We start from the raw sequence: 112,165 nt of genomic DNA, 5'->3' as shown, positions 1-112,165 counted from the left end.
TCACGAAGACGTTCGATAAAAGGGAGGATTTCCTGTCGTCGCGCGTGGTCGAGCGAGGAAAGCGGCTCGTCCAGCAGCAGGAGCGCGGGATCGGACAGAAGCGCGCGACCGATGGCGACACGCTGGCGTTCGCCGCCCGAAAGCGTCGATGGCCGCCTGTCAAGGAGATGGCCGATGCCAAGCAGCGCCACCACTTCGTCAAAGCTGCGCGTCGCCTGCCTGCGGCCTGCCCAGCGCGCGTAAGTCAGGTTGCGCTTGACGCTCATATGCGGAAAAAGCCGTGCCTCCTGAAACACATAGCCGATGCGGCGCTTTTCCGGCGGCAGGTTTATGCCGCTTTCGACATCGAACAGCGTGAAGTCGCCAACAGCGATACGCCCGCTTTCGGGGCGAAGCGTTCCGGCAATCATTTTCAGAAGCGTCGTCTTGCCCGCACCGGAATGGCCGAACAATGCGGTCACGCCCCAATCGGCTGCGAAATCGGCTTCCACAATGAACTTGCCGTTGCGGCCATTAATCGAAACAGCTAGCCCGCTCATTTCGTTGCTCCCGCAAGCCTGCGCTGCAGCCATTCGGACAGCACCACGGCAACCACTGAAATGGCAGCAGATATCGCAATCAGGCGGAATGCTTCCGCGTCGCCGGACGGAGTCTGCATCAGGGCATAGATGGCAAGCGAAAGGGTCTGCGTCTCGCCCGGAATGTTGGATACGAAAGTGATCGTGGCGCCAAACTCACCCAGCGCCTTGGCAAAGCCAAGCACGGCGCCTGCCAGCACCCCGGGCAGAAGCGGCGGCAGAATGACGGTGAAAAAGGCGGTGAAACGGCTGGCGCCAAGCGTGCGGGCAGCTTCCTCCAGCCCGCGGTCAAGCCCTTCTATCGAAAGCCTGATCGGGCGGACAAGCAGCGGAAACGCCATCACACCGGCGGCAAGGGCGGCACCCGTCCAGCGAAAGGAAAAGGAAAGGCCGAACCATTCCTGCAAGGGAGCACCAAGCGCACCCCGCGCGCCAAACAGGATCAAAAGCAGATAGCCCGTCACCACCGGGGGCAGAACCAGCGGCATGGTGACGATGGCCTGCGCCAGAGACTTGCCCGGAAAGTTGAACCGGGCAAGAATCCACGCGACCACAAAGGCAACCGGCAGAGCGACAATGATGGCTATTCCGGCAACCCGGAGGGACAGAGACACAATCTGCCAGACGTTACTCTCAATCATTTTTGGCGATCATTTATTCAGCAGCCTCCGACGCGCCTACGAACCCCTTGTCCTTGATGATCGCCTGACCGGCATCGCTTTCAAGGAAAGCGAGGAAAGCCCTGGCGGCGTCGGTTTCGTTTTTCGCTACAAGCGCCGCAGGGTAGAGGATCGGCGCATGACTGTCAGCCGGGAACCGATAGGCTTCGACCAGTCCGCGTGCCGCCGCACGGTCCGATGCATAGACGATGGCCGCCCCGACTTCGCCACGGCTGACATATTGCAGCGCAACGCGCACATTCTCGCCGAAGACCGCGTTCTTTTCGACATCCTTCCAGATATCGAGCTTTTCCAGCGCTGCCTTGCCGTATTTGCCCGCCGGGACATTCGAGGGGTCGCCCATGGCGAAACGACCGCCGCCCAAAAGCTCCTTGGCCTCGCCCTTCGGCGTGTCCTTCTGCGTTGCGATCACCAGCGCATTGCCTGCGATCACCTTGCGCGAAGCGTTGTCGATGGCACCAGCCTTTTCGACATAATCCATCCAATCGAGATCGGCGGAGATGAAAATCTGCGCCGGAGCGCCCTGCTCGATCTGCTTGGCCAGAACCGACGAAGAAGCAAAGGACGCGACCACTTCGGTGCCGTCCCGGGCCTTCATCTGCCTGGCGGCTTCCTCGATAACGTCTTTCATGCTGGCAGCCGCGAAAACGGTCACCTTTTCGGCAGCATGAGCAACCGAAGCGGCACCAGCAGCAACAGTGATGAGAAATGCGGCGATCAGTTTCTTCATGAATATCCTCCATATCACCTGCAACAGCAGGCAAACCATCATCCGCCGGAGAACCGGCGCTGTTTCTGTTGGGACATGAGAAATTTCCATGCCCTGACTTGCGATGATGGGTGTGATGGAGGCAAACGCGACCCGGATGCCGTCAAACCCTTGATGCACGGGCGTCCATGCAAAAGCCGCCCAAAATTCCGTAACGAATTCAGATCGTTCCGGAACCAGAGCCACCATAATGCGGTGAAACCCGTTTGACCAGCCCTATGAAGAGCGTGCGGCGTCAGCTACCGATATGTTTGTGCGCCCCGCGCTTCTCAGCAAGCTTTACCTGCTTCTGGCGCTCCGCATAACGGGCGCGATCTTCCGGCGTCCGCTCGTCATAGCAGCCGGCGCAGGAAACGCCTTCCTCGAAAAACTGCGAAAGCTTGTCTTCCGGCGAAATCGGGCGACGGCAGGCGCGGCAGAGCTCGACGTCGCTTTCAGCGAGGCCGTGGCCTACGGCCACGCGCTCATCGAACACGAAGCACTCGCCATTCCACATGCTTTCTTCACGCGGGACTTCTTCAAGATATTTCAGGATACCGCCCTTGAGATGGAAGACATCCTCAAAGCCCAGCCCCTTGACGAAGGCTGTCGCCTTTTCGCAGCGAATGCCGCCGGTGCAGAACATGGCAATCTTCTTGCCTTCGAGCTTGTCGCGGTTCTGCTCGACCCATTCGGGAAACTCGCGAAAAGTCTTGGTCTGCGGATCGATCGCCCCTTCGAATGTGCCGATGGCATATTCGTAGTCGTTTCGCGTATCGACCACGACAGTGTCTTCATCCGCGATGAGGGCGTTCCAGTCCTGCGGCGCGACATAGGTGCCCACGCTTTTCAACGGGTCGATGCCCTCGACGCCCATGGTGACGATCTCGCGCTTCAAGCGCACCTTCATGCGATGGAACGGCATTTCGCTGGCATGGGAGTATTTGAGTTCGGGCTCTGCCAGGCCGGGAATGGCCGTGATGTGCTGCACGAGCTTTTCAATCGCCTGGGCTGTGCCCGCAACCGTCCCGTTGATGCCTTCCGCCGCCAGAAGCAGCGTTCCCTTGATGCCATTCGAGCAGCAAAGCTGAGCCAGCGGCTCGCGCAGGCTCTCATATTGCGGCAGCGGCGCAAAGCAATAAAGGGCGGCAACGGTGAAAGGCAAATTGCTCATCGGTTCTGTCTTCTTTGAAAATTCACCTCGCAACTAATCCCCGCAACCGGCGAATTCAAGTCAACTTTATCCTCATGTGTCGAAGTCGCCCCAAAATCGGCCTCTCAGATCAACTTTTCGAGGAGCAATAAATGTTCGACAGCCAGACGATTGCAGCCCTGACAATGATGGCGAAGGAGGCGAAAATCGAACCGGCGGCCTTGCTGGCGATCGCGGAAGTGGAAAGCGGCGGTCGGGCGCTTCACAACGTCAATGGCGGCAAGGAACCCACCATCCGGTTCGAGGGTCATTATTTCGACCGCAGGCTTTCCGGACGCTTGCGCGATTACGCAAGGAGCAACGGCCTGTCGGCGCCCGTTGCAGGCCGGATACGCAATCCCAAATCGCAGGGCGAACGCTGGCTTCTGCTTGAACGGGCGATGGGCCTGAACAAGAAGGCAGCGCTTGAATCCACCTCCTGGGGGCTGGGACAGGTCATGGGCGCACATTGGGAATGGCTTGGCTATGCGACCGTTGACGATCTTGTGGCAGAGGCACGCGGGTCGGTTGCCGGGCAAGCGCGGCTGATGCTGCGCTTTATCGAAAAGGCGGAGCTTCTTGAAGTGTTGAAAGCCCGCAACTGGCGCGAATTCGCCCGCCGCTATAATGGCCCTGCCTTTGCCCGTAACGAATATGATAAGCGGATGGCCGAAGCCTATCAGCGCTGGCAAAAACAGCTCGACACGCTTAAAAGAGCCGCATGAACCAGGAACTTTCGGTGGTGGACAAACCGCCGACAGGGATTTAAATCGATTTATCCACTCAAACAGCCGAGCAAGCCGATGTCCCAGAAAACCGATCTTCTCGTTCCCATCATGACAGGCCAGCCGGTCATTCCGGTTTTGTTGATCGACAGGGTAGAACATGCTGTTCCGCTGGCACGCGCGCTTGCCAAGGGCGGGTTGCCCGCTATCGAGATCACCTTGCGCACCGCTGCGGCGCTTGACGCCATCCGTGCAGTGGCGTCGGAAGTGCCGGAAGCAATCGTCGGCGCTGGCACTATCCTCAACGCCAAGCAATATGAGGATGCGGCAAAGGCGGGTTCGCGCTTCATCGTCAGCCCCGGCGCGACCAAATATATCGTTGCAGCCGCCAATGACAGCGACGTGCCGTTGCTGCCCGCAGCCATCACGCCGAGCGAGATGCTGGCGCTGCGCGAAGAAGGCTACACCCATCTGAAATTCTTCCCGGCTGAACAGGCTGGCGGCGCATCGTTCCTGAAGGCGTTGTCCTCGCCGCTCGCTGGAACGGTCTTCTGCCCAACCGGCGGCATCAGCCTCGCCAATGCAAAAAACTACCTGTCACTGCCGAACGTTGTCTGCGTCGGCGGCTCGTGGGTTGCACCGAAGGAACTTGTCGAGGCAGGTGACTGGGATGCGATTACCCGGCTTGCGAGCGAAGCGGCTGGCCTGAAAGGCTGAGCGAGCCCAAACGGGAAAATAAAAAGGGGCCTTCGGGGCCCCTTTTCTTTTGCTTTGTTTCGATCTGACCGACGATCAGTTGGTTTCCGTGAACTTGGCCACCGTCAGGAAGGTAACGGCGTTGCCGCTGAACTGGTTGGCGCGTTCGGTCGGCAGATTGCCGCGCTGGAAACCTGCCGTGTAGACCATGGCCGGTGCGGACCGCAGCGCATCGTTGCGGAGGACCGGGTTTGTCACGGGCACGGCGCTGGAAACGGATTCCGCCGACAGGGCAACTTCCGAAGTCGGCATTACGGCAGGCTGAACCACCGCACGCGGCGTGGATTGGGCCTTGGCGATGTAGCGTCCGCCCTTTGCTGTGGCGCGAACGCCCGTCTCGGCAGCCTTGCCAATCGCTGCGACCTTCTTCTGGACAGCGGCGGAAGCCGTAGCAGTCGCCTTGGCTGACGCGGTGCGGGCCACAGAAGCCGTCTGCACAGCTGCCGGCGCCTGCTTCGGTGCGGCGTCTACAACCGGCTTGCTGTCATAATAATCGTCGGAAGGCGGTGCGATCAGCTCACCGATCTCATCCTTCTTGGAAAGCAGGGCAAGCTGCGTATTGGCGCGCGGCGCTTCCTTCGGCAGCGGGAAAGCTGCCGTTTCGCCCGGCTGCGGCACTGCCACAGTGCCAGCATCGGCGACCTGTGTCGGTTCGTTCTGCTCGCTGTTGACCAGTGCGGCAATCGCATCCTGGCCGCTTGCGGCAGGTTTTTCGCCCGGGCGCATCGGACGTGCTGACGGGATCACTGCGGCGGCGAGCTGCATATTATCCGTCTCAAGCTGCGGACGGGCCGACGGCACCGGCACAAAACCGTTCATCAGCGGCGAAGGCGTACCGGCATCGGCAACCTGAACCGTGTTCGCATCCACGGCGGCGCGGGCCGCGGCAGCAGCATCGGCGGCCGGTTCGGCTGCGGCAAGCGCCACGGCATCCTGCGGCGCCATTGCCGGCTTGCGAGCCGGTATCGGAACATTGAGCGCGGCCACCGGAACTTCGGCTGCGGCCTGCGCCTGGGCATCGAGCCCGGCTTCGGGACGCGGCGCCTGCATCGGCACCGGAGCCTCACGGGCGGGCAAGGCGGCAATCATCGTTTCACGCGGCTGCTGGACCGGTTCTTCCGGAACCGCCGGAGCTTGACGCGCAGGCACTGCGCGGGCAGGACGTGCGGACGCCGGTGGAGCACTCACCTCACCGCCGCTTTCCTCTTCTTCGTCGGCACCACCACCAAACAGCGCACCGAACAGGCTCTTGCTGCGGCGTGGGGATGTATTGCTGGCCACCATGACCTCGCCGCCACCAGCCTTGCGCCTTTCGATCATGGCCAGTGCCTGCTCATAACCGGGCAATGGCTTGCCATCGGCGGGAAGGTGAGCGGTTTTGCCATCCGGGAACAGCGCGAGCAGTTCGCGGCGGCTCATGCGCGGCCAGGAGCGGACATTGCCGACATCCATATGGACGAAGGGCGAACCGGAGCGCGGATAATAGCCGACGCCGCCGATCTGGTAGCGCATGCCGATGCCGCGCAGCTTGGCCAAGGGAACGCCGGGAATGTAGAAGTCCATCGCGCGGCCCAGCATGTGCTGGCTCTTCTTGGCAACGCCGGTGTTGGCGGAACGCGAACGCAGCATGGCGTTGGTTGCCGGCGAACGATAAGCGGAGACGACGGTGATATACTGGCTCGAACCGGTGGAGCGATAAACCTGCCAGATCAGGTCGAACAGGCGCGGGTCCATCTTGGTCGGCTCGTTACGGCGCCAGTCCCGCAGGAAAACATTCAGCTTCTTCAAGCCCTGCGCATCGAAGCGACCATTTCTCTTGAAGACGATTTCGGCCTTTTCACCGGTATGAACGTAATAAAGCTTGAGAGAGCGGGTTTCAGCCGAAGCCTGCGAAGGAGACAGCGCCAGGACAACCGCAGCGACGGCAAGGGCAGACGGAGCGGACACAGATACCTTCATCGTGGCCTTTATTCCGGTCCAAACCTTCGCAAAGCGCGCTTTAATGGTCGATATGCTGTTCATCGAATCGTATCGCCTTACCGTTTTCCGCCCCCAGAGGCATTCTCCAGGCTTCCCTCGGGGCTTTCTTTGTGGTGCCACAAAAAGCCTGCGTCCCAGTTCCGCTTGAACTCCGATTGTCGGATTTAATGGTTAATGGACGCTTAGTGAACAACAAATGAGGAAACACCATGGCAAAAAAGCCACACACGTGCATCTATTTTCGCCATGGTTAAAAAATTATTAACAGTCTTTAATTCGCAACAGTACCTGCGAGGACCGACAGTATGTCTATTATAAATGACTGAAATTCAATATGTTAGGCCGGATCAATCAGCCCGCAACGCGGTTGAAAGGGGTGATACCGGCCTCTTCCTCGGCGCCTGATCCCTTGCCGGAAATCGACGCCACATCGATGCCATATTCCTTCAGCTTCCGGTAAAGCGTGGTTCTTCCGATACCCAGACGCCGGGCCACTTCACTGATTTGTCCGTCATAATGAGCGATGGCGAACCGGATCATTTCCTCCTCGGCTGCGGCAAGCGTGCGAACCTCGCCCGCTCCGTCTATTCCACTGAACAGACCGGCCGAAGTCACGCCTGGATCCTGATCGACAAGGTTGAACCGGGCGGAGTGCTGTGCAGGCCTCATGGCCTCGCTGCCCGCACCGATCTGCGCGAAATCACCCGCTGTCAGCTCGCCAGTGTCGCAGAGGATCACCGCACGGTAAACGGCATTTTTCAGTTCCCGCACATTGCCGGGCCAATGATAGGCCTTCAGCTTTTCCAGCGCGTGGGTGGTGATGCCGGTGATATGTCCCATCCGCTCTTCGCTGACAAAGCGCATCATGAACTGATGCAGCAGGATCGGAATATCTTCCGGACGATTGCGCAGGGGCGGCATGGCTACCGCAAAGGAGCCGAGCAGATGGTAGAGCCCGGCATGAAAACGTCCCATATCGACGAGATCGGCCAGCGGACGGCTGTTCGACGCCATGATGCGTGCATTGGAAAGCGTGCGCTCGCCGCCGCTTTCGAACTGGCCCGATTGCATTGCGGCAAAAAGCTTGATCTGCGTGTGGCGGGGCAGCGCGCCGACTTCGTCAAGGAAAAGCGTGCCGCCATCGGCTTCCGCAAGCTTTCCGAGGCTGCGCAGGGCATCGCCATCGCGACGGTCGCGCCGTGCTGTCGAAACGCCGAAAAAAACCTCGTCGGCATTATCCACCGTCAGGGTGCGGCAATCGACGGTCACGAAAGGGCCGCGCCAGCGGACACTGCCGCTGCAAATGGCGCGCGCCAGCGTCTCCTTGCCGCTGCCAGGCTCTCCCTCGATCAGAAGCGGCGCATCCAGCGCCGAAGCCCGACGCGCCAGAATGCCGACACGCTCCATTTCCGGGCTCTTGATCGCCATGTCGGAAAGCGTCAGATGAGCCTTCAGAGAGGAACGCGCGCGGCGGATTTCCTGCGTCAGCGCATCGATCTTCAACACATTGGAAACGGAAACCTGAACGCGCTCAAAGGCGATCGGCTTGGTCACGAAGTCGACCGCGCCCATTTTCATGGCCTGGAGAACCGGCTGGAGATCATCGTTCTGGACGAGAACGATCACCGGCACGCTGTTTCCGGCTTCACGCATGCGCCGCAAAACGGTCAGGCCATCCATATCGGGCATGGAAAGATCGAGCAGCATCAGCACAATGTCCTTGCGCTGGCTGACGAAGCTGAGTGCGCTGGCCCCGCCATCCGCCAGGATGGTCCGATAGCCCATGCGCATGACTACCGCTTCCAGATTGCGTCGTTGGATCGGATCGTCATCCGCTATGAGAATGCGCGTGGCCATTAACCGTTATCATTACCTATGGAGTTCCCGCGCCCGAAATACTTAAACAGTTTAAATGTCTCATATTTCTAGGCGCGTTATTTGGTGCCAAGCCTTCAGCGAATGCAAGGTACTAAAATGTGCCTCGGTGTCCCATTTCACAAAATTTGTATCCTGAATCCACTCTCTTCTTCAACCATCTGCCTGTCGAGCGGCCTGATCGGAGGGCCATCACAAATGATCGAAGCCCTTTTCCCACCTCTTGGCGATCCTGACAAGACGTGCGAGAAGGAGCCTGACAGAGCGGCTCCGGTCAGCGCCGGATCGTGGAGCCGCGCTCTCTCTTTGTTTGTATGCATTATCCTACGAAAAGCCGCTTCGCACTTTTTCTGGAAATGCTCTTGGAGAATGTTCATGACCCGTTTTTCAGAATCCGTTTTCTTCAACAAAGCTTCGCATGGGCCTGCCGGCGATGCGGCTGCGGCCGAAAAGGCTGATCTCGGCAACCTTCCGGAATGGAATCTGGGCGATCTTTATCCGTCTGCCGACAGCCCGGAACTGAAAAACGATATCGAAAAAGCCATGAAGGATGCAGCGGCCTTCGAGGAGCGCTGGAAAGGCAAGCTCGGAGACGAAGCGGCCAAGCCAAATGGCGGCAACTTTGCCGATGCGATCAGGGAATTCGAGGCTCTGGATGAGCTGATGGGCCGTATCGGCTCTTTCGCCGGCCTCTATTATTACGGCGACACCACAGACCCGAAGCGCATGAAGCTTTTCGGCGACACGCAGCAAAAGCTGACCGACGCCAGCACGCATCTCATTTTCTTCGGCCTCGAACTGAACCGCATCGATGATGCCGTTCTGGAAAAGGCTATGAACGACAATGCGGCAATCGGGCATTACCGCCCATGGCTGACCGATCTGCGCCTGGACAAGCCTTACCAGCTCGACGACAAGCTGGAGCAGCTCTTCCATGAAAAATCGATCACCGGCTATAGCGCCTGGAACCGGCTATTCGATGAAACCATGTCGGGACTTCGCTTTGAAATCGACGGCAAGGAACTCAGCATCGAGCCGACCCTGAACATGCTTCAGGACGCCGATGGCGCTGTGCGCAGGAAGGCATCGGAAGCGCTGGCAAAGACTTTCGCAGCCAATCTTCGCACTTTCACGCTGATCACCAACACGCTAGCCAAGGACAAGGAAATCTCCGATCGCTGGCGCGGTTTTCAGGACATCGCCGACAGCCGCCACCTTGCCAACCGCGTGGAGCGCGACGTTGTGGATGCGCTGGCAAAGGCGGTGGAAGACGCCTATCCGCGCCTTTCGCACCGCTATTACGCCCTGAAAGCCAAATGGCTCGGCCTTGAAAAGCTTGAGAACTGGGATCGCAACGCACCATTGCCGGAAACGCCGCAGGCCCTGATCCCGTGGGACGATGCACGCGAAACGGTGCTTTCCGCCTATGGCAACTTCGCGCCGGAAATGGCCGAGATCGCGAAGAAGTTCTTCGACAAGAACTGGATCGATGCGCCGGTCCGCCCCGGCAAGGCTCCGGGCGCATTCGCGCACCCGACGGTTCCGTCGGCGCATCCCTATGTGCTGCTCAACTATATGGGCAAGCCGCGCGATGTGATGACGCTGGCGCACGAATTGGGCCACGGCGTGCATCAGGTTCTGGCGGGCAGCCAGGGTGCTCTGATGGCTTCAACGCCGCTGACGCTCGCTGAAACCGCATCCGTGTTCGGCGAAATGCTGACTTTCCGCTCGCTTCTGGAGCGCACAAAGGACAAGCGTGAACGCAAGGCCATGCTGGCCCAGAAGGCCGAAGACATGATCAACACGGTCGTGCGCCAGATCGCCTTCTACCAGTTCGAACGTCGCGTCCACACCGAGCGGCGCGAAGGCGAGCTGACGGCTGAGCGCATCGGCGAAATCTGGATGGATGTGCAGCGCGAAAGCCTTGGCGATGCCGTCAATCTCAATCCGGGCTACGAGACCTTCTGGACCTATATCCCGCATTTCATCCACTCGCCGTTCTATGTCTATGCCTATGCTTTCGGTGACTGCCTGGTGAACTCGCTTTATGCGGTCTACCAGAACTCGGAAAAGGGCTTCCAGCAGAAGTACTTCGACATGCTGAAGGCTGGCGGCACCAAACACCACAAGGAATTGCTGGCGCCATTCGGCCTTAATGCGAGCGATCCCGATTTCTGGAGCAAGGGCCTGTCGGTGATCGAAGGTATTGTCGACGAGCTTGAAGCCATGGAAGACTGAGGCGACAGTGACCCGAACGGGTAACAAACCGCTCATTCTCTTTCGGGACGACAAGGCGGGCCGCGACGTGCTTTTCGCGGCCCCTTCATCGATCATCCGTGCCGACACGCCGGATGAATTCGAGCCTGCATGGGATGCAATGCAAGAAGCGCACGAGGCCGGAAGATGGCTTGCGGGCTATCTTTCCTATGAAGCGGGCTATCTTCTCGAACCCAAGCTCAAGCCGCTCCTGCCCGAAGGACGCAAGGCGCCGCTTCTCTGCTTCGGCGTATTCGACGGCCCATCCGATGAACGGATGCACGGTCGCAGCGAAGACAACGCCGCCTCACTGGCCACCTTCCTGCGCAATCCGGTCGCGCAATGGTCGTTCGATGACTATGCGCCGCGTTTCAAGCGCTTGCACCAGCACTTACGCGAAGGCGATTGCTATCAGGGCAACCTCACCTTTCCCGTCCACGCGGAATGGGGCGGCCATCCGCTGATCCTGTTCAACATGCTTGCGAAGCGTCAGCCGGTTCGCTACGCGACCTATTGCGATCTGGGCGGACCGATCATCCTGTCGCGCTCGCCTGAACTTTTCTTCGAAGTCGATGGCGATGGATGGATCGAGACCCATCCGATGAAGGGCACCATGCCGCGCGGTGCCACGCCTGAAGAAGACGAGCAAAACCGCCAGTTCCTGTTGAACGACCCGAAGAACCAGGCCGAGAACCGCATGATCGTCGATCTTCTTCGCAACGACATTTCGCTCGTAAGTGAAGTAGGCTCGCTCGACGTGCCGGAACTTTTCCGCGTCGAAACCTATCCCACCGTCCATCAGATGATCAGCCGCGTGCGCGCCCGTCTGAAAGAGAACTTGCCGCTGCGCTCGCTTTTTGCCGCCCTCTTCCCGTGCGGGTCGATCACCGGCGCGCCGAAGATCAGCGCCATGGAAATCCTGCGTATACTGGAGACCGGGCCGCGCGACATCTATTGCGGGTCGCTTGGCTGGATCGAGCCGGGCGGACGTATGCGTTTCAACGTTGCCATCCGCACGATCTCGCTTCTGGATGAAAATCGTGCGATCTTCAATGTCGGGGGCGGTGTGGTCTTCGATTCCACGGCGCAAGCGGAGTACGAGGAATGTCTTCTGAAAGCACGGTTCGCGGCACTGTCGAGCCACAAGGGGCGCAAGCCGTGACGATTGAACCCGCTTATCAACTGATCGAAACGATGCGCTCGGAACCGCTCTCCGGCATTCTGCGTTTCGATCTGCACATGGCGCGCCTTGAGAATTCCGCCCGTGAACTCGGCTTTGCCTGCAATATGGAGGCCATTCGGCAGAAGGTTGCGGAAGCCGGAGCTGGCGAACAAGCCTTGAAACTGCGGCTGACGCTCGCTCCGGATGGTGTCGCCACTGTCTCGAGCGCTCCCTACGAACCGTTGCCCTCCCAGACGATCTGGCGGGTTGCGATAGCCCGCACGCATCTCAATCACAACGACCCCCTGTTGCGCCACAAGACGACCCGGCGGCAGGCCTATATCGCGGCTCGCGAGGAATATTCGCCCGCAGAGATTGACGAAGTCATCCTGCTCAATGATCGTGGCGAGGTCTGTGAAGGCACGATCACCTCAATATTTCTCGATATCGGCGGCGCAGCCTGCATGACGCCCGCGCTTTCATGCGGTCTGCTCGACGGGGTGCTGCGACGTGAATTGCTGAACGACAACGTGGTTGAAGAAGGTATCGTGACCGTCGAGACGCTGAAAAACGCGCGCAACATTCTTGTCGGCAATTCGTTGCGCGGCATGATCCGCGCAAAGCTTGTCGACCTCTGAAATCCTAATATCCATTAAACATGTATTGATGTCATAGCCTTGTGACGTTTCTTTCTTTCTATGAAGTTGTGTTATCGTTCCGGCACATCAGCTAAAGCGGGTGATAACCTGACCGCAATTCTGCGGCATCTGAGAGGAAGAAAATGGCGAAAGCGAAATGGCAAGTCTATGGCGAGATAACTGGCCCTGTCATCATGATCGGCTTCGGGTCGATCGGGCGCGGTACCCTGCCGCTGATTGAACGTCATTTCAAATTCGACAAATCCCGCATGGTCGTGATCGATCCGAGCGAAGCCAACCGCAAGATCCTCGACGACAAGGGCATCCGTTACCTCAAGGAAGCGATCACCAAGGAAAATTACAAGAAGATTCTCGGTCCACTTCTGAAGGGAACGGAGGGCCAGCCCTTCGTCGTCAATCTTTCGGTCGATACCGGATCACTCGATCTGATGCGCTACGCCCGCGAGCATGGCGCGCTTTATATCGACACGGTGGTGGAACCCTGGCTCGGCTTTTATTTCGATGAGAAAGCCGACAACGCCTCGCGCACCAATTACGCGCTGCGCGAAACAGTCCGCGCTGAAAAGCGCAAGAACCCCGGCGGAACGACCGCGGTTTCCTGCTGCGGCGCCAATCCGGGCATGGTTTCCTGGTTCGTCAAGAAAGCCCTTGTCGACCTCGCGACCGATCTGAAGCTCGATTTCACCGAACCGGCGGCGGATGACCGTCACGGCTGGGCGAAACTGATGAAGAAGGCTGGCGTCAAGGGCATCCATATCGCGGAACGCGACACCCAGCGCGCCAAGGAGCCCAAGCCCTTCAACACTTTCTGGAACACGTGGTCCGTCGAGGGCTTTATTGCCGAAGGCCTGCAACCGGCGGAACTTGGCTGGGGTAGCCACGAAAAATGGATGCCCAAGAACGCCCGCAAGCAGAAGAAGGGCAACAAGGCCGCGATTTTCCTCGAGCAGCCCGGCGGCAACACCCGCATCCGCACCTGGTGCCCGACGCTCGGTGCGCAATATGGCCTGCTCGTCACCCATAATGAAGCAATTTCCATCGCCGATTTTTTCACGCTGCGCGACAAGAAGGGCAAGCTCGACTTCCGCCTGACCTGCCATTACGCGTATCACCCCAGCAACGACGCCATTCTGGCGCTTGACGAAATGTTCGGTGCGGGCGGCAAAGCGCAGCCGGTGCAGCACGTTCTGGAGGAGCATGAAATTCTCGATGGCAGCGATGAGCTCGGCGTGCTGCTTTATGGCCACGACAAGAATGCCTATTGGTATGGCTCGCAACTGACCGTCGAGGAGGCGCGCAAGCTTGCGCCCTATCAGAACGCAACCGGCCTGCAGGTTTCCTCCGCCGTTCTGGCTGGCATGGTCTGGGCACTGGAAAATCCGCAGAGCGGGATCGTCGAGACGGACGAAATGGATTACCGTCGCTGCCTTGAAGTCCAGATGCAATATCTGGGGCCCGTGAAGGGCTATTATACCGACTGGACGCCGCTGGAAGGTCGCGGCCACCTGTTCAAGGAAGATCTCGATACCAAGGACCCATGGCAGTTTCGCAATATTTTGGTGCGTTGATTGAACCGGCCCGGTTTCGACCGGGCCATTCCATGAGGATATGCGTCTGTCCTTCTCTGCCCGCAACATGACGAGGCTGATTGCAAGCCGGTTTCCCGATCTGGTGGCTCTGATCTGCGGGCTACTTGTTCTGCCCTGGATTCTGGGCGTCCCCGGTCACCCTGAGCCAATGGTACGGCTTGGATGGACAATCGGACTGATCTCGATTGTCATCTATCTCGTTCTTTATCAGATATCGAAATCCCTTGCATCCAAAGCCTCGTTCAGGAGCAATATTGCGGCCGGTCGCTATCTCCACCGCATGCTTGCAACGTCGTCGGTCATCGCAACCGTCATTCTGGCGATATCCGTCATGCTCGTTTTGGGGTCGTAATCGCGAAGCAGAAGGACCCGGCGCACCCTTTGCCCGGCGCGGCGATCTTGCATCATTGCTAACAAATCGACAGGCCCGGCACCTATTCCTCGCAATGAGGACTTGTTTTCGTGCAAGTTTCCATACATCAAACTAATCATCCCGAGCGGTCCCATCAGCACGGTGTCGTTGATACCGCTCTAAATATCTGGTTACGCATTTCAGATGCCAGCTAAGCTATGGTTCTGGCTCGGAATGCTCTAATGGAGAGCATGGATATGAAACGCTTCCGCATCATTGCCCCTCTTGCAGTCATGTCGCTGGCGTTGGCAGCGTGCGAAACGACTGGACCGGTCGGCGGCAATGTCCCGGTCGTCTCCCGCGCGCCGGCTGGCATCGAAGGCAGCTGGGTCGATCCCAACGGCATCGTTTCGTCCTTCAATGGCGGCATTTTCGAGACTCGCGCCACCGACACGAACGAAAAGCTTGCCGAAGGCAACTATCGTTACCAATCGCCACAGCTTGTCGAAATCGACATGCGCTCCATCGTGCGCGGCACCTCGTCGAAGGTAAACTGCGCCCTCGTCTCGCCGACGCAGCTGAACTGCACGTCCTCGTCGGGCTCGCGCTTCTCCCTCACGCGTCGCGCAGCCGGTTAAGCAGCGGATATTTCGCGTAAATCTCGAATATTGACGGCGCGGGCAACACCCGCGCCGATAGAATTTCGCCAGCGGCAATTGTCAGGATTGTAATTTGTCTTTTTTTCTCTAGTTTTCCGGCTGAACAGGAGTCGGACGATGAGTGAGATGGACAAAGTGCAGGAGAAGCCCAACCAGACAACCAGACCGGAGGCGCAGGGAAAACTGCCGAAAGTTGGTGTTCTGCTGGTCAATCTCGGCACGCCGGATGGCACGAGTTATGGCCCGATGCGCCGCTATCTGGCCGAGTTTCTCTCGGATCGCCGCGTCATCGAATGGCCGCGCCTCATCTGGTTCCCGATCCTTTACGGCATCGTTCTCAACACCCGCCCGAAACGGTCTGGCAGGCTTTACGACCGCATCTGGAACCGTGAGAAGAACGAATCTCCCTTGCGGACCTACACCCGCGCACAGGGTGAGAAACTGGCCGGGGCGCTCGCTGAATACCCCAATGTGGTGGTGGATTGGGCGATGCGTTACGGCCAGCCGTCCATTGAAAGCGTCACCGACCGTCTTCTGGAGCAGGGTTGCGAGCGGATTGTCATGTTCCCGCTCTACCCGCAATATTCGGCGACGACCACCGCGACGGTGAACGACAAGTTCTTCGAAGCGCTCATGAAGAAGCGCTTCCAGCCAGCAGTGCGCATCGTGCCATCTTATGAAGCGGAACCGGTCTATATCGAGGCGCTGGCACGTTCCATCGAGAAACATCTGGAAACGCTTTCCTTCAAGCCGGAAGTGATACTGGCTTCCTATCACGGCATTCCGAAAAGCTACTCGGACAAGGGCGATCCCTACCGCCAGCAATGCCTTGAAACATCACGCTTGCTGCAGGCACGGCTGGGTCTGGATGACAGCCAGTTTCGTTCCACCTTCCAGTCGCGTTTCGGACCTGAAGAATGGCTCCAGCCCTATACGGACGAAACGGTGGAGGAATTGGCCAAGCACGGAGTGAAGTCGATGGCCGTTCTCAATCCGGGGTTCGTTGCCGACTGCCTGGAAACGGTGGACGAGATCGGCAACGAAGCAGCCGAAGAATTTCTTGAAAATGGCGGCGAGAATTTCAGCCACATTCCTTGTCTCAATGACGGCGAGGACGGCATGAAAGTCATCGAGACGCTGGTGCGTCGCGAGTTGCAGGGTTGGGTATAGATTGAAGAGAGTAAGGCAATAGGGCAGTAAGGCAGTATGTTCTGATCTGTGCTAGATTCCGCCTACTGCCTTATTGTCCTACTGCGCTATTGCCTTAAGGAAAAACAATGACCGGTTTCGATATCACGTTACTCATTCTGGCCGCGCTGGTTCTGGCGACACTGTTTGCCGGCATCAAGACCGTGCCGCAGGGTTTTAATTATACGGTCGAACGGTTCGGCCGCTATACACGCACCCTCAATCCCGGCCTCAATCTGATTGTGCCGTTTTTCGACCGCATTGGCGCCCGTCTCAACATGATGGAGCAGGTGCTGGATGTCCCAACGCAGGAAGTCATCACCCGCGACAATGCCATCGTCGGCGTCGACGGCGTGGCATTCTATCAGGTGCTGAATGCGGCTCAGGCGGCCTATCAGGTCGCCAACCTGCAATATGCAATCCTCAACCTGACCATGACGAACATTCGTACCGTCATGGGTTCGATGGACCTCGACGAGCTTCTTTCCAACCGCGATGCGATCAATGACCGCCTGCTGCGTGTCGTCGACGAGGCCGCCCATCCGTGGGGCATCAAGATGACCCGCGTGGAAATCAAGGATATCAATCCACCGGCAGATATAGTGACTTCAATGGCCCGCCAGATGAAGGCCGAGCGCGACAAGCGCGCGCAGGTTCTGGAAGCGGAAGGCGACCGCAACGCGCAGATTCTGCGCGCCGAAGGCCAGAAGCAGTCGCAGATTCTCGAAGCAGAAGGCAAGCTGGAAGCGGCCAAGCGCGAGGCGGAGGCACGCGAGCGCCTTGCCGAGGCCGAGGCGAAAGCCACGACCATGGTTTCCGAAGCTGTCTCCAACGGCAATGTGCAGGCGCTCAATTACTTCGTCGCGCAAAAGTACACCGAAGCCCTGAGCAATATCGCGAGCGCCAAGAACCAGAAGGTCGTATTGATGCCGCTTGAGGCAAGCTCCCTCATCGGTTCGCTCGGCGGCATTGGCGCAATTGCCAGGGAAGTCTTTGGCGACGGCAACCAGCCGGTCGATCCGACACCGCAGTCGCCAGCCCCGTCCCGCCCACGTAGCGTTCCGCCAGCAACGCGCTGAAACCAGGAAAGAGGGCGCCATGATTATTGAATTTCTATCCGGTCTCGGCATATGGAACTGGCTCGTCTTCGGGCTGGTCCTGCTCATTCTGGAAATTCTGGCGCCCGGTTTTTTCTTCATCTGGTTCGGGCTTGCGGCTCTCGTGACAGGCGGCCTCGCCTTTCTCCTGTCTTCAACGGCGGCATTCGGCTGGCAGTTTCAGACCGTGGTGTTCCTTGTTCTGGCTGTCATCTTCGTGCTGGCGGGGCGCCGTTTGTTCGGCTCGCGCAGCACCGATGCCGACGAGGCCTTCCTCAATCGTCGCGGGGAGCAGTTGGTCGGCCGGCGCGCCACATTGACGGAACCCATCATCAACGGGCGTGGACGTATCCGTATCAACGATACGATGTGGCGTGTGAAAGGACCCGACCTGCCAGCCGGCACGAAAGTCAACGTGATTGCCTTCGATCCGCTGTCGCTGGAGATCGAAGTTGCCGAGTAAGACGGCACCGGCGTGTATCCGCCCGTCGAAATGCACTACGACTTGACGGTGCGATTAAGCATCTCCGTGAAATAACCGTGGAGATCGTTGTTCGCCTGCCTTTCGAACTGGAGACGTTCCCGTTCGATCTGGGCTTCTTTCGGCGTCATGTCGAAACGCGCACGAAAGCCGCGCAGTAGTTGGTTACCGCTCGAAAACCCTAAACTATAGGCAATCTGGCTGACCGAACGGGACTGCTTGGACGGCTTGGTCAATTGCTTGAACGCTTCATCCAGCCGCCGGTCGCGAATGATCTTCGCCACGCCGCCATCCTCTGCAAACGCACGATAAAGATGGGAGCGCGAAACCCTGAGCTTTTGCTGGATATGCTCGGGAGACAGCTCCTGCTCACCAATATTCTGATCTATGAAGGCCAGAACTCTCTGACGAAGAGCTATGCTCATGGAAGGGTAATCGTCCAGGGACTCGGGCGCGTCCCCTTTCAGGGCTCCCGCCAGAAGCGCGATCAGTGCTTCCTCCGATGCGAGAACCTCCACCGGCGAAAGGGAGTGTTCAAGAGACCGTATCCCCTTGACGTAGGTTGTGATCAGTCGGGTCATTGGCTGGTCCCGGCGCAGGACGACCCCGTGGAGGCTGCGTGGCCCGACCGCCTTTTCAAGATCGCGCCGGGAGATTGCAAGCGAAAGCCTGGAACCCGCAGCGGCCTCGCTCTTGAAGGCCTTCGCAAGGTCAAGAAAACAGATATCGCCAACGTCAGCGTGCACGCCGAGACCATTGAAATCGCCGTTCATCTTTCCCGATGTAAAGACCTGGATAAGATAATAATCCAGACCGCTGTGCACGATCGTGCGGTGATCGCGGATATATCTCTGGCTGTTGAACGATGTCGACCCGATTATCATCGAACCCAGCGGACGAGAACTTATCGTTCCCTCCAACGGTTCCTTGCTGTCTGGTGAAAGTGGTGAGGTGTCGAATACGGGCCGAGTCGCCTCGCGCCAGAAATCACTGCGCGCGTCGACTTCCACCATAGCGGTCGAGATAAAGGTTTCGTTACTCATTGCCCCTGCCATCATGCAATGCGCCGCCAAGACACCGATAACAGACCGTAACGCCAGCCGACGCTCATTCCCGGCGCGGGATGAGAGCAAAGCCTTCGTTCGCACGCGTGACCGCTAAAACTACAAATAGCGGGCACTTATTTATGCAAGCGCAGGCACGTTAAAGCACACTCGTGAGATAAAATGAAGAATAAAATGAGACGTCACGTCGTGAGAACTTCTTCTAACTGATACAATTGCTTGTTTTGTTATGAGATGAAATCCAAGGACACCCAACCGAGCGAAACGCTTTCGCTTAATGAGGGAGGTGTCACCGCGGGCAACACGACAGCCGAGGTTCGGCACAGACAATCAACCGGACACCCACAACGTCTTATCCACATACAATGAGGACTAGTACAAATGATGCAAAGGCGAGCCTTTAAAAAGTTTACGTCCATCGCCGCAGCCTGCGCCTTGATGCTGGGAAATGTAATTCCGGCAGCTCAGGCGTGCACCGGCATCAGGTTGATCGCGGCAGACGGCAGTGTCGTTTACGCACGAACCCTCGAATTCGGCCTCGACCTCAAGTCAGAAATCATGATGGTGCCGCGTGGCTTTTCGCGCACCGGCACCACCCCTGACGGCAAGGGCGGCCTGAAATGGACTGCCAAATACGCATCTGTCGGCATGAATGGAGCGGGCCTGCCCGACCTGTTCGATGGCCTGAACGAAAAGGGACTGGGTGCGGGAATGTTCTATTTCCCCACTTCCGCAGGTTATATGCCCTATACGGCTGAGGTTTCTGACCGAACAATTTCCCAATGGGAATTCGTGTCTTATGTCCTCGAAAATTTTGCTACCGTTGATGAAGTTAAAGAAAATATCGGGAATATCGTGGTAGCGTCCTCGGTATTTTCCCAATGGGGCTTTGCCCCGGAAGCACACTATATCGTGCATGATGCTACCGGTAAAAGCATCGTCGTTGAATATGTCGGCGGCAAGCTGAATGTCTATGACAATCCCCTCGGCGTTATCACGAATACACCGGGCTTCGATTTCCATATGAACAATCTGCGCCAGTACACGAACTTTTCCATGACGGGAAAGCCTTCGATCAAGCTCGGCTCGGTTGAAATTGTCCCGACGGGTCAGGGCTCGGGCATGCTTGGCTTGCCCGGCGATTTCACGCCGCCATCGCGCTTCGTTCGCGCGGTTGCATTCTCACAATCGGTATTTCAGCCAAAGACAGAACAGGACGCCGTCCTGCAGGTCTTCAAGATTCTCAACCAGTTCGACATTCCTAGAGGCTCGTCGCGAGACGGCGAAAAGGATGCGAACGGCAATGTAATGGCTGACTATACGATCTGGACAGGCGCCAGCGATTTGAAGAGCAAGCGCTACTTCTTCCGCACTTACGACAACAGCCAAATCCGTTCTGTTGATCTCATGAAGATGGATATCGACGGGAAGGACATGGTGAAAGTGTCGATCCAGGGCGATGAGAAGATCGAGGACGTTACCCCCGCAGGCCGTCCCTGATCTTGGAACCATCGTCGCCCCGTCGGCTTGCTGGCCGGGCGACGAATGCGGATAGTTCCCAAAAATGAGCCTCTATGAGGCTCGCAAATCGACCTTCACGCAATCCGGCTATCGTTTCGATGGCCGGATTGCGGGCCGCATTGGCGCGAAAATAAACGGCTTGAACGCCTTGTCAGGCTGCGCCTATCCGCAGCAGATCGTGGAAATGCACGAGCCCGATCGGGCGACCGGCCTCGACGACGATCAGCGCACCGATGTGATTTTCGTTGATCGTATTGAGGGCTGCGGTCGCCAGCATGTTCTGGTCAACCGTCTTCGGCTTGCGCGTCATGATTTCATCGACCGACAACGCGGCAAGGTTGCGGCTCAGATTGCGCGAGATATCGCCATCCGTGACAATGCCGGCCAGATCGCCGCCATCATCCACAACCACCACGCAGCCAAAGCTCTTCTGGGCCAGTACCTTCATCGCATCGGGCATGGAGGTGCCCATCTTTACCAATGGCAGGCGCTCGCCCCGATGCATGATATCGCGGATATGGATCAGACTTGCACCCAGGGAGCCGCCGGGATGAAAAGTCTTGAAGTCGCTCGGGGTAAAGCCGCGCGCTTCCAGCAGCGCAATTGCCAGCGCGTCGCCGATCGCGAGCTGCATCATCGTCGAGGTCGTGGGCGCCAGACCATGCGGACAGGCCTCGGCGGTCTTCGGCAGCAGCAACACGACATCCGCCGCGCGGCCGAGGGCCGAATTCTCGCCTGCAGTGATCGCGATCAGCGGAATACGGAAGCGCTGCGAATAATTGACAATGCCCTTCAGTTCCGCCGTTTCGCCCGACCATGAGATGGCCAGAATGACATCATCGCGGCCGATCATGCCGAGATCACCGTGATTGGCTTCTGCCGAATGCACGAAAAATGCCGAGGTGCCGGTGGAGGCAAAGGTGGCCGCAAGCTTGGAACCGATATGGCCGCTTTTGCCGACGCCGGTCACGACCAGGCGTCCGCGCGAAGCGACGATTAGCTTCACCGCTTCGACGAATGGGGCGGAAAGGCCATTGTTCAGCGCGTCTTCCAGCGCGGCGAGACCCGCATTTTCGGTTTTTATGGTACGCAACGCTGACGCGATGGCCGCTTCTGCGTTTGCCGGAGGGGTGATCTGATCGAGCTTTTCCATGGTCGCAAGGGTTAGCTTCTTCGCAGGCGCTTGTCCAAACATTTGTGTGGCCGGAACCGTCGTGATGCGGGCCGCAGCAACCAAGAATTAACCATGTGCCTTTACCGTTCATCCACCACGTTGCGACGGTTTGAAAACACGACATGCTTTTTGCCAAGGCCCCATCTGGCGGTTCGACGCCCATTGCCCGCAGGCTGCGATGCCTGTTTTTGTCGGGCGTGGCGCTGGCACTTTGTCATAATTCTGCATTTGCCCAGGAAGCCTATCTGCGCGGAAGCGTTGCTGAGGACGTGCTTTCAGCCTCTTCGCCGGAGACACTGGCAAATCGCGGACTTGCCGCGCCGGGAAATGATGACGGCGCTGGCGAGACGACCTACAACGACAGTTACACCCCGCTTGAAAACACCACGGCGGCTGACCCCGCCACTACAATCCAAACCGTTCCAACGGTTCCCGTGCCGCAGGACCGCCAGCCCATTCCACCTGACAACATGCGTGTCGGCTCGGTCGATACCGAAGCGGGCGAGGAAACGGGCCGGGCACAGCGCGAAAACCTGCGGCAGTTGCCCGAGCAGGGGCGCGGTTCTACACAGGACGCCGATCCGTTCGCACCGCTCGGCATTCGCACCGGTTCGTTTGTCCTGCGACCGTCGCTCGAACAGGGTATCCGGGCAACCACCAACGGTGACAATAGCGCTGCCGGTTCCAGCGCCGTTCTCAATGAAACAACATTGCGGCTCAATGCGCAGTCGGACTGGGCGCGCCATCAGGCAACGCTCGACGCATCGGGTACGTGGTCCAAGTCCATTTCGGGAGAAGACGTTTCCGAACCGCGCGTTGATATTCAGGGTAAGCTTCGGCTCGATCTCGGCGACCAGACGACGGTCAATACCGGTGCCGGTTATCAGTTGCGTCGTGAAAGCGCGTCCAGCCCGAATGGGGTGGTCGGCGCGCTGCAACGCCCGCTGGTTCATACCATCAATGGAAGTCTCGGCATCGAACGCGATATGGGCCTGCTCTTCGGCAGCGCCACGGGGCGGGTCGAGCACAATATCTATGGCGACGCCGAACTGTCGTCCGGCGGCACTGTCAGCCAGAAGGACCGCGACAACACCTATGCCAGCATTACGCTGCGCGGCGGCTTCAGCCTGTCGCCGGCGATCAAACCCTTCGCGGAAGTCGAATTGGGCAAGCGCGTCTTCGACGAGAAAGTGGACAGCAACGGCTATGAACGCAGCGGATCGCAGTTCGCACTGCGCGGTGGCCTGATGCTCGATATGGGCGAAAAGCTGAGCGGCGAGTTCGCTGCCGGATACATGCGCGCCAACAGCGATGATTCCCGTCTCGGCGACATCAGCGGTCCGTCTGTCAATGCTGCGCTCAACTGGTCACCGCTGCGCGGAACCGATGTGCGCCTTTATGCCCAGAGTACGGTCGATACTTCCACCACGCCGGGTATTGCCGGGTCGCTCCTGCATTTCGCAAGCCTGGAGGTGAGCCGCCGCATACGTTCCGACCTTAGCCTCAATGGCAGGCTCGACGCGAATATCCGGCAGAACAAGGACGGGACCGGCACCGACTACACCCTCGGCGCGCAAATTGGTGCAACCTACTGGATCAACCGGTTCGTCGGACTGGATGCGCGCCTGCGTCACGAATTCCTGACGAGCCGGATCTCCGACCGTGAATATAAAGCCGACAGCGTCTATCTTGGCGTAAAAGTTCAGCGCTAGAAAAGAGAACGGCATCCCTTCCGGGATGCCGTGTCGTGGTGCGTTCAGGCGAGCCAGAACAGCAAACAGGCGATGCCGAATCCCAGAAGCCCTATAAGGGTCTCCAGAACTGTCCATGTTTTCAGCGTCGTCTTCACATCCATGTTGAAGAAACGTCCGACCAGCCAGAAACCGGAATCATTGACGTGGGACAGCATGACAGAACCTGCGGCAAGGGAGATCACCATCGCCGCGGTTTCAAGCCCGTGATATCCGGCAGCCTGAACCGCAGGCTGAACAAGCCCGGCAGCAGTGATCAGCGCCACTGTCGCCGACCCTTGTGCTACACGCAGAATCGTCGCGAGCAGGAATCCCGCCACGATGACGGGCAATCCCGTATTCGCGAACGCGGTGGACAAGGCATCGCCAATGCCGGAAGCACGCAGGACGCCGCCGAACATGCCGCCTGCTCCCGTGATCAGGATGATGGAGCAGACCGGGCCCAGCGCAGAATCGAGAATGCGTTCCACGCTGGCTGCATCCGTGCCGCGCCGTGGTCCCAGTACGTAGGAAGCCACCAGCACCGAAATCAGGAGAGCAACCGGCGTCGATCCAATCATGCGCGCCAGCTGATACCAGTTTGCATCGGCGTTGACCCAGCCTTGCGCGCGGGCGAAGTCGAGACCCGTATTGATGAAAATGAGGACCAGCGGCAGAAGAAGAAGCAATACGACCAGACTGGAACTCGGAGGGTTCGCCGCCTCTTCCACGTCCCTCCCGGCATCGAAATTGTCGGGGATGGGAAGATTGATTCGCTTGCCGATCCACGCACCGAAAAGGTGCCCGGCGATAAACCAGACCGGGATGACGACGACGATCCCGACGAGAATGAGAAGCCCCACGTCAGCGCCCAGAAGCTCGGATGCCGCTACCGGACCCGGATGCGGGGGCACGAAAACATGCATCACCGAAAAGGCTGCGGCAACCGGGATACCATAGAGAAGCAGGCTTCCCTTGAGGCGCCGCCCGACCGTGAAGACCACTGGGAGCATCACGACCAGCCCCGCGTCGAAAAAGATCGGAAAGCCGAAAATCAGCGATGCGATGCCAAGCGCCATGGGTGCGCGTTCTTCGCCGAACCGTCGGATGAGATCATCGGCGAGCGCCTGCGCGCCGCCCGATATTTCAAGCAAACGGCCCAGCATCGCGCCAAGGCCGACCAGAAGCGCCACCCCGCCAAGGGTAGATCCGAAGGCCGATGTGATGGTGGTCAGGATGTTGCCCGCCGGGATGCCGGTCGCGAGCGCCGTTAAAAGGCTGACGATCACAAGCGCCACGAAAGCATGAACGCGAAACCGGATGATGAGCAAAAGCAATAAGAGGACAGCGCCAACCGCTATCGAGATGAGCGCACCCGCACCCATCGTCTGCTGGAATTCCTGCATGCTTTATTCCTTATGTGGGGAGGAGCCCGTTTATCATTGCGCCCAAAAGGTGTTTCACACTTTTTGGGATGCATACTAGGCAAAATACCTACTATCGTCGTCCGGAAAAGCAAATTTCACGAAATAGTGCTCCAATCACAAAAAACGCCCCCTTTTCAGGGGGCGCGACCAGAGTCCAGACCGGATTTAATCACGCTGGCTTGATTGTATTCAGCAGATGGCCGATCGAGCCTTCTACCGAGGGGCGAATATCGTTGCGCCACAAGGCGAAAGCGACATTGGCTTCGATGAAGCCGGCCTTGGAGCCGCAGTCGAAGGTGAGACCCTGATAATTGAAGCCGAAGAATTTCTGGGCGTCAGCAAGCTTCAGCATCGCATCGGTCAGCTGGATTTCATTGCCGGCACCTTTTTCCTGCTTGCTCAGAAGCTCGAAGATTTCCGGCTGCAGGATGTAGCGGCCATTGATGTAGAGATTGGATGGCGCTGTGCCCTTGGCTGGCTTTTCGACCATCTGCGTGATCTCGAAACCGCTGCCGATGGTTTCGCCCTTGCCCACGATGCCGTATTTATGCGCCTCTTCCGGATCGCATTCCTGCACGGCAACGACATTGCCGCCGGTCTTTTCGTAAAGCTCGACCATTTCCTTCAGGCAGCCCTTCTTGGACTGCATGACCATATCCGGCAACAGCAATGCAAACGGCTCGTCGCCGACGAGTTCGCGCGCGCACCAGACCGCATGGCCAAGGCCGAGCGGCACCTGCTGGCGCGTGAAGCTGGTCGTCCCCGGCTGCGGCTGGATATCCTGGAGATGCTCCAGTTCCGCCGTCTTGCCGCGCTCGGCGAGCGTGGAATAAAGCTCCACCTGCGCATCGAAATAGTCTTCGATAACTGCTTTGTTGCGTCCGGTGACGAAAATCAGATGTTCGATACCAGCTTCGCGCGCCTCATCGACTACATACTGGATGACGGGCTTGTCGACGACCGTCAGCATTTCTTTCGGGATCGATTTGGTGGCGGGCAGGAAACGGGTGCCAAGACCTGCGACAGGGAACACGGCCTTGCGAATTTTTCGGATCGAACTCATTCCTCTCCTCGATTTCACTATTTCAGATTTGCTATCAAAGCATTGAAACGACTGAATTTCAAATAAGGCCTTTTCATTAAAGAACGACGAAATTGCGGGACCGATCCCATCACATTCAATGACCCGCCCTTAATGTTGCTTGATTCAAAAATTTTTCGAAACTTCGGGCAAATTCTTACCTGAATCGGCGATGGTAAACCAATTGCTAACCGACAGGTTCTAATTTGAACGTTCAACGGTTCGACCAGGAATTTTCCGCTGGCTCAAATTCAACACAGGATGGTATTAATTGATTAATGCAATCCGGGGCGAGCAGAATCCAGGTCGAAGGGAAACGCGCCGGTATCGGCTAAATTTGATTGCAGAAGGGAAACACAGAATGCTGCGATTTCCATTCACGGTGAGCCCGTCAATGAAGCTGAAAGCTGCAACGGTTGCGATAGCTGCGCTCGCCTCAACGCTTACAACCGGTTCTGCACTGGCTGATGCGCAATTTCGCCAATGGGTCGCGAGCTTCCGTCCTGTCGCCATAAAGGCAGGTGTTTCGCCTTCCACGTTCGACCGCGCATTTCGCGGTGTGGATGCGCCGGACCCGGTGGTGCTGCAGAAGGCGCGCTATCAGCCTGAATTTACCGAGCCTGTCTGGAACTACATCGACAATCGCGTGAACGAGCAGTCGGTCTCCGTCGGCCAGAGCATGGCCCGCAAATGGGGTCCGTGGCTCCAGCGCATCGAGCAGCGTTTTTCGGTTGACCGCAATATCCTGCTTGCGATCTGGTCGATGGAAAGCAATTACGGCGAAATCCTCAAGCGCGACGACGTCATGCGGGATGCAGTGCGTTCGCTGGCAACGCTTGCCTATGCGGACCAGCGCCGTGCCAAGTACGGCCGCACGCAGCTCATTGCCGCAATGAAGATTCTCCAGACCGGGGATATCGACCGCGGCCATCTTTCCGGCTCGTGGGCCGGTGCGCTCGGCCACACGCAATTCATCCCGACCAGCTACCAGGCTTATGCCGTAGACGTGGACGGAAACGGCAAGCGTGACATCTGGAACTCGGTTCCCGATGCGCTTGGTACGGCTGCGAACCTGCTGCATCGCAATGGCTGGCAGCCCGGCCGCACCTGGGGCTACGAAGTCGCCCTGCCGCAGGGACGCAAGTTTCCCAACGGATCGCTCTCGATTGCCGAGTGGCAGCAGATTGGTATTGTCCGGGCCAATGGACGCCCGTTCCCCGATCCCAATGAAAAGGCGACATTGAAAGTTCCCGATGGCCGTCAGGGGCCAGCTTTCCTGATGACGAAGAACTTCTTCGTGTTGAAGCGCTATAACAACGCCGACAAGTATGCGCTGGCCGTGGGCCTGCTCGCGGACCGTATCGGCGGCTATCAGGGGCTTCGGCAGGACTGGAACCGCCCGTTCACGCCCATCTCCATGAATGAGCGGCTGGAATTGCAGACCCATCTGAAGGCGCTCGGTTATTATGACGGCAATATCGACGGCAAGATCGGCTCCACCTCCCGGGCCGCCATCGAAGCCTTCCAGCAGCGGAATGGACTTCAGCCGGACGGCCATCCGAGCAAGGAAGTTCTGTCGGTCCTGCGCCGCCGTTAAACTGGCAAACTGATCAAATGGGCGCGCTTCAACAGAAGTGCGCCCATTTTGTTTTTCAACATCGTCGAGCTAATATACAGGCATGAAGGCGAGACGAATGCACGAAAGTCGAAAGTTGCGAAAGCTGATGAAAGCTGCTGGCATGGTGCTCGCGCTGGCAGCGCTGCTGTTTTCAGCCGTCGCCACCGCCTCTGCCCAGGAGCGCCCGCGCACGCTTTTCGATCTGTTGTTCGGCCCCCGGCAAGCGCAACCGCAGCGGCAATATCAGCAGCCTGCTCCGCAGCGTGCACGGCCTAAACCGAAACGACCAAAGGCGGCATCGCCCGCATCACGCCCGACACCGCCGCCAGTGGCGAGCCCCGCTGTCGAATTCGTGGACAAGAAGCCGGATGCCAGGAAGATTCTGGTTGTCGGAGATTTCATTGGCAATGGTCTTGCGGAAGGGCTCGACCTTGCCTTCGCTTCGGACCCCGATCTCAAGGTCGTATCGCGCATAAACGGCTCTTCCGGCTTTGTCCGCAATGACCATTTCGACTGGCCAGACAACATCGGCAAGATACTGGATGAGGAGAAGCCTGCTGCCCTTGTCGTGATGATCGGCTCCAATGACAGGCAGGCAATGACAGAGAAGGGCGTGAGCCTGCCGCCCCGGTCACCCGAATGGAACGAAGAATACCAGAAGCGCGTCGCGGCTTTCATCAAGGCGATCGGTGACCGGCACGTCCCGTTCGCCTGGATCGGCCAGCCGCCTTTCCGCCCGAAGGGCATGTCGCAGGACATGCTGGCGCTCAACGAAATCCACCGCACCGCCACCGAGAAGGCGGGAGGCAAATTCGCCGATGTCTGGGATGGTTTTGTCGATGAAGAAGGCAATTTTACCCAGACCGGCTTCGATATCAACGGCCAGACCGCGCGCCTGCGCGGCAATGACGGCATCAACATCACTTCGGCAGGCAAGCGCAAGCTTGCTTTCTATGCCGAAAAACCGCTTCGCGCCTATCTCGGCGGGGCGAAGGAAGAGGATCAGCCCCTGCCCGCGGCAGGCGCCCACGATCCGTCTAAACCGGTTGATCGCGTAGCCCCGGTCAGCATTCGCGATATCGACAAGGATGAAAGCGGCGTCCTGATGGGGGGCAACCTCGCAGCGCGCCCGCAAGCCGCACGCCTCCCCCGAAATGACGGCAAGCCGTCCCCCGGTCGGGCAGATGATTTTTCCTGGCCGCAGAAGAGCGCAAATCCCTAATTTCTGCACCCATACCAGTATGATTGAACTATCCCCCAACTGACAGCCAGCGGCTTCCTCTACCCAATATGATTCTAATTGCTACATTCCGCGCTGTTTCCAGAAGCGTCTGCATCGTCTATCAGGAGGCACCGTCGGCCTGAAAAGGCTCAAGGGAGGGCGCAATCACTCGCGTGAGCGGGGAATTGTTCTTGGCGTCCGTCAGAAAACAAGAGGCGTTTGAATGAATATTGCATCAAAGCCTTCTGTCGATCCACATCGGGAGGAGGAACCCCATCTTGCACGCAATCTGTCCAACAGGCACCTTCAGCTGATTGCCATTGGCGGGGCCATCGGCACCGGCCTTTTCATGGGCTCAGGCAAGACCATTTCGCTGGCGGGCCCTTCTATCCTGCTCGTCTACGCGGTGATCGGCTTCATGCTGTTTTTCGTCATGCGCGCACTGGGCGAAATCCTGCTGTCCAATCTCGAATATCGCTCCTTCGCGGATTTCGCTGGCGATTATCTGGGGCCCTGGGCGCAGTTCTTCACCGGCTGGACCTATTGGCTTTGCTGGATCGTGACCGGCGTGGCCGACGTTGTCGCCGTTTCGGGCTATGTCTCGTTCTGGTTCCCGGAACTGGCGCTCTGGATACCGGCCCTCGGCCTGATTTTTACACTTCTGGCGCTCAATCTGCCAACGGTGCGCAATTTCGGTGAAATCGAATTCTGGTTCGCTCTCATCAAGATCGTTGCCATTGTCGGCCTGATTATTGCCGGCGTCTACATGCTCTCGACCGGCTTCACCCTGCCGAACGGCAGCCAGGCATCGGTCGCGCATCTTTGGAACCATGGCGGGTTCTTCCCCAATGGTTTCCTTGGCTTTGTCGCCGGTTTCCAGATCGCGGTCTTTGCTTTCGTCGGCATCGAACTGGTTGGCACCGCCGCTGCGGAAACCAAGGACCCCGTGCGCAATCTGCCCAAGGCGATCAATTCCATTCCGATCCGCGTGGTGCTGTTCTATCTTGGCGCGCTCTTCGTCATCATCACTGTCATTCCCTGGGATCAGGTCGACCCGAGTTCAAGCCCGTTCGTCGCCATGTTCTCGCTCGCTGGTCTCGGCATCGCCGCCCATGTCGTGAATTTCGTCGTGCTGACTTCCGCAACGTCGAGCGCGAACTCGGGCATTTATTCGACGTCGCGCATGATCTACGGTCTCGCCACGTCCAAACTCGCGCCAAAGGCGTTCGGCAAGCTGAACAAGCGAAAAGTACCGGTCAACGCGCTGTTCTTCTCGTGCATTTTCCTGCTCGCAGGCGTGGTGCTGCTTTATGCTGGCCAGAGCATCATTGAAGCCTTCACCATCGTCACGACGATTTCGGCGTTGCTCTTCATCTTCATCTGGTCGGTCATTCTGGCGTCTTATCTTCAATATCGCCGCAAGCGCCCAGACCTGCATGAAAAATCCACCTTCAAGATGCCCGGTGGACGCGCAGCCGTGGTGATGGTTTTCGCCTTCTTCGCCTTCATTCTCTGGGCATTAGCACAAAAGCCGGATACTGCGGCAGCACTGAAAATCACCCCGGTGTGGTTCGTGCTTCTCGCCGTCGCTTATCTGGTGATGAAGTCACGACGCAGCCAAAGTTAAAAGCAAAAAGCCCGCCAATCGGCGGGCTTTTTCAATTCCATATTGTCTTATCAACGTGGTAAGACCGAACTCCCCATCAGATCGGCATCGATGGCGTGTGCTGCCTGACGGCCTTCGCGGATGGCCCAGACGACGAGCGACTGGCCACGGCGCACATCGCCCGCCGCATAGAGCTTGTCGACATTGGTGCGGTAATCGCGTTCATTGGCCTTGACCGACTTTGAACCACGGCGGTCGGTGGCAATTTCAAGCTTGTCGCCCAGTTCCTTGACCACGCTGTTTTCTGCCGGGCCGGCAAAGCCGATCGCGATGAAGGCGAGGTCGGCCTTGATGAAGAACTCAGAGCCAGCAATGGGTTTGCGCTTTTCATCGACCTGACAGCACTTCACATGGGTCAGACGGCCGTCTTCGCCGATGAATTCCAATGTCGCCACCTGAAACTCACGCGATGCACCTTCCGCCTGGCTGGAGGAAGTGCGCATCTTGGTCGCCCAATAGGGCCAGACGCTGAGCTTGTCTTCCTTTTCCGGGGGCTGCGGGCGAATGTCGAGCTGGGTGACGTTGACCGCGCCCTGACGAAACGCGGTGCCCACGCAATCCGAAGCCGTATCGCCGCCGCCGACCACCACGACGTGCTTGCCGCCAGCCAGAATAGGAGCCGAAGCCCAGGCGACGGATTCGATATTTTCGCGGCCCACCCGGCGGTTCTGCTGCACCAGATAAGGCATGGCATCATGCACGCCTTCCAGATCAGCCCCCGGAATGCCCGCCGGACGCGGCGTTTCCGAACCGCCCGAATAAAGCACGGCATCATAGGTATCGAGGAGGCCGCGCAGCGGCTTGTCCACGCCGATATTGACGCCGCACAGGAAGCGGACGCCCTCGCCTTCCATCTGTGCGATGCGGCGGTCGATCAGGTGCTTTTCCATCTTGAAATCGGGAATGCCGTAGCGCAGCAGGCCACCGGGACGGCTTTCGCGCTCATAGACATCGACCATGTGACCGGCGCGGGCCAGTTGCTGCGCGGCCGCGAGACCAGCCGGGCCGGAACCGATGATGGCGACCGACTTGCCGGTCTTGTTGGCGGCGGGCTGCGGTACGATATAGCCCAACTCATATGCCTTGTCGCCCAGCGCCTGTTCGACAGTCTTAATCGCAACCGGCGTATCTTCAAGGTTCAGGGTGCAGGCTTCCTCGCAGGGCGCAGGACAGACGCGACCCGTGAATTCCGGGAAATTATTGGTCAAATGCAGGTTGCGGATCGCCTGATCCCAGTTGTTGTTATAGACAAGATCGTTCCAGTCCGGAATCTGGTTGTGCACCGGGCAGCCCGTCGGCCCATGGCAGAACGGAATGCCGCAATCCATGCAGCGTGCCGCCTGCTTCTGCACTTCACCATCCGTCATTGGAATGGTGAACTCGCGGAAGTGACGGATACGATCCGACGCTGGCTGGTACTTTGCCACCTGCCGGTCGATTTCAAGAAAACCAGTTACCTTACCCATATTATTCTCCTCTCGCTGTGCGAGGCTCGCCGTGCCGTGCGCCATTCCAGGCGCACAAGCACTGCGTTTTAACGATAGCACTTACTCAGCCGCGACACCGATCCGCATACGCTCCATCTCTTCCAGAGCGCGGCGGTATTCGACCGGCATGACCTTCACGAATTTTGGGCGATAGCTCTCCCAATTGTCGAGAATGTCCTTCGCCCGCGTCGAACCGGTGTAATGCAGGTGATTGGCGATCAGCTGCACGAGACGTTCCTCGTCATGATGGGTCATGTTGGCGGAAACGTCCACACGGCCCTTATGCATGAGGTCGCCGCCATGGTGATGCAGCTTTTCGAGGATGTCGTCCTCTTCCGGCACAGGCTCGAGCTCAACCATCGCCATGTTGCAACGCTGGGCGAAATCGCCTTCCTCGTCGAGCACATAGGCGACACCGCCTGACATGCCCGCCGCGAAGTTGCGGCCCGTCTGCCCGATGACCACGACAACGCCGCCGGTCATATACTCGCAGCCATGGTCGCCTACGCCTTCGACAACCGTCACCGCGCCAGAGTTGCGCACGGCAAAACGCTCGCCCGCCACGCCGCGGAAATAGCACTCACCTTCAAGCGCACCATAGAGCACCGTATTGCCGACGATGATGGAATCTTCGGCAACGATACGCGTGTCTTCCGGCGGACGGATGACGATGCGACCGCCCGAAAGACCCTTGCCGACATAATCATTGCCGTCGCCGATCAGCTCGAACGAGATGCCACGCGCCAGAAACGCGCCGAAGGACTGGCCAGCCGTACCGCGAAGCGTAACGGCGATGGTGTCTTCCGGCAGACCCTTGTGGCGGAAGCGCTTGGCAACTTCGCCGGAAAGCATCGCACCGGCAGAACGGTCGACATTTTTGATCTCCACGTCGATCTTCACCGGCTGGCGGTCTTCCAGCGCTGACATGGCCTCGGCAATCAGCTTGCGGTCAAGAACATCCTCGATCGGGTGATGCTGGCGTTCGGTCCAGTGGATTTCGTGCTTCTCCGCCTCGGGCTTATAAAAGATGCGGCTGAAATCCAGACCCTTGGCTTTCCAATGATCGATCATGGCCTGCTTTTCGAGCAGCTCCGTTTCGCCGATAATCTGTTCCAGCCTGGTGAAGCCCATTTCGGCCAAAAGCGCCCGCACCTCTTCCGCCAGATAGAAGAAGAAGTTGATGACATGTTCCGGCGTACCCTTGAAGCGCTTGCGCAGAACCGGATCCTGCGTGGCCACGCCCACCGGACAGGTGTTCAGATGGCACTTGCGCATCATGATGCAGCCAGCCGCAATCAGCGGTGCGGTCGAGAAACCGAACTCGTCGGCACCGAGCAGCGCGCCGATGATGACATCGCGCCCGGTACGCAAGCCGCCATCCACCTGCAATGCCACGCGGGAGCGAAGCCCGTTCAGCACCAGCGTCTGGTGGGTTTCGGCAAGGCCGATTTCCCAAGGCGAACCAGCATGTTTGAGCGAGGTCAGCGGCGAGGCACCCGTGCCGCCATCATATCCCGACACGGTGATATGGTCGGCGCGCGCCTTGGCGACGCCCGCGGCAACAGTTCCGACGCCTACTTCCGACACCAGCTTGACCGAAATATCAGCAGCCGGATTGACGTTCTTCAGGTCGTAGATCAGCTGCGCCAGATCTTCGATGGAGTAGATGTCGTGGTGCGGTGGCGGCGAAATGAGACCGACGCCCGGCGTCGAATGTCGGGTCTTGGCAATGGTCGCATCAACCTTGTGACCCGGCAACTGACCGCCCTCACCGGGCTTTGCGCCCTGTGCGACCTTGATCTGGATCAGGTCGGAATTGACCAGATATTCCGTGGTCACACCGAAACGGCCCGATGCCACCTGCTTGATTGCAGAGCGTTCCGGGTTCGGCGTGCCGTCGGGCAGCGGATAGAAACGATCCGGCTCCTCACCGCCCTCACCCGTGTTCGACTTGCCGCCAATGACATTCATGGCGCGGGCCAGCGTGGTATGCGCTTCACGCGAAATCGAGCCGAACGACATCGCGCCGGTGGAGAAGCGCTTGACGATTTCCGCCGCCGGTTCAACCTCATCGATGGAAACCGGCTTCAGACCGCGTTCTTCGGCGAAGCGGATATTGAACAGGCCGCGAATGGTCTTCGCCTGCGCCGACTTGGAGTCAAGCATGGAGGTATACTCGGTGAAGGTCTCCGGGTTGGAGGTACGCACCGCATGCTGCAACCTTGCCACCGCATCCGGCGACCACAAATGCGCCTCGCCGCGCATGCGGTATGCATATTCACCGCCCACTTCCAGCGCGGTCAGCAGAACCGGGTCGTTGCCGAACGCGTCGGTATGACGACGAACGGTTTCTTCCGCGATTTCTTCCAGACCAACGCCTTCGATGCTCGTTGCCGTGCCGAAGAAGAACTGATCGACAAAGCGTGTCTGCAAACCGACCGCATCGAAAATCTGGGCGCCGCAATAAGACTGGTAGGTCGAGATGCCCATCTTGGACATGACCTTGAGAATGCCCTTGCCGATGGACTTGATGTAGCGCTTGACCACTTCATGTTCATCGACTTCCGGCGGAAATTCGCGGCGGCGATGCATGTCGAGCAACGTGTCGAAGGCGAGATATGGGTTGATCGCTTCCGCACCGTAACCTGCAAGGCACGCGAAATGATGCACTTCGCGCGGCTCACCTGATTCAACAACCAGACCAACCGACGTACGCAGGCCCTTGCGGATCAGGTGATGGTGCACAGCAGCCGTTGCCAGCAGAGCTGGGATCGGAATGCGATCCGGGCCCACCTGACGATCCGACAGGATGACAATGTTGTAACCGCCATGCACGGCAGCTTCCGCACGGTCGCAAAGGCGCTCAATCGCACCATGCATACCGGCAGCACCTTCGCCAACATTATAGGTAATGTCGAGCGTCTTGGTGTCGAAGCGATCTTCCGTATGACCGATGGAGCGGATCTTTTCCAGATCGCCATTGGTCAGGATCGGCTGACGCACTTCCAGACGCTTGCGGCGCGACGTGCCGACAAGGTCGAAGATGTTCGGGCGCGGGCCGATGAAGGAGACAAGGCTCATCACCAGTTCTTCGCGGATCGGATCGATCGGCGGGTTGGTGACCTGCGCGAAGTTCTGCTTGAAATAGGTGTAGAGCAGCTTCGACTTGTCGGACATGGCCGAGATAGGCGTGTCCGTGCCCATCGAACCGATGGCTTCCTGACCGGTCGTGGCCATGGGAGCCATCAGTATCCGCGTGTCTTCCTGTGTGTAGCCGAAGCTCTGCTGGCGGTCGAGAAGGCTTACGTCCTTGCGGAGCGCACGCGGCTCGACCGGGTTCAGCTCTTCCAGAATGAGCTGCGTATTGGCGAGCCACTGCTTGTAAGGGTGCTTCTGCGCGATCTGCGACTTGATTTCCTCATCCGAAACGATGCGGCCTTCTTCCATATCGATGAGCAGCATGCGGCCCGGCTGGAGACGCCACTTCTTGACGACCTTCTTTTCCTCCACCGGCAGCACGCCTGCCTCCGAAGCCAGAATGACGAAATCGTCGTCGGTGACGATATAGCGTGCGGGACGCAGGCCATTGCGGTCGAGCGTCGCGCCGATCTGGCGACCATCGGTGAAGGCAACGGCGGCGGGGCCGTCCCACGGTTCCATCAGTGCTGCGTGATATTCGTAGAATGCGCGGCGCTCATCCGACATCAGCTTGTTGCCGGACCATGCTTCCGGGATCAGCATCATCATCGCATGGGCAAGGCTGTAGCCGCCCTGATGCAGGAACTCGAGCGCATTGTCGAAGCAGGCCGTGTCCGACTGGCCTTCATAGGAAATCGGCCACAGCTTGGAAATGTCGTTGCCGAACAATTCCGAGTCGACAGAGGCCTGACGCGCCGCCATCCAGTTGACGTTGCCGCGCAGCGTGTTGATCTCGCCATTATGCGCAACCATGCGGTATGGATGCGCCAGACGCCAGGATGGAAAAGTGTTGGTGGAGAAACGCTGGTGCACCAGCGCCACCGCGCTTTCAAAACGCGGGTCCTTCAGATCCTGATAATAGGCTCCGACCTGATAAGCGAGGAACATGCCCTTGTAGACGACCGTGCGGGCCGACATGGACACGACATAGAAGCCCTTATCGTCGCCGTCGTTTTCCTGATAGATGCGGTTGGAAATGACCTTGCGCAGAACGAACAGGCGGCGCTCGAAATCGTCATCCGTCTCCAGCATCGGATTGCGTCCGATGAAGACCTGAACGTGAAACGGTTCGGTTGCGGCGATGTCAGGCGCCTTGGACAGCGATGAGTTGTCGACAGGAACCTCGCGGAAGCCGATGAAGGTCTGGCCTTCGGCAGCGATCACTTCCTTGACGATCTCTTCAATATGGGCGCGCAGTTGCGCATCGCGCGGCATGAACAGATAGCCGACGCCGTAGTGACCCGGCTGCGGCAGATCGATGCCCTGACGCGCCATTTCCTCGCGGAAGAAGCGATCTGGAATCTGCACCAGAATGCCAGCGCCATCGCCCATCAGCGGATCGGCACCGACCGCACCGCGATGGGTGAGGTTTTCCAGCATCTGGAGGCCGCTTTCCACGACCTGATGCGACTTCTTGCCCTTCATATGCGCAATGAAACCAACGCCGCACGCATCATGTTCATTGCGCGGATCATAAAGTCCTTGCGCTGCGGGCAAACCCGCCGCTTTCGTTTTTCGCGTCGTTCGGTTGGAAGCGGTCGTCGCAGCTTTGACCGTTCCGTTCTGTACGTTGTGAGAAACCACAGTCGATACAGATGGCGTCAAATGCGTCATCGTCATTCCCTCCGTTTGGCCCTCATCATGAGGTGCGCGATCAGTATATACCGAGATGGTGTGACAACCATCCCGCCGTTGCTTTGCATATAAAGGAAGCCTTATCGACAAGGCGTTGGACGAGGTTCCGGACGAGCGGCAAAGCCGATGCGAGGAACGATGTTTAGCGCCTTATTCTCATCAGGCTTGGACAGACGACACCCAGCCCGCCGGAACGGCGCACTCGAATTCCTCCTGTCGCGGTCGGGGCGCCTGTTACCGCCAAGCGATCTGCCTGCCGGTTCCGGCGCCTCTTTCTGAAACTTTCGGAGAGCGTTGCGTCGCTTCCGTTCGCATCAGCTTCTAATTGGACAGCATTGCTGTCCTAATTACGTATGACAGAATTCAAATTGCCTCACAAGATGGAAACGCAATTTTTCTCGGCAACTTCCGTAATAAAATATCAAAAGCGGTGATTTTGTGGGCTTTAAATTGCGTTTGGCGCCTTTTGCGTCAGTTTGGCCCCACGCAGTTTTCTTCTTTGATGCCTAAAAAATAGGCAGAGTGACGGCATTTTTATCACAAGCAGACCCAATCGTTGTCGCGGAACGTTGCGCGCCCACGGATACGCTCGAGCGCAGGAACCCAATGAAATCGGCGCGTCGTGCTTTCCGAAAAGTGATTCCGATTCTCCAAACGATGCTGTAGACAGCCATAAACACGAGGGCTGGCGACAGCCTGATTGAACGCATCCGGAGGAACACGTGCATTTTGCGTCAGACAACTGGGCAGGTGCCCATCCGAAAATCGCCGAGAGCCTTTCATTGCATGCTGCGGGTTTTGCGGCAGCCTATGGCGCAAGTGAAATCGACAAGCGCGTCGAGCAACGGTTCAACGAACTGTTCGAGCGTGAAGTTGCCGTATTCTTTGTCGGAACCGGCACCGCCGCCAACTCGCTGGCGCTTGCCAGCGTCAACCGGCCCGGCGGCGTTTCGCTGGTACACCGCGAGGCACATGTGATCGAGGATGAATGCGGCGCGCCGGAATATTTCACCGGCGGGGCCCGTCTGCATCCGATTGACGGCGCACATGGCCGCATCGACCCCGAGCTTCTCAAGCGCGAACTGAAGCGGTTCAATCCGGCCTTCGTTCACGCCGGGCAGCCCATGGCCGTCAGCATCACGCAGGCGACCGAAGTCGGCACACTCTACCAGCCCGAGCATATCGCCGCCATCTCCAATATCTGCCGAGATGCAGGCCTGCCACTGCATATGGACGGTGCCCGCTTTGCCAATGCACTCGTTTCCCTGGACATGACGCCTGCCGAAATGACCTGGAAACAGGGTGTGGACATTGTTTCCTTCGGCGGCACGAAAAACGGTTGCTGGTGCGCCGAAGCTCTGGTCTTCATGGACCCTGCACGCGCCAGGGACCTGCCGTTCATCCGCAAGCGCGCGGCGCAGCTTTTTTCCAAGACCCGTTTCGTGGCCGCCCAGTTCGATGCTTATCTGCAAGACAATCTCTGGCTGGAACTGGCGCGTCATTCAAACGCGCTCGCAACGCGCCTTGCCGGCCATATCAATGCGTCGAGCCAGATGCGCCTTGCCTGGAAACCGGAAGCCAACGAGGTGTTCGCCATCATGAAACAGTCGGTCTATGACCGCCTGCGCAATGCCGAAGCGATTTTCTACGACTGGAACCCGCCGCATTCGGAAGTGAACCGCATCAGCGACGGCGAGATTTTCGCCCGTTTCGTCACGAGCTTCGCCCATACGGAAGAAGACGTGGACCGCTTCGCCGAGTTGATTGCCTGACGCTTTCCAATAAGCATGAAAACAAAGAAGGCGGCGCTTTGAGCGCCGCCTTTTTTTGTACTCAGCTGGAAATGCTTTAATGCGCGGTTTTCGCCTCGATCTGCTGGGCGCTTTCCGAGCCAGCCTTGGTGACTTCGATCTTGCGCGGCTTCATCTGCTCCGGGATTTCGCGCTTGAGATCGATGTGCAGGAGGCCATTCTTGAGGCTCGCACCGGCGACTTCCACGAAGTCGGCAAGCTGGAAACGGCGCTCGAAAGCACGTGAAGCGATACCGCGATAGAGAACTTCACCGATATCGGAAGCATTCTCATCGGCCTTCTGACCCTTCACGGTCAACTGGTTGCGATGTGCTTCGATTTCGAGTTCGCTTTCGGAAAAGCCCGCAACCGCCATGGTGATGCGATAGGTGTTTTCACCCGTGCGCTCGATATTATACGGCGGGTAGGACTGGTTACCTTCCGGCGAAGCGAGCGTATCAAGCATGGTGAAAAGACGATCGAAACCGACCGTGGAACGATAAAGCGGGGAAAAATCTACGTGACGCATGTATTAGCCCTCCTTTAGAGCGACAAGATGCTTGTTCAGCATGATCTCTTCCGAACAGCGCCAGACGCGTCCGGGATCATGCAGGGCGGCGAAATTCCCTTATGGCGAATTCCTTGTTGCCGGCGGCCCCTTCCAGGCGACCGCAAAACTCATTTGGGAACGGTTCTTTTTCATTTCAAGACCAGTAGCGCGCGAAGATTCACGAAACACGGGCTGTCACGCTGCGTAATAACTCCTGATCGATAGGGGGCTACATTCTTGAGGATTCGCCGCACAATGAACCCAAAATGAACATCATCTTTGGCGAGCGTTCAGCCGCTTGGGGCTAATGTCCCACCATGCCTGCTGCAAAGCGGGTTCATCAAAGGATCACGGTTATGAAAAAAGCTGTTCTTGCTTTTGCCGCACTTGCCACCTTCGCGACCGGTTTTGCGACGCCCACCCTCGCAGCCGATAGCGGCCTGCGCGTTCAGGTTCAGTATTACGATGATGACGGCTATCGTCCGCCGCGTCCTTATCCGGGTCCCCGTCCCGGTTGGGATGGTGGCCCGGACCGCCGCCCGGGCTGGGGCGATGACTACGGTCGCCGCGACATCATGAGCCCGCGCCGTATCGCGCGCTCGCTGGAACGCCGCGGCTATGATGTCGGCGATATGCGCCTTAACCGCGACACTTATTTCGTCCGCGCCACGCGGCCAAATGGCCGTCGTGTCATCGTTATGGTCGACGCCTATTCAGGCCGCATCGTCGGCGAACGTCGTCCGGGCGGTTACTGATCTCTCTCTATGTTTCTGAACAGATCAGCTGGCGTAACGTCCCTTGCACTGGCTGTTCTTTGAACCGGAAGTTCGCTCTCGAACTTCCGGTTACTTTTTGTCATCAATTGCTCCATTATGCTGGCAGCGCATATCCCAACCGAACAGAAAGGCCCGCAATCGGATGTCGGAACTGCTTTTCGAAACCGATGCGAATCCCGTCCCGCATGGGATAAGAGCCGGACTGCTTGAAGCACATGGGGGCAAGACGCTGCGCTATGCCATCTTGAAAGTCGAGACAAGGCCGATGCGGGGAACGGTGCTCCTGCTGCAAGGGCGCAACGAGTTCATTGAAAAATACTTTGAAACCATGGCCGACCTGAGTGCTCGCGGTTTCACGGTCCTGACTTTCGACTGGCGCGGACAAGGCGGCTCGACCCGACTGCTGAAGGATCGCCAGCGTGGCTATGTCCGCAGTTTCGACGACTATTCCGACGATCTCGATCTGATCCTGAGCCAGATCGCTTTGCCTGACTGTCCGCCGCCCTTCTACGTCCTCGGTCACTCCGCAGGCGCGCTCGTGGCGCTCGCTTCAATGGGCAGGCTGACATCCCGTGTCAGCCGCATGGTGCTCTGTGCACCCTTCATGGGGCTCGATGGCCAAAAACTCAGCGACGACAACGTGCGCCGCATCGCCTCCGCCTTTCGATGGCTCGGCCTCGGGCGGGTTTATGCCTCCGGCGGACGCAGGCTTGCTTCCCGCCCCTTTGCAGGCAATCCGCTGACCAGCGACCCGGAGCGCTTCATGCGGAATATGGAAATTCCACGTCTTCACCCCGACCTTGCGCTTGGCGGTCCGACAGCCCGCTGGCTCTGGAGCGCGCTCGAAACATCGCGGCGGATCAACCAGCCCGATTTCTACGAAGGACCAACGGTGCCGGTTCTTATCGTCGCCGCCGGCGCGGATCGTGTGGTTTCCACGCCGGTGATCGAACGTTTTGTGGCGCGAACGCGCAATGTCTCACTGACGACGATTGCCGGCGCACGTCATGAAATGCTGCAGGAAGCCGATTTTTATCGGGAGCAGCTGTGGGCTGCCTTCGATGCGTTCATTCCCGGATCGTCGGAAGTCGAGACCATGCCGGAGACCATTGAACCCGTGGCCTCCGGTATTTAGCTAGCTGTTGAGCAGATCGAGCGCTGCCCTGTGCAGTTCGGGAGAAGCGGCGGCGACAATGTCACCGCCCTTTTCCGCCGGGCCACCATCGCGTTGCGTCACCACACCGCCCGCCTGTTCAATCAGCGGGATGAGGGCAACGATGTCATAGGGCTGCAAACCGGCCTCGACCACAATATCGGCAAAGCCGCTTGCCAGCATGGCGAAGGCATAACAATCGACCCCGTAACGCGACAGACGGACAGCATTTTCCAGCCGGTCGAAACCTCTGCGGTTGTCTCCCTTGAAGAGAGCAGGTGTCGTCGTGAACATCGTCGCATCGGCCAGGGCGGCGTTCTTGCGCACCGACAAACGGCGCGGCACATCTTCACCGCTGTGGCGGGCGAGATAGGCGCCATTGCCGTCGCTGTAGAAAAGTTCGCCGGTAAACGGCTGCGACATCATTCCCGCCTTGGCATCGCCGTCGACGGTGAGGCCCAGAAGCGTGCCCCACACCGGCAGGCCAGAAATGAAGGCGCGGGTTCCATCGATGGGATCGATAACCCAGACATGGCTGCGGTCGGTATTCTCCGGTCCGTATTCTTCCCCCAGAATGCCATGGTCTGGAAAAGCCTCGCCAATCACCGCCCGAATCGCGCGCTCCGCTGCGCGATCTGCTTCGGTCACCGGATCGAAGCCAACGCTATATTTGTTGTCTATTTCCGTCAGTTGGCGAAAACGCGGAAGCGTTTCAGCAGCCGCAGCAGCAGCCACTTCGGAAAAAAATGCCTTGTCGATCAGCAACCCCGAACTCCTGTTTCCAATGCATGGCGCGCGCTTGTGCAAACCATGCTAATTTTGCCTATATAATGAGCATGATAAAATCAGCTCAAAAAATATGCTTGTTTTCTTGACGTTAGCGCCGTTCAGACGTAATTTAAATTCCTGACAGGTTTTCCTGTCTATGCCTTTCGGGGCATTTCCTCCCTAGTCTTTGGCCGCGCTCGTATCGTTCGGGCGCGGTTCTTTTTATCTGCGAGAGGAGCTTAAAGGAACGGCTTATTCCGCCGCCAGAGGAGGCGCGACAAAGAGATCATCCGGCAGGGATGTCAGGTCGCTCAGAAATCCATAGAGATCGGTGCAGAGCGTTTCAAAACCGGCAAGCTTGTGCAGGCTCTGTTCATTCACATAGAGGCTTCGGTTGATCTCGATCTGGAGAGCATGGCAAGCGGTAGCTGGCCGTCCATAATGCTCGGTGATGAAGCCACCCGCATAGGGCTTGTTGTGCGCAACCGTGTAACCCAGGTCCTGGAGGAGATCGATGGCAGCCTGCGTCAGCCTTTCGCTGCACGAACGGCCGAAACGGTCGCCGACGATAAAATCCGGTCGTGACCCGACTTCACCGGGACGTGCGCCGCCCGGCATGGAGTGGCAGTCTATCAGCACCGCATAACCAAAACGCTGGCGCGTGGATTGAAGCAAAGCATCAAGCGTCTGGTGATAAGGCTTGTAGAGATCTTCAATGCGGTAAAATGCTTCCGCGAGGGAAATTCGGCCCGGATAAATCAACTGGCCCTCGCCGACCAGACGGGGCACCGTGCCAAGCCCGCCAGCGACGCGCGCCGACTGGCTGTTCACGAAAGGCGGCAACGGCTCGGCGAACATGCGCGGATCGAGCTCATAGGCTTCACGATTCACATCCAGAAAAGCCCGCGGGAAATGCGCCTTGAGCAGGGGCGCCCCGAGCCGCACCGCCGAAGCAAACAAGTCATCGACGTAACAGTCTTCCGAATGGCGAATGCTCAAGGCATCCAGACGCGACGCTTCGATGAAGGAATGCGGGTAATAGCGCCCGCTATGCGGGGAATTAAAGACGAACGGAATGCGCTGTTCCGCCGGAGCGCATATCTCGAAGGGCGGTATCAGACTAAAATCGCGCTCCAAACTCATTCTTCACCCGTTCTCGACCGCAATAGTCAGGCCATTCGCCAACGATCCACGTTAATAACGTAACAAATTACGTCAGACAGCCCATGCGCGCAAATGGCCGGAAGACGAATCTTTCGAACCCTTCCCGGTGTCCATATGCGACAATCCTGTCACACTGAACAGCTTGTTGCCAAATACGCGCCATAACAATTAACATTCGTGCGAGCATTCATTCCATATTTACCAAAGAAGCGTTTTCTACGGTGGATATTGAGTCGTTAAGGGTCAGCTTTTGAGCGATGAACACGACACAGAATTCGGACGGAACAATGAAGAGAATCCTTCTAGCTGAAGATGACAATGATATGCGCCGCTTCCTCGTCAAGGCGCTGGAAAAAGCCGGTTATCACGTGACGCACTTCGACAATGGTGCGAGCGCCTATGAAAGATTGCAGGAAGAGCCCTTCTCGCTTCTGCTGACCGACATCGTCATGCCGGAAATGGACGGTATCGAACTGGCGCGCCGCGCGACAGAAATCGACCCCGACCTGAAGATCATGTTCATTACAGGCTTTGCCGCTGTCGCGCTCAATCCCGATTCGGACGCACCGCGCGACGCAAAGGTGCTCTCCAAGCCGTTCCACCTGCGCGATCTGGTGAATGAAATCGAAAAAATGCTGATCGCCGCCTGAGGCGATCCGGTGGATTTGCGGCCCTTTGTTTTGTCATCAACAAAAAGACGAAAAAACTTCATAAAAGGGCATTGACGGGCGCAACGCGATATGGTGTATGCGCCACATCGAATGGGCGTGTAGCTCAGTGGGAGAGCACTACGTTGACATCGTAGGGGTCACAGGTTCAATCCCTGTCACGCCCACCATTCGAACTCCAAACAAATCAATTGGTTATGGAAAAGTAGCGCTGCTGATATGTAGCGCACTTCAGGTTTGTCGACCCTGAAATGAACCTATTGGTTATTCGACCAAATCCACACGCCCAATAGCTTCAACCCATGCCCGCATGATGTGGTTCGCCTCCATCAGGGAACGCTGTGGACCGCGCGGTATGCACCGCGAATGGGTGTTGGGGGGCGCCAAGCCGCCCCTCGAGCTTCAAGGCCAATCAAAATTGGCGGATCGTCTCACGCACCTGTTCATCAATAAGATCCGTGACTTTCTGGGCGGCTTCGCGCTTTTCAACAGCCCGAGCGATACTCGTTTCGCTCTCTTCAAGAATTTTCAGATACTTGGTTTTCAAGTCGCTATTTTCAGGGACGGCACCGATGTTTTCTCGAATGCGCTCCTGCTCTCCAGCAAGGCGTTGGATATCTTCACTGGATTTTTCCAATTCCCTGTGCGCATCGACCTGCTTCCTGCGTGCCTCGGCAAGCTGTGCAAGCTTTTCCGCCACCCCCTTGTCGCTGGCGGACGACGACCAGCCCAGCAGAACGTCCGGTTCCGCGTCAGCCAGTGTGTAGCTGTTACTTAGGAGTAGTTCGTCTACCGCGGTGATGGAAGCTTCGCCCCCCGCTTCAACATTTGTCTGCAACCGGTGATGCGTGGCGGTTCGACCGTTTTCTGCCTGCGATACAAACGACCAGCCCTCACGAACCGGATGCTCGATCACGATTGTCCGTTCACCATCCAGAGCACCCGAAATCGTATAGGTCGTGGTTTCCAGCAGTTTTTCTGTCGTGCGGATCGCCCCATCCACGACTTTGATATCCACGATCTTCTGCGTTGGCTTGCGATCCTCGGTTACGGTCACTTTCCGGTCCGTGGCAAAACTTGCCATGCGTGTATCGCCCTTGGGCAAGCCCGCGAGTTCGGCATCACCAATATAGCCTGCATTGGCATCATAAACGGTCAGGATACCGCCCGTCATGCTTGCGCCCGTCGAATTGCTGATCTTGATCGCCGCAATCGGATGGCGCAGCTTGCTTCCCGCGGTATAGACAGAAACCATCTGTGCCTCCACCGAGGCATCCGCAATAGGAACCGAGAGGGTATCGCCATTTGTCAAATCGTAGCTGCCGGGCAAATCGAAGGTGGCTGAAGTGTCGCTTTCGGTGGCAGTTGCGCCAGTCTCCGCCTCCCCTGTCCCACCACCATAGTCCGCGGGAGCCGGCGCTACTGCCGCCTGCTCCGCTACAGTCTCCATGGCTGGCGCCATCATGGCTTTTTTATCGGAAGCGGCGCGCGTCCGAACTCGATTTAACAAGTTGCCTGTATCGGGTGCCGCCACATTATCCGACGCCGTGTTGACGACGACTTCTGACCGCTCTTTCCAGTAGAGCTGATGCAAGCGCTGTTTCAACGTAACGGGATCGGCCGAGGACAGCGCGATCTTCACACCTTTCCAATCTACTCCGCTGGCATTTTCAAGTATGGCCCACGCCTGAAGACGAGCCTTGGCGTCCTTGCCGACAACCACCCGATAGGCTGTCTTCCAGATCGGCGCGGCGATCACATAGTTAAGCCGGACTTCTTGTCCACCAGTTCCGGCAATATGCACATTAACGACACGTGCACCGTCATTCTTTGCGCGTCCCGTCGCCGCAACGGCGTCGGCCAGTTTCTGGCGCATTTCAGGATCTTCGACTGTCAACGCGGCATCGTCGCCAAGTTTGAGTGTGTCAATCCGGTCGTCCTTGCCAAGCACTGTCAGCAGTGCACGTTCCGCCGTTTTCTCGCTGTCGCGCGTTTCCACGCCAAGAACCTTGCCCGTCACTGTTTTTCCGCCACTCGTGACCGATACTACCGTACCTTGCATGGACGCGAGAAGTGCAGGCGCTGACGCTAAAGTTTCAGGCGTGAACGGCAGGCCCTTGAAAGTTTCCTCGAGAGGCCTTGGTCCGGCGAGCGATACCCGATCGATCGTTCCAGCGTTGCCATTCAAGACCAGGCTTTTCAGAATGTCGTCGACCTGGTCGAAGGGCACTTCGATCTGTATCGTTCCGTCAGCCGTTGGGACGGCTTTTCTGGAAATTTCCGCCAATCCGCCAGAGGATAACCGGATCGCGTCGATCCCACCGCCATCACCCGCTACGGCGATACCGGAAAGTGCAGTACCAAGGAGCAGTGCGGCAGCCCCGGCTACATGGATGCGTTGGAACACTGTAAATCTCCTCAGAACAGAATCGGCGCAGGACCTTATCGTTTTCGGAATTTCGGTCAAAACTTCGGCTTCGTCGTGGCTTTTTAAGCCATACAGACGTTAATCATCCATTTGATCCTCGGATAGGAAGCCTGCACAGCCATCCACAAGTGTCTTATGGAGGATGGCGAAGCAGTCAGCGAATGATCCCTCTCCGGCCCGGCTACGACGGAAGGCGGGACGGGCGACCTTGTTGGTTATGCTTTCAGCATGATCGTGTGCACAGTCGCAGACCACTCCACCGGCTTCTCTCCCATCAATGACACGCATTCTGCCCAGCAAACGCTTCATCTTTCCTCGTGAAGCTGTCAGAGACAGGTTACCGAGTACCGAGATTTTCGACCATCAGCGGTCGATTAGTGGCTAAAGGTGAAATCGCTCGCATTCGCGCCCTTCCAGCCCAGTTTCGGCGCGTTGCATTTTTCCTTGAAAGTTTCACCATGCCCTGCAAGAGCACATTCTGCAACGGAAACGTCTTTTTGCCCGGAACTGACGCAGCCAGCTGCGAGTACCACCACAGAAACAAGTAAAAATCCTCGGACGACCTTCATCATATTTCAAAACTCTTGTTTTCTATTTTAAACGCGGAACAGGTAAGTTCAATTTCGACACTTTATCGCCGAAATATTATTCACGTTCATTGTTGTTGACGATTTATACAAAATATGTGAGTGTTTACTCGCATTGTCTACTCGCATTAGGAAAATCGAGGATATGAGCAAGTTCAGCGCCACAACCCCCAGAAAATCGGCCTCGCAAGAGAGATCACGGATGACTGTCGAGGCGATACTGGATGCCACTGCTCGCGTTTTGGTGCGCGAAGGATACGCTCGAACCAGCACAAATCGCGTCGCCGCCGTGGCAGGCGTGAGTATTGGATCGCTCTATCAGTATTTTCCCAACAAGGAGTCGCTTGTGGCTGCGCTCGTCGCCAGACATAATCGTGAAATCCTGGCTCTGTTGGGAAACGCGATGCAGGCATGCGCCTCAGACGACCTGAACAGCGCCATGCGGGAGCTAATTCGCGCGATGATCGCTGCACACCGCGTCGACCCGGATCTCCACCGCATCTTCAAGGAAGAAGTGCCCAGAATTGGAAAACTCGCCGAGGTGGAAGCCATCCGAAAGGATACGCTGGATTTGGTTCGGCATTATCTCGAAAAATGCAAGGACGACATTCAGCTCAAAGATCTGGATACGGCCGCATTCATTTGCGTGACTACTGTGGAGACGTTGACCCATGCCATCGTTCTCAATGACTGCGGCCACTCCCTTTCCGATGAAGCGGATATTGTGGAACATATCACCCGGATGGTTGCCGGATATCTCGGCACAGCACCCCAGCCTATCCGCGCAATTTTAAAAGAAGCAGCCTGATCTCAATGGTACAAGGCGCGCTTGAACCGAGCGCTGCCGTGAACTGTAATGGCTGTCTCGCCAGAAGCGAGTTCGGTCCCCGGCCGATGCGTCTACCTCGCCGAGGTGGTCAATCACAGTTTTCCGCACGCGATCGAAATCAGCCTCGGTTGGCAGCCTTTTCTGTACTTACGAGATGGCCAGGCTGGAACGCCACCCGGGCGGTCGTGATCGGGCCCAGCGCGTTCCAGGTCGTGCGGTGCATGATCAGCAATGCCTGCCCCGGTTCAGTCTGCAGTAATCTGGCATCGCGGCGATTGGCATTTTCGGCTGAAAATGTCAGGTCAGCTCTCAAATAAGGCGCGTTGCGCACCAACCATTCATTGGCATTCAGTTGCCAGAAGTCGGCCTTTTCAAGTTCTGGTGACGCGCGCAGATTGACCCAGCGGTCCTCCAGCTGGAAGGGCTGGCCATTGCCGTAATGCACAGCCCTCATATGAACGAGAATTTCCCCTTCCGGAAGACCGAGCCGCGCCGCAACCTCTGCCGGGATCGGACTTTTCCGCTGCGCCACGACGCGATAACTATAGACCATGCCGGCCTGTTCAACCTGTTCACGCACAATCGAGATTGAGACTGTCGCCTTGCGCACCGGATCAATCGCGATACGAGTACCGGCTCGGCGGCGGCGGTCCAACAATCCTTCGTCAGCCAGCAGCTGCAATGCCTTGTTGACGGTCGCTCGCGCGGCGTCAAACTCGATCGCAAGATCGGCCTCGTCCGGAATTCGGTCGCCCTGACGCCATTCAAGTTCAACGATGCGGCGCCGCACTTCGCTGGCAATTTTCTGTGCTTTTGGAGACGTTGAGCCCAGATGGCCGCCAGATCGCTTGTCGATCACATGCACTCCTGCAATCCGCCGATAGAAATCAGGTAATCAGCGATCATACGATCATGGTCAAGATGCATGCCATTTCGCACCCCATGACGCCTCGCAGTCCGGACGTCGCTGGCTAGCCTGTTTGGCATCGAATTTACGTCCTGCAGCCGTCGCTCCTGCATCAATCCCCAGGACACACAGCAGCAATTCAACATGCTCAGCGCCGAACGATACATGTCCATTCCGACTTTCGCAATACGAACACCCACGCCGTGTCCGCCAGTTTACCGCATCGATAAGTTTAAACATATAAAGAAATAAGTTTAGACATATACAATTTTTTATGATTAGCTCACAAAAAATAGCGAGGCTTTCGGGAGCAAGCCCAGATGCAGATTTTGAAGCATGCCACCGCGCGTATGGAGGGAAAGCAGAGGAGCTGTCTCCCTGCAGAACGTACTTCCATCATTATCGAAGACGATCGAATCGAACGGATCGAAATCCCGGGCCAGGAGTGGAAAATATGAGCGGCCCGCTGACGGGAATCCGGGTGCTCGATCTGTCCCGCGTTCTCGCGGGGCCGTATTGCACGGCACTGCTCGCCGATCTGGGCGCGGAAATCATCAAGCTGGAACCGCTTTCGGGCGACGACTATCGACATGTCGGGCCGTTCAAGGAGGGTGAAAGTGCCTTGTTCACGCTCAACAATCGCGGCAAAAAAAGCATAGCACTCGATCTTAAAAACCAGGCTGACCTTGAACTGGCGCAGACACTCGCAGCCCGCGTGGATGTAGTCGTTGAAAATTTCCGCCCGGGCGTTGCCGCCCGGCTTGGACTTGGCGCAGCCGCCTTACGCGAAGCCAATCCCCGGCTCATCTATTGTTCCATTTCCGGTTTCGGGCAGGAGGGGCCGTTCAAGGACCTTCCAGCCTATGACCTGGTAGTGCAGGCCATGTCCGGCCTGATGACAGCAACCGGCGAAGAAGGCGGCGCGCCACTGAAAACCGGCGAAAGCATCGCCGACCTGATCGCGGGCCTGTTTGCCAGCTGGTCGATTATGGCCGCACTGGTTCAGCGCAATGCGACGGGGCATGGCGCGACGCTCGATGTTGCCATGTATGACGCGCTGTTTTCGATGTTGACCACCAGTCACGCCCAGCATTTCTACAGCGGCGTTCTGCCAAGCCGTGTCGGCAACCGACATCCGATATCCACGCCTTTCGGCTGTTTCAAGACAAGTGACGGAGAGGTGGTAATCGCAGTGCTGAACGGAGGGCAGTTTGGAAAACTGGCAAAACTCATGGGCAAACCGGAGATTGCGGACGATCCGCGTTTTGCCAGCGACAGCAGCCGTACCGAACACGAACCGGCTCTAAAGGCATTCATCGAGGAATGGTCGGGCAGCATGACCACTGAAGATGCGGTGACGGCGCTGGCGGCGGAAGGCCTGCCCGCGGCGCCAATCTGGAACATCGCACAGGCAGCTGATAACGAACATGCGACCGCGCGCGGCCTTGTTACCCAGCTTGCCCATTCGGTTCTGGGCCAGGCGCCAGTGGTTGGACAGCCAGTTCGTTTCGATGGACACAAGCCCGTCGCTGCGACCGCCGCACCACGGCTTGGCGGCGACATCGCCACGGTGTTGAAGGAATTCGGACTGAAGGAGCGCGCATGACGCAGATCAATGATCCCTGGCATATGCTGGCCGAAGAAGAGAGCATGTTCTGCGATGTGCTGGAGCGGATATGTGCTGACAAGATTGCGCCGCTGGCGGCAGAAACCGACGAGACATCGCGCTTTGTCGACCGGCAGATCGCCACACTCGGCGAAGCGGGCATGATGGGAGCCAACTTGCCGGAAGCCTATGGCGGCAGCGGCATTTCCGCGCCGGCCCTGCTGCGAGCCGTGTCGATCGTGGCGGCCGCCTGCGGGTCCACGGCCTCGGCACTGACAGCGCATTATCTGGCAACCGATTCCATCCTGATCGGCGGCACGGAGGCTCAGAAACAGGAGTGGTTGCCCAAAGCTGCCAGCGGCGAAGCGCTCGCCGCCTTCGCGCTCACCGAGCCGACGGCGGGCTCCGATCCTGCGGACATGAAGACACGTGCCAGGCGAATAGAAGGCGGCTGGCATCTCAAAGGCACAAAGTGCTTTATTTCGAACGGCGGTGTGGCCGACTTCATTGTGGTTTACGCAGTGACTGATCCTGAAAAGGCGCATCGTGGCATTTCTGCTTTCATTCTGCCGAAGGATACGCCTGGTTTCGAGGCGGGTCCGGCGGAAAAGACAATGGGGCTCAAAGGCGGCCATGTCTTCACGCTCAATCTGGACTGCACGCTTCCCGAACATGCTTTGCTCGGTGAAGAGGGCAAGGGCTTTCGAACTGCCATGCAGGTGCTCGACAATGGCCGCATTGAAGTGGCCGCCCAATGTCTCGGCCTTGCTGGCGCGGCGATGAATGCCGCCATCGCCTACGCGAAAGAACGCATCATCGGCGGCATGCCGCTGTCGGAGCGGCAGGGCATCCGATGGATGATCGCCGATATGGCCCTTGCATATCATTCTGCACTTTTGCTGTCGCAGGAAGCCTCGCGCCAGCGCGATCTGGCGCATCACCAGGGTGGACGCTTCTCGCTGGCAGCATCCATGGCCAAGCTCGGCGCTTCCGAAGCAGCCGGGAAAATAGCCGATATAGCGCTGCAAATACACGGCGGTTACGGTTACACGCGTGATTTCCCCATAGAGCGGATCAATCGCGACCTGCGCATCATGCGTATCTATGAGGGGTCCAGCGAAATCCAGCGCATGATCATCTCCGGCAATATGCTGGCCTGACGGGTTCGGTTATCATCCCGCTCGACTTTTCTGTGAGCGGCCATATCCGGCGCCGCGTGAAATGTGCTTAATAACGTTCTGTAGGGCGAACATCGCCACGCAGTTTATCTGGGAGAAAATAAAATGACGTTTTCGGGAACATTGAAATCCGCCCTCCTCGGTATCGCAGTGCTGGGCTTGACCATGCCTGCAATGGCCGACCAGCTGTCGGATATCAAGGCTAAGGGCAAGATCGAAACAGCTACCGATATGCACTATGCGCCGTTCGACATGCTGACCAACGGCACGTATGAAGGCATGACGAAGGATCTCTTCGACGGTGTCGCCAAGGAACTCGGCGCAGAGCCGGTTTACCAGGATATTCCGTGGACTGCGGAACTTCCCGGTCTCGAGGTCAAGAAGTTCGATATCGTGATCGCGCCCGTCACCATCACCCCCGAGCGTCTCGAACGCTACGCCTTCAGCCTGCCGATCGCCGACGCCACGGTGGCGCTGGTGCACGCTGCCAGCAACACCGAACTGAAGAAGCCAGAGGATATCAAGGGCAAGACCGTCGGCGTCCAGCAGGGCACCGCACAGTTCAAGCAGTTGCAGGCCTTCGGGGAAAGCCTGGGCGGCGTCAACGTCAAGGAATACGGCACCACCGACGAGGCTTATGCCGACCTGGCGGCCGGACGTCTGGATGCCGTCGCCGGCTCCTTGCCCAACCTCACCTATCTGGTGAAGACACGGCCGGAAACCTTCGCGATGTTCGACAAGCCGACCTTCGGCAACCCGACCTACTTCGCCTGGGTCGCTCGCAAGGACGCCGACAGTGCAAGCTTCATCAAGGCCGTGAATGACGCGATCCTCAAGATGACGGATGACGGCCGCATCAAGACCATTCAGGAGAAGTGGCTGGGCACCTATACCGAACTGCCTCGCGAAGTTCCGACCAAGTGATACGACATGCGGGCAGGAGAAATCCTGCCCGCCACCAAACGGAGCAGCGATGTTTTCCACCTCGACCTTCCTGGCCAGTTTCGGGCCGCTCTTCTGGGCGGCGCGTTTCACGCTGCTGATATCCCTGCTGGGTATCGGACTGGGACTGGTGATCGGCGCGCTGATCTGCGCGGCGGCACTTTCCCGCAGAGTCTGGCTGCGCAGGTTTGCTGCACTCTGGGTTAGTTTCCTGCGCGGTGTGCCGCTGCTGGTGCAGCTTCTGCTTTGCTATTATCTTCTGCCCGTCATCGGCATCAATGTTCCCGCGCTGGTCGCCGCCGTGGTTACGGTCGGCATCTGTTCCAGCGCCTATGTTTCGGAAATCTGGCGCGGTGCGATCATCGCCCTGCCGCCCGGACAGGCAGAAGCCGCAACCGCCATCGGCATGGGGCCGCGCGATATCTGGACCCGGATCATCCTGCCGCAGGCGGCCAGGCTTTCACTGCCAGCCCTTGTCAATGAGATGATCCTGCTGGTCAAGGCTTCTTCGCTGGTTTCCGTGGTCGGCATACTGGAAGTCACACGCGCCAGTCAGGCACAGGCAGCAACCACTTTCCGTCCTCTGGAAGTGTATGTTGCAGCCGCGTGCATCTATCTGCTCATCAATCTCTGCCTCGCCGCAGTGGGGCGCTATCTCGAACACAGGATGAGCGCCACATGAGCCTGACGATCCTGGAACAATATTGGCCTATCCTGTCGAACGGCTTTGCGCTGACGATCCTGTGCTGGGCGCTGGGTACTCTCTTTGGCATGGCGCTGGGTCTTGTCATTGCGCTCGTGCAGCGCTACGGGCCGCGCCCGGTGTCCTGGCTGATCCAGGCCTATATCGAGATCATTCGCGGCACGCCCTTTCTGGTGCAGCTCTTCGTCCTCTATTATGGCGGCCCGCTGATCGGATTGCGGCTCGAGGCGCTGACTGCCGGGCTTGTAGGCCTGACGGTTTACGGCAGCCCCTATTTCGCCGAAATCTTCCGCGCCGGCTTCCTCGCCGTGCCGGCGGGACAGCTGGAGGCCGCCCGAGCCATCGGCATGTCGGAACCAACCATCGTGCGTCGGATTCTCCTGCCGCTCGGCCTCGTTTCGGCCCTGCCCGCACTGGTCAATTTCTCGATCATTCTGACCAAGGAAACAGTGATCCTGTCGATCATCACGGTGCCTGAACTCATGTATTCAGTGCAGCGCATGTCCACGGAAACCTTCCGCTATCTCGAAGCAAATCTCGTGCTGGCGCTGTTTTTCTGGGCACTGGTCGAGACAATCTCACGCGCCGGCCGTTGGCTGGAAGCGCGCATAACGAAACATCTGGTTGAAAGGACGTAAGATGCTCGCCGCGTCATCCGTCGAGATCCGCAAGGTCAACAAATTCTACGGCCCCTTTCACGCGCTGAAAGATGTGAACCTGTCTATCCTGCCCGGCAAGGTCACCTGTCTGATCGGGCCGTCCGGCTCGGGCAAGTCCACATTGCTGCGCTGCATCAATTTTCTGGAGGAATATGATTCCGGCGAGATCAGCATCGATGGGCAGATGATCGGCTATGTCAGCCCCGGCGGCCGCAAGATGCCGGGCAGCAAGCTGCGGGAGATGCGCCGCTCCATCGGCATGGTGTTCCAGCAGTTCAATCTGTGGCCGCACATGACCGCGCTCCAGAATGTCGCCGAGGGACTGCTGCGCGTGCGTGGCCTGCCGAGGGCGGAAGCAGAGGCGCGCGCTGCCGAGGCATTGAGAAAAGTGGGATTGTCTGACAAGACAGCGAGCTTTCCTTCCCGCCTGTCCGGCGGCCAGCAGCAACGGGTGGCCATCGCCCGCGCCATCGCCATGGAGCCGCGGCTGATGTTATTCGATGAGCCTACATCGGCGCTCGATCCTGAACTGGTTGGTGAAGTGCTGAGCGTGATGAAGACGCTTGCTGCCGAAGGCATGACCATGGTCGTGGTAACCCATGAAATGGGATTTGCGGCCCATGTCGCCGATCAGGTGGCCTTCATGGAAAAGGGCGAACTGGTGGGCGTGGACGCTCCTGCCAAAATTCTGCATCAACCTGAAGACGCCCGTATCCAGAGCTTCCTGCGCACTTATCACGAACGTAACAGCTTCTGATCTCGGTTCGTACATCTCAGAGACGCGGCATGACTGCGATGCGCGTGTCGAACGAAATTACCGTTCGACACGCTCCGCACCAATTATACGCGAATGGTGAAAACATACCTTCCGGAGATGTCTAGCTCCCTGTCTGTTCGTCAGGAGCGCTGACGGGCTTGGATTCCGGCGAACCTTTTTCGCGCAGGAAGATGGAGAGGACTACAAGGACTGCCGTGGATAGGAATTCCGACTGCCAGTTCTGGAAGGATTCAAACCATAATTCGGCGTCCAGCAAATATTGCAGGTAACCTGTCGAAGCGGCACCGTGGCGAGCCATATCCATTTCCGACGCACGAGCACTGCCGAACCAGTGCAGCAAAAAGCTGGCAATAAACAGCCCGAACAGCGTCAGCCCCAGCGAATGCGAATAAAGAAAAGACGGCTGCCCGATCCGCTCCTTCTCCGGCTTTTCCTCGTCCGGGTCACGCGATTCCGCCGAACCGCGCTGAAAGAGCCATGCTGTCAGCACAACATAGACCCCCATCTGCAAAAACTCGCTCTCCCAGTTTTCAAAAAGGGCCGAAAGAAATTGTCCGCTTATCAAATATTGCAGGAGGGGGAGAGGAGCCTCTCCGTGTTTTGCAAGCTCTTCGTTGTAGCTTGCAAAGCCTGCCGCTGCCATGCCGAGGATCGATATGCCGAAAAAAATGGCGAGCGCAATCGTCAATCCGTTGTCTCTGAGAAACGAACGCATTCCATTCCTCCATTGGACTAACGGTCCTGCTGCAAGCCCTGGTGTGTCGTATTGATCCTGGTGTTGGCCTGCTGGCCTTGTTTTCCGGATTTATTATCCTGGGGCGACAGGCTGCTTTTCAGCGGAACATGTTTCTGTTCGCCGGTGCCTTTTCCGCTGCGGTTGCCTTTGGGTACAGGGGGAAGCTTTGTGCTCATTGTCTATCTCCTTTGATAGACCTAACTGCGGAGCATCAAATCTTGTTCCTCAAAGGAGATTGAACCGCCTGCCGCGTTCTTGCAGATACGCCGCATATCCAAGCGAAATGGACGGAGACGCTCGCCGGTTCAGCCAGAGGCTTCACTTCTTGGTCGCGGGATTGTGCGTATGGTGGATGTCCCTTTCTCCGCCACCGCCGGAAACCTTGCTGCGGCGGCCTTTGGTTTCCCCATCGGCTGGCGGTTTGGTAATCTTCAGATCGTTTTTTGCATTTTCATGAGCGGCTCCGGGGCCGCCCTGTCGGATCGTGTTTGGAGATTTCGTTGACGTAGACATATTTATGAACTCCGATTAGGCCCCTCGCCGATGGTTCAGTCGGGTGGATCGGTCTGCAGGGAATGCGGTGGGCTCTGCCCATTGTCCGCACCCGGACCAATGCCACGCCAAAGCGCCCCCGCCACCAGCAGGAGCACTATTCCAATAACAATCATGAAAACGGTTCTCATCGACATCACCGCAATGAAGCGCCTCCGGTGCTCTCCACCCTCGGGTCCACATCGGCCGCGCGCGCCGGGTCGGTTTTGACGTTGCCGCCGGATGCCTGGCCTCCGTTGGAAGCAATCTCGCGCTGCTTGTCAGCGCTGGACGCAAAACTGCAGTTCGCCGTCTGATTAGCCATTGGGCTTCTCCTTTGCTTGAGGTTTCCCCTTTCGAACAATGTTCGCAGAAGGGTGTTCCCCAAACTTTTTATTTTTCGAAGCCCTGTCGAATACAGCGACAAGACGTTCGAGGATTAACGGCAGGGGCTATCTGAATAGAGATCGAAAATTCCAAGTTCAGAAAGCGGAACAATCGCGAGTTGCCTTTGTTACGACGCGGTGGGGCTGAAAACGGAGGAAGATAGATGAACATTCCAGCTATTCTATTGGCAAGCGCACTCATAATTGTTCCAACTGTCGGCAGCGCTCAGGATGCGACGACGACGCCGAACACGCCATCCACCAATGCGCCTGCGCCCAACGCCAATGCGCCTACTTCCGCTACGCCGACGACACATGACGACAAGGCGCCCGATGCAGGCCAGAACAGCTTCACCGAAGAGCAGGCCACCGAACGCTTTACCAAAGCCGGCTATACCGGAATTTCCAATCTCAAGCTGAACGACAAGGGATTGTGGGAAGCGTCAGCCATGAAGGGGACCGAGACCGTCATGGTAACGCTCGATGCCGACGGCAACGTAACGGCGCACTCCATGTGAGTGCCAGTTCGGCAGAAGCATGCCGGAACTCAATCGTCAGCAGCTCTTTCTTGGCACTCGCGGCAGAGGAATTTGCCGCGAGTACGCGACGAAACAACATCCTTATCAAGGGCGACCGGGCTGGCAGCTCGGGCCCGGCTGCAAGAGCACAGCCCTTACAGCCCATGGAGGTAAAAATGGAATATCGGGACAAAAATGTTTTCACCGAATGGAAAGAAACGCCGGACAGCGGCGTAAAGGTCCAGACCGATTACCAGTGCTATGCCTTTCTGCTCATTCCCTCACCGGGAGACGACAATGAGCTTGCTCCCAAGCATGGAACGGCTCTGGTTTCTGCCCGCTCCGAGGCCGATGCGAGAGTAGTCGCCAGCCAGGGAGAGACGGAGGCCTTCCGGGGACAGGTAGCAATAGGGGATACCGACCTTACGACCAACGATTTCAGTGCATTTCGCAACGAGAAATCCTATCAGGTGCATCGCGTCAGTGACGAGCCGATAGACACGCCACGAGGCGTCATCACTATGGAACGAAACGGCTCCAATGACTGAATCAGCATTGCTGCTTTTGCCGGGCGGGGGCTCGCGATCCGCATTGCATTCGGCATCGCCATATTGAGCGCCGCACGCCGCCAATCGCGAGCCCTTCCCGCTTATTCGTTGAGTTTCTTCGCCATTTCGAGATGATGCTCCAGCGCGGGCCGGGTTGCATTGGCCCAGGCCCGCAGGTCGGCATTCTCGCCGCCTTCTCCATATCGCTTGAACAGATCGACAGCGTCTTCGTGCACCTCTTCCTGATCGCTTCGATACTGCTTCGTGAAATCCTCGCCTTCGAGCCCCTTCAGCTTGTCCAGCATTTCCTGATGATCATCGGAAAGCGCGGTCGGGGCCTTCACCGAGTTCACTTTCGTGCTCAGGAGCGCTTTCAATTCCTCGCTGGTCTTTTGATGATCGGTGATCATCTGCTGAGCAAAGCTCTTCGTGGTGGGATCGGCCTTTGCGAGCGCGAGTTTGCTCGATTCAATCTCGAACATGTCGCCGCTTCCGCTCAGTGTCACGAAATCCTGGGTGGACGGCGCTGATCCGACGAGAGAATTGATCCCTGTCTTTTCGCTCGTCGACTGGGCATATACCGGAGCCGACATGAGAAGAATTGCCGAGAAGGCAAGCAATACTGTTTTCATGATCCTGTTTCCTTTCCCTTGAAAGAAATTCGAACCCACGCCGGAGAATTATGTTCCGGCCCATCGCGCGCAGGCAATGGAGGGACAAGCTTCATGGGTTCTCAAAGATAGCGAACGAGCAAATCCGCCTGTTCCCGCAGGGTTTTTGCGGCGTCCTGCGGCGTTTCGGTGTCGAGCAGAGCGCTGATTGCTGCTTCCAGTATCAGCATATTGCGGGCTCGTAGGTAGCGAAGGCGCGCCTTTTCGGCGATGATATCCAATTCGCGCGTGGCTTTAGCACCCATCGTGAAATTCCTTGAAAAGAACGCTCATTCCTGCGGAGAGGCGTGCAAGGCGGCCCGAAGGCCGCCCTGTCTGTTTGCCGGTGTCCAGAGCATTTCCTGTTCCAAAACCGGGTTTCCGCTTTGGGGAACTCATGCTCTAGCGACCGCGACGGTTGTCGTAATCATCGTCCCGGCGCTCTTCCCAACCCCTGCGGGCAGCTTCCGCATGGCCGCGAGAGTCGCCGAACCAACCGCCATGACCCCGACCGCCGCCCGAGCGACGATCATCGTCCCGGCTCGAATATCCGCGGTCATCGTCGCGGCTGGAATATCTGCGACGGTCGTCATAATCCTGGTCGCGTCGCTCGTCCCATCCGCGCCGTGCGGCTTCCGCGTGGCCGCGGGAATCGCCATACCAACCCCGTCCGCGGTCATCGTCATCATATCTGGAACGGCGATCATCGTAGTCGTCTTCGCGGCTGGAATAGCGGCGCCGGTCATCATAGTCACGATCGTCCCGACGCTCGTCCCATCCGCGACGGGCAGCTTCAGCATGGCCGCGGGAATCCCCGAACCAGCCTCCGTGGCCGCGGCCGCGGTCGTCGTCGTCATAACGGCTGGAACGGCGGTCATCGTCATCCCGGCGGCTGCTGGCATATCTGCGGCGATCATCTCCGCCCCGACCCCGGTCGTCATCGCTTACGAAACGGCCCTGATCGTCACGTTCTGGCATATTGCGTGGCATTTCATCCTCCAATTGTTGTGAGTTTTCGCGCCCCAAGGCGCATGAGCCCCGCCAGGGGCTCATCTCCGGCTGCGTTCTCCAGCCGCGAGTTTCAAATTTCAGGCAGTACCCTTTGACGAAGCCGATGTTGCTGAACGGATTTTGATGTTGTTCTGAACATCAACAACGCCGGCGCACATTTCTGCGCATTCTTCTGCTCTGCGCTTATCCTGACGATTTCCAACCTGCCCCTGCAGGATCACTTCGCCCTTCTTGACCGTCACCTCAATGTCGGATGCATCGAGTTCCGCATCTTCCATCAATGCGTCCGATACGTCTTCCTTGATGCGGTCATCGGAGCGTGTGTATCCCTTCGGTCCTTTTCCCCGATGCTGGCCGCCTGACGCGTAGCTGCTTCTGGATTGGCCTTCCGTCCGCTGACGGTACCGGTCACTTTCCCGCTCGCGGTTTGGCTCTCGCCGGGAAGCATATCGTTCGTCATTGTCGTCGGAATAGCGTCCCCGGGCATAATCGCTTGAGTAGCGGTCATCATAGCCTCGGTAGTCACCTCCCCGCGCTTCATAATCCCGGTAGGGTTCGTTGTAGTAATCGTCACGATCTTCGTTCTGATATCGACCTGGCATGAGATTGCTCCTCTTCACAGTCGTGATGACAGCACTCCGAACCGCACTCGACCGGGTTTGTTCCTGAAGCAATTCGATTTAATGAAGAGCGAGCCGCACCCATGGATTTCAGCGCGTTATTTGGATAGAGACACAGGACCGACGGTGTGGGGACGCGAACAACGATCCCCGAGATCGGCTACGGTAAAACCAAACCGTTGAAACGATGCACTGGAAAATGGAGAAATCACTTGGCGGTCGGTCGTCAATCCATGCCTCCCCTCAATGCGCTGGTTGCCTTCGACAGCGCCGCCCGGCTTGGCAGCTTTTCGCGCGCCGGTCTGGAACTCGGCCTCACCCAGAGCGCCGTCAGCCGCCAGATCGGCAAGCTGGAAGCGTTCATCGGCTCTAAACTGTTCAACCGCCTGCCCGCAGGTGTGCAGCTGACTGCCATCGGCGAAAGCTACGCTTCCGAAGTGAGCCGTCTCCTGGGTGACCTCAGTGCCGTCACCGATGGCCTTCGTGCATGGATCGGGCCCCGACAGATCACCATCGCCTGCTCGCGCGGGATCGCCGACCAATGGTTCCTGTCGCGGATCGGCAAGCTGAAAGCCGATATCCCCGGCATCGAAATCCGGCTGCGCGTAACGGATGACGTCGCACATCTGCGACTGGACGAGTTCGATCTTGCCCTGTTCTACCGCAAGGAGCGGCCCATCGGAGTCAATCTGACGGTGCTGGGTCGGGAGGAAGTGGTGCCGGTTTCGGCACCCGGCGCTCCCGGCATCATGGAGCAGGAAGCACCGGTTCTGCTGGCGATCGAGGATACAATGCGCGAATGGCAGGGTTGGCCGGAATGGTGGCACGATGCCAGGCTCTCGCCGCCGCCCGGTGCTCTGGAATGGCGGCTCGGGGATTATGGCCTTTGCGTCGCCGCCGCAGCACAGGGGATCGGCATTACGCTCGGCTGGACATGGCTGATCCGGGAACAGCTCGCCAGCGGAACACTGGTGGCCGCCCATGACCATATGATGCGGTCGGACGCCTATTTCTATCTGATGCGGCCTGCTGATCGCCACCAGCGGAAAATCGTGCGCGAGGTCTCGGAGTGGCTGATCGCCAGCAACGGAACCGATCCGATCACATAAAGATGATCGGATCTCCGGCTCGCTTCATTCCTGCGGAAGTGCGGAGCGGCGACGCGAAACCAGGCGAAAACGGATGTAACCGATAACGGTAATGATGAGCCAGGCGACCTGCGAGATGAAGGAACCGAGGTTGAAATTCCAGGCGAGTGAATAAATCAGGGCGACCCCCCCCAGAACATTCAGCAAGGGAATGACCGGATCGTCGACGGTAAAAATACGCAATTGAATCAGCGCGTAGCCCAAAAGGTAGAAGAACGCGCCCACCAAGCCGATAATATCCGGCAAACCCATTTTTGATCTCCAGGATCATCCAAATCCGAAAAGGCAGCGACCACGTTCCTCAAAGAAAGCGCCCTGCCATCACTGTTGGACGCTCCTTTATTCTTGTTCGCGCAAATGCCAACACACACATTTCGCATGGGGGTATGCACAAAAGTCATACCCATCAACCGGACATCAACCCTTGAAAACAAGGGGTGCGGTAAGTTACCCACCCCTAAAAGCCAATAGGCTATGACTTAAACACAGGGGTACGAAATGCCTGAGCAAAAAAGCCAGTTTCAATTGACGCGTCGCTCTTTCATGGCGGGTGCAGCCGGCATCGGCCTGATCAGCCTCAGCGGCATGGGCGGTCTGATTACTTCGCCAGCTGCCGCAGCAGGCGACGGCACGCCCAAAAAAGGCGGAATGCTCAAGCTCGGCATCGGCGGCGGCTCCACCACCGACAATTTCGACCCGCGTCTCTTGAAGGATTGGGTTCCGGTCAATCAGGCCTACATGCTGATGAACGGCCTCGTGGAAATCGACGCCAACAACAAGGCTGTACCCGAACTGTTCGAGAGCTGGGAACCGTCAGCCGACGCCAAGGAATGGACCTTCAAGGTTCGGCAAGGCGTGACTTTCCACAACGGCAAGACACTGGACGCCGATGACATCATCTATTCCATTAACCTGCATCGCGGCGAAACCACCTCGGGTGCTCGCTCGCTCGCATCGGAATTCACCGATGTCATCAAGGTTGATGCCGGGACGGTCAAGATTACGCTGAAGAGCGGCAATGCCGATCTGCCTTACATCCTCTCCGATTATCACTTCCTCGTGGTTCCCAAGGACTGGACGGATTTCAACAAGCCGGTCGGCACCGGACCTTTCGTCTTCGAGCGTTTCCAGCCGGGCGTGCGTTCGCGTTTCACGCGCAATGAAAGCTATTGGAAGCCGAACACGGCCTGGGTCGATGCGGTGGAAGTCATCGTCATCAATGATGTTTCCGCCCGAACCAATGCCATGATGTCCGGTCAGGTGCACGCCATCAACCAGCTCGACTTCAAGACCGTCGATCTGTTGAAGCGCAACCCAAACCTTAACATCGTGCAGTCTTCCGGTGGCCAGCATTTCTCCTTCCTGATGGATTGCACGCAGGCACCGTTTAACGACAACAATGTCCGCCTCGCCGTCAAGCATGCCATCGACCGCGAACAGCTACTCAAGACAGCCTTGCGCGGCTACGGACGTCTGGGCAACGACAACCCGATCCCGAGCACTGACCCGTTCTTCGATACCGCTCTGCCGCAGCGCGCCTATGATCCTGAAAAGGCCAAGTTCTATTTGAAGCAGGCCGGCATGGATTCGCTGAAAATTCAGCTCTCGGCTTCCGATGCGGCCTTCACCGGTGCCGTCGATGCAGCGGCGATCTTCCGCACCGCCGCGGCCAAGTCAGGCATCGAGATCGATATCAAGCGCGAACCGGCTGACGGATATTGGGACAATGTCTGGATGAAGGCACCGTTCTGCATGTCTTATCGTGGTGGTCGTCCAACCGCCGATCAGGCCCTGTCGGTCGCTTATGCCTCCAATGCATCGCAAAACGACACGCATTGGAAGAGCGCTGATTTCGACGCCAAGCTGCTCGAAGCCCGCGCAATGCTCGATCAGGCCAAGCGGAAGGACATCTATGCTGAACTGCAAGCCATGATCAGCAATGATGGCGGCGCGCTTATTCCAATGTTCGGCGACTATCTCGACGCCACCTCCAAGAAGCTCAAGGGCGTGACCACGCATCCGATGTTCAATCTGATGGGTGCGCGCCTTGCCGAAAAAGTCTGGCTGGAAGCATAAATGTTCGTTCTAATTCTCAAGCGTGTGGGGCTCGGGCTCCTCACGCTGTTCCTCGTGTCGGCGTTGATTTTCGCCGGCACGCAGATCCTGCCGGGCGATGTCGCATCAGCCATTCTCGGTCAGAATGCCACCCCGGAAGCGCTCGCCACGCTGCGCGAAAGCCTCGGGCTTAATCAACCGGTCCTTGCGCGCTATTTCTCGTGGCTCGCCGGGTTTGTTACCGGCGATCTGGGCACCTCGCTTGCCAACCAACAACCGGTAGCTGATCTCCTCTGGCCACGTTTCTGGAATACGATGGCGCTCGCAGCCTTTGCTGCCGTCGTCAGTGTTCCTGTCGCCATTCTTCTCGGTCTTGTCACTGCGGTAAAGCGCGGCGGCCTTTTCGACCGGGTGATAAATATCGTGGCGCTGGCTTTCGTGTCCCTGCCTGAATATTTCCTTGGCCTGCTGCTGATCCTGTTTTTGTCGATCCGCTTCAACCTGCTGCCAAGCCTTGCCGACACCTATGAGGGCATGACATTCCTCGAATGGGTTCAGGCAACCGCCCTGCCCGCACTGACGCTGGTGCTCGTGACGGTTGCCCAAATGATGCGCATGACCCGCACCGCCGTTTTATCGGTCATGGATCAGGCTTATGTCGAAACGGCATATCTCAAGGGTCTTCGCACCAAGCGCGTTGTGACCAAGCACGCACTGCCGAATGCAGCGGCTCCAATCGTCAATGTGGTGGCGTTCAACATTGCTTACCTCATAACTGGCGTGGTGCTTGTCGAAGCTGTCTTCAACTATAACGGCCTTGGCCGCTTCATGGTTGATGCCGTTTCCAAGCGTGATCTTCCGCTCGTGCAGGCAGCGGCCCTCGTCTTCGGTGCGGCCTATGTCATTCTCAATATCATCGCCGATGTCGCTGCCATCGCGCTCAATCCGCGCCTGAGGCACCCACGATGAAGACTATGAAGAAATCTATTCCCCTGACGGCATGGGTCGGTCTCGCCATCGTCACCATCTGCCTGCTGATGTTCCTGTTTGGCCCGCTGATCGCGCCCTATGGTCAGGAAGAAATTGTCGGCGCACCATTCGATCCGCCGTCGGCACAGTTCTGGTTCGGGCTCGACCAAAACGGCCGCGACATGCTTTCGCGGCTGCTCTTTGGTGCGCAAATGTCCATTGGCGTTTCGCTTGCCGCATCGCTCCTGTCGTTCAGCGTCGGTATGCCGCTCGGCTTCCTTGCCGCCATTTTCGGTGGCTGGGTCGATACGGTTCTCTCACGCATTGTCGATACCGTCATGTGCATTCCGGTGCTCATTTCGGCCCTCGTCATCCTGCAGGCGCTCGGCTCGTCATTGCCGGTGCTGATTATCACCATCGCATTGCTGGATTCCACCCGCGTGTTCCGTCTGGCGCGCATCGTGGCGCAGGGCGTCAATGTGTTGGAATACGCAGAAACCGCGCGTCTTCGCGGTGAAGGTCTGGGCTGGCTGATCTGGCGTGAAATCCTGCCGAACACATTGCCGCCGCTGATCGCGGAATTCGGTCTGCGTTTCTGCTTCACCTTCCTTTTCGTTGCCGGCCTGTCGTTCCTGGGGCTTGGCATCCAGCCGCCATTCGCGGACTGGGGCGGCATGGTGAAGGACAACCAGCAGGCTATTCTCTACGGCCTCTACGCACCGCTTTTCCCGGCGGCTGCGATCGCTATCCTCACTGTTGGCGTCAACCTCGTTGTTGACTGGCTTCTGGCCGGACGCACAACCACGCAGGGAGCGGACCGATGAACAAGGATATCGTTCTTTCCATCTCCGATCTTGTCGTCCAGGCACCCAACGGCGCAACGCTTGTCGATCATGTCGATGTGACGCTGAAGCGTGGCGAAGTGCTGGGCCTGATTGGCGAGTCCGGTGCGGGCAAGTCCACCATCGGGCTCGCTGCAATGGGTTATGGTCGCGGCGGTTGCAGGATCGCTGAAGGCACCATCGTCGTCGACGATGTTTCGCTGATGGATGGCACCCGCGAAACGCGTGAAAAGGTGCGCGGCGCACGCATCGCCTACGTGGCGCAGAGCGCGGCAGCGTCGTTCAATCCCGCGCATCGCATCGGCGACCAGATCATGGAAGGCCCGCTCTATCATGGCCTCATGACCAAAGGGGAAGCCAAGAGCTGGATGCTGGAACTGCTGCACGCGCTGCAACTTCCGGACCCGGATAATTTCGGCGACCGCTATCCGCATCAGGTCTCCGGGGGTCAGCTGCAGCGCGCCATGGTGGCCATGGCTATGTCCTGCCGCCCGGATATTCTGGTTCTGGACGAGCCTACCACAGCGCTGGACGTGACAACCCAGATCGAAGTGCTGGCACTCCTGCGCAGCCTGATCCAGCGTTACAACACCGCTGCACTTTACATCACGCACGATCTTGCTGTGGTGGCCCAGATCGCTGACCGCATCATGGTTCTGCGTCATGGCAAAATGGTTGAGCTTGGTTCTGCGGAAGAAATCCTGGAAGCGCCAAAGCAGGACTACACGCAGCGTCTGGTGTCCGAACGCGAAGCCAGCATTTCGGGCGAACAGGCCGAGCACAAGATGGGCGAAATCCTGCTCGAAGTGAAGACCGCGACTGCCTATTATGGCAAGAAGCTCGTTCTGACCGATGTAGATTGTTATGTCCGTCGCGGCGAAACGCTTGCCATCGTTGGTGAATCCGGGTCGGGCAAATCCACGCTCGCGCGGATTATTGCGGGCCTACCACCCCATTCGAGCGGCATCATTTCGCTCGCCGGACAACGTCTGGAAGCAAGTTACAAAAAGCGCAGCCGTGAAGAACTGCGCCGCATCCAACTCGTCTATCAGCTTCCGGACGTGGCGCTGAATCCGCGCCAGACTGTTGGCGAAATCATTGGACGTCCGATGAAGTTTTATTTCGGCATGAATGAGGATCAGCGTGAGATCGAGGTCAGGCGCCTGCTCGAACTCATCGGTCTGCCTTCCGATTTTGCAAGCCGCCTGCCCGGCGCGCTTTCGGGCGGGCAAAAACAGCGCGTGTGCATCGCCCGGGCGCTGGCGGCAAAGCCGGATCTTATCATCTGCGATGAAGTCACTTCGGCGCTCGACCCGCTGGTCGCGGAGGAAATCCTGAAGCTTCTGCGCAAGTTGCAGGACGAATTGCACGTGTCCTATCTCTTCATCACCCACGACCTTGGCGTCGTCCGTCGGCTCGCCGACCGCACCATGGTGATGCAGAAGGGCAAGGTGGTCGAAACCGGCACCACGAAGGCAATCTTCGAACCGCCTTACGAGCCCTATACGGAGCAGCTCATCACATCCGTTCCGGAGCTGCGCCGTGACTGGCTGGACGACATCCTCAAGGCTCGCGCCGCCGTCTAGCACCAGTCGACCTGTCGATGCGGCGCCAATGCCGCATCGAAACTCTCATTGAACAAGTGGAACCCATCATGACCGTAAACGTCACCGAGCATCTGTGGATCACCCTCAAGGATGGCACCCGTCTTGGCGCGCGCCTGTGGCTGCCTGAAGGCGCCGAGGAAAATCCCGTTCCTGCCGTGCTCGAATATATTCCGTATCGCAAGCGTGACGGTACGCGTGGCCGCGATGAGCCGATGCACGGCTATTTCGCGCAGAACGGCTATGCCGCAATCCGCGTCGATATGCGCGGTACGGGCGAATCCGATGGTCATATGGCGGACGAATATATCCAGCAGGAACAAGATGATGCGCTGGAAGTCATTGCCTGGATTGCGGCCCAGCCCTGGTGCAGCGGCAATGTCGGCATGATGGGAAAAAGCTGGGGCGGCTTCAACGGCCTTCAGGTCGCCGCCTGCCGTCCACCGGCACTGAAGGCGATCATTACCGCCTATTCGACCGATGACCGTTTCCGCGACGACATTCATTACATGGGTGGCCTGCTGCTCAACGATAATCTGTGGTGGGGCACGATCATGCTCGCCTATCAGTCGCGTCCGCTCGATCCGGCGATTGTGGGCGCTGGCTGGCGCGATGCCTGGATCGAACGTCTGGAACGCCTCCCGTTCTTCCCTGCCCTTTGGCTCGAACACCAGCATTACGACGAATATTGGAAGCATGGCTCTGTCTGCGAAGACTGGTCTGCGATCCAGTGCCCGGTTCTGGCCATCGGCGCATGGGCCGACAGCTACACCAATGCCGTTCCGCGCCTGCTCGAAAACCTTCAGGTTCCAGCGCGTGGCATTATCGGCCCTTGGGGTCATGTCTACCCGCAGGACGGCTTGCCAGGGCCCGCTATCGGCTTCCTGCAGGAAGCAGTGCGCTGGTGGGACCAGTGGCTCAAGGGCGAAGAGACCGGCATCATGGATGAGCCGAAGCTCCGTGCCTATATCTGCGACACCATCGAACCGACCGGCTCGCGCGACTTCACCAATGGTCGCTGGGTTGGCGAAAAGAACTGGCCATCGTCCGAAATCGCCCTCAAGCCTTTTGCTCTTGGCGCAGACTTCACGCTCGGCGAGGCCGATGCCGTGCACGGTGTGCTTTCGATCTCTTCACCGAACAGTCATGGCAAGGCAGGTGGCGAATGGATGGCTACGGGCTGTCCTGGTGAGCACCCGACCGACCAGCGCCTCGACGATGGCGGCTCGCTCAACTTCGACACTGCTGTTCTTATCGAAGATCTCGAAATTCTTGGTGCACCGGTTGCGCGTCTGAAGTTTACTGTTGATCAGCCGGTTGCGCAGGTTTCGCTGCGTTTGAGCGATATTCTACCCGATGGCCGTATCACCCGTGTCAGCTATCAGGTCTTCAACCTCAATCACATCAATGGCCACGACAAGCCGGAAATGCTGGTGCCGGGCAAGACCTATGAAATCGCGATCAAGCTCAACGACAGCGGCTACAGCTTCAAGAAGGGACATCGCATCCGTCTTTCGGTTGCCACCGGCTATTGGCCGATGGTCTGGCCATCGCCAAAACGTGTGACACTGACACTCGATACCGCAGCGTCGGTCCTCGATCTGCCGCTACGTCCGGCTTCCGCCGACGATGCAAAGATTTCCTTCCAGAAACCCGCTCATGGACCTGCGACGCCGATCACCCAGCTTGATCCGGGCAGCGTGCGCCGCTGGACCGAGCAGGATCACGTCACCGGCGAAACGCTTTATGTGACGGAGGGCATCGGCGGTCTTTTCGGTGAGGGAATTCTGCGCTTTGACGATATCGGCACTCAGTTGAGCCACAGCCTCAAGCGTGAACTGCGCATCAATGATAACGACCCGCTGTCCGCATCCTACGTGCTGACACAGGCCTATCAGATGGGCCGCGAAGGGTGGCTGATCGACATCGACAGCACCACGAAAATGCATTCGGATGCCGAAAACTTCTATATTTCCGGAGTTCTGACGGCAAAGGAAAACGGCGAAATTGTCACGACCCGCGAATGGAACCAGACCATTCCGCGCGATCATCTGTAAACACTCCCGTGGGCGTCAGTTCGCTTACCGGATTGACGCCCACCCCCTGTCGCCGAAACTTGGGATATCGCGCGCTGCATCTGGCGGCATGCATGCTGACCAGCGTCCGACGGAACCATTCGAACCATTGCTTCGTTAACTTCTTTTCTCCGGCATTTGCATCAATGGTGGCTCGGCTTCATCTGGAGCCGGGCGGCCTCGAGCAGATCGACCATGGGTACCCGTTGAATTCGGGCCCATCGAGTTTGCCGGAGACAGGCCGCGACGGGAGACGACCATGGTAGAAAACGGGTACAAACTTCAAAAGAATGGCGATGGCACCTGGTCGGTGATCGATGCCTTCAAGGGCAACCCCATCACGTTCGAGGGGCGGTTGCAGATCGCCTTGAACGAAGAGGAGGCGCAGCGGGTTTTCGATTGCCTCAACCGCCAAAACCTTGAGCGCCATCCCGAACAAGGAAGCGGCCGCCTGCCGTGAGCCCAGGCAGCACCGAAATATGAAGTGATCAATCGTGCCTATCTTAAATAATTAAGAAGCGTATTGTTGATGTGTCCCGAAGGAGGATCGTATGCCGCTCTTCAACGAAGCGAGCCGTATCTATAAGCCGGAAGAAGTGACCTTCATGCGCAGTTGCTTTTCCCATGCCGCGATTATTCTTGAGGAAAGCGACAGGGAATATGCTGCGACAGATCTTTCTACCGCCATCATAATGCTTTACCAGAACGGCCTGAGGGACCTGAACTACATTGCCGAACTGGCGTCGCGACTTGCCCACAAGCGATATCAGGACCGCCACGCAGAGACACCCGCCACCGGCGGATCTTGTCGTGATCGCGTGTGATCTCAGCCATTGTTCTATCCTTCCGCTTTAAACTTCTTCGCTTCTTCAAGCAGCTTTTCCCTGTCCCTGCCGAAACGTTCGATCAGCTGGCGCGCCTGAAGCGGTGAAACATCGGAATTCTCGGCAAGAAACTTTACGTCTTCATCATCCGTAAGCGGGGTGGTTGGTTGCTTGTTCATGACGACCTCTTTTTTGATCTCCGTTTCCGCCCTTCATTTCTGCCCTTCTGGCGGATTGGTCGGCTGGTCGCCTCCCGTGCCCGTCTGCGGCCGCTGGTTTTCGACCGGCGGATTCTTGTCCGGCTGGTCGCTGGAATCCGTCGCGGGGGGCGTCTCTATGCCCTGCTGCTGCGATACCGATCCGCCGCCGGTCAGGCTCCATCCAAGGAACAGAAGCAGCAGAACCGCCAATATGACCAGGGCGAAGCGCGGAAAGTATCCGAGCGTTCGCGAAGGCTCGGCTCTTTTGTCTTGCTCAGGTTTCGATTGCATATTCATCGCCACACCCATGAGATTATGAAATAACCGATGACGACCATCGCGATGATGAACCACCAGACGAGATAGACAGGGCCTTCCCTCAGTGGGGCTTTTCCTCTTGCGGTTTGCGGGTTTCCTTCGGACGACCACGCCCGCAGGCCGGATGCATGGCTGGAAGCGTTGCTGTCATCAGCCTTCGCGGGCTGCGGCTGGGGCTTGCCAGCAGGCTGGGAACTGCCGCCTGCCTCGGCGTCCGTTTCCATAGGAGCTGCCGCAGGATCGAAACCGGGAACCTTGTCGCCGGTCTCGCCCCGTTGGATCGCGCCTCGCGTGCGGGCGCCAATGCTTTTGTCTTCTGAAACTGTCTTCATCGCTGTGGACCTCTGGGTTCCAACCATGAGGCGGGCCAATTGTTCCGGAACTTTATCTCGGCAATTGTGCCGCTTGCCTTCACGCAGCGTTCGCGTCGTTCAACGAAACAATCAGGCGTTTGCTCGGTTGGGGATGAGTTTCAACAAATGGAGGCTGCAATGAAACACGACCCGAAAGCCGGCACCACGGACCAGAAGCCGAAATGGGAAGGCCCGCCGGAAAACAGGCCTCGCGGCTATGAACCCGCCGTTGATGACCCGGCAAAAAAGCGCGACGCCGCCGGACACAACCTGTCCGATCCCGACCGCAAGAACCTTTCCGATGCGCTGAGTGAGCCGAAGCATGCGGGACGGAATGACGACGACGGATGACGACCGTCGCTCCATTCACCCCGATGCTTCTTGCTGCATTGTCGGCTGGTCCGGACTTGCCGGACCGCGCGAAGGATGTTCGGGCATCGGAAGCGGCGGTATCTGTTCCGGTTCGTCGGGGCTGAACGGTCCCTTGTCTGGTTGCGGAATGGTTTCAGGCGGCTCGACGGGAATGCCTTCCGGCTCCTTTTCGGGTATTTCCGGTGGGTCGGAAGGCAGCTCAGGGTCTGCGGACAGGACGAACCTCAATGCCGCTCCCCTTTCTTCGATATGAATTTTCATGCGATTTCTCCCTTCAGCGGGTGTCAAGCGTGGTCCGGCTTGCCGTAGGCCTTGCGCAGTTCGCCCTTGGCTGCTTCCAGCACATGCCTGCGTTTTTCCGGTAGATTCTTGCCCGCGCGATTGATGTAGAAAGTCAGCATGGACATTGCCGAGCGGAACGGCTCCGCCTTGCGCTTATGGCTCTTGTCGGCTGAGCGCTTCAGGGAAGCTGCAATTTTCTTCGGATCGTCCTGTTCGAACACATGCGGCTCCAGATCGAGGGCGTCGCTGTGTTCTGTTACTTCGCCTGACCATTTCCTTGTCTGGGCCATATCAAAACTCCTCTCTTGCGGGTTTCGATAACTGCCGAAGGCTGCCCATGTTCCTTTTACCTGTCCGCGACATCGACCGGTTTCGGTGCCTCGATGGAACAAACTGCTCGCAAGCCGGTTCGGAGGCACGTTCAGCCGTCATGACACCCATGGGCACTCCATGGCACCCAACTGGAGGAACCGTCATGTTCTACGATGCCGCAAGCATCCGATTTCCTTACTTCGACAAGGATCGCGTCGGGGCGGGCGAACCGTCCGAGCACGAACCACGCGATCATCAGGCGCGGCCGACGCATGAGCAGTCGAACGCGCCGGGCAACCCGCGCCAGCCGCAGTCGGACGACCCGCAAACGGATTTCGATTTCGACAGCCCCAACGGCAAGCGTCCGAATGATCTGGCCAACCCCAGCGCGCGTGAACTGCGGCGGGAAAGCCGTGGAACCGAACAGAACTGACCATCACAGGAGGTGAAGATGCCTGCAAAATCCAAAGCGCAGCAACAGGCTGCCGGTGCGGCTTTGGCGGCGAAGCGCGGAGACAAGGCAAAAAGCGAACTGCGTGGAGCGTCCAAGGAAATGGCCAAATCCATGAGCGAAAAAGAGCTCGAGAAGATGGCCTCCACCAAGCAGAAGGGCAAGCCCGAGCACAAGTCGAAATCCTGACGGGACGTAACGATGACCACTTTGAAATGGCTTGCCGTCGTGATGTTCGCCGTGGCGCTGCTGGGGTTGGGCAGCCTGTTCATCACTTCCGACAAGGGGGACGTCTCGCCGGAGAGCCCAACCCAACCGGCCCGCTCTCCCACGCAGCCCTGACGTTTTGATTTTTGTCCAACGGGCGAAACAAAACGATCGCTGGGGAGTTAGGTGTGCCGTCGTCGGGATTTTCAGCCGCACGACAATGACAGTTTCGGAACCATAGGAGGAGCCTGAAATGGCCAGCACCAAGCAACGCAATCTCGAAGATCTTTTCTACGATACCCTCAAGGACATTTATTACGCGGAGCGCAAGATTCTGAAAACGCTTCCGAAGATGTCCCGCGCGGCCAATGATGAGAAGCTGAAGAGCGCGTTCGAAAAACACCGGGAACAGACCGAAGGACATGTGGAACGTCTGCAGCAGTGCTTCGAGATTCTCGGCAAGCGTGCGCAGGGCAAGACCTGTGACGCCATTGAAGGCATCATCGCCGAGGGCGAGGAGATCATGGAGGAATTTTCGAACAGCCCTGCGCTCGACGCGGGTTTGATCTCCGCTGCCCAAGCCGTGGAACACTATGAAATCACCCGCTACGGCACGTTGAAGCGCTGGGCCGAAACCCTTGGATACAAGGACGTGGCGAATATCCTCGATCAAACCCTGCAGGAAGAAGGCCAGACCGACAAGGACCTGACCAAGCTTGCCGAAACCTCCGCCAATCTCCGTGCGGAAGCGGCCTGATCGCAGCCTGTGCGCAACCGCTAGCCCGGGATCGACAGCGAGGTGACGACATGGAAAGCGCCCTTTTGCGGGAAGACCCCATGCGGAAAATTCGCGTCGTCTGCCGGGCGTCGGACAGCCACCACACCGTAGCCAGCGCGGAAGCGCTGGCTACGCGTCTCTCGGCCCTCACAGGCCGGCAACTACTTCCCACTGGGCAAGACTTCGACGAAGATGGCGAAACGTTTTTTATCCCGACCTACGCCCTCGCCCGGCAGGAGGGGAACCCCGACATGACCGTGGATCGCTTCTATGGCGGCATCGTTCATCGCGGTTTCATGGCGACAAAGCTCGTTACCCATCCACATTGGCACGACCACGACGACCTGCCCGAGGGATGGACGGGACAGTTCGCGGCATGTTTGCAGGATTGCGTTCTGCCGGGCTTCTCGGTGTTCTCGCACCGCCACGCTCTGGAAGCGGCGAGTGCCTTGCTGAAAAAGCACAAAATTCGGTTCAAGAATCCCTATGCGTCCGGCGGCGAGGACCAGAGCGTCATCGACACCGTCCGCTCGCTCGACAGTTTTCTCGCCGAGGTTTCAGAGGTCGATATCGCAAACGGACTGGTTCTCGAAGAGGATGTGGACAATTCCACGACCTATTCCGTCGGGCAGATCCAGCTTGGAAACCATGTCGGAACCTATCTGGGCCGTCAGTACAGTTCCCGCGACAAGGCCGGTAAGGAATTTTATGCCGGCAGCCGGTTGCGCGTGGTGCGCGGCGACTGGGATGCGCTTCTTCAGCTTCTGCAATCGCCAACTGCACGCAAGGTCGTGGAGAATGCCCGGCGCTACGATGAAGCGGCCCGCGAGCATCTTGGACTGGTCGCGTCACGCAGGAATTATGACGTGCTTGTCGGGCCGATAACCGAAAATGGCGTGCGCTGTGGAGTGCTTGAACAGTCGTGGCGCGTGGGAGGCGCTTCCCCCGCTGAACTGCTGGCAATGGAAAAACTGATGCAGGATGAAACCGTGACCGCCGTGCAGGCCGTTCTGCACGAGAGCCGCGACGAAGCGCCGACGTTCCGGGACGATGATTTCATCGTCTATTCCGGTGAGGACGATCTCGGTCAGCCCCTGCATAAATATGCGAGAATCGAGAAAATCTATCATGATCCGTAACGATACCGCCGTCCGTGTCGACCAGTATGAACTGGCCGCGACAGTAATCTCTCCAGACACTACCATTCCCGGCGTCCTTTTTCTTCATGGCTGGGCCGGCAGCCAGGAACGCGACATCGAAAGGGCGAATGCAATATCCTCGCTCGGCTGCGTTTGCCTCACCTTCGATATGCGCGGCCACGGGGATTTGCTCTCCGGCAACAAGACCGTGACGCGCGGCGAAAACCTCGACGACGCAATCGCCGCCTATGACAGCCTGGCCAGCCTCAAGATGGTCGAGGACGACTCCATTGTCGTCATAGGCAGCAGCTATGGCGGATATCTCGCGACATTGCTGACAGAATTGCGCCCCGTTCGCTGGCTGGCGCTCAGAGCACCTGCCCTTTATCGTGACGAGCTCTGGCAGGTTCCCAAGGCAAGGCTCGATCGCAGGGACCTGCAATCCTATCGCTCGGCACTGGTCAGTTATGACGACAACCGCGCCTTGCGGCAGGCACGGGAATTTCGCGGCGATGTGCTTCTGGTCGAGTCCGAGCATGACGTCATCGTTCCGCATCCGACAGTGGCGAGCTATCAAACCGCCTTCATCAATGCCCGTTCGCTGACCGTTCGCATGCTGGACGGCGCAGACCATGCCCTCACGGAAGAGCGCCATCAAAAGACCTACAACCAGCTCCTGACCCGCTGGATCAGGGAAATGGTTCTCGGTGCCCGTTGAAATTCCAAGGGAACATTCGATCGGCTCGTTGGTTGGGACAGTCCCCAGAAACAAGGGAGCCTACGATGAAACAGTCTATTCGATATTGCGCAAGCGCGGTTTTCCTGCTGGTCACACCGGCAGCTTTTGCCCAAACCGCCGCCCCCTCCAGTGACCCGCAAACACCTGCTGTGACGACACCCGGAGAGAAAAACCCCAAGGCGCCCGTGCCGGGGCAGAACAGCTTTACCGAAGATCAGGTGAAGGAACGCCTGACCGAAGAAGGCTATACCAACATCATGCACCTTCAGCTTGGCGAGGATGGCGTCTGGCGCGCCGATGCTGCGCGTAACGGGCAGCCCGTGAAGGTTCTTTTCGATTTCCAGGGAAACATCACCACGCAGTGATCCGGCTGTAACCGGCAACCGAATTAAAGGAGATGAAAATGGCTTATATCACAGGTCTGTTCGACAATTATGACGAAGCAATGGACGCCGTTCGTTCCCTTGAGGAAGCGGGGATCTCTTCGGACAATATCAGCCTGATTTCGAATAATACCGATGGTCGATATGCAGGCGATGCCGCGGAAGGGGACGGGAGCACCGTGACGGGCGTCGAAACCGGGGCCGGTCTCGGCGCGGTCGCAGGCGGCGGTGCCGGACTGCTGACCGGGCTTGGCCTTCTTTCCATTCCCGGCGTCGGCCCGGTCGTGGCAGGTGGCTGGCTCACCGCTACGCTGGTCGGGCTTGTTGGCGGCGCGACAGCCGGCGGCGTCGCAGGCGGTATCGTGGGCGCCCTCGTTGATACGGGCATACCCGAGGAAGAGGCGCAGGCCTATAGCGAAGCCATTCGCCGGGGCAGCGCTTTGGTCGCGGTCCGCTGCGACGAAAGCGAGCGCGAGAAGGTCGAAGCCATTCTGGAAGACTGGGGACGTGTCAATATCGGCCAGCGCCGCGACGCTTATCTCGAGGAAGGATGGGAGAGCTTCAATGCGTCGGCTGCGCCCTACACGGCAGACGAGATCGAACGCGAACGTCAGCGCTGGGGCTAGGTGGATCGGCCGATGAAAGAGGTGGATCCGCGCAAGGCCCGTCAAGGTTTGAATGGAGGGCGTATCCTCACAATCCTCGTTTCCAGCCTGATACTGGCGATGATTGTCTGGGGTGCGGTGGAACTTTACGGACAAATGCGTCCGGGGCGCGGTTTCATGGATGACAACAGCACACCGCCTACATCCACGGAATCGCAGCCGCCGCCTTCCGCCACGGAGCGGCAATGACAAGCCCCGCCCCGGCAATTTCACATCGCCAGCCTACCCTTGAGCAAGTCTGCGCGGAAGCGCAGACTTGTCGGCGTTGCGAGCTCTACAAGGATGCGACACAGACCGTTTTCGGGGAAGGCCCTGTCGGGGCCGGAATTTTCTTTGTCGCCGAGCAACCCGGCGACAAGGAGGATATCGAAGGGCGCCCGCTGATCGGTCCTGCGGGCCAGGTCTTCGACGCCTGTCTCGCCGAAGTCGGCATCAAGCGCGAACGGTGCTACATCACCAACGCCGTTAAACATTTTCGCCACATCCAGCGCGGCAAGAGACGCCTCCACCAGCGCCCGTCGACCAGCCACATAGAAGCCTGCCGCTGGTGGCTTGAGCAGGAAATCGAACAAGTGTCGCCGCATATCATCGTTGCGCTGGGAGCCGTGGCCGCCCGCGCCGTTTTTGATAAGCCTGTGAAGATAGCCGCCGTGCGCGGCCGTTGGCTGCAGCACGAAAACCGCCACGTCTTTGTGACCATCCACCCCTCCTATCTGCTGCGGCTGCGCGGCAGGAGCGGTTACGACCGCGAACGGGCGATGTTCCTGAAGGAACTTGGCCAGGTTGCAGAGTTCGGGCGCGCGTCCGAAACGTGAAGTTTGTTACAGGCTTTTTCTTGGAACATCCTCCGGGCCTCAAGGTTAGGCTTATGTCACGCGCGACAAACTCCACTCCCAAAATCATTGGTCTGGAACCACTGAAAGGAAAGAGAATGGCACAGAATCACACGCAAGGTGGCACACACGAACAACACGTGAAAGCCGGCCAGCAGAGCCACAAGAACGATGGCAAGCAAGCAAGCAGCGGAGGCGGCGGCGACAAGCAGCAGTCATCTTCGCGTGGCGGAAGCCACGAACAGCATGTGAAGGCAGGCCAGCAGAGCCATAAGAATTCGTAAATTAAAGGGGCGGCCTTGTGCCGCCCCATCCTCTAACCGGACGTTGGTTCGGAAAGGCCACTGCGATGTCGTTCACCCCCGATCCCGACTACATGCTGGAGCCGGAACATCTCGTTGAGATGATACCGGCGCTTCGCGCTTTTTCCCGCACATTCTACAGCCAGAAGGAAGACGCGGAAGATCTCGTTCAGGAAACCCTGATGAAAGCCCTGGCCAACCGGGAAAAGTACACGCCTTATTCGCCGCTGAAATCGTGGCTTTTTACGATCATGCGCAACACGTTCTGCACCCGGATTCGGATTCAGAAACGCGAAGCACCAGGCGCCGTCGAGTGCGTCTCTCCGATAGTCTCGGTGGAAGCCTCGCAGGAACTGACCCTTGAAGCGCATGATGTGCAGACCGCGATGGCGACCCTGCCTCATAAATATCGTCGGGTACTGGCGATGGTGGTGTTGGAAGGCAAAAGCTATGAGCGCACCGCAGAGCTTTGCGATTGCTCCATCGGCACGGTGAAAAGCCGCCTGCACCGCGCGCGACACAAACTGCACGATATCATGGAGGGAGCCTAGATAGTGTTTTTCAGGCGTATTGTCCCGCGCTATCGTGTTTTGGCCCGTGATGTGAATTCAGCACGAGGCATCTTGTCATTTGGTCCCAGACATGGCCAACTGTTTGTAATGAATAAGTCTAATGATGATATTATGCGTCTGTTCTCGGGAAAACGCATTCTGGTTTTTGAAGACGGGTTCCTGCTATCGGAAGAAGCGGCAGCCAGGCTGACAAATGCCGGAGCCATCGTGCTTGGTCCGGTCAGCACTGCCATCCAGGCGCTGAATTATCTGGAAGGCGGCGTTGTGGACGCCGTTGTCATGGATGTCGCGCTGGAACCGGACGCGGTGCTCCCGCTCATCGACCAGCTGGAACGCGGTGCCATCCCCTTCATATTCGCCCTGCCCGAAAATCCCAGACTGGACAGCCAGCGCTTCGCCGGTTTCGTGCTGAGCGCTCGCCACAAGGATCTTTCGACAATAGCCGAGGCATTGTTCCTGAGACCCGCCATGGAACATTGACGCCCCCTCCAAATATCGATTGTCCGGGGTTTTCCCCGCAACTCGTTCCGAAAAGCGTGTCACACTTTTCAGATGCGCTCAGGTCACGGAAATTCCCGCCTGTTCCGAGCCAGATGCGACCCAGAATGCCCTCCCGCAACCATGGGATTTCCCACCTTCCAGCCTTTCCTTACACTTCCTGCGTGCAAAGCCGGTGGTAGAGTGTCCCTTGCTGCGCACAACCCCAGCGCAGCAACAGCACCGGGGTTCCTTTTGCCCGCCTGCTTCCAGCTCCGGATTAAAGGTCCCAACTTTTCCCCCTCAAATTGTTGCGATTGATTTGCAGGTGAGAAAGGTGCTTTCTATCCATATTGATAGCACGAACAGATTAGGACTCCGTTCAGCCTCAGAATACTATTTTGATTATTGGTTTTCATGGAAGCGCTTCCCCTCAGTTGCTTCCACCCATCACTGTGCATCCCTTACCCCTACGCCCTCGCGTGGGGGATTTTTTAATGCGAACTGAAGCGCGCTGTCACATTGGAAGCTTCCGAAATCTCCGCCTACGAATCCAGTGGGCCCTCTGCCGCCGTCCCGTATTGCAGCCGCGATTTGCCATGCATCCTGTCCCGGTAAAGAAAGCGGAAGAAGAAGGCATCGCCCGTTCCGCGCAGAAGCCTTGCGAGGACTGCAACCAGCAGAACCGAGAAAATCAGGCGGCCAAACAGGACCACGTAGATATCCGCACCGAGAGCCACGACTATCAGCGTATCTTCGATCAGGCTGTGGCAGAGCCCCATGAAGCTCGACGCCAGAAAGACGTCGCGAGGCTGGATATGGCCGCGCTGCGCTTCACGAATGATGAGGCCCCCGCCATAGGAAAGTCCCAACACCAGCCCGACCACCGTTAGCGGAGCGGCGTCCTTCGCTATGCCGAGCAGGCGCAGCAATGGCGAAAGAAGCAGGTTGAGGAAGCGCGTTACATCGAGGGCATCCATTGTTCTCAGCACCGCGACCAGACCGAGCAGGACAATGAATATCCAGACCAGCGTGGAGGCCGTATCCGCCACGAAACTGGTCCAGCTCGCATCGTAATGGCCCGGCACCCAGTTCGGGGCAGCCGGTTCCGCGAGCCATCCGGTGCGGCTGGAAATCAGGTTAATTCCCCAGGCGAAGAAAAGCCCACCGCCAACCCGGATCAGCGTCGAGACGATCAGGCGCGGACCCGCCTTCTGCACAATACGCTGTTCGATGGGAAGAGCATGGGCAAAGAGGAAAAGCGAACCGAGGATTGTCACCTGTGCTGTGGTCAGTGTGTCGACCGGCAGGACGGCGAACATCACCACGGCCCCGCTCCAGATGCCGACAAGAAGGTTCATCGCCCAGACGAAACCTGCCTCCGGCGGCAGGCCCACGAACTGCATGACCGGGGCGAAGGCGGGCGAGATGGCCTTGATCAACCCCATTTCGATAGCCAGTTGTGTCAGCACCATCACCGGCAGCATGATCTTGATCAGCGTCCAGTAGACGCCGACCGCTTCACGCAGAATAACCATACCGAATGTTATCAGTCGCTTTGCCGGGCTCGCGGCCATTCTGTCCCCTCCGCATTATCCCGAGCATGCGACGTTTCGGGCCGGTTCGCGCGGGATGGACCGCCCACCGCAGGTCACGGTGCCGATTTTCGTCTGCGATACAAGCGTGTCAGAAAATCCGCAGATGCGGTGTTCCGCCGGCCACGAAGCCGTCGATGCGTCGGCTTTGGCGAGCAGAAAATCAGCCCCCGCGCCCCGATGCAAGCCATATTCCTTGAACGGCACGGCTTTTGCAGGGATTGCGGCGATCAGGGCGCGGGCGTCGGGGAGGTGCCGTTGGGCACATAAAGGCAGGGCCGGACAAGGTCCGGTCCTGCCTGTCATTTTACTTGGCTTCGATAGCCTGAAGACCGGCAAGGGCGCATTCCGCGTCAATCGCGCCGGACGGTGCGCCGCCGACCCCGATGCCGCCGACCAGCGCGTCGCCGATCTTGATCGGCAGGCCGCCCGCCTGGATAACAAAGCGCGAATCCATGTCGCGCATGCCGTTATTGGCTGGCTTCGAAGCGATGAACTCCGCAAGCTCGCCCGAGTCGCGGCCCAGAGCGGCTGCCGTAAATGCCTTTCCTTCGGCACTGTTGCCGGTATGCGGGCCGGAAAGATCGGCCTTGAGCAGAACCTTGGTTGCCCCGTCGCGCGCCACGACCGCGACGCTCACATTGCTGCCCTTGGCGACGCAGGCATCCAGCGCAGCCTGTGCGGCCTTGGTTGCCAGATCGAGCGGCAGGTAAGGCGTGGTGGGGAGGGTCTGGGCGAAAGCGGTAGCGGGAGACATCGACAGGGCGACAATTGCAAGTTTACGGATCATGGTCGTTCCTCGGTTGTGATGAGGAACATTTAGTTTTCGTCGGCGAGCGGCGAAATCCGTAGCTCTTACAAACTTCTCGGTAGTTCTACGGAGTGGACTGCCCTTCCAGCCACAAGCGCGTCATTTCCGCCTGCGAGGTCGTGCCCAGTTTCGCCCCGATGGCCGCGCGATGGCTGTCGATCGTGCGCGGCGACAGTTCAAGCCCATCGGCAATCTGCCGGGTCGTGAACCCCTGCGCGATACGGCCAAGCACTTCACGCTCGCGCGCCGTCAGCGTGTCCAGCAGCGCCAGTGTTTCGGCCCGCAGCGCCTTGCTGCCGAGCCGCTGATCCAGCAGTTGCTGCGCCTTCTGGATTGCATCGATGAGATCCTGCTCATCGACGGGCTTGGAAAGATAGTCCACCGCGCCGTTTCGAAAGGCACGGCGGCAGGCTTCGATGTCGCCATGGCCCGAAATGATGATCACCGGCCAGTCGATTTCCTGTCCGGCCAGAAGTTCCTGGAGTTTCAGGCCGGTCATGACCGGCATGCGAATGTCGAAGATCATGCAGCCCGGCTTCAACCGGGGCAGCTGTGCCAGAAATGCAGACGGATCGGCAAAACTCCTGACCTCCATGTCTATGGTCGACAAAAGCAGGCTGAGCGACTTTCGCACTGCTTCATCGTCATCGACAAGATAGACCGGCTGAACCATTCTCTTAACTTCCTGTCTCTTCGGCGATTGGCAGCACAACGCGAAACAGCGCGCCGCGCTCCCGTGGGATATAGGAAATCTCTCCGGCAAAACGTTCCACCAGCCGCTGACTGAGGGCCAGGCCGAGGCCGGTCCCTTCAGGACGGCTTGTGGTAAACGGGGTAAAAAGGCGGGGCAACAGGTCCGGCGCGACGCCGGGACCATTATCCGCAATTTCCAGAACCGCCACCGCTCCATCGGCTTTCAGGGACGCGTTGACGCGCCGGTCCTGATCGTCCTCATGAAAGGATTCGATCGCATTGCGGAGGAGATTGAACATGACCTGTTCCATTTCCACCGGATCGACCGCTGCCATCACCGGTGTCTCCGGCATCCCAAGCTCGACCTTGACGCCCCGGCGGGCAGCTTCCGAGGCGAGCAGGGTCTGCACGTTTTGAAGCGACAGGCGCAGATCGGCACGTGTCGTCTGCCGGCGCTGCGGACGAGACCAGTTGCGCAGGCGGTCCAGAATGGCGGATGCCCGGCGCGCCTGTTCCACCATATCGTCCAGCGCTCCGGCGAGAGCCGCCGTATTGTTGCGGCTCAACAGGCGGCGCCCTGCCTGCGCGCCGGCAAGAAGGGCGGTCAGGGGTTGCGTCAGCTCATGCGCCATGCCGCTTGCCATCTCGCCCATCGTATTGACCCGCGAGGCATGGGCGAGCCGCGCCTCGAAGCCGCTCAGCTCCGCGCGGCGTTCCGCATGGCGGGTGCGTTGCGTCTGGCGAACGATGATCAATCCGCCGAAGAACAACAGGTTGGTGAGGATGAGAAGCGGTATCAGCTGGTCAAACGGCAGCAGGTCGCCCCAGCTCATGGCAAGCGCAGTCTGGAAAAGCAACGGCTGCGAGGCACTGCCGAGCTTCTTGGAGAAATCGACATCGTCAAAGGAGGCCGGTTGGCTGAAAAGAACCGTGCCATCGGGCATGAGGATGCGTCGCGCGACACCTTTGCCGCTCCAGAACGCATCGTCGGAACCGATGAGGCTCCCCGCATCGATCGACAATGTGAGACCGTCATGCGGATTGTCGGTATTGGGGCTGCGTTTTACCATCATGTAGTGGCCGGGCCGCGCGGATGGCGCCAGCAATTCCGGCAGGCCGCGGTAGGAACGGACGGCCGCCCGTATGGTGTCGGCCAGCTCCGGTTCCAGCGCTCTGGTGCCGGCCACGGGCAGAGCCGGGTCCATCGGCACCAGTTGAATTTCGTCGATGCGCGGATAGAACCGGGTGATCGTCGCCGCCACTTCGAGGAAGACATCGTTCTGCGAAACATCGGCGGTTCGCGCCTTGGACTGGGCTATCGTGGAAAGCGCGGTCAGATGGGCATCGTGCTGGCCTGCGCGCTGCGAGGCCTCGCGGTGCAACGTGAAACTGGCGGCCTGAAGCTCGGACAAAAGTGCGGCGCGCTGGTAGATCACAAGGCCGCCCATCGCCACGAGATTGAACAGCAGCCACACGAAAAACGGCAATAGGGCAGAGCGGAAATTTCCCCGGGTGCTTCTGTTGTTGAAGTTCATGAATTGCATCCCGGTATCAGCCTGCCCAGGCAGAATATCGCATCGGCTATGTTTATCATTCGATCGGCAGGTGCAAAACTATTGGAGTTTCCCACCGCTGGCAAATGCCGTCCCGCAAGCCCGGTAATAGCGAATTAGCGGCCGGAACTCCAAAGACCGGCTTGCTTCACGCAGCTTTGCGCGCTCATATAAAAATCGCACCGCTGTTTAGAATCATCTGGAAAAGTCGATACTGAACAACACACCACCGAAGGTCGGTCGCGTCGTCAGCAAGGGAATGCAGCCTCATGAACACATACGGAAAACTATTTTCAGCCGCGCTGGTCGCGGCTGCGCTCAACAGCACGGCAGTTGGACAGGTCTTCGCCAAGACATTGATCTATTGCTCCGAGGCATCTCCCGAAATGTTCGACGCGGCGCAGACGACATCCGGCGCCGTCTATGATGCTTCGGCGCGCAATGTGTCCAACGGGCTCATCAAGATCAAGCGCGGCTCGACCGAGCTGGAGCCCGGCCTTGCGGAAAGCTGGGACGTTTCCGCCGATGGCAAGGAATATACGTTTCATCTGCGCAAGGGCGTGAAGTTCCACACCACAAGCTTCTTCACCCCGACGCGCGAATTCAATGCAGATGACGTGATCTTCACGTTCGACCGCCAGGGAAACAAGGACAATCCCTATTATAATCAGGGCACGTGGCCGCAGTTCGGGGCCTACTCCTTTCCTTCCCTGATCGAGAAGATCGAAAAGATCGACGATCACACCGTCAAGTTCGTGCTGGCGCATCCGGAAGCGACGTTCATCTCCACGCTGTCGCTGACATTTGCCGTCATCCAGTCCAAGGAATATGCCGACAAGCTCGTCGCGGAAGGCCGCATTCCCGAGTTCAGCCAGCAGCCGGTCGGAACCGGTCCCTATCAGTTCGTCGCCTATCAGAAGGATAGCGCCATCCGCTATCAGGCCAATCCCGATTATTGGGCGGGCAAGCAGAAGATCGACAATCTGATCTTCGCGATCACGCCGGATGCGGCTGTGCGCTACCAGAAGCTGAAGTCCGGCGAATGCCATGTCATTGCCGCGCCGAACCCGGCCGACATTGCGGAGATGAAGAAGGATCCGGCTGTCGAAATGCTGCACAAGGAAGGGCTGAACCTCTCCTTCCTCGCCTACAACACCCAGCAGAAGCCGTTTGACGATGTGCGTGTCCGCAAGGCGCTGAACATGGCGGTCAACAAGGCCGCGATCATCGATGCGGTCTATCTGGGCTCGGCTGTCCCTTCGGTCAATCCGCTGCCGCCAAGCGTCTGGGGCTACAACAAGAACGTCAAGGACGACGCTTACGATCCCGAACAGTCGCGCAAGATGCTCGACGAGGCAGGCGTCAAGGACCTCAAGATGAAAATCTGGGCCATGCCGGTGCAGCGGCCCTATATGCCCAATGCGCGCCGCGCTGCCGAACTCATCCAGTCCGATTTCGCCAAGGTGGGCGTAACGGCCGAAATCGTTACCTATGACTGGGGCGAATATCTCAAGCGTTCGCTGGACAAGGACCGCGATGGCGCCGTCATGCTTGGCTGGACCGGCGGCATTGCCGATCCCGACAACTTCCTCGCCGCGCTTCTGAGCTGCAAGGCCATCGGCAGCGCCAATCGCGCCAACTGGTGCGATCAGGATTTCGAGAAGCTCATTCAGGCGGCCAAGCTGACGACGGATCAGGCCGAGCGCACCAAGCTCTACGAACAGGCGCAGGTCGTGTTCAAGGAACAGGCGCCGTGGCTGACGATCGCCCATCAGATCGTCGAGCAGCCGATCAGCAAGAAGGTCCGGGATTTCCGCATCGATCCCTTTGGCGGCTATCTCTTTGAAGACGTCGACATCGAGGAATAAGGCTTGTCCCCGCTTGCCGGATGACTGGCCGGATGACCGGCGATGAACTCCGGTTGGTGGGCATGGAGCATGATCCGACCGGAGTGAACGGGATCGATCAGGATCATGCTCCAGAATGACAGGTTCAGAGCGCCGATCGGATTCAACCAGATCGAAGCGCGCTTTGAACGCCCGCTATCTTCTTTGGGCCCCGGCTGAATCCGGGGCCGCATCTGACCAATATTCGAGAGAATGACATGGATATCGTAGACCGCTTTCTAGCCTATACCCGCATCAACACGACCGCCGTACCCAATGCGGGGAAACTCCCGTCGAGCGCCGGACAAACCGATCTCGCAAAGCTGCTCGCCAGCGAAATGCGCGCCATGGGCATGGAGGTTGAAGAGCGTGACCACTCGATCGTCGTCGGCACCTTGCCTGCCAATGTCCCAAACGGTGACCAGCGGTTTCCGACAATTGCCTGGGTCGCCCATCTCGATACGTCGAGCGAATATACGACCGACACCCGCGCTCATGTCGTCGATTATCAGGGCGGCGATATCGTGCTCAACCAGGCCACCGGCGCTACCATGCGGCTCGCCGAGTTTCCTGAACTCGAACGCTATGTCGGTGACAGGATCATCGTGACGGACGGCACCAGCCTGCTGGGGGCCGACAACAAATCCGCCATCGCCGAGATCATGCATGCCATGCAGGTGCTGACCGGCAATCCCGAAATCGAGCACGGTACGGTCAAGGTCGTTTTCGTGCCCGATGAGGAAATCGGATTGCTTGGCGCCAAGGCCCTCGACGTCGCTTCCCTCAATGCCGATTTCGCCTATACGCTCGACTGCTGTGCGGTTGGCGAGATCGTTTATGAGAACTGGAATGCCGGTGAGTTCCGCCTCACCTTCAAGGGCCAGCCGGCGCATCCGATGTCGGCCAAGGGCAAGTTGCGCAATGCCATTCTCTACGCCCAGCAATTCATCGCGATGATGCCGGGAGGCGAGCGTCCCGAATATACGGAAGGCACCGAGGGCTATTATTGGGCGAAGGGCATTCAGGGGTCCGTAGCCGAGACAACCCTTGTCATCGATATCCGCGATTTCACGAAGGACGGATATGAGGCGCGCCGCGTCTTCATTGAAAACCTCGCCGCAAGCTTCAACCAGCTCCATGGCGAGGGTACGGTTCACGTGGACTACAAGGCCGTCTACCGCAACGCAGCCGAGAGCCTGCAAGGCGAAAATCGTTATCCGGTCGCGCTGGCGCTGGACGCCATGAAGGCAATAGGTGTTGAGCCGACGCCGCTGCCGATGCGTGGCGGTTATGACGGCGCGGTGCTTTCGGAAAAAGGATTGCCCTGCCCCAACCTGTTCTGCGGCGCGCACAACTTCCACTCGATCTACGAGTTCCTGCCGGTCGGTTCGCTCAACAAGGCCTCCGAAATGGTCATCGAGATTCTGAAGACTGCGCGGATCAACGGCAAAAACGCCGGTTGATCCGCTATAGTTCAGATGCTGAGGAGACGTGAATTGTCTCGTCTCCTCGTTTCAACGATCAGGCGCCGGAGTGGTCCGGGTTAGAGCATTTCCAGCAAACGGAACCGCTCTAATAGCCGATGGCGGCACCAGCGACGGCACGGCTGTCTATGGCGCCGTAATAACGGTTGTCGCCGCCCTTTTCGATGGCCGCCATGTTCTTGCCGCCGACGAGAATGCCTGCCGCCTCGCCCCAGACCGGCCAGTTATGGTCCTCGCCGACTGTATAGCCCATGCCGGTCAGCAGCCGGATCGTATCGGGCGAAAGCGCGTTCGCTTCCATATAGACCCGATCAGGCAGCCACTGGTGGTGGATGCGCGGGGCGTCAATCGCCTCCTGAATGTCCATCCCATGATCGATGACATTCATGATTGCCTCGAGCGTGATCGTGATGATGCGCGAACCGCCGGGACTACCGATAACCATGAACGGCTTGCCATCCTTCGACACAATGGTCGGGCTCATCGAGGAAAGCGGTGACTTGCGCGGCTCGATGGCATTGGCTTCGCCCTGGATGAGACCATAGAGATTGGCCACGCCCGGCTTGATGGTGAAGTCGTCCATCTCGTTGTTGAGCAGAATGCCGGTGCCTTCGGCCACCTTGGCCGTGCCGAACGAACCGTTCAGCGTGTAGGTCACCGCGACAGCATTGCCGTCCTTGTCCACGATGGAATAATGCGTTGTTTCGTTGGATTCCTTGAATTCGGCTGGTTTCAGTGCTTCGCTGACACCGGCGCGATAAGGGTCGATACGACTGCGGATTTCTGCGGCATAGGCCTTGCTGGTGAGCTTCTCGATTGGATTATCGATGAAATCAGGGTCGCCCAATGCCGTGTTGCGGTCCACATAGGCATGGCGCATCGCTTCCACCATCAAACGCGTGGTTTCCGCCGAGCCATAGCCGAGATAGGAAATCGGATAACCCTCCAGCACGTTGAGGATTTCGCAGATGATCAGTCCGCCGGAGGAAGGCGGCGGCGAGGACACGATATCGTAGCCGCGATAGCTGCACTTGACCGGTTCCAGCTCTCGAACCTTGTATTGCTCGAAATCGGCCTTGGCGAGAATGCCGCCATGTTCCTTGCTCGACTTGACGATCAGATCGGCGATATCGCCCTGATAGAAGGCTGCCGGGCCTTTTTCCGAAATGGCTGAAAGCGACTTTGCCAAATCCGGCTGGACAAGCTTTTCACCCAGGGGAAGCGGCTTGCCGTCTTTCAGGAAGATACTCGCTGCTGCCGGGTCTTTCGCCAGTCTTTCGTTGCCATCGGCAAAGGAGAGAATATCGCCCAGTTCAAGTGTGAAACCATTTTTGGCGAGTTTCAGCGCCGGGTCGATCAACTCCTCGCGCTTGCGGGTGCCATATTTTTCGCGTGCTTCCTCAAGGCCAGCCACCGTACCTGGTACACCGATGGCGAGATAGGTTTCAGTGCTGGCGCCATCGACCGGCTTGCCATCCTTGTCCAGATACATGGTCTTGGTGGCGGCGAGCGGCGCGCGCTCTCGAAAATCCAGAAAGGTGCTCTTGCCGTCCTTGAAGCGGATCGTCATGAAACCGCCGCCGCCGAGATTGCCGGCCGTCGGATAAACGACCGCCAGCGCGTAGCCGACCGCAACTGCCGCATCGACGGCATTGCCGCCGTTCTTAAGCACATCGATGCCGACCTGCGAGGCGAGATGCTGTGCCGTGACCACCATGCCGTTCTGGCCTTCGGCCGGGGCTGGCGATGCCGCATAAGCTGAAGGCAGATGACCTGCAACGGCAATGGCCGCGGCAAGGGAAAGCGATTTCAGTCTGTAATGCTGCATGTCTTTCCTCCCTTGTGTCCTCCCCGATGGGAGGCAAGACCACAGCGTCTGCAAAATCTTTCCCAAAAGCAAGTGTAAGAAATTGGCTCTATTTCAGCTTGCCGATCAGGCGTTGAACGATAATAATAATATGCAATATTCGGTTCAGGCGCTGCCACAGTTGCAGCCGGTTTCAGAACCTTTCCGAGCTCCTTTCCGATCATCTCCCCTTCCCCACGATGCAATCTCACATGCAGGAGAAATCGATGACCTATGCTCAATGCGCTTGCGGAAATCTGAAAGTAACACCTCACGAACCGCCCAAACTGACGGCCCTGTGTCACTGCTTCGCCTGCCAGCGAAGGACGGGCGCGCCGTTCAGTGCGAATGCCTTCTACTCGGGAGGTTGTGTTGAAATTTCTGGTCAATCGACGGAATTCGTTCGGACAGCCGAAAGCGGCCGCAAAGGTTCGGATGCATTTCTGCCCAAGCTGCGGCTCAACGGTCTATTGGCTGCCAGAAGGTGCCCCGTCCTTGATAGGGGTGGGCGTCGGCCTGTTTGCCGACCCAGCGTTTCCACCACCCTCCCTATCGATATTCGAGCAGTCGAAGCATGAGTGGGTGGCACTCGACAAGAATATGAAACATTTTGCACTTATGCCTGATCAGGAATAGCCGGAGCGCAAACCCCGTGCGTTTACGCCGTCATGCGTCGAACATGGCCAGGGTGCGTAACAGGTGGGCGAATGTAACGGAGCGGTTCGCATCGGACTGGCTGTCGCCGGTGCCGTCATTTCGCGGCAGGGCTTTGCGGACATTGGTGGGGCTGTAGCCGAAATGTTGCGTGAAAGCCCGCGTGAAATTGGCCGCGGTCTCGAAGCCCAGCAATTGCGCAATATCCGACACTTTGCGGTTTTCCGAGGCATCGGCCAGCATTTCATGCGCCGCGAACAGCCGCTTCTGGCGGATATAGTTGAGCACACCGCCCGAGCCCTCGAACAGCTGATAGAGATGCGTGCGCGAGATCGCCAGCTCCCTGCTGAGCGCATCGGGCGTGAGATCGCGGGACATGAGGTTTTTCTGGATAAAACGCCGGGCGCGGGTCATCAGCCCCAGAGAAGCGCCGTGCGCGTTCGCATCGCTCTCCCTCACCAGCGGAACGATGGTGTCGAACACGAGCTGGCGCAAGGCGTCGCGCAATTCTGGCAGGTCTTCGGCTGTTATGCGGTCCAGCCCGGTCTGGATTGTCGATACGAAATCGATGAGGAGCTTGGCGCGATAGCCTCCGAGCGTCGCATTGTTGCAGGCTTCCGGCATGCCGCCGAGGCCCGCGAACTGGTCGACCGGAATAATCAGCAGCACGGCTTCGGTCGCGAGCGCCCGACCGCGAAACGGGTAGCCGAACGAACGGATGTTGATCATGCCGGGTTCGTTTTCCGCCACCCGGCCATCCACGGAGGTCCACGAGCGGCCACTGCGCAGGAAGCTGATCTGCCAGTGATCAATGGGGCTGAAGCGAACTTTTTCCGGTGTGCGCTCGTAACTGAACGGAGGGGCTGCCTGTTCGATCAGCAGCATCCCACGCAGGTCCCAGACTTTCTGGCTGACGGCAAAGCCGTCCCGGGCAGTGACGCCTTCCGGCAAGCGCACATCATAGAGGGGAGCCACATGCTGCTGCCATGCGGAAAACTGCGCGGAGCGGTCCAATTGTTCGGTCGTAAAGACCAGCGGGGCCAGAATATTGGTGCTTCGGGCTTCTTCTCCAAGCCTCGCAAGCGGCACTCGCGCTGACTGGCGGCGCTCCACAAATTCCGGCTTCAGATCACTCGTGGCCTTGTCGCTCGGGGATGTCACGGCAACTCCCAAAACCAAACCGGGGGCCAGGGCGCGCAGACCGCATCCCAAGACCATGGCGTGATATTAGCATTTGCGCGTATAAAATCAAAATAAGCCGGAACATTATCTGTCAGCTATCCGTTGGAAGCGGCAGCCGGTATCCTCATGCACAGCGAAGACCTGCTTTTCCGCCTTCGCCCGGAACTGACCGGAATTGGTCTGTGACGGAAGATCATTGCATCCCATTTGATGAAAATTTTCATGAAAATCCGGCCAGAATATTAAAACGCATCCGATAGAAAGCACGGTAATAACAACCGGAGGCAATCGCATGAACAATGTATTTGCATATACTGTGCGCCGCGAAAGCTTGAAATGGGCTGCCGCTATAGTGGTTGGACTTTCCGCTTCATTATGCCTGACGGCGGGTGCAGAAGCCAAGGATGCCCGCAAGCAGAAAAGCGAAACGATTTCCGTTTATCGTGCCAAGGTCGAGACAAACGGGCAGGTTCGCTACAACAAGCCGGGATCGGCGAAAGTCATGAAGGTTTCCGCCTCGCAATATGCGAGCGGTACGTCCCTTGTGTGCACGCCGAGCGGTTTCGGGCAGAAATCCCGCTGCTTCAACCGCAACTAGGGTGAAGCGCGCAACGCGCCAGTCACACCGGCTCGCCGGAACTCCATACAGATCGGCGAGCCGGCATGTTCGCCTCGCGATCAGCTCGCATCGGCTTTCATGCGCGCCAGTCCCTTGCTTATGCGGTCGCCCCGCAGGAGCTTGGCGGCCTCGTCGGTCGGGCGCTGTGGATTGTTGCGGAACACGTACCATGTGCCACCCAGCGAGCGCTTCTGGTAGATGACGCCGTTCTTCTCGCGATGGAGGAAGCAGGTCGTGTCACCGCCGCCGCTCATCTTGTTGACCCAATAGGCCTGCAGGCAGAGCTTGCCGTTGTCGGTGGCATACCAGCGCCCCTCGGCATAGGACCATGCCCGGCCCTTCTGCGACCAGGCCGTGAAACGATGCCTGTCGGCGGAGAAATAGCCGCCGCCATCCTTCCATTTCCATGTTCTGCCGGAATAAAGCGCCTCAAGCGCCGTGGCTGACAGGGGCGATGCCGCCGCAGCCTCGATGGCGACCGGATCGTCGGCCTTCGGCTTCGGCGCTGCTTCCGCAGCACTTGCCACAAGAAGCACGGCCAAAGGGAGTGCAGCCCGGAAAACGGACTGTGTCGTGCTGACGGTTCTAAAACGGATCGAAAACATTGTCGTAATCCTGTTCAGACGTTGGAGCATTTCCAGCAAAGGTGCGAAGCGGTTTCTCATCCGGACCGCACTCGCTTCGCCGGATCAGTCAAGCGGATGGTTTGCAACCCGCCAGTCGGGCCGTCCCACACCACGTGGCCACGGATAGACTTCGCGGTCATTGAAGTAGACCGCCGCGGTCAGCGCGGGAAATTCGGCCTGCGGCTTGTTGGTTTCCTGCGCCCAGGCGCGGACATAGGCGTCGCTTCCTTCATAGCCGAGTTCGGCAATGACAATCGGCTTCTTGAAACCCACCACCCGGTCATAGCCCGGTTTGGCGCGTTCCACGAAGGTGGATGGCCGTCCCAGTTCCAGCATGTCGTAGGGCTCGTAACCGAATACCGAAAGGCCGATCACGTCGACATAACCATCGCCCGGATAATAGGCGTCCAGCCCCTCCTCCCCCTTTGGCGACCACATATATTTGGCGTGCGGCAGGGATTTGCGGCAGACATTGACGACATGCTGATAGGCGCGGATATAGCCCTGCGCAGGCCAGTAGGACCAGGTGAACTGGCCTGTCTTGTCGTCCATTTCCTGCGCCCAGCGAATGGTGACCGGGCTCTTCAGCTTCGAGGCAGCGGAGCAGACCGCGGCCATGTTTGAATCGTAACGGCCACCCACAATGCCGCTCAGCAGATCGTCCGGCGCCACGCGCCAGTCGCGTGCCCACGACCACGGTTCCACGGTGATCAGCAGTTCGCGGCCCCGTTCCTGCGCATAGGCGTCCGCCGCCGAAAGGCTCGTCAGGTCCACATCCTCCCACGGCAGGAACAGATGCTCGATGCGTGAATTGGGATCGTTGGTGAAATCCCCGTGCGGATCATAGGCTCCGAAGGTGATGGATTGCGGAGTGATGACCGGGCGCTTGTCGTGGAACATGCTGCGGGTGTCGACAGTGGCACCCGAAACACCGCTGGCGGCGTAGACGGCTGTTGAAAGCAGCGCGCCGCAAAGAATGGCTGTTGCTAGTTTGTATGAGGTTTTCATCGCCGCCTCCTTTATTGCGTTGGCGATTGGGCAACGGGCAGCGCCAGATTCAACGCTTCCCTGTCCGGTGTTATCGTTTCGATGGAGATGAGCTTGCGCGCCTCGTCATCCTTGTTTCCGCCCGCATGGCGGAAGACATACCAGACGCCGTCCGGCTCTCGTTTCTGATAGATGGTCCCACCGGCGATGCGGTGGGAGAAACAGGTCTTGTTGGGGAATACACCCTCATCCATATGCCACTTCGCATCGAAGCACATCTGCCCCGACCTTGTGATGCGCCAGCGGCCTTCGGCCCAGACCTTGCCCTTCTCGCCATCGACCCGCGCGGTGAACCGGCGGTTCTGGCTTTCCATGCGCCCGGAACCATCGGACCACTGCCAGCTCTTGTCGTGATAGAGCATGTAAAGCTCGGCGGGCGTCATCGGGCGAGCGCCGTCGGGCAGCCCATCCTTTGCGGATGGCGACGCACCGGCTGGCGCGCTGATCCCGGCAAGCACGATGAGGAATGGCAGAACGCGCCTGCTCCGCAACGAGAGGGTCCGCCCACCCTCAAACATCGCCCCAAACTTCGCCTCAAACTTCAAATGTTTCATTTGAACCTCCCACGACCTTGAGGTTGCGCGCACCCGTCAAAGGTTCTTGCGATTGACGGATGCGCGCCTGCGGCAGAACGTTTGTTGCTCTTCTTTCCTGCCGCTGTTGAACAGGATGGCCGATTGTCGAAATCCGGAAACCCAGGCTCCCGGCAATCGCCGGTGAAAAGACATTGCGCAGGTCGATGATTACCGGGTCCCGCATGGTCTGCTTCATCCGGACGAGGTCGAGCTTGCGAATACTGTCCCATTCGGTCACGACCACGGCGGCGTCGGCCATGTTCAGGCAGTCATAGGGGTCGTCATGGAACTCGACGTCGCTGAGAAGGCGGCGGGCATTCTCCATCCCCGCCGGATCATAGGCGCGAATGCTGGCGCCAAAACGCTGCAAGGTCTCGACAAGTGGAATGGACGGTGCGTCGCGCATGTCGTCCGTGTCGGGCTTGAACGTCAGGCCGAGGATGGCAATCGTGCGGCCTTCGGCGCTGCCGCCAAGCGCATCCAGCACCTTCAGCGCCATGCGGCGCTTGCGCGCTTCATTGACCGTGACCGTTTCCTCGACCAGCCGCAGGGCCACCCCGTGGTCCTGGGCGGTGCGCAGAAGCGCAAGCGTATCCTTCGGAAAACAGGAGCCGCCATAACCCGGCCCCGCATTCAGGAAACTCGTCCCGATACGCTTGTCCAGCCCCATGCCGAGCGCCAGTTCGCTGACATCGCTGCCGACTTCCTCACACAGATCCGCCAGCTCGTTGATGAAGGTGATCTTGGTGGCGAGAAAGGCGTTGGCGGCATATTTGATGAGTTCCGCCGTCCGCCGCTGCGTGATGAGGATCGGCGTCTGCCGGGGTTCGAGCGGCGGAGCGTAAAGGGTGACCAGCATGGAGCGCGCGCGCTCATCCTCGACGCCGATCACGACGCGATCCGGCTCCAGAAAATCGCTAATGGCCACGCCCTCGCGCAGAAACTCCGGATTGGATGCGACGGAGAAGCTTCCCGGCCTTTTGACCGAACCGATGATCTTCTGCACCACATCGCCAGTGCCGACCGGAACGGTGGACTTGATCACCACGACGCTATGATCGTCGATCAGCGGCGCGAGTTCACGAGCGGCCATATAGACGAAGGACAGGTCGGCATCCCCGTGGCCAGCGCGCGCAGGCGTTCCCACGGCAATGAAGACAACCGACGCGCCCTTGACGGCCTCCGCCAGATCGGTCGTGAAACGGAGCCGCCCAAAGGCGAAGTTGCGTTCCACCAGCTCCTCCAGCCCCGGCTCGTAGATCGGCACGATGCCGCGTTCCAGCCGGACGATCTTCCGCTCGTCCTTGTCGACGCAGACGACTTCGTGTCCCCAGGCCGCGAAACACACGCCACTGACCAATCCGACATAGCCCGTACCGATGACAGCGATCTTCATAATCGTCGCGCCTCTTTCGCCTAGTTTACTGCGCTGGGCGCACCGGTGCGCCAGCGTGGGTTGAAGACTGTCCGGTGAACGTCGCGCCCGCCTCTGCCAGCCCCTGCAACCGAGAAGCGGTCGTCAAAGAGCGTGAAGCTTTTTGTGCCCCAGCTCAGAGCCTCGATGCCGTCGCGCCCGCGTTCGGCAGTGGTGAAGCCTGTCAACGCCACCAGCGCCGTGAAACTGCATGCCATTGCCGGCCGATAGAGGCGGTTCGTCATGCGCACCTGATTTTCCCGCGTGTGCTGGATGACGATCATCGCCATCAGGAACAGGTAGAAACACGCATTGATGATGGCGAAGATGAAGAAGCCTCGCGTCTGATCGGCACCGCTGACCACGAGGACAGGCAGAATGGACACACCGGAGATCAGCGCATAGGGCGCGATCACCCGCAGTGGCACCGGATCGACCTCGGATGAGCCTTTCGGCGTGACACGAAAATCGACAAAGGAACCGGTCAGCCAGTCACGGAAGGCTGCGAAGGTTCCAGCCAGAACCCAGGGCCAGCGTGCCAGCAGGAACAGCATCGCTTCCCAGCTGAAAATCCTGCCGTCGACAGGGCGGAACGTCTCGCTCGACCGCCACCAGAATGCCAGCGCCAAAATCACGAGCGATTGCGGCATGAAGTGCATCAGGAAAGCGGGATAGGTAACGCTGGCGAAATTATCACCATAAGCCAGAATGGCTATCGGCAGAACGAATGTCAGCGCCAGAAAGAAAGCATAGAGAGGATACCAAAGCTGCGAGAACAGAAACTGGATCTTCAGGCGCAGCGGCAAGCGACCGATCAGCTTCGGCGTATATTGCAACAGGATCATCACGAGGCTGCGCGACCACTGGAATTCCTGCGTCACAAGATCGGCAAAGGTGCGTGGACCGTCGCCATGGGCGATGGCATCCAGCGCATGAACGCCGCGCCAGCCATGCGCATTCATGAACAGGGTCGTGGAATGATCCTCGGCCAGTTCGGGTCCAAGGCCGCCGATTTCCTTCAGCGCTGCCGTGCGTACCGCATAATGAGAGCCGATGCAGACCGGGGCAAAGCCTCCGTTGTAACCGGCCTGCAGCGAGCCATGCATGCTGGCTTCCACATAGAGACGCCCGCGGGCCGACCAGCTTTCATGCGCATTGCGATCACAAATGCTTGGCGCGGAAACATAACCAACCGCGGGATCGGCGAAGGGCCGCAGAATGTTGAAGAGATAGCCCGGCTCAGGCACATGATCGGCATCGAGCTGCGACACGAAATCATAGCGCTCATAGCCATAGTGATCGTAGAAGAAGGCGAGATTGCCTTCCTTGCACCGGGTGCGGCGCGGCCAGCTTTGCCGATGATAATCGGCACGTCCCCTGCGCGTGGAAACGTACACGCCATGTTCCCGGCACCAGGCAAGCGTCGCGGGCGAAGGGTCCTCATCGGCAAGCCAGGTATCGTGCGGCACATCCTGCGCCAGCATGGCGCGCAAGGTTTCAGCCACCACCTCGAACGGCTCAGACGGCGCCTTGGTGACGACCATGGCAACGCGGCTTCCAGCAGGGATGCGAAGCGGGCCGGTGGGGCGCGCCGCGTGGAAGAAAATGGTGATGAAATAAAGCGGCAGGATCGTGATCCAGGCCAGGAGCGCCGTCACCAGAATATAACCCGCAAGGTGATTGGGCGTGGCGCTGATGAGCCACCATTGCCAGAAATAGGCGAGGGCGAGGGCCCAGAGGACAATGCCAACCACATACTCCACCCGCTTGCGGCCAGTGAAGATGGGCGTCAGCAAGGGTTCCGTTTCGCCTGTATCGCCACCAGTGACTGGGTGAAGCTCGCGCCGTGTCATGTCCGCATCTCCAGCCCAAAGAAGGGCGCAGCCGTGCGGATGATCGTATCGAGATCGGAATGGAGCGTGCGGAAGCCGAGCTTTGCCGCAGCCTCCGATGGATCGGCATAAAGCACGGGCGGGTCGCCCGCCCGGCGCGGCCGCATTTCGACGGGCACCCTGCGGCCGGTCAGCCGGTCTATCGCATCCACGATTTCCCTGATGGATGTTCCGCGCCCGGTTCCCAGATTGAGAACGAGGTTTCCACCGCCATTCAGAAGATGTTCGACCGCAAGCACATGCGCCCGCGCCAGATCGACGACATGAATATAGTCGCGGATGCAGGTGCCATCCGGCGTTTCGTAATCATCGCCGTAAACTTCGAGGCAATCCGCCTTTCCCGCCGCAGCCAGCATGGCGCGCGGTATCAGATGGGTTTCGGGATCGTGCCTTTCGCCCAGTTCGCCATCCAGATCGGCGCCGCAGGCGTTGAAATAGCGCAGTGCCGCATAGGGCAAGCCATAGGCTGCCGAATAGTCGGCCAGCATATGTTCGGCGATCAGCTTCGTGCGCCCATAGGGGTTGATGGGGCGCTGCATTTCACCCTCGCGGATCGGCAGCGCATTCGGAATGCCATAGGTGGCGCAGCTCGATGAAAAGATGACAGGGCGTCCGCCCGTCAGGCGGCTCGCCTCCAGAACGGACTGGATGCCGCCGACATTGTTACGATAATATTTCGCGGGGTCCGTGACGGATTCCCCCACATAAGCCGAGGCCGCAAAGTGGATGATGGCTGCCGGATCAAAGCTCGTGATGGCAGCGACAAGCTGATCCTGGGAAAGCGTGTCGCCCTCGACAAACTCGCCCCAGCGAACGGAAGACCGGTGACCCGTCGACAGGTTGTCATAGACGACCGGCGAGAATCCGCTCTCATGCAGAAGCTTCGCCGTATGGCTTCCGATGAAGCCTGCACCGCCGGTGACGAGTATGGTCGGCCGTGTCATCTCGCCACCTCGAAAAGCTCGCCCGTCGGCCTGACAAGCTGGCGTTCGAAATAGGCGATCGTCTGCTTCAGCCCTTCGACAAGCGCTATCTGCGGTTCCCAGCCAAGCTCGCGCTTGGCGAGCATGATGTCGGGACGGCGCTGGCGCGGATCGTCGGTCGGCAGCGGACGATAGACGATCCGCGATGACGAACCGGTCAGTGCAATGATCTGCTCGGCGAGTTCACGCACGGTGAACTCTCCCGGATTGCCCAGATTGACGGGCTTGCGGACCTGGCTGTTCATCAGCCGGCTGAAGCCTTCGATCAGATCGTCGACATAGCAGAAGGAGCGGGTCTGCGAGCCGTCGCCATAGATGGTGATGTCTTCACGCTTGAGGGCCTGAACGATGAAGTTCGACACGACGCGCCCGTCGTCGGGCCGCATGCGCGGGCCATAGGTGTTGAAGATGCGCACGATGCGGATATCGACGCCATACTGCTTGTGAAAATCGTAGAACAGCGTTTCGGCGGAGCGCTTGCCTTCGTCGTAGCAGGACCGGGGACCGAAGGAATTGACATTGCCCCAATAGGCTTCCGGCTGCGGATGCGTCTGCGGATCGCCGTAGACTTCCGAAGTCGATGCCTGAAAAATCCGGGCCTGGTAATGTGCTGCAAGCTCAAGCAGGTTGAGCGAGCCGATGACGCTCGTCTTCATCGTATGCACCGGATCAGCCTGATAATGCGGCGGCGAAGCCGGGCATGCCAGATTGTAGATCTCGTCCACCGGCAGATCGATCGGGTTGACGATATCGTGGCGAACGAAGCTGAACGTGTCGTAACGCAGGAGATTGCGCAGGTTCTCAAGCCGTCCGGTCGAAAAATTATCGACGCAGACGACGAAGTTTCCTTCGTTCAGAAGACGTTCGCAAAGATGAGAGCCAAGAAACCCCGCGCCACCGGCGACAAGGATGCGCCGCGTCGACATGCGCGTGGCAGATATACCCGATGATCTGAAGTTTATACTCACGAGAACCTCCAACGCCAATTCTTCAACAAGCGATCCCGCAAAAACACAAAGCATCTTCATCAACACGCTTGAATAGAAACGTGCCGTTCGGTGATTTATGCTTGCTCTACCAGATGATTGAAGATAGCGGCGCTGGAGACCAGAGTCGTTAGCGTAGAATCCGGAAACTTATCCTTGCGTCCATTTTTGAAGATCCTTTATTGCTCTAGTTCCGCGCCTGCAACTGCGCGAAATGGGCAAGCATCCGGTCCGGATCGGCTTTGATGCCACTGAAGAGCTCGAATGCGCCGACCGCCTGAAACACAGCCATCCCGCCGCCGTCGAGCACGCGGCATCCGCGCTCCTTCGCAAGCCGAACCAGCGGCGTCTGCAATGGAAAATAGACGATATCGGAAACCCAGAGGTGAGGCTGTACCAGCGCGGGCGCGAGCGGCAGGCCGGGATGCGCATCCATGCCCGTTGGCGTCGCGTGGACCAGACCAGATGCCCCCGCCAGCGTTCCCGCGAGATCGGAACCTGCAATGAAACTGCATTGCGGCTGCACCGCAACGAGCTTGCCGATGACCGCATCGACCTTCGCGGCGTCGAGGTCGAAGATGTGCACTTCCAGCGCCCCCATCTCGGCGAGCGCGTAGGCAACGGCGACCCCGGCCCCACCCGCACCGAGCAGCACCACACGCGCAAGCGACGCACCCGGCAGGCCGCGACGAAACCCTTCCGCATAGCCCCACCAGTCGGTGTTGTGGCCGATGCGCCTGCCATCGGAAAACACCACCGTGTTGATCGATTGCAGGGCAAAAGCATGGGGCGAAAGTTCATCGACCAGCGCCACCGCCGCCTGCTTGCAGGGGTGGGTGATGTTGAGACCGGAAAAACCCGCAGCCTCCGCCTCCGCGACAAGCGCGGGCAGATCGCTGGCTGAACGCCCCTTCTCGGCAAGATCGATAATGTCGTAGCGATAGGCGAGACCCGCCGCCTCGCCTTCCCGCATATGCATCGCCGGTGAGAGCGAACGCTGGATATTCGCGCCGATCAGGCCCACATGAATACGGCGTTTCGTCACTTCACTTCTCAATTCCATTCTCCACAGGATCGGACGGCGCGCCGACCCCCGCTATTCCGGGCTTTTCAAAAGGGCGATGATCGTGTCGCTGATCAGGCGGCGATGCCGCGCCTTCACGTCTGAGGCCATGAGGTCGGTGCCGAAGATCGCGCCGAATGTGTGCCTGTTGGACACGCGGAAGAAGCACTGCGCGCTGATCAGCATGTGGAGGTCGAGCGCGGAAATGCGTCGCTGGAAAACGCCCTGCTCGCGCCCGCGTTCGAGGATTTTCTCGATCGTTTCCAGAATGGTCACATTCTGGCGCGACAGGACATCGGAGCGCTCCATGTGTTCGGCGCGGTGAATGTTTTCCACCGCGACCAGCCGCACGAAATCCGGATTGGCGTCGTCATGGTCAAAAGTGCTTTCCACCAGACTGCGCATGGCGGATTCCGGGTCCTGATCGTCGAGCGACAGCGAGCTTTCCAGCGCACGTATCTTTCCATAGGCGCGTTCCAGCACGGCGAGATAAAGCCCCTCCTTGCTGCCGAAATAATAATAGATCATGCGCTTGGACGTGCGGGTCTGCGCCGCGATCTCGTCCACGCGGGCGCCGGAAAACCCCGATGCCACGAACTCCCGCCCCGCAACGTCGAGAATATTTTCCCGCGTTGCATCCGGGTCGTTCTTGCGCGTCTGCGCCTTGGCGAGCGCCTTTGCCATGGTTTCCTCTCCCCCAGCGATCAAAGTGCCGCTGCACTTTTCGGCATGCCCGCCGGGCGCATGTAGCGCCGCAGCGCCGCAATGCGGAAGATCGCATTGGCCGCGCCATACCCCTTGTAGCCCTGCCTTTGCACGACTTCGAAAAAGAAGCCCTGATCGTCGGTCGGGCTATAGAGCTGGAAATATTCGCCGCTCTCGTCGCGGTCATAAAGCACGTTCGCAGCCTTGAGCCGGTCGGTGAATTCCGGGTCGAGACCGAGCCGCGCTTCCAGATCGTCGTAATAATTCGGCGAGATTTCCAGCGTGTGAAAGCCGTTGTCGCGCAGGGCCGCAGCCGTCGCGAAGATATCGTCCGTGGCGAAGGCCAGATGCTGGATGCCCGAGCCGAAGGTTTCGGCGATGAAGCGACCGGCCAGTGTGCGACGGTTTTCCGCGCCGTTGAGCGTGATGCGCAGCGTTCCCTCATCGTTTTCCACCACCTGGCTGCGAACGACGCCGCCCGGATCGACGATATCGACCATGGGCGATTTCCGCGATTCCGTGAGCGAGGTATAGAAGAGGAGCCAGGTCAGAAGCTCATCGAACTTCATCGTCTGGGCAACATGATCGATGCGGGTGAGGCCGACACCGGCACCCGTTTCATTGCCTGCAACCGGCTCGAACTCGATATCGAAGATGCGGGCCAGATCGGTCTTTTCGTCAAGAAAATAGACCAGCCCGCCGCCAACGCCACGAATGGCGGGCATGGCGATTTCGCCCGGATCGAGCGGTTGTTCAAAATTCTCCGCACCCATGGCAACGGCGCGCGCATGGGCTTGCGCCGCATCGTCCACGACGAGCCCCATTGCATAGGCTGCGGTGCCGTGAACGGCATAGGCCGAGCTTGCAAAGCCGCGCGTATCGGTATTGATGACGAGATTGATGTCACCCTGCCGGTAGAGCGCCACTTCTTTCGTACGATGCCTGCCAGCGAGCCTGAAGCCCAGCGCGCCGACAGCGGCCACCAGTCGCTCTGCATCTTCGGCATGGGTGGCAAACTCGACAAAGCCGACCCGGTGCACCTTTGCGCGGGGCGGCATGGCGGGGACCGTCAGCCTGTTGTCCGGCTCGACCCGGCGAACCTGATCGCCAAGATAGATCAGCGAACGGCGTCCGTCGGCAGCGATCATGGCGGGCGATCCGCCACGGAACTGGTCGTTGAAGATTTCCAGCGAGAAATAGCCGTCATAGCCGGTCGCGGCCACCGCGCGCATGAAATCCAGCACCGGCAGGTCGCCCTCGCCCGGCATGTTGCGATAATGGCGGCTCCAGTAAAGCAGGTCCATGTCGATCAGAGGCGCATCCGCCATCTGGATAATGAAAAGCTTGTCCTTCGGAATGGAGCGGATCGAATTCACGTCGATCTTGCGCGCCAGCGTGTGAAAACTGTCGAGGATCAGCCCGACATTGGGATGGTCGGCGCGGCGCACGATCTCCCATGCATCGCGGTGGTCGCTGATATGGCGGCCCCAGGCGAGCGCCTCGTAACCGACGCGCAGATTGCGCCGCGCCGCCCGCTCGCCAAGCTCGCGAAAATCATCCGCGGCGCGGTCAATGCCGCCAATGGCAGCTGGCGACACGTTGGAGCAGACCAGAACGAGATCGGTGCCCAGCTCCTGCATCAGGTCGAACTTGCGTTCGGCGCGGTCGAAAGTGCGGCTGCGTAGAGGTTCGGGCATGCCTTCAAAATCGCGGAAAGGCTGGAAAAGCGTGATCTCCAGCCCCAGGTCGCGCGCCATCTGGCCCACCTGACGGGGGCTTTCGTCAAAGGTGAGAAAATCATTCTCGAAAATCTCCACCCCGTCGAAACCGGCCTTGGCGATGGCTCCCAGTTTCTGCTGGAGATCGCCGCTGATGGAGACGGTTGCTATCGAAGTCTTCATGTCACGCTCCTGTCTCCGGCCTGACCGGAGTTTCCTGCCAGTCCCGGGCAAACCCGCCCGGAACCGTTTCATTCAGTATCGGCCTGCACCGTACTGTTTTAATTTCCGCCGCGAACCTTCTTCAATTCGGCAAACAGCTCATTGACGGTTTCCGCACCGATTTCGGCACTGAACTTGTCGATGATCGGCTTTACCGCATCGCGCAGGCGCGCGGTTTCTTCCGGCGTCAGTTCGGTCACCTGCATGCCCGTCTTCTTGATCTCGTCGAGTGCGATTGCATCCTGCTCACGCGAAACCTTGCGCTGATAATCGCGCGCCTCGACCGCCGCCTGTTCGATCACCGCCTTTTCCTCATCGTTGAGGCGATCCCAGAACTTCTTGCTGATCATCACGATCTGCGGATTGTACTGGTGGCGCGTCAGCGTCAGATATTTCTGCACTTCATAGAACTTGGCATTGATGATGTTGGCATTTGGATTTTCCTGCCCGTCGACAGTGCCGGTTTCAAGCGCCGTGTAAAGCTCGGTATAGGGCAGCGGCACCGCATTGGCGCCAAGCGTATTGAACAGGGCGACAGGAACCGGCGATTGCAGGGTGCGGATCTTCAGCCCGGCAATATCCTCCAGTTTCGCGACCGGATGGCGGTTGTTGGTCAGGTTGCGGAAACCGAGTTCCCAATAGGCAAGCCCGACCAGCCCCGTATCGGGCAGGCGCTTCAGGAGGTTGGTGCCGAACGGGCCATCCATGACCTTGTCGGCTTCCTCGCCGCTGTTGAACAGGAATGGCAGATCGACAGCCTCGAATGCCTTGACGGTGCTGGACAGGATGCCCGCATTCATTACCGTCATTTCCACCACGCCGCCCTGCAAGCCGGAAAGCGTCTGCGGATCGCTGCCCAGCACACCGCCGGGAAACAGTTTCACATTGATCTGCCCGCCGCTCTTTTCCTTCACCAGCTCGGCAAATTTCTCCATGCCCGTGACCTGCGGATGGCCCTTGCTGTTGGCGGCGGCAAACTTGATGGTCTGCGAACGGATTTCGGCCATGGCCGTGGTCGTCATCAGGGCCAGCGGCAGAACCATGCCCAATGCCATTGTCTTCAGTATTTTCTTCATGTCTTCCTCCCACTCGTTATTTCAATGTCTTCAGGGCCGCATCACGCGGCCCCCGTTCTTGATTCAATGAAACCAGCCCATCGGCACCGTCACCAGCTGCGGAAACAGCACCATCAGGAAAAGCACCACCAGCTGCGCGATCAGGAACGGCAGCACGCCCGTCATCACCTTTTCGAATGGCAGGCGCGCGACGCCGCACACCACATTCAGCACCGTGCCGACAGGCGGGGTGATGAGGCCGATGGAATTGTTGATGATGAACAGCACGCCGAAATAGACCGGATCGATGCCTGCCTCCTTGATGATCGGCATCAACACCGGCGTCAGGATCAGGATCGTCGGGGTCATGTCCATCGCCATGCCGACGAGAACAACCATCAGCATGATGGCAAGCAGCAGAAGCGTCTGGTTATCCATCAGGGGTCGCACCAGATCGGCGAGTTCCCCCGGCACATCGGCAACGGTTATCATCCAGGCCGAAACGCTGGCGCTGGCAACGAGGAACATCACCACGGCGGTCGTCTTCGCAGCGTCCACCATGGCCGGATAGAGCCGGGAAAGCGGCAGTTCCCGATAGATCACGGTTGCCACGAACAGCGAATAGACGGCGGCGACCACGCCCGCTTCCGTCGGCGTGAACACGCCGAAGCGAAGGCCGACAATGATGATGACCGGCAGCATCAGGGCCCAGATACTGTCGAGGAAAGCCCGCATCCGCGCACCGGGCGCGGCCTTCTTCGGCAGGTCGAACTGTTCGCGGCGGGCAAGGATGAACCATGTCACGCACAGCGCCACGGCAATCATCAGGCCGGGAAAAATACCCGCCAGAAACAGCTTGGTGATCGAAACGCCGCCGATCACGCCAAACAGGATGAAGCCGATGGATGGCGGGATGATCGGCGCGATGATCGAAGCCGAGGCGATCAGCCCGGCGGCGCGGCCCGGCTCATGTCCGGCATTGCGCATCATCGGAAACAGCAATGCGCCGAGCGCCGCCGCGTCAGCGACCGCCGAACCCGAAAGGCTTGCAATCACGCAGGCCGCGAAGATCGCGACGAAGCCGAGACCGCCGCGCACATGGCCCACCATGACCAGCGCCAGATTGACGATGCGGCGCGAAAGGCCGCCCGCATTCATGATTTCCCCCGCAAGCAGGAAGAACGGGACGGCCATCAGCGGAAAACTGTCCGCGCCGTTCAGCACGTTCTGCGCCACGATCTGAGCGTCGAACAGATCCATATACATCATCAGCGCCGCGCCGCTGATGATGAGCGCGAAGGCCACCGGAACGCCGAGCGCCATCGGAACCAGAAGGGCGGCAAGAAAGATGAGCAAGGTCATTGTCAGCGCGCCCTATTTGCGATCTTCATCGGTCGGGACGGGTGTGACATGCTCCTCGCTGTCCGTCACGAAATGCGTGCTGGCGACATCGATGCGCCCGGTCGCGATGCCGAAGCCGTTCCACGCGATGATGAGGAGCGCGGGCACGGCAAAGGCCAGCCCCGCGCCGTAAAACCAGCCCATCGACATGCCCGTCGCAGGGGCCAGCGTCGGGATATTGATGAGGGTCTGCGTCCAGCTTCCCGAAAGAACCAGCCAGGTCGCGCCGAACATCATGATGTGGCCTGCGACCAGCGCAATGCGCGCGCCCGCAGGCGACAAGCGGCGTACCAAAGAATCCACGCCCAGATGCGCATGGTCGCGCATGGCGACGACCGCGCCCAGAAAGGTAAGCCAGACGAAGAAGATGCGCGACAGCTCTTCCGAAACCGTTATGCCCTGATTGAAGGCGTAGCGCAGCACCACATTGCCGAACACGAGCACCACCATGCAGCCAAGTAGGCAGGCAATGGCGAACCGCGCCGCCGTAAAATAGAAATCGACTAAAGCTTTCACGTTCCTCCCCTCGGCCTCCTTCGGCCCTCCTCTGGGCGCATCGCTTGCGGACCGCTGTCCCTTTTCGGGTTTCGAGAGAAAGCAGCACCGCATCCTTGCAGGATGCCCATGCATCCGGCGGCGACTATACTTTCCCGCTGTCCGCGCCGGCCATCGCAACTAAAGGCGTGTCAGAAATCCGTCCGGTTCCCGGCAGTGCCCTGTCGCAAGCTGCAATCCGCTCCTCCTCGGTCCTCCACCTCGGTCCTCCACCTCGGAACGGAATGCATGATCGGCTGCGCTGTTTTCTAAAATGTACTAACTGGTTAGGATGTCAACGGGTTCTGTTTGAACAAACGCATGAAAACCCTTCATTGCGCGGCTGTCACGAATGTTCCATCTGGTTCAAAATTGCAGGTTTTGGAGCGCAACGCAGGCTGGAGCGGTTCCGGTTAAAAAGGAATTGCCGGAACCGCTTCAAGCATTTGTTTTGACGCGCATCTTTTCCGAAAACCGTTTCACACGTTTCGGAATGCGCTCCAATGGAGAAAATCAGCCGCCGTTCACCAGAGCCAGGATCAGCTGGTGGACGTTGCCACCATTGCCCATCTCCACCCGGTCGAAGGCGCGGCCTTGCGCGCGCTGCACATCGACCATATCGGTGATTTCCTTGATCAGCACCTTGCGGATCTTCTGGCATTTCGGGTCGTTAGGAACCGACAGGCCCACGGTCCGGCGCACGATCTCGCGCGTCATGTCCTTGGCGTGGTCGCCATGCACAAGCTCATGCCTGCGGATGCCTTCATAGAAGGTTTCCCAATGTTCCTTCACCGGCGAGGTCAGTTTCTGCGCGGGCTTCGGCAGCGTATAGGTGATCTTCAGTTTGGGCGTGGCCGACAGGATCGTGCAGGCATTGTTGGAGCGGTCGAACTGCCGGTCCCAGGTCAGCACATAGCTGGTATGGGCGATGACGCGGGTTTTGCCGCCGCCGATCTTCGGGCCGCGCTCGCCGATGGATTCATAAAGTTCCGGGCCGGTTTTCCCGGCGATGGCATAGAACTTGATTTCCTCGACGGGCTTCCAGTTGTCTTCGGCAAGCGCGGGTGCCGCCACCAGAATTCCAGATAATGCGAGTGCTGCCGCTTTTCTCACGCTTGCCCCGTTGCATCGATTTGCCGGATGATTTGCGCGCAAGCTACAATATCGGCAGGCGATGCGTAAGCGGTCCTGCAGCAAAAAGCCCGCCCCGGTCTCCCGGCGCGGGCCTTTTCGGATCACGATATCGATCTTACTTTTCGATGGTGCGGTTCCAGCGGCTGTTGAGCTGCTGGCGGCCTTCGTTGACGGCGTCCCAGTCGAGCGTCTTGGCGGTCTTCATGTAACCGTTGAAGGCGTCGAGCTTGGCCTGTGCTTCCGGCGAGCCGGCCTTGGCCTTCTGGTTCGACGGGATGACGTTGCCATGGTCGAGCGCCTTGCTCTGCGCATCGGCGGAAAGCAGATAATGCGCAAGCTTCTGGCTCAGCTCCGGCTCGCTGTTGCCTGCGAGCACGCATTCGGTCACGGCGAGGACCACGGAACCTTCCTTGGGCTGCGCATATTCAACCGGAATGCCCTTGTCCTTCAGGTTGTTGACGCCGGTTGGCGTCAGCGGGAAGATCGCCGCTTCGCCGGTCTGCACCATTTCCGAAATCTTGGCCGAGGACGGGATGAATTCCAGAACGTTCTTGCCGATCATGTCGGGGAACTTCTCGAAGCCCGGCTCGAGGTTCTTGTCGTCGCCACCCTGAATGCGGTTGAACATCAGGAAGGCATGCAGGCCGAAAGTCGAGGCAGAAGCCGACTGGAACACAACGGCATTCGCATATTTTTCGTCGGCGAAATCCATCCACGAAGTCGGGGCGGCCCAGCCCTTTTCGTCGAAAAGCTTCTTGTTATAGGCAATGCCGGTCATGCCCATATCGACGCCGATGGCCATGTCGTCCTTGAGGCGCGCGGCAGGCTGGATGTCGGCCAGAACCGGATCGTCGGAGATTTTCTGGCACAGGCCTGCATTGATCGCGCGCACCATGACGCCGTCGTCGAGCAGCATGACATGCATCTGCGGATTGTCTTTCTGCGCGGTCGCCTTGGCGAGAATATCCGCCGAGGTGCCCGGCACGACAACGACCTTGACGTCATTGGCCTTTTCAAATTCCGGCAGGACATGCTCGGTATAGGCCTTCTCCATATTGCCGCCATTCATGCCGATATAGAGCGTCTTGGTTTCAGCCGATGCGGCCGAAGCGAAGGCTGCCGACAGGCCGAGCGCCAACAGGCCGGTTTTGGTGATGTACTTCATGCTACTCCCCTTTGTGGTTTGAGTTCATATCGAACCGGTCGATGCGGAAGGCATCGATCGGCGTTTCCGTCTCGCCCTTTACGGCGAGATCGCAAAGAATGGCGCCCACAGCCGGGCCGGTCTGGAAACCGGCGCCGCAAAAGCCGAAGGCGTGAAAGAGATTGTCGACCCGGCTGCTTGGCCCGATGACCGGATTGTCGTCCGGCATTTCCGATTCAGTGCCAGACCAGAAGCGGATAACCTGGGCATTTTTCAGATGCGGGAACAGTTCGATGGCACGCAGCATCACGGATGAGGCGGCATTGACCGAAGGGCGCGAGAAGTCCGGGTTTTCAAGCGGCGCGCCGCGCCCACCGCCCATGACATAGTTGCCGCGCGTGACCTGACGGCCATAGAAACCGCCGCCCTCTTCGCCAAGGCTCATCGGCAGGCGAAACGGCATCGGCTCGGTAACGACCATCGAGGGATAGATGCGCTGGAGCGGCACCGGCTCGCCGAAAGAGGCTGCGAACCGGTCCGACCAGGCACCGGCGCAGTTGAACAGGAGGCGCGAGCGGATTTCGATCGTGTCAGTCGGTGAGCCACCGCCTGCCAGAATGGCAAAGCCGTCGCCGGTCTCTCGCGCTTCGATGACCGGCGTGTTTTCCAGCACCTTTGCCCCCGCCGCCAATGCCGCGCGGGCAAAGGCAGGCGCAACCAGACGCGGATTGGCATGGCCATCCTCCGCGCAGAGCGAGGCGCCCGCCACATCGCCCGGCAACCATGGAAAACGTTCGCGGATCGCATTGCCGCCGATCAGCTCGACATCGAGCCCGAGCGGCCTGACCTTCGCGGCATAGGCTTCAAGGCTTGCGAAATGCGCTTCCGTGCGGGCAAGCTTCAAATGGCCGCTGCGGACATATTCGCCGTCGATGCCGATGAGTTCCGGCAGGCGCGCCCACAATTCATGCGACCGTTGTGCAAGCGGCAATTGTTCCGGGGCGCGGCCCTGCCTGCGCACGCCGCCATAATTGACGCCGCTTGCCTGCGCACCGCAAAAACCCTTGTCGAGCAGGATGACCGACAGGCCGGCCCGGCGCATGAAAAGCGCTGCCGAGCCGCCGACGATCCCGCCACCGATAATGACCGCATCGGCCTGAAGACGCCTTGTCATGACGAAGCGCCCTCCCCGGCTCGAGCGCCGAACCCGAGCGGGATCGGCTTGACCGGCGCCTGAGCGCGGATGCGGCCTGCTTCGGCAGGCGTCTTGTCCTGCACCGACGCCAGAAGTTCCGCCGCCGCTGCCGTGCACATGCGGCCTTGGCAACGGCCCATGCCGACGCGGGTGAGTGCCTTCAGCCGGTTGATCTCGCGCACATCACCCTGACGGATCGCGGCCTGCGCGTCGCGCAGCGCGATTTCCTCGCAACGGCAGAGCGTGACGTCGCCAGCAATCGTGTCGAACCAGTCACGCGGGAACGGAAAGGCTTTTTCGACGATCAGGCGTTCGCGATAGATATGATCAAGCTTTGCGAGAAGAGCGCGTTCAGCACCTTCGTCAAACGGCAGGCCCCGATCACGCAGCAAGGCGATTGCGGCCAGTTGCCCGCGAATTTCGGCTGCATCTGCACCGGCAATGCCTGCACCGTCGCCCGCCACATAGACGCCGATGCGGCTCGTGCGGCCAAGCCTGTCGGCAGCCGGGAGCCATGCGCGGTCGCGTTCTTCAAAGCGGAAATCGCAACCGGCGAGATCGGCAAGCTGGGTTTCGGGACGCAAGGCAAAACCATAAGCCAGCGCATCGCACTCAACCTCGCGCACACGCCCGGCCGAGCGAAAGCGAATGCCATCGACATGCCCCTCGCCCAGCACCTCGTCGGGCCGCACATTGTAATGGATCGGCACGCCGCCAAGCTTCAGGCGCAGGCCGTAATAAGCGCCGAGCGCCACGATGCGCGGGGCATAAAATGCCAGATGCGCCAGATGGAATTTGGATGCGAGAGGCGCTGTGTCCAGCACCGCCACAACCTTCGCCCCGGCATGATGATATTGCCAGGCCACCAGATAAAGCAGCGGGCCCGACCCCATGAACACCACGCGTTCACCGACCGTGCAGCCTTGCGCCTTGAGCGCCGTCTGCGATGCGCCGAGCGTATAGACGCCGGGCCTGGTCCAGCCTTTGAACGGCAGCACCCGGTCGGTCGCGCCGGTGGCCAGAATGAGATGGCTGTAGGGCAACTGGCCGTGAACGCCATCGGTCAGCAGGTCGAGCCGGTCGGTTTCCCCGCGCGAAATATTCCAGACCAGCGTTTCCGGGCGATAGTCGATTGCGCCGCGCAATGCGTCGAAGCTCTTGTGCAGCGCTTCCGCCTTATGCGCTTCGGAACCATAGCGGCTGCGATAGCTGCGCCCGTCATCGAGCGGCGGGCGGCGATAGATCTGCCCGCCGGAACGGAACCCCTCGTCGAGCACGATGGGCCGGAGACCCGCCCGGACCAGCGTTTCGGCGGCGCGAACACCCGCCGGACCTGCGCCAACGATAACCGGATCGAGCACCGCGCTCATTTCGCAGGCTCCGTGACAAAGGCCATGCCGTCTTCCAGAAGCGTGGTACAGGCGCGAAGCCTGTAACCTTCGTCCGTCATGACGTGGCAATCCTGACATGCGCCGATGAGGCAGAAGCCCGCGCGCGGCTCGCCAGTGAACTCGGTATGACGCAACTTGCCCTGCACCGACAGAATGGCGGTCAGCACGGTATCGCCGCGACGACCCTCGAAGCGCACGCCGTCGAGCGAGAAGCTGACCGGCTGTTCGGCCAGCCGATACCGTCTGCGGAACTGAGCCGCCGAAGAAGAAACCGGGATCGTCATGGTCTGCCTGCTCAGCCCTTGCCCACCAGCAGCCGGTCGAGACCGAACATGCGATCGATGATAATCATGGTTGCGGTGGCGACGAGGATCATCAGGGCTGAAACCGCGGCCATCATCGGGTCGATGGATTCGCTGGCATACATATACATGCGCACCGGCAGCGTGACCGTGGATGGCGAGGTGACGAAGATCGACATGGTGAGTTCGTCGAACGAGTTGATGAAGGCAAGCAGCCAGCCGCCGGACAGGCCCGGCAGAAGCAACGGCAGGGTGACGCGGCGGAACACCGTCCATTCGCCTGCACCGAGGGTGCGGGCCGCGTTTTCCGCATTGCGGTCCATGCTGCCGAGCGAAGCGAGGATCAGGCGCAGCGCATAGGGCGTGACGACGATGGAATGCGCCGCGACCAGCCAGACGAAGGAGCCGGTAAAGCCCATCAGCGAGAACAGGCGCAGGAACGCGACGCCCAGAACCAGATGGGGAATGATGAGCGGCGACAGGAAAAGCGCGTTCAGCGCATCGCGGCCACGGAAATTATACTGCGCGATCGCCAGTCCCGAAGGCACGGCCAGAAGCGTGGAAATCGTTGCCGAGAAAAAGGCGAGCTGCACGCTGTTATAGAAGGAGGCCATGAAATCATTATGCGCGAACACGGCCTCGAACCAGCGCAGCGACAGGCCCGCATTGGGGCCGCTCCACGGCATGGTCAGCGTGTTTTCCGGCGTGAAGGCCACAAGGCACACCACTATCATCGGCGCCAGCATGAAGATGACGATCAGCGTGTGGAAGAAAAGGGCGAAAGGACCGTTCTTCGTCATGGCTCTATCCCAGCTTCTTCTTGGCCTGCCCTTCGAGCAGGCGGTTATAGGCGATCATGATCACCAGATTGGCGACCAGAACGATAATGGCGATGGCGGCGCCAAGCGGCCAGTTCAGTTCGATCAGGAACTCGTCATAGACGACGGTTGCCGCCATCTTGAGACGACGCCCGCCAAGGAGGCCCGGAATGGCAAAGGAGCTGGCCGAAAGCGCAAACACGATGAGGCTGCCCGACAGGATGCCAAGGACTGCCTGCGGAAACACCACGCGGCGAAGCGCCGTCAGGCGCGATGCGCCGAGCGTCAGCGCTGCGGCTTCCACCGCCGGATCGAGCTTTTGCAGCACGGTCCAGACAGGAATCACCATGAATGGCAGCATGATGTGCACCAGGCCGATGACAATCGCCGTTTCGCTGTAGAGGATTTGCGTCGTCGGCAGGCCCACCATGTCGAGCGCGCTGTTCACGAGGCCATTGCGGCCCAGCAGCATGCTCCAGCCGAATGTGCGCACCACGACCGAAACCAGAAGCGGGCCGATGATGACCAGCAGGAAGATCGAGCGCCATGGCTTGCGCATGTTGGAGAGAATATAGGCTTCCGGCACGCCGACCAGCACCGTGATGACGGTTGTGATCAGCGCCAGCTTCAGCGTGCGCCAGAAGATCGAGAGATAATAGGGGTCTTTCAGGACCTGCACATAATTGGCAAGCGTGTAGACGTTCTCGATGCCCTTGTCATAGCTGTAGCTGTTGAAGGACAGCAGCACGGTAAGGCCGAGCGGCAGCAGCACCAGCGCGAAGAACAGAAGCGTCGACGGCCCGACCAGAAAAAGCGGCGTCAGATCGCGCTGCCCCTTGGGCGCGGCGGATACATCCTGTGAGGTGACGGCCGACATGCTCAGTTCACCCCTGCGGTGAGGATGCGGCAATCCTCGTGGTTCCAGCTGAGGCCGACCGATGTGCCTTCGGATGGCGGTGGGTTGCCGAGGTTGGGAAGCGCCACCGAAAGCTGGCCGGCAGGCGTCGTCACGCCGAGCAGCCACTGCGCGCCCATGAAGTAGCGTGTCGTCACTTCACCGGCGATATGTCCCTCGCCCGCAGCAACGAGCTGCACCTTTTCAGGGCGGATGAAGACGGAAAGCTCGCCAGAGACCTGCTTGCCGTTGGCGGGGAAGCGGATCGCGGTTTCGGCCAGCGCGATCATGTCACCCTCGGCGCGTGCCTTGAGGAAGTTCGACTTGCCGACGAAATTGGAAATGAAGTGGTTATGCGGATGCTCATAGAGCTTGTAGGGCGCGTCGACCTGCGTGATGACGCCCTTTTCCATGACCACGATGCGGTCGCTGATCGACAGCGCTTCGGCCTGGTCATGCGTCACCATGATGGTGGTGATGCCGACTGTGCGCTGGATGCGGCGCAGCTCGAACTGCATTTCCTCGCGCAGCTGCGCATCGAGATTGGATAGCGGCTCGTCGAGCAGCAGGACCGGCGGATTGATGACCAGCGCGCGGGCAATCGCCACGCGCTGGCGCTGGCCACCCGACATTTCGCGCGGATAACGGTCGGCAAGCGCGCCCAGATGCACCAGCTCCAGCACGTCGCGCACGCGCTTTTCGCGTTCCGCCTTCGGCACATTGCGCATTTCGAGGCCGAAGCTCACATTCTGCGCCACGGTCATATGCGGAAACAGCGCATAGCTCTGGAAGACGACGCCAAGCTCGCGTTTGGCGGGGGCAAGGCGCGTGATCTCGCGCCCGTCGAGCGTGATCGCGCCCGCCGTCGGCGTCACCAGGCCGGCGATCATCTGCAAGGTCGTGGTCTTGCCGCAGCCGGAAGGGCCGAGAAGCGAAATGAACTCGCCCTTTTCAATCGCCAAGTTGAAATTGTCGACAGCCGCGAACTTGCCGTAGTGGCGGGAAATTCCGGACAGGGTCAAAAAGCTCATTGCATCTCCCTCTCGGCATGACTTCCGCGGAATATGCGGGGGGAGCGGAAGCGCCGTGATGTTGTCTCACGTCGCCTCTTCGTCGGGCTGGCTGGCGGGAGCGGCTTGACCGCGCTTGAAGCGCTGATCCGGCTTGTCCGTTTGAACGCATGACCGTCCGGCCGCTTACGCAGCCGCAGCGTTCCCCTTGATTACAAGCAAAACCGCCGATCCGCTTGCGGGCACTTCTCCAGTGCCTTGCCGGACCTTCCCATTGGCGACGGTTTTAAATGGCGGAAAAATCCGCAGGAATGCAAATTATAATTTTCAAATCCGGAAGAAATTATATATTTCTTTCAAAATGCAGAATTTGGAAGCAATTTTATGGATGATATATCTGAGAATCCGAAATCCGGCGCCGCGCTTAACTCAAGTCTGGTGAAGGCGATCCATATCCTGAAAGGTCTGGCCGCCAGCACGGATGACGGCGTGCGGCTCATCGATCTGGCGCGCGACCTCGAACTCAGCCAGCCATCGACGCACCGC

General features: G+C 58.8%; 114 protein-coding genes, 1 tRNA gene and 1 pseudogene (2 of these 116 cut by a window edge). 58 read left to right on the top strand and 58 right to left on the bottom strand.

The window, feature by feature from the left end; all coding sequences use genetic code 11:
* The 4 genes from modC to trhO form a co-directional block, all read right to left on the bottom strand.
* A protein-coding gene (gene modC, locus JNC63_RS12620) for a molybdenum ABC transporter ATP-binding protein (RefSeq protein ID WP_021585304.1) crosses the window boundary here: on the bottom strand, positions 1 to 539 show its start. The gene continues 541 nt to the left of window position 1, outside the view; 539 of the gene's 1,080 nt are visible here — the first part of the coding sequence; its start codon is at positions 537 to 539; the stop codon falls past the left edge of the window.
* A complete protein-coding gene (gene modB, locus JNC63_RS12615) occupies positions 536 to 1,219 on the bottom strand; it encodes a molybdate ABC transporter permease subunit (protein ID WP_006469458.1) in 684 nt (227 codons plus the stop codon). The genes modC and modB overlap by 4 nt, the downstream gene beginning before the upstream one ends.
* 13 nt (positions 1,220 to 1,232) lie before the next feature.
* The gene (gene modA, locus JNC63_RS12610) at positions 1,233 to 1,988 is read right to left on the bottom strand and encodes a molybdate ABC transporter substrate-binding protein (protein ID WP_031346098.1); all 756 of its coding nucleotides are present in this window, start codon (positions 1,986 to 1,988) and stop codon (positions 1,233 to 1,235) included.
* A 274-nt stretch (positions 1,989 to 2,262) separates the two neighbouring features.
* A complete protein-coding gene (trhO, locus tag JNC63_RS12605; protein WP_021585306.1) occupies positions 2,263 to 3,180 on the bottom strand; it encodes an oxygen-dependent tRNA uridine(34) hydroxylase TrhO in 918 nt (305 codons plus the stop codon).
* A 131-nt stretch (positions 3,181 to 3,311) separates the two neighbouring features.
* Between trhO and JNC63_RS12600 the strand changes: the two genes are divergently transcribed.
* Together JNC63_RS12600 and JNC63_RS12595 are read left to right on the top strand one after the other, a co-directional pair.
* The gene (locus JNC63_RS12600; RefSeq protein ID WP_021585307.1) at positions 3,312 to 3,923 is read left to right on the top strand and encodes an N-acetylmuramidase family protein; all 612 of its coding nucleotides are present in this window, start codon (positions 3,312 to 3,314) and stop codon (positions 3,921 to 3,923) included.
* Positions 3,924 to 4,001: 78 nt separating this feature from the next.
* Positions 4,002 to 4,640 carry a 2-dehydro-3-deoxy-phosphogluconate aldolase gene (locus tag JNC63_RS12595; RefSeq protein ID WP_025091773.1) on the top strand — a complete coding sequence of 213 codons (639 nt, stop codon included), beginning with the start codon at positions 4,002 to 4,004 and terminating at the stop codon, positions 4,638 to 4,640.
* A 75-nt stretch (positions 4,641 to 4,715) separates the two neighbouring features.
* On the opposite strand, the gene JNC63_RS12590 is transcribed toward JNC63_RS12595, so the two are convergent.
* Positions 4,716 to 6,701 carry a peptidoglycan L,D-endopeptidase MepK gene (locus tag JNC63_RS12590; RefSeq protein ID WP_021585309.1) on the bottom strand — a complete coding sequence of 662 codons (1,986 nt, stop codon included), beginning with the start codon at positions 6,699 to 6,701 and terminating at the stop codon, positions 4,716 to 4,718.
* A 309-nt stretch (positions 6,702 to 7,010) separates the two neighbouring features.
* The gene (locus tag JNC63_RS12585; protein ID WP_021585310.1) at positions 7,011 to 8,516 is read right to left on the bottom strand and encodes a sigma-54-dependent transcriptional regulator; all 1,506 of its coding nucleotides are present in this window, start codon (positions 8,514 to 8,516) and stop codon (positions 7,011 to 7,013) included.
* 393 nt (positions 8,517 to 8,909) lie between these two features.
* On the opposite strand from JNC63_RS12585, the gene JNC63_RS12580 reads away from it, so the two are divergent.
* From JNC63_RS12580 to JNC63_RS12540, 9 genes are all read left to right on the top strand, one after another.
* Positions 8,910 to 10,772 (top strand): M3 family oligoendopeptidase, encoded by a 1,863-nt coding sequence (locus JNC63_RS12580; RefSeq protein ID WP_021585312.1) that lies wholly within the window; start codon positions 8,910 to 8,912, stop codon positions 10,770 to 10,772.
* Positions 10,773 to 10,779: 7 nt separating this feature from the next.
* Positions 10,780 to 11,952 carry an aminodeoxychorismate synthase component I gene (locus JNC63_RS12575; RefSeq protein ID WP_063621271.1) on the top strand — a complete coding sequence of 391 codons (1,173 nt, stop codon included), beginning with the start codon at positions 10,780 to 10,782 and terminating at the stop codon, positions 11,950 to 11,952.
* Entirely contained in the window at positions 11,895 to 12,590 is a 696-nt protein-coding gene (locus JNC63_RS12570) for an aminotransferase class IV family protein (RefSeq protein WP_036592432.1), read from the top strand. Before JNC63_RS12575 ends, JNC63_RS12570 begins: the two co-directional genes overlap by 58 nt.
* Before the next feature lie 143 nt (positions 12,591 to 12,733).
* Positions 12,734 to 14,179, top strand: a complete 1,446-nt coding sequence (locus JNC63_RS12565) for a homospermidine synthase (RefSeq protein WP_021585315.1) — start codon at positions 12,734 to 12,736, stop codon at positions 14,177 to 14,179.
* Between the two features lie 40 nt (positions 14,180 to 14,219).
* Complete coding sequence (locus tag JNC63_RS12560) at positions 14,220 to 14,552, top strand: hypothetical protein (RefSeq protein ID WP_021585316.1); 333 nt, start codon at positions 14,220 to 14,222, stop codon at positions 14,550 to 14,552.
* 257 nt (positions 14,553 to 14,809) lie between these two features.
* A complete protein-coding gene (omp10, locus tag JNC63_RS12555) occupies positions 14,810 to 15,190 on the top strand; it encodes an outer membrane lipoprotein Omp10 (protein WP_006473350.1) in 381 nt (126 codons plus the stop codon).
* Positions 15,191 to 15,328: 138 nt separating this feature from the next.
* Complete coding sequence (gene hemH / locus JNC63_RS12550; protein WP_031346101.1) at positions 15,329 to 16,381, top strand: ferrochelatase; 1,053 nt, start codon at positions 15,329 to 15,331, stop codon at positions 16,379 to 16,381.
* 107 nt (positions 16,382 to 16,488) lie between these two features.
* Positions 16,489 to 17,478 (top strand): SPFH domain-containing protein, encoded by a 990-nt coding sequence (locus JNC63_RS12545; protein WP_374846377.1) that lies wholly within the window; start codon positions 16,489 to 16,491, stop codon positions 17,476 to 17,478.
* Between the two features lie 19 nt (positions 17,479 to 17,497).
* On the top strand, positions 17,498 to 17,959 hold the full coding sequence (locus tag JNC63_RS12540; RefSeq protein WP_063621269.1) for an NfeD family protein: 462 nt from the start codon (positions 17,498 to 17,500) through the stop codon (positions 17,957 to 17,959).
* A 35-nt stretch (positions 17,960 to 17,994) separates the two neighbouring features.
* Here the strand turns inward: JNC63_RS12540 and JNC63_RS12535 are convergent, their stop codons facing one another.
* Positions 17,995 to 19,020, bottom strand: a complete 1,026-nt coding sequence (locus JNC63_RS12535) for a helix-turn-helix domain-containing protein (protein ID WP_245670754.1) — start codon at positions 19,018 to 19,020, stop codon at positions 17,995 to 17,997.
* 402 nt (positions 19,021 to 19,422) lie between these two features.
* Here JNC63_RS12535 and JNC63_RS12530 point away from each other — a divergent pair, with 402 nt between their 5' ends.
* A complete protein-coding gene (locus JNC63_RS12530) occupies positions 19,423 to 20,541 on the top strand; it encodes a linear amide C-N hydrolase (RefSeq protein WP_063621267.1) in 1,119 nt (372 codons plus the stop codon).
* Positions 20,542 to 20,713: 172 nt separating this feature from the next.
* On the opposite strand, the gene JNC63_RS12525 is transcribed toward JNC63_RS12530, so the two are convergent.
* Positions 20,714 to 21,715, bottom strand: a complete 1,002-nt coding sequence (locus tag JNC63_RS12525) for a KpsF/GutQ family sugar-phosphate isomerase (RefSeq protein ID WP_063621283.1) — start codon at positions 21,713 to 21,715, stop codon at positions 20,714 to 20,716.
* Positions 21,716 to 21,858: 143 nt separating this feature from the next.
* Between JNC63_RS12525 and JNC63_RS12520 the strand changes: the two genes are divergently transcribed.
* Positions 21,859 to 23,448 (top strand): outer membrane beta-barrel protein, encoded by a 1,590-nt coding sequence (locus tag JNC63_RS12520; RefSeq protein ID WP_063621264.1) that lies wholly within the window; start codon positions 21,859 to 21,861, stop codon positions 23,446 to 23,448.
* Between the two features lie 44 nt (positions 23,449 to 23,492).
* Here the strand turns inward: JNC63_RS12520 and JNC63_RS12515 are convergent, their stop codons facing one another.
* A complete protein-coding gene (locus JNC63_RS12515; RefSeq protein ID WP_025091787.1) occupies positions 23,493 to 24,872 on the bottom strand; it encodes a GntP family permease in 1,380 nt (459 codons plus the stop codon).
* Positions 24,873 to 25,062: 190 nt separating this feature from the next.
* Positions 25,063 to 25,956, bottom strand: a complete 894-nt coding sequence (gene galU, locus JNC63_RS12510; protein ID WP_021585325.1) for a UTP--glucose-1-phosphate uridylyltransferase GalU — start codon at positions 25,954 to 25,956, stop codon at positions 25,063 to 25,065.
* Positions 25,957 to 26,335: 379 nt separating this feature from the next.
* Between galU and JNC63_RS12505 the strand changes: the two genes are divergently transcribed.
* The 3 genes from JNC63_RS12505 to JNC63_RS12495 all read left to right on the top strand — a co-directional run bounded on the left by JNC63_RS12505 (position 26,336) and on the right by JNC63_RS12495 (position 30,441).
* Positions 26,336 to 27,571 (top strand): lytic murein transglycosylase, encoded by a 1,236-nt coding sequence (locus JNC63_RS12505; protein ID WP_006473356.1) that lies wholly within the window; start codon positions 26,336 to 26,338, stop codon positions 27,569 to 27,571.
* Between the two features lie 97 nt (positions 27,572 to 27,668).
* The gene (locus tag JNC63_RS12500; protein ID WP_063621262.1) at positions 27,669 to 28,814 is read left to right on the top strand and encodes an SGNH/GDSL hydrolase family protein; all 1,146 of its coding nucleotides are present in this window, start codon (positions 27,669 to 27,671) and stop codon (positions 28,812 to 28,814) included.
* A gap of 223 nt (positions 28,815 to 29,037) precedes the next feature.
* On the top strand, positions 29,038 to 30,441 hold the full coding sequence (locus JNC63_RS12495; RefSeq protein ID WP_006473358.1) for an amino acid permease: 1,404 nt from the start codon (positions 29,038 to 29,040) through the stop codon (positions 30,439 to 30,441).
* Between the two features lie 50 nt (positions 30,442 to 30,491).
* Here the strand turns inward: JNC63_RS12495 and JNC63_RS12490 are convergent, their stop codons facing one another.
* Positions 30,492 to 31,946 (bottom strand): glutamate synthase subunit beta, encoded by a 1,455-nt coding sequence (locus JNC63_RS12490; RefSeq protein ID WP_022570088.1) that lies wholly within the window; start codon positions 31,944 to 31,946, stop codon positions 30,492 to 30,494.
* An 81-nt stretch (positions 31,947 to 32,027) separates the two neighbouring features.
* Entirely contained in the window at positions 32,028 to 36,779 is a 4,752-nt protein-coding gene (gene gltB, locus JNC63_RS12485) for a glutamate synthase large subunit (protein WP_063621281.1), read from the bottom strand.
* 743 nt (positions 36,780 to 37,522) lie between these two features.
* Here gltB and JNC63_RS12480 point away from each other — a divergent pair.
* Positions 37,523 to 38,572: a threonine aldolase family protein gene (locus JNC63_RS12480; protein ID WP_374846374.1), complete on the top strand. Its 1,050-nt coding sequence runs from the start codon at positions 37,523 to 37,525 to the stop codon at positions 38,570 to 38,572.
* A gap of 76 nt (positions 38,573 to 38,648) precedes the next feature.
* On the opposite strand, the gene JNC63_RS12475 is transcribed toward JNC63_RS12480, so the two are convergent.
* Positions 38,649 to 39,119 (bottom strand): Hsp20 family protein, encoded by a 471-nt coding sequence (locus tag JNC63_RS12475; RefSeq protein WP_006469490.1) that lies wholly within the window; start codon positions 39,117 to 39,119, stop codon positions 38,649 to 38,651.
* Between the two features lie 377 nt (positions 39,120 to 39,496).
* Between JNC63_RS12475 and JNC63_RS12470 the strand changes: the two genes are divergently transcribed.
* Complete coding sequence (locus JNC63_RS12470; protein ID WP_063621258.1) at positions 39,497 to 39,895, top strand: PepSY domain-containing protein; 399 nt, start codon at positions 39,497 to 39,499, stop codon at positions 39,893 to 39,895.
* A 163-nt stretch (positions 39,896 to 40,058) separates the two neighbouring features.
* Positions 40,059 to 41,051 carry an alpha/beta fold hydrolase gene (locus tag JNC63_RS12465; protein ID WP_063621256.1) on the top strand — a complete coding sequence of 331 codons (993 nt, stop codon included), beginning with the start codon at positions 40,059 to 40,061 and terminating at the stop codon, positions 41,049 to 41,051.
* On the opposite strand, the gene hisN is transcribed toward JNC63_RS12465, so the two are convergent.
* Complete coding sequence (hisN, locus tag JNC63_RS12460; RefSeq protein WP_063621254.1) at positions 41,052 to 41,834, bottom strand: histidinol-phosphatase; 783 nt, start codon at positions 41,832 to 41,834, stop codon at positions 41,052 to 41,054.
* Positions 41,835 to 42,089: 255 nt separating this feature from the next.
* On the bottom strand, positions 42,090 to 42,980 hold the full coding sequence (locus JNC63_RS12455; RefSeq protein ID WP_063621252.1) for an N-formylglutamate amidohydrolase: 891 nt from the start codon (positions 42,978 to 42,980) through the stop codon (positions 42,090 to 42,092).
* A gap of 308 nt (positions 42,981 to 43,288) precedes the next feature.
* Here JNC63_RS12455 and cpdR point away from each other — a divergent pair, with 308 nt between their 5' ends.
* Both cpdR and JNC63_RS12445 read left to right on the top strand, forming a co-directional pair.
* Positions 43,289 to 43,651, top strand: a complete 363-nt coding sequence (gene cpdR, locus JNC63_RS12450; protein ID WP_002966536.1) for a cell cycle two-component system response regulator CpdR — start codon at positions 43,289 to 43,291, stop codon at positions 43,649 to 43,651.
* A 113-nt stretch (positions 43,652 to 43,764) separates the two neighbouring features.
* Positions 43,765 to 43,839, top strand: a tRNA-Val gene (locus JNC63_RS12445).
* A 242-nt stretch (positions 43,840 to 44,081) separates the two neighbouring features.
* Here the strand turns inward: JNC63_RS12445 and JNC63_RS12440 are convergent.
* Positions 44,082 to 46,136 carry a DUF4139 domain-containing protein gene (locus tag JNC63_RS12440; RefSeq protein ID WP_081375262.1) on the bottom strand — a complete coding sequence of 685 codons (2,055 nt, stop codon included), beginning with the start codon at positions 46,134 to 46,136 and terminating at the stop codon, positions 44,082 to 44,084.
* A gap of 335 nt (positions 46,137 to 46,471) precedes the next feature.
* The gene (locus tag JNC63_RS12435) at positions 46,472 to 46,669 is read right to left on the bottom strand and encodes a hypothetical protein (protein ID WP_006469505.1); all 198 of its coding nucleotides are present in this window, start codon (positions 46,667 to 46,669) and stop codon (positions 46,472 to 46,474) included.
* 160 nt (positions 46,670 to 46,829) lie between these two features.
* Between JNC63_RS12435 and JNC63_RS12430 the strand changes: the two genes are divergently transcribed.
* Entirely contained in the window at positions 46,830 to 47,492 is a 663-nt protein-coding gene (locus tag JNC63_RS12430; RefSeq protein WP_036592426.1) for a TetR/AcrR family transcriptional regulator, read from the top strand.
* Between the two features lie 139 nt (positions 47,493 to 47,631).
* On the opposite strand, the gene hutC is transcribed toward JNC63_RS12430, so the two are convergent.
* A complete protein-coding gene (gene hutC, locus JNC63_RS12425; protein ID WP_006469507.1) occupies positions 47,632 to 48,372 on the bottom strand; it encodes a histidine utilization transcriptional repressor HutC in 741 nt (246 codons plus the stop codon).
* A gap of 502 nt (positions 48,373 to 48,874) precedes the next feature.
* Here hutC and JNC63_RS12420 point away from each other — a divergent pair.
* From JNC63_RS12420 to JNC63_RS12395, 6 genes are all read left to right on the top strand, one after another.
* A complete protein-coding gene (locus JNC63_RS12420; protein WP_063621244.1) occupies positions 48,875 to 50,026 on the top strand; it encodes a CaiB/BaiF CoA transferase family protein in 1,152 nt (383 codons plus the stop codon).
* Positions 50,023 to 51,186, top strand: coding sequence for an acyl-CoA dehydrogenase family protein (locus tag JNC63_RS12415; protein ID WP_006469509.1), 1,164 nt, complete (start codon positions 50,023 to 50,025; stop codon positions 51,184 to 51,186). Before JNC63_RS12420 ends, JNC63_RS12415 begins: the two co-directional genes overlap by 4 nt.
* 123 nt (positions 51,187 to 51,309) lie before the next feature.
* Positions 51,310 to 52,128: a transporter substrate-binding domain-containing protein gene (locus JNC63_RS12410; protein ID WP_006473203.1), complete on the top strand. Its 819-nt coding sequence runs from the start codon at positions 51,310 to 51,312 to the stop codon at positions 52,126 to 52,128.
* 49 nt (positions 52,129 to 52,177) lie between these two features.
* On the top strand, positions 52,178 to 52,828 hold the full coding sequence (locus JNC63_RS12405) for an amino acid ABC transporter permease (protein WP_006469511.1): 651 nt from the start codon (positions 52,178 to 52,180) through the stop codon (positions 52,826 to 52,828).
* Positions 52,825 to 53,487, top strand: a complete 663-nt coding sequence (locus tag JNC63_RS12400) for an amino acid ABC transporter permease (RefSeq protein WP_006469512.1) — start codon at positions 52,825 to 52,827, stop codon at positions 53,485 to 53,487. The genes JNC63_RS12405 and JNC63_RS12400 overlap by 4 nt, the downstream gene beginning before the upstream one ends.
* 1 nt (position 53,488) lies before the next feature.
* On the top strand, positions 53,489 to 54,265 hold the full coding sequence (locus JNC63_RS12395; protein WP_006473204.1) for an amino acid ABC transporter ATP-binding protein: 777 nt from the start codon (positions 53,489 to 53,491) through the stop codon (positions 54,263 to 54,265).
* Positions 54,266 to 54,386: 121 nt separating this feature from the next.
* Here the strand turns inward: JNC63_RS12395 and JNC63_RS12390 are convergent, their stop codons facing one another.
* From JNC63_RS12390 to JNC63_RS12375, 4 genes are all read right to left on the bottom strand, one after another.
* Positions 54,387 to 55,001 carry a DUF6766 family protein gene (locus JNC63_RS12390; RefSeq protein WP_006469514.1) on the bottom strand — a complete coding sequence of 205 codons (615 nt, stop codon included), beginning with the start codon at positions 54,999 to 55,001 and terminating at the stop codon, positions 54,387 to 54,389.
* Between the two features lie 17 nt (positions 55,002 to 55,018).
* The gene (locus JNC63_RS12385) at positions 55,019 to 55,198 is read right to left on the bottom strand and encodes a hypothetical protein (protein WP_006469515.1); all 180 of its coding nucleotides are present in this window, start codon (positions 55,196 to 55,198) and stop codon (positions 55,019 to 55,021) included.
* Between the two features lie 142 nt (positions 55,199 to 55,340).
* Positions 55,341 to 55,535, bottom strand: a complete 195-nt coding sequence (locus tag JNC63_RS12380; protein ID WP_006473205.1) for a hypothetical protein — start codon at positions 55,533 to 55,535, stop codon at positions 55,341 to 55,343.
* 175 nt (positions 55,536 to 55,710) lie between these two features.
* Positions 55,711 to 55,878, bottom strand: a complete 168-nt coding sequence (locus JNC63_RS12375; RefSeq protein ID WP_081252514.1) for a con-10 family general stress protein — start codon at positions 55,876 to 55,878, stop codon at positions 55,711 to 55,713.
* Positions 55,879 to 56,103: 225 nt separating this feature from the next.
* Between JNC63_RS12375 and JNC63_RS12370 the strand changes: the two genes are divergently transcribed.
* On the top strand, positions 56,104 to 56,457 hold the full coding sequence (locus JNC63_RS12370; protein ID WP_006469518.1) for a hypothetical protein: 354 nt from the start codon (positions 56,104 to 56,106) through the stop codon (positions 56,455 to 56,457).
* A gap of 176 nt (positions 56,458 to 56,633) precedes the next feature.
* Positions 56,634 to 57,005, top strand: coding sequence for a hypothetical protein (locus tag JNC63_RS12365; protein WP_021585360.1), 372 nt, complete (start codon positions 56,634 to 56,636; stop codon positions 57,003 to 57,005).
* Positions 57,006 to 57,106: 101 nt separating this feature from the next.
* Here the strand turns inward: JNC63_RS12365 and JNC63_RS12360 are convergent, their stop codons facing one another.
* The gene (locus JNC63_RS12360) at positions 57,107 to 57,637 is read right to left on the bottom strand and encodes a DUF4142 domain-containing protein (RefSeq protein WP_006473208.1); all 531 of its coding nucleotides are present in this window, start codon (positions 57,635 to 57,637) and stop codon (positions 57,107 to 57,109) included.
* Positions 57,638 to 57,738: 101 nt separating this feature from the next.
* Positions 57,739 to 57,921 carry a hypothetical protein gene (locus JNC63_RS12355; RefSeq protein WP_006473209.1) on the bottom strand — a complete coding sequence of 61 codons (183 nt, stop codon included), beginning with the start codon at positions 57,919 to 57,921 and terminating at the stop codon, positions 57,739 to 57,741.
* A 205-nt stretch (positions 57,922 to 58,126) separates the two neighbouring features.
* On the opposite strand from JNC63_RS12355, the gene JNC63_RS12350 reads away from it, so the two are divergent.
* Positions 58,127 to 58,666: a hypothetical protein gene (locus JNC63_RS12350; protein WP_155734105.1), complete on the top strand. Its 540-nt coding sequence runs from the start codon at positions 58,127 to 58,129 to the stop codon at positions 58,664 to 58,666.
* A gap of 77 nt (positions 58,667 to 58,743) precedes the next feature.
* On the opposite strand, the gene JNC63_RS12345 is transcribed toward JNC63_RS12350, so the two are convergent.
* The gene (locus JNC63_RS12345) at positions 58,744 to 59,268 is read right to left on the bottom strand and encodes a BON domain-containing protein (RefSeq protein WP_006473212.1); all 525 of its coding nucleotides are present in this window, start codon (positions 59,266 to 59,268) and stop codon (positions 58,744 to 58,746) included.
* Positions 59,269 to 59,498: 230 nt separating this feature from the next.
* Between JNC63_RS12345 and JNC63_RS12340 the strand changes: the two genes are divergently transcribed.
* Entirely contained in the window at positions 59,499 to 60,395 is an 897-nt protein-coding gene (locus JNC63_RS12340; protein ID WP_006473213.1) for a LysR substrate-binding domain-containing protein, read from the top strand.
* A gap of 24 nt (positions 60,396 to 60,419) precedes the next feature.
* Here JNC63_RS12340 and JNC63_RS12335 read toward each other — a convergent pair whose 3' ends face one another.
* Positions 60,420 to 60,686, bottom strand: coding sequence for a CBU_0592 family membrane protein (locus JNC63_RS12335; protein ID WP_006469522.1), 267 nt, complete (start codon positions 60,684 to 60,686; stop codon positions 60,420 to 60,422).
* A gap of 246 nt (positions 60,687 to 60,932) precedes the next feature.
* Between JNC63_RS12335 and JNC63_RS12330 the strand changes: the two genes are divergently transcribed.
* From JNC63_RS12330 to JNC63_RS12300, 7 genes are all read left to right on the top strand, one after another.
* On the top strand, positions 60,933 to 62,510 hold the full coding sequence (locus tag JNC63_RS12330) for an ABC transporter substrate-binding protein (protein ID WP_006469523.1): 1,578 nt from the start codon (positions 60,933 to 60,935) through the stop codon (positions 62,508 to 62,510).
* Positions 62,511 to 63,458, top strand: a complete 948-nt coding sequence (locus tag JNC63_RS12325; protein ID WP_006469524.1) for an ABC transporter permease — start codon at positions 62,511 to 62,513, stop codon at positions 63,456 to 63,458.
* Between the two features lie 5 nt (positions 63,459 to 63,463).
* Entirely contained in the window at positions 63,464 to 64,282 is an 819-nt protein-coding gene (locus JNC63_RS12320; RefSeq protein ID WP_374846369.1) for an ABC transporter permease, read from the top strand.
* Positions 64,279 to 65,886 carry an ABC transporter ATP-binding protein gene (locus JNC63_RS12315; protein WP_006469526.1) on the top strand — a complete coding sequence of 536 codons (1,608 nt, stop codon included), beginning with the start codon at positions 64,279 to 64,281 and terminating at the stop codon, positions 65,884 to 65,886. The genes JNC63_RS12320 and JNC63_RS12315 overlap by 4 nt, the downstream gene beginning before the upstream one ends.
* Before the next feature lie 68 nt (positions 65,887 to 65,954).
* The gene (locus JNC63_RS12310; protein ID WP_036565251.1) at positions 65,955 to 67,961 is read left to right on the top strand and encodes a CocE/NonD family hydrolase; all 2,007 of its coding nucleotides are present in this window, start codon (positions 65,955 to 65,957) and stop codon (positions 67,959 to 67,961) included.
* 277 nt (positions 67,962 to 68,238) lie between these two features.
* The gene (locus JNC63_RS12305) at positions 68,239 to 68,439 is read left to right on the top strand and encodes a hypothetical protein (protein WP_006471830.1); all 201 of its coding nucleotides are present in this window, start codon (positions 68,239 to 68,241) and stop codon (positions 68,437 to 68,439) included.
* A gap of 91 nt (positions 68,440 to 68,530) precedes the next feature.
* Positions 68,531 to 68,803: a hypothetical protein gene (locus JNC63_RS12300; protein WP_006469528.1), complete on the top strand. Its 273-nt coding sequence runs from the start codon at positions 68,531 to 68,533 to the stop codon at positions 68,801 to 68,803.
* A gap of 14 nt (positions 68,804 to 68,817) precedes the next feature.
* Here JNC63_RS12300 and JNC63_RS12295 read toward each other — a convergent pair whose 3' ends face one another.
* From JNC63_RS12295 to JNC63_RS12285, 3 genes are read right to left on the bottom strand one after another with little or no spacing between them, the layout of a single operon-like run.
* Positions 68,818 to 68,982, bottom strand: a complete 165-nt coding sequence (locus JNC63_RS12295; RefSeq protein ID WP_006469529.1) for a hypothetical protein — start codon at positions 68,980 to 68,982, stop codon at positions 68,818 to 68,820.
* Between the two features lie 33 nt (positions 68,983 to 69,015).
* A complete protein-coding gene (locus tag JNC63_RS12290) occupies positions 69,016 to 69,294 on the bottom strand; it encodes a hypothetical protein (protein ID WP_006471829.1) in 279 nt (92 codons plus the stop codon).
* 2 nt (positions 69,295 to 69,296) lie between these two features.
* Positions 69,297 to 69,653 carry a hypothetical protein gene (locus JNC63_RS12285; protein WP_006471828.1) on the bottom strand — a complete coding sequence of 119 codons (357 nt, stop codon included), beginning with the start codon at positions 69,651 to 69,653 and terminating at the stop codon, positions 69,297 to 69,299.
* 159 nt (positions 69,654 to 69,812) lie between these two features.
* On the opposite strand from JNC63_RS12285, the gene JNC63_RS12280 reads away from it, so the two are divergent.
* Entirely contained in the window at positions 69,813 to 70,025 is a 213-nt protein-coding gene (locus tag JNC63_RS12280) for a hypothetical protein (protein ID WP_025091822.1), read from the top strand.
* 15 nt (positions 70,026 to 70,040) lie between these two features.
* Here JNC63_RS12280 and JNC63_RS12275 read toward each other — a convergent pair whose 3' ends face one another.
* The gene (locus JNC63_RS12275) at positions 70,041 to 70,307 is read right to left on the bottom strand and encodes a hypothetical protein (protein WP_006471826.1); all 267 of its coding nucleotides are present in this window, start codon (positions 70,305 to 70,307) and stop codon (positions 70,041 to 70,043) included.
* Positions 70,308 to 70,330: 23 nt separating this feature from the next.
* Complete coding sequence (locus JNC63_RS12270; RefSeq protein WP_006471825.1) at positions 70,331 to 70,618, bottom strand: DUF3175 domain-containing protein; 288 nt, start codon at positions 70,616 to 70,618, stop codon at positions 70,331 to 70,333.
* Positions 70,619 to 70,803: 185 nt separating this feature from the next.
* Between JNC63_RS12270 and JNC63_RS12265 the strand changes: the two genes are divergently transcribed.
* From JNC63_RS12265 to JNC63_RS12205, 13 genes are all read left to right on the top strand, one after another.
* Positions 70,804 to 71,073, top strand: a complete 270-nt coding sequence (locus tag JNC63_RS12265) for a single stranded DNA-binding domain-containing protein (RefSeq protein ID WP_006471824.1) — start codon at positions 70,804 to 70,806, stop codon at positions 71,071 to 71,073.
* An 18-nt stretch (positions 71,074 to 71,091) separates the two neighbouring features.
* Positions 71,092 to 71,280 (top strand): DUF3008 family protein, encoded by a 189-nt coding sequence (locus JNC63_RS12260; protein WP_006471823.1) that lies wholly within the window; start codon positions 71,092 to 71,094, stop codon positions 71,278 to 71,280.
* 12 nt (positions 71,281 to 71,292) lie between these two features.
* Positions 71,293 to 71,433, top strand: a complete 141-nt coding sequence (locus JNC63_RS12255) for a hypothetical protein (RefSeq protein WP_006469537.1) — start codon at positions 71,293 to 71,295, stop codon at positions 71,431 to 71,433.
* Between the two features lie 118 nt (positions 71,434 to 71,551).
* A complete protein-coding gene (locus JNC63_RS12250) occupies positions 71,552 to 72,055 on the top strand; it encodes a YciE/YciF ferroxidase family protein (RefSeq protein ID WP_021585381.1) in 504 nt (167 codons plus the stop codon).
* An 80-nt stretch (positions 72,056 to 72,135) separates the two neighbouring features.
* The gene (locus JNC63_RS12245; protein WP_063621236.1) at positions 72,136 to 73,215 is read left to right on the top strand and encodes a DUF3182 family protein; all 1,080 of its coding nucleotides are present in this window, start codon (positions 72,136 to 72,138) and stop codon (positions 73,213 to 73,215) included.
* Complete coding sequence (locus JNC63_RS12240) at positions 73,205 to 73,933, top strand: alpha/beta hydrolase family protein (RefSeq protein ID WP_006473428.1); 729 nt, start codon at positions 73,205 to 73,207, stop codon at positions 73,931 to 73,933. Before JNC63_RS12245 ends, JNC63_RS12240 begins: the two co-directional genes overlap by 11 nt.
* Before the next feature lie 65 nt (positions 73,934 to 73,998).
* Positions 73,999 to 74,319, top strand: coding sequence for an alpha/beta hydrolase family protein (locus JNC63_RS12235; protein ID WP_036564767.1), 321 nt, complete (start codon positions 73,999 to 74,001; stop codon positions 74,317 to 74,319).
* A gap of 38 nt (positions 74,320 to 74,357) precedes the next feature.
* On the top strand, positions 74,358 to 74,963 hold the full coding sequence (locus JNC63_RS12230) for a general stress protein (RefSeq protein ID WP_006470799.1): 606 nt from the start codon (positions 74,358 to 74,360) through the stop codon (positions 74,961 to 74,963).
* Between the two features lie 12 nt (positions 74,964 to 74,975).
* Entirely contained in the window at positions 74,976 to 75,191 is a 216-nt protein-coding gene (locus tag JNC63_RS12225) for a hypothetical protein (protein WP_006470798.1), read from the top strand.
* Complete coding sequence (locus JNC63_RS12220) at positions 75,188 to 75,817, top strand: UdgX family uracil-DNA binding protein (protein ID WP_374846363.1); 630 nt, start codon at positions 75,188 to 75,190, stop codon at positions 75,815 to 75,817. The genes JNC63_RS12225 and JNC63_RS12220 overlap by 4 nt, the downstream gene beginning before the upstream one ends.
* 116 nt (positions 75,818 to 75,933) lie before the next feature.
* The gene (locus JNC63_RS12215; RefSeq protein ID WP_006469543.1) at positions 75,934 to 76,119 is read left to right on the top strand and encodes a hypothetical protein; all 186 of its coding nucleotides are present in this window, start codon (positions 75,934 to 75,936) and stop codon (positions 76,117 to 76,119) included.
* A 65-nt stretch (positions 76,120 to 76,184) separates the two neighbouring features.
* On the top strand, positions 76,185 to 76,688 hold the full coding sequence (locus JNC63_RS12210) for a sigma-70 family RNA polymerase sigma factor (RefSeq protein WP_006470797.1): 504 nt from the start codon (positions 76,185 to 76,187) through the stop codon (positions 76,686 to 76,688).
* Positions 76,689 to 76,820: 132 nt separating this feature from the next.
* Positions 76,821 to 77,189, top strand: coding sequence for a response regulator (locus tag JNC63_RS12205; RefSeq protein ID WP_006470796.1), 369 nt, complete (start codon positions 76,821 to 76,823; stop codon positions 77,187 to 77,189).
* A gap of 542 nt (positions 77,190 to 77,731) precedes the next feature.
* On the opposite strand, the gene JNC63_RS12200 is transcribed toward JNC63_RS12205, so the two are convergent.
* From JNC63_RS12200 to JNC63_RS12185, 4 genes are all read right to left on the bottom strand, one after another.
* On the bottom strand, positions 77,732 to 78,763 hold the full coding sequence (locus tag JNC63_RS12200) for a hypothetical protein (protein WP_063621232.1): 1,032 nt from the start codon (positions 78,761 to 78,763) through the stop codon (positions 77,732 to 77,734).
* Between the two features lie 325 nt (positions 78,764 to 79,088).
* Positions 79,089 to 79,571 (bottom strand): GlcG/HbpS family heme-binding protein, encoded by a 483-nt coding sequence (locus tag JNC63_RS12195; RefSeq protein ID WP_006469547.1) that lies wholly within the window; start codon positions 79,569 to 79,571, stop codon positions 79,089 to 79,091.
* A gap of 85 nt (positions 79,572 to 79,656) precedes the next feature.
* The gene (locus tag JNC63_RS12190) at positions 79,657 to 80,265 is read right to left on the bottom strand and encodes a response regulator transcription factor (protein ID WP_006470794.1); all 609 of its coding nucleotides are present in this window, start codon (positions 80,263 to 80,265) and stop codon (positions 79,657 to 79,659) included.
* A gap of 4 nt (positions 80,266 to 80,269) precedes the next feature.
* Positions 80,270 to 81,820: a sensor histidine kinase gene (locus JNC63_RS12185; RefSeq protein WP_036564797.1), complete on the bottom strand. Its 1,551-nt coding sequence runs from the start codon at positions 81,818 to 81,820 to the stop codon at positions 80,270 to 80,272.
* A gap of 287 nt (positions 81,821 to 82,107) precedes the next feature.
* Here JNC63_RS12185 and JNC63_RS12180 point away from each other — a divergent pair, with 287 nt between their 5' ends.
* Positions 82,108 to 83,706 (top strand): ABC transporter substrate-binding protein, encoded by a 1,599-nt coding sequence (locus tag JNC63_RS12180; RefSeq protein ID WP_006469549.1) that lies wholly within the window; start codon positions 82,108 to 82,110, stop codon positions 83,704 to 83,706.
* 236 nt (positions 83,707 to 83,942) lie between these two features.
* A complete protein-coding gene (gene pepT, locus JNC63_RS12175; protein WP_006469550.1) occupies positions 83,943 to 85,187 on the top strand; it encodes a peptidase T in 1,245 nt (414 codons plus the stop codon).
* Positions 85,188 to 85,296: 109 nt separating this feature from the next.
* Here the strand turns inward: pepT and ggt are convergent, their stop codons facing one another.
* Entirely contained in the window at positions 85,297 to 87,036 is a 1,740-nt protein-coding gene (gene ggt / locus JNC63_RS12170; RefSeq protein WP_006470789.1) for a gamma-glutamyltransferase, read from the bottom strand.
* A gap of 245 nt (positions 87,037 to 87,281) precedes the next feature.
* Between ggt and JNC63_RS12165 the strand changes: the two are divergent.
* Positions 87,282 to 87,690, top strand: a pseudogene (locus JNC63_RS12165) (GFA family protein).
* A 30-nt stretch (positions 87,691 to 87,720) separates the two neighbouring features.
* Here the strand turns inward: JNC63_RS12165 and JNC63_RS12160 are convergent.
* A complete protein-coding gene (locus tag JNC63_RS12160) occupies positions 87,721 to 88,869 on the bottom strand; it encodes a helix-turn-helix domain-containing protein (RefSeq protein ID WP_036564795.1) in 1,149 nt (382 codons plus the stop codon).
* Positions 88,870 to 89,182: 313 nt separating this feature from the next.
* Here JNC63_RS12160 and JNC63_RS12155 point away from each other — a divergent pair, with 313 nt between their 5' ends.
* A complete protein-coding gene (locus tag JNC63_RS12155; protein WP_006469554.1) occupies positions 89,183 to 89,488 on the top strand; it encodes a hypothetical protein in 306 nt (101 codons plus the stop codon).
* 80 nt (positions 89,489 to 89,568) lie between these two features.
* Here the strand turns inward: JNC63_RS12155 and JNC63_RS12150 are convergent, their stop codons facing one another.
* The 21 genes from JNC63_RS12150 to JNC63_RS12050 all read right to left on the bottom strand — a co-directional run bounded on the left by JNC63_RS12150 (position 89,569) and on the right by JNC63_RS12050 (position 111,640).
* Positions 89,569 to 90,114, bottom strand: coding sequence for a DUF995 domain-containing protein (locus tag JNC63_RS12150; protein WP_022569387.1), 546 nt, complete (start codon positions 90,112 to 90,114; stop codon positions 89,569 to 89,571).
* Between the two features lie 84 nt (positions 90,115 to 90,198).
* Positions 90,199 to 91,143 carry a glycoside hydrolase family 26 protein gene (locus tag JNC63_RS12145; RefSeq protein ID WP_006470788.1) on the bottom strand — a complete coding sequence of 315 codons (945 nt, stop codon included), beginning with the start codon at positions 91,141 to 91,143 and terminating at the stop codon, positions 90,199 to 90,201.
* 11 nt (positions 91,144 to 91,154) lie between these two features.
* The gene (locus JNC63_RS12140; RefSeq protein WP_374846359.1) at positions 91,155 to 91,736 is read right to left on the bottom strand and encodes a DUF995 domain-containing protein; all 582 of its coding nucleotides are present in this window, start codon (positions 91,734 to 91,736) and stop codon (positions 91,155 to 91,157) included.
* A complete protein-coding gene (locus JNC63_RS12135; RefSeq protein WP_006469557.1) occupies positions 91,717 to 93,153 on the bottom strand; it encodes a UDP-glucose dehydrogenase family protein in 1,437 nt (478 codons plus the stop codon). Before JNC63_RS12135 ends, JNC63_RS12140 begins: the two co-directional genes overlap by 20 nt.
* 20 nt (positions 93,154 to 93,173) lie before the next feature.
* Positions 93,174 to 95,024, bottom strand: coding sequence for a glycosyltransferase family 2 protein (locus JNC63_RS12130; protein ID WP_006469558.1), 1,851 nt, complete (start codon positions 95,022 to 95,024; stop codon positions 93,174 to 93,176).
* Entirely contained in the window at positions 95,021 to 96,007 is a 987-nt protein-coding gene (gene galE, locus JNC63_RS12125) for a UDP-glucose 4-epimerase GalE (RefSeq protein ID WP_006469559.1), read from the bottom strand. Before galE ends, JNC63_RS12130 begins: the two co-directional genes overlap by 4 nt.
* A complete protein-coding gene (locus JNC63_RS12120) occupies positions 96,004 to 96,972 on the bottom strand; it encodes a UDP-glucuronic acid decarboxylase family protein (protein WP_006469560.1) in 969 nt (322 codons plus the stop codon). The genes galE and JNC63_RS12120 overlap by 4 nt, the downstream gene beginning before the upstream one ends.
* Positions 96,973 to 97,219: 247 nt before the next feature.
* Positions 97,220 to 98,095, bottom strand: coding sequence for a shikimate dehydrogenase (locus tag JNC63_RS12115; protein ID WP_006469561.1), 876 nt, complete (start codon positions 98,093 to 98,095; stop codon positions 97,220 to 97,222).
* Between the two features lie 33 nt (positions 98,096 to 98,128).
* Positions 98,129 to 98,779: a TetR/AcrR family transcriptional regulator gene (locus tag JNC63_RS12110; RefSeq protein ID WP_006470784.1), complete on the bottom strand. Its 651-nt coding sequence runs from the start codon at positions 98,777 to 98,779 to the stop codon at positions 98,129 to 98,131.
* 20 nt (positions 98,780 to 98,799) lie between these two features.
* A complete protein-coding gene (locus tag JNC63_RS12105; RefSeq protein WP_006470783.1) occupies positions 98,800 to 100,701 on the bottom strand; it encodes a bifunctional sugar phosphate isomerase/epimerase/4-hydroxyphenylpyruvate dioxygenase family protein in 1,902 nt (633 codons plus the stop codon).
* Positions 100,702 to 100,799: 98 nt separating this feature from the next.
* Entirely contained in the window at positions 100,800 to 101,816 is a 1,017-nt protein-coding gene (locus JNC63_RS12100) for a TRAP transporter substrate-binding protein (RefSeq protein ID WP_006469564.1), read from the bottom strand.
* A 63-nt stretch (positions 101,817 to 101,879) separates the two neighbouring features.
* Positions 101,880 to 103,157, bottom strand: coding sequence for a TRAP transporter large permease subunit (locus tag JNC63_RS12095; protein WP_006469565.1), 1,278 nt, complete (start codon positions 103,155 to 103,157; stop codon positions 101,880 to 101,882).
* A gap of 12 nt (positions 103,158 to 103,169) precedes the next feature.
* The gene (locus JNC63_RS12090) at positions 103,170 to 103,712 is read right to left on the bottom strand and encodes a TRAP transporter small permease (protein WP_006470782.1); all 543 of its coding nucleotides are present in this window, start codon (positions 103,710 to 103,712) and stop codon (positions 103,170 to 103,172) included.
* A 531-nt stretch (positions 103,713 to 104,243) separates the two neighbouring features.
* On the bottom strand, positions 104,244 to 104,843 hold the full coding sequence (locus JNC63_RS12085) for a DUF922 domain-containing Zn-dependent protease (RefSeq protein ID WP_022569311.1): 600 nt from the start codon (positions 104,841 to 104,843) through the stop codon (positions 104,244 to 104,246).
* 136 nt (positions 104,844 to 104,979) lie between these two features.
* Positions 104,980 to 106,029, bottom strand: coding sequence for an ABC transporter substrate-binding protein (locus tag JNC63_RS12080; protein WP_006469568.1), 1,050 nt, complete (start codon positions 106,027 to 106,029; stop codon positions 104,980 to 104,982).
* Position 106,030: 1 nt separating this feature from the next.
* Positions 106,031 to 107,182, bottom strand: coding sequence for an NAD(P)/FAD-dependent oxidoreductase (locus tag JNC63_RS12075; RefSeq protein ID WP_006469569.1), 1,152 nt, complete (start codon positions 107,180 to 107,182; stop codon positions 106,031 to 106,033).
* On the bottom strand, positions 107,179 to 108,573 hold the full coding sequence (locus JNC63_RS12070; RefSeq protein ID WP_063621226.1) for an FAD/NAD(P)-dependent oxidoreductase: 1,395 nt from the start codon (positions 108,571 to 108,573) through the stop codon (positions 107,179 to 107,181). The genes JNC63_RS12075 and JNC63_RS12070 overlap by 4 nt, the downstream gene beginning before the upstream one ends.
* Positions 108,570 to 108,878, bottom strand: a complete 309-nt coding sequence (locus JNC63_RS12065) for a (2Fe-2S)-binding protein (RefSeq protein ID WP_006469571.1) — start codon at positions 108,876 to 108,878, stop codon at positions 108,570 to 108,572. The genes JNC63_RS12070 and JNC63_RS12065 overlap by 4 nt, the downstream gene beginning before the upstream one ends.
* A gap of 11 nt (positions 108,879 to 108,889) precedes the next feature.
* A complete protein-coding gene (locus JNC63_RS12060; protein ID WP_063621224.1) occupies positions 108,890 to 109,696 on the bottom strand; it encodes an ABC transporter permease in 807 nt (268 codons plus the stop codon).
* 4 nt (positions 109,697 to 109,700) lie between these two features.
* Complete coding sequence (locus JNC63_RS12055) at positions 109,701 to 110,591, bottom strand: ABC transporter permease (RefSeq protein WP_025091857.1); 891 nt, start codon at positions 110,589 to 110,591, stop codon at positions 109,701 to 109,703.
* Between the two features lie 2 nt (positions 110,592 to 110,593).
* Positions 110,594 to 111,640, bottom strand: coding sequence for an ABC transporter ATP-binding protein (locus tag JNC63_RS12050; RefSeq protein ID WP_025091858.1), 1,047 nt, complete (start codon positions 111,638 to 111,640; stop codon positions 110,594 to 110,596).
* A gap of 363 nt (positions 111,641 to 112,003) precedes the next feature.
* On the opposite strand from JNC63_RS12050, the gene JNC63_RS12045 reads away from it, so the two are divergent.
* Positions 112,004 to 112,165, top strand: partial view of an IclR family transcriptional regulator gene (locus JNC63_RS12045; protein ID WP_006469575.1) — the 5' portion only. It continues 669 nt past the right edge of the window; the window shows 162 of its 831 coding nt (coding positions 1-162); the start codon lies at positions 112,004 to 112,006; its stop codon lies off the right edge, out of view.

It is taken from the genome of Brucella ciceri, assembly GCF_041930145.1.
Classification (GTDB): domain Bacteria; phylum Pseudomonadota; class Alphaproteobacteria; order Rhizobiales; family Rhizobiaceae; genus Brucella; species Brucella intermedia.
This window is presented reverse-complemented; position numbering and strand designations above follow the sequence as displayed.

Bases quoted from the DNA above. Each gene is read 5' to 3' on its own strand.
- modB (WP_006469458.1), bottom strand. From the start codon at position 1,219: ATGATTGAGAGTAACGTCTGGCAGATTGTGTCTCTGTCCCTCCGGGTT.
- modA (WP_031346098.1), bottom strand. From the start codon at position 1,988: ATGAAGAAACTGATCGCCGCATTTCTCATCACTGTTGCTGCTGGTGCC.
- trhO (WP_021585306.1), bottom strand. From the start codon at position 3,180: ATGAGCAATTTGCCTTTCACCGTTGCCGCCCTTTATTGCTTTGCGCCG.
- JNC63_RS12600 (WP_021585307.1), top strand. From the start codon at position 3,312: ATGTTCGACAGCCAGACGATTGCAGCCCTGACAATGATGGCGAAGGAG.
- JNC63_RS12595 (WP_025091773.1), top strand. From the start codon at position 4,002: ATGTCCCAGAAAACCGATCTTCTCGTTCCCATCATGACAGGCCAGCCG.
- JNC63_RS12590 (WP_021585309.1), bottom strand. From the start codon at position 6,701: ATGAACAGCATATCGACCATTAAAGCGCGCTTTGCGAAGGTTTGGACC.
- JNC63_RS12585 (WP_021585310.1), bottom strand. From the start codon at position 8,516: ATGGCCACGCGCATTCTCATAGCGGATGACGATCCGATCCAACGACGC.
- JNC63_RS12580 (WP_021585312.1), top strand. From the start codon at position 8,910: ATGACCCGTTTTTCAGAATCCGTTTTCTTCAACAAAGCTTCGCATGGG.
- JNC63_RS12570 (WP_036592432.1), top strand. From the start codon at position 11,895: ATGTCTTCTGAAAGCACGGTTCGCGGCACTGTCGAGCCACAAGGGGCG.
- JNC63_RS12565 (WP_021585315.1), top strand. From the start codon at position 12,734: ATGGCGAAAGCGAAATGGCAAGTCTATGGCGAGATAACTGGCCCTGTC.
- JNC63_RS12560 (WP_021585316.1), top strand. From the start codon at position 14,220: ATGCGTCTGTCCTTCTCTGCCCGCAACATGACGAGGCTGATTGCAAGC.
- omp10 (WP_006473350.1), top strand. From the start codon at position 14,810: ATGAAACGCTTCCGCATCATTGCCCCTCTTGCAGTCATGTCGCTGGCG.
- hemH (WP_031346101.1), top strand. From the start codon at position 15,329: ATGAGTGAGATGGACAAAGTGCAGGAGAAGCCCAACCAGACAACCAGA.
- JNC63_RS12545 (WP_374846377.1), top strand. From the start codon at position 16,489: ATGACCGGTTTCGATATCACGTTACTCATTCTGGCCGCGCTGGTTCTG.
- JNC63_RS12540 (WP_063621269.1), top strand. From the start codon at position 17,498: ATGATTATTGAATTTCTATCCGGTCTCGGCATATGGAACTGGCTCGTC.
- JNC63_RS12535 (WP_245670754.1), bottom strand. From the start codon at position 19,020: ATGAGTAACGAAACCTTTATCTCGACCGCTATGGTGGAAGTCGACGCG.
- JNC63_RS12530 (WP_063621267.1), top strand. From the start codon at position 19,423: ATGATGCAAAGGCGAGCCTTTAAAAAGTTTACGTCCATCGCCGCAGCC.
- JNC63_RS12525 (WP_063621283.1), bottom strand. From the start codon at position 21,715: ATGGAAAAGCTCGATCAGATCACCCCTCCGGCAAACGCAGAAGCGGCC.
- JNC63_RS12520 (WP_063621264.1), top strand. From the start codon at position 21,859: ATGCTTTTTGCCAAGGCCCCATCTGGCGGTTCGACGCCCATTGCCCGC.
- JNC63_RS12515 (WP_025091787.1), bottom strand. From the start codon at position 24,872: ATGCAGGAATTCCAGCAGACGATGGGTGCGGGTGCGCTCATCTCGATA.
- galU (WP_021585325.1), bottom strand. From the start codon at position 25,956: ATGAGTTCGATCCGAAAAATTCGCAAGGCCGTGTTCCCTGTCGCAGGT.
- JNC63_RS12505 (WP_006473356.1), top strand. From the start codon at position 26,336: ATGCTGCGATTTCCATTCACGGTGAGCCCGTCAATGAAGCTGAAAGCT.
- JNC63_RS12500 (WP_063621262.1), top strand. From the start codon at position 27,669: ATGCACGAAAGTCGAAAGTTGCGAAAGCTGATGAAAGCTGCTGGCATG.
- JNC63_RS12495 (WP_006473358.1), top strand. From the start codon at position 29,038: ATGAATATTGCATCAAAGCCTTCTGTCGATCCACATCGGGAGGAGGAA.
- JNC63_RS12490 (WP_022570088.1), bottom strand. From the start codon at position 31,946: ATGGGTAAGGTAACTGGTTTTCTTGAAATCGACCGGCAGGTGGCAAAG.
- gltB (WP_063621281.1), bottom strand. From the start codon at position 36,779: ATGACGCATTTGACGCCATCTGTATCGACTGTGGTTTCTCACAACGTA.
- JNC63_RS12475 (WP_006469490.1), bottom strand. From the start codon at position 39,119: ATGCGTCACGTAGATTTTTCCCCGCTTTATCGTTCCACGGTCGGTTTC.
- JNC63_RS12470 (WP_063621258.1), top strand. From the start codon at position 39,497: ATGAAAAAAGCTGTTCTTGCTTTTGCCGCACTTGCCACCTTCGCGACC.
- JNC63_RS12465 (WP_063621256.1), top strand. From the start codon at position 40,059: ATGTCGGAACTGCTTTTCGAAACCGATGCGAATCCCGTCCCGCATGGG.
- JNC63_RS12455 (WP_063621252.1), bottom strand. From the start codon at position 42,980: ATGAGTTTGGAGCGCGATTTTAGTCTGATACCGCCCTTCGAGATATGC.
- cpdR (WP_002966536.1), top strand. From the start codon at position 43,289: ATGAAGAGAATCCTTCTAGCTGAAGATGACAATGATATGCGCCGCTTC.
- JNC63_RS12435 (WP_006469505.1), bottom strand. From the start codon at position 46,669: ATGATGAAGGTCGTCCGAGGATTTTTACTTGTTTCTGTGGTGGTACTC.
- JNC63_RS12430 (WP_036592426.1), top strand. From the start codon at position 46,830: ATGAGCAAGTTCAGCGCCACAACCCCCAGAAAATCGGCCTCGCAAGAG.
- JNC63_RS12420 (WP_063621244.1), top strand. From the start codon at position 48,875: ATGAGCGGCCCGCTGACGGGAATCCGGGTGCTCGATCTGTCCCGCGTT.
- JNC63_RS12415 (WP_006469509.1), top strand. From the start codon at position 50,023: ATGACGCAGATCAATGATCCCTGGCATATGCTGGCCGAAGAAGAGAGC.
- JNC63_RS12410 (WP_006473203.1), top strand. From the start codon at position 51,310: ATGACGTTTTCGGGAACATTGAAATCCGCCCTCCTCGGTATCGCAGTG.
- JNC63_RS12405 (WP_006469511.1), top strand. From the start codon at position 52,178: ATGTTTTCCACCTCGACCTTCCTGGCCAGTTTCGGGCCGCTCTTCTGG.
- JNC63_RS12400 (WP_006469512.1), top strand. From the start codon at position 52,825: ATGAGCCTGACGATCCTGGAACAATATTGGCCTATCCTGTCGAACGGC.
- JNC63_RS12395 (WP_006473204.1), top strand. From the start codon at position 53,489: ATGCTCGCCGCGTCATCCGTCGAGATCCGCAAGGTCAACAAATTCTAC.
- JNC63_RS12390 (WP_006469514.1), bottom strand. From the start codon at position 55,001: ATGCGTTCGTTTCTCAGAGACAACGGATTGACGATTGCGCTCGCCATT.
- JNC63_RS12385 (WP_006469515.1), bottom strand. From the start codon at position 55,198: ATGAGCACAAAGCTTCCCCCTGTACCCAAAGGCAACCGCAGCGGAAAA.
- JNC63_RS12380 (WP_006473205.1), bottom strand. From the start codon at position 55,535: ATGTCTACGTCAACGAAATCTCCAAACACGATCCGACAGGGCGGCCCC.
- JNC63_RS12375 (WP_081252514.1), bottom strand. From the start codon at position 55,878: ATGGCTAATCAGACGGCGAACTGCAGTTTTGCGTCCAGCGCTGACAAG.
- JNC63_RS12370 (WP_006469518.1), top strand. From the start codon at position 56,104: ATGAACATTCCAGCTATTCTATTGGCAAGCGCACTCATAATTGTTCCA.
- JNC63_RS12365 (WP_021585360.1), top strand. From the start codon at position 56,634: ATGGAATATCGGGACAAAAATGTTTTCACCGAATGGAAAGAAACGCCG.
- JNC63_RS12360 (WP_006473208.1), bottom strand. From the start codon at position 57,637: ATGAAAACAGTATTGCTTGCCTTCTCGGCAATTCTTCTCATGTCGGCT.
- JNC63_RS12355 (WP_006473209.1), bottom strand. From the start codon at position 57,921: ATGGGTGCTAAAGCCACGCGCGAATTGGATATCATCGCCGAAAAGGCG.
- JNC63_RS12350 (WP_155734105.1), top strand. From the start codon at position 58,127: ATGGCCGCGAGAGTCGCCGAACCAACCGCCATGACCCCGACCGCCGCC.
- JNC63_RS12345 (WP_006473212.1), bottom strand. From the start codon at position 59,268: ATGCCAGGTCGATATCAGAACGAAGATCGTGACGATTACTACAACGAA.
- JNC63_RS12335 (WP_006469522.1), bottom strand. From the start codon at position 60,686: ATGGGTTTGCCGGATATTATCGGCTTGGTGGGCGCGTTCTTCTACCTT.
- JNC63_RS12330 (WP_006469523.1), top strand. From the start codon at position 60,933: ATGCCTGAGCAAAAAAGCCAGTTTCAATTGACGCGTCGCTCTTTCATG.
- JNC63_RS12325 (WP_006469524.1), top strand. From the start codon at position 62,511: ATGTTCGTTCTAATTCTCAAGCGTGTGGGGCTCGGGCTCCTCACGCTG.
- JNC63_RS12320 (WP_374846369.1), top strand. From the start codon at position 63,464: ATGAAGAAATCTATTCCCCTGACGGCATGGGTCGGTCTCGCCATCGTC.
- JNC63_RS12315 (WP_006469526.1), top strand. From the start codon at position 64,279: ATGAACAAGGATATCGTTCTTTCCATCTCCGATCTTGTCGTCCAGGCA.
- JNC63_RS12310 (WP_036565251.1), top strand. From the start codon at position 65,955: ATGACCGTAAACGTCACCGAGCATCTGTGGATCACCCTCAAGGATGGC.
- JNC63_RS12305 (WP_006471830.1), top strand. From the start codon at position 68,239: ATGGTAGAAAACGGGTACAAACTTCAAAAGAATGGCGATGGCACCTGG.
- JNC63_RS12300 (WP_006469528.1), top strand. From the start codon at position 68,531: ATGCCGCTCTTCAACGAAGCGAGCCGTATCTATAAGCCGGAAGAAGTG.
- JNC63_RS12295 (WP_006469529.1), bottom strand. From the start codon at position 68,982: ATGAACAAGCAACCAACCACCCCGCTTACGGATGATGAAGACGTAAAG.
- JNC63_RS12290 (WP_006471829.1), bottom strand. From the start codon at position 69,294: ATGCAATCGAAACCTGAGCAAGACAAAAGAGCCGAGCCTTCGCGAACG.
- JNC63_RS12285 (WP_006471828.1), bottom strand. From the start codon at position 69,653: ATGAAGACAGTTTCAGAAGACAAAAGCATTGGCGCCCGCACGCGAGGC.
- JNC63_RS12280 (WP_025091822.1), top strand. From the start codon at position 69,813: ATGAAACACGACCCGAAAGCCGGCACCACGGACCAGAAGCCGAAATGG.
- JNC63_RS12275 (WP_006471826.1), bottom strand. From the start codon at position 70,307: ATGAAAATTCATATCGAAGAAAGGGGAGCGGCATTGAGGTTCGTCCTG.
- JNC63_RS12270 (WP_006471825.1), bottom strand. From the start codon at position 70,618: ATGGCCCAGACAAGGAAATGGTCAGGCGAAGTAACAGAACACAGCGAC.
- JNC63_RS12265 (WP_006471824.1), top strand. From the start codon at position 70,804: ATGTTCTACGATGCCGCAAGCATCCGATTTCCTTACTTCGACAAGGAT.
- JNC63_RS12260 (WP_006471823.1), top strand. From the start codon at position 71,092: ATGCCTGCAAAATCCAAAGCGCAGCAACAGGCTGCCGGTGCGGCTTTG.
- JNC63_RS12255 (WP_006469537.1), top strand. From the start codon at position 71,293: ATGACCACTTTGAAATGGCTTGCCGTCGTGATGTTCGCCGTGGCGCTG.
- JNC63_RS12250 (WP_021585381.1), top strand. From the start codon at position 71,552: ATGGCCAGCACCAAGCAACGCAATCTCGAAGATCTTTTCTACGATACC.
- JNC63_RS12245 (WP_063621236.1), top strand. From the start codon at position 72,136: ATGCGGAAAATTCGCGTCGTCTGCCGGGCGTCGGACAGCCACCACACC.
- JNC63_RS12240 (WP_006473428.1), top strand. From the start codon at position 73,205: ATGATCCGTAACGATACCGCCGTCCGTGTCGACCAGTATGAACTGGCC.
- JNC63_RS12235 (WP_036564767.1), top strand. From the start codon at position 73,999: ATGAAACAGTCTATTCGATATTGCGCAAGCGCGGTTTTCCTGCTGGTC.
- JNC63_RS12230 (WP_006470799.1), top strand. From the start codon at position 74,358: ATGGCTTATATCACAGGTCTGTTCGACAATTATGACGAAGCAATGGAC.
- JNC63_RS12225 (WP_006470798.1), top strand. From the start codon at position 74,976: ATGAAAGAGGTGGATCCGCGCAAGGCCCGTCAAGGTTTGAATGGAGGG.
- JNC63_RS12220 (WP_374846363.1), top strand. From the start codon at position 75,188: ATGACAAGCCCCGCCCCGGCAATTTCACATCGCCAGCCTACCCTTGAG.
- JNC63_RS12215 (WP_006469543.1), top strand. From the start codon at position 75,934: ATGGCACAGAATCACACGCAAGGTGGCACACACGAACAACACGTGAAA.
- JNC63_RS12210 (WP_006470797.1), top strand. From the start codon at position 76,185: ATGTCGTTCACCCCCGATCCCGACTACATGCTGGAGCCGGAACATCTC.
- JNC63_RS12205 (WP_006470796.1), top strand. From the start codon at position 76,821: ATGCGTCTGTTCTCGGGAAAACGCATTCTGGTTTTTGAAGACGGGTTC.
- JNC63_RS12200 (WP_063621232.1), bottom strand. From the start codon at position 78,763: ATGGCCGCGAGCCCGGCAAAGCGACTGATAACATTCGGTATGGTTATT.
- JNC63_RS12195 (WP_006469547.1), bottom strand. From the start codon at position 79,571: ATGATCCGTAAACTTGCAATTGTCGCCCTGTCGATGTCTCCCGCTACC.
- JNC63_RS12190 (WP_006470794.1), bottom strand. From the start codon at position 80,265: ATGGTTCAGCCGGTCTATCTTGTCGATGACGATGAAGCAGTGCGAAAG.
- JNC63_RS12185 (WP_036564797.1), bottom strand. From the start codon at position 81,820: ATGAACTTCAACAACAGAAGCACCCGGGGAAATTTCCGCTCTGCCCTA.
- JNC63_RS12180 (WP_006469549.1), top strand. From the start codon at position 82,108: ATGAACACATACGGAAAACTATTTTCAGCCGCGCTGGTCGCGGCTGCG.
- pepT (WP_006469550.1), top strand. From the start codon at position 83,943: ATGGATATCGTAGACCGCTTTCTAGCCTATACCCGCATCAACACGACC.
- ggt (WP_006470789.1), bottom strand. From the start codon at position 87,036: ATGCAGCATTACAGACTGAAATCGCTTTCCCTTGCCGCGGCCATTGCC.
- JNC63_RS12155 (WP_006469554.1), top strand. From the start codon at position 89,183: ATGAACAATGTATTTGCATATACTGTGCGCCGCGAAAGCTTGAAATGG.
- JNC63_RS12150 (WP_022569387.1), bottom strand. From the start codon at position 90,114: ATGTTTTCGATCCGTTTTAGAACCGTCAGCACGACACAGTCCGTTTTC.
- JNC63_RS12145 (WP_006470788.1), bottom strand. From the start codon at position 91,143: ATGAAAACCTCATACAAACTAGCAACAGCCATTCTTTGCGGCGCGCTG.
- JNC63_RS12140 (WP_374846359.1), bottom strand. From the start codon at position 91,736: ATGAAACATTTGAAGTTTGAGGCGAAGTTTGGGGCGATGTTTGAGGGT.
- JNC63_RS12135 (WP_006469557.1), bottom strand. From the start codon at position 93,153: ATGAAGATCGCTGTCATCGGTACGGGCTATGTCGGATTGGTCAGTGGC.
- JNC63_RS12130 (WP_006469558.1), bottom strand. From the start codon at position 95,024: ATGACACGGCGCGAGCTTCACCCAGTCACTGGTGGCGATACAGGCGAA.
- galE (WP_006469559.1), bottom strand. From the start codon at position 96,007: ATGACACGGCCGACCATACTCGTCACCGGCGGTGCAGGCTTCATCGGA.
- JNC63_RS12120 (WP_006469560.1), bottom strand. From the start codon at position 96,972: ATGTCGACGCGGCGCATCCTTGTCGCCGGTGGCGCGGGGTTTCTTGGC.
- JNC63_RS12115 (WP_006469561.1), bottom strand. From the start codon at position 98,095: ATGGAATTGAGAAGTGAAGTGACGAAACGCCGTATTCATGTGGGCCTG.
- JNC63_RS12110 (WP_006470784.1), bottom strand. From the start codon at position 98,779: ATGGCAAAGGCGCTCGCCAAGGCGCAGACGCGCAAGAACGACCCGGAT.
- JNC63_RS12105 (WP_006470783.1), bottom strand. From the start codon at position 100,701: ATGAAGACTTCGATAGCAACCGTCTCCATCAGCGGCGATCTCCAGCAG.
- JNC63_RS12100 (WP_006469564.1), bottom strand. From the start codon at position 101,816: ATGAAGAAAATACTGAAGACAATGGCATTGGGCATGGTTCTGCCGCTG.
- JNC63_RS12095 (WP_006469565.1), bottom strand. From the start codon at position 103,157: ATGACCTTGCTCATCTTTCTTGCCGCCCTTCTGGTTCCGATGGCGCTC.
- JNC63_RS12080 (WP_006469568.1), bottom strand. From the start codon at position 106,029: ATGAAGTACATCACCAAAACCGGCCTGTTGGCGCTCGGCCTGTCGGCA.
- JNC63_RS12075 (WP_006469569.1), bottom strand. From the start codon at position 107,182: ATGACAAGGCGTCTTCAGGCCGATGCGGTCATTATCGGTGGCGGGATC.
- JNC63_RS12070 (WP_063621226.1), bottom strand. From the start codon at position 108,573: ATGAGCGCGGTGCTCGATCCGGTTATCGTTGGCGCAGGTCCGGCGGGT.
- JNC63_RS12065 (WP_006469571.1), bottom strand. From the start codon at position 108,878: ATGACGATCCCGGTTTCTTCTTCGGCGGCTCAGTTCCGCAGACGGTAT.
- JNC63_RS12060 (WP_063621224.1), bottom strand. From the start codon at position 109,696: ATGACGAAGAACGGTCCTTTCGCCCTTTTCTTCCACACGCTGATCGTC.
- JNC63_RS12055 (WP_025091857.1), bottom strand. From the start codon at position 110,591: ATGTCGGCCGTCACCTCACAGGATGTATCCGCCGCGCCCAAGGGGCAG.
- JNC63_RS12050 (WP_025091858.1), bottom strand. From the start codon at position 111,640: ATGAGCTTTTTGACCCTGTCCGGAATTTCCCGCCACTACGGCAAGTTC.